76 protein-coding genes, 7 tRNA genes, 1 other RNA gene and 2 pseudogenes are annotated in these 87910 nt (G+C 35.7%); 54 read left to right on the forward strand and 32 right to left on the reverse strand.

Annotated elements, in window-relative coordinates; all coding sequences use genetic code 11:
- The first annotated feature begins 333 nt into the window (after positions 1-333).
- The 11 genes from FKM95_RS00005 to cgtA all read left to right on the forward strand — a co-directional run bounded on the left by FKM95_RS00005 (position 334) and on the right by cgtA (position 11771).
- Positions 334-2604 carry a preprotein translocase subunit SecA gene (locus FKM95_RS00005; protein ID WP_159128821.1) on the forward strand — a complete coding sequence of 757 codons (2271 nt, stop codon included), beginning with the start codon at positions 334-336 and terminating at the stop codon, positions 2602-2604.
- Positions 2605-2743: 139 nt separating this feature from the next.
- Positions 2744-3202, forward strand: a complete 459-nt coding sequence (gene rplU, locus FKM95_RS00010) for a 50S ribosomal protein L21 (protein WP_159128822.1) — start codon at positions 2744-2746, stop codon at positions 3200-3202.
- On the forward strand, positions 3139-3402 hold the full coding sequence (rpmA, locus tag FKM95_RS00015) for a 50S ribosomal protein L27 (protein WP_159128823.1): 264 nt from the start codon (positions 3139-3141) through the stop codon (positions 3400-3402). The genes rplU and rpmA overlap by 64 nt, the downstream gene beginning before the upstream one ends.
- Before the next feature lie 129 nt (positions 3403-3531).
- Positions 3532-4929, forward strand: a complete 1398-nt coding sequence (dnaB, locus tag FKM95_RS00020; RefSeq protein ID WP_159128824.1) for a replicative DNA helicase — start codon at positions 3532-3534, stop codon at positions 4927-4929.
- A gap of 80 nt (positions 4930-5009) precedes the next feature.
- Entirely contained in the window at positions 5010-5570 is a 561-nt protein-coding gene (locus tag FKM95_RS00025; protein WP_159128825.1) for a ribosome-recycling factor, read from the forward strand.
- A gap of 139 nt (positions 5571-5709) precedes the next feature.
- A complete protein-coding gene (locus tag FKM95_RS00030) occupies positions 5710-6678 on the forward strand; it encodes a transaldolase family protein (protein ID WP_159128826.1) in 969 nt (322 codons plus the stop codon).
- 831 nt (positions 6679-7509) lie between these two features.
- Entirely contained in the window at positions 7510-7908 is a 399-nt protein-coding gene (rpsI, locus tag FKM95_RS00035) for a 30S ribosomal protein S9 (RefSeq protein ID WP_159128827.1), read from the forward strand.
- Entirely contained in the window at positions 7908-8234 is a 327-nt protein-coding gene (gene erpA, locus FKM95_RS00040; RefSeq protein WP_159128828.1) for an iron-sulfur cluster insertion protein ErpA, read from the forward strand. Before rpsI ends, erpA begins: the two co-directional genes overlap by 1 nt.
- 133 nt (positions 8235-8367) lie before the next feature.
- The gene (ilvD, locus tag FKM95_RS00045; protein WP_159128829.1) at positions 8368-10035 is read left to right on the forward strand and encodes a dihydroxy-acid dehydratase; all 1668 of its coding nucleotides are present in this window, start codon (positions 8368-8370) and stop codon (positions 10033-10035) included.
- Positions 10036-10054: 19 nt separating this feature from the next.
- Positions 10055-10495 carry a ClpXP protease specificity-enhancing factor SspB gene (locus tag FKM95_RS00050; protein WP_159128830.1) on the forward strand — a complete coding sequence of 147 codons (441 nt, stop codon included), beginning with the start codon at positions 10055-10057 and terminating at the stop codon, positions 10493-10495.
- Positions 10496-10760: 265 nt separating this feature from the next.
- On the forward strand, positions 10761-11771 hold the full coding sequence (cgtA, locus tag FKM95_RS00055; protein WP_159128831.1) for an Obg family GTPase CgtA: 1011 nt from the start codon (positions 10761-10763) through the stop codon (positions 11769-11771).
- Between the two features lie 94 nt (positions 11772-11865).
- On the opposite strand, the gene ribH is transcribed toward cgtA, so the two are convergent.
- Positions 11866-12318 (reverse strand): 6,7-dimethyl-8-ribityllumazine synthase, encoded by a 453-nt coding sequence (gene ribH / locus FKM95_RS00060; RefSeq protein WP_159128832.1) that lies wholly within the window; start codon positions 12316-12318, stop codon positions 11866-11868.
- Between the two features lie 143 nt (positions 12319-12461).
- Between ribH and FKM95_RS00065 the strand changes: the two genes are divergently transcribed.
- A complete protein-coding gene (locus FKM95_RS00065) occupies positions 12462-12815 on the forward strand; it encodes an rRNA maturation RNAse YbeY (RefSeq protein WP_159128833.1) in 354 nt (117 codons plus the stop codon).
- Positions 12816-12832: 17 nt separating this feature from the next.
- Here the strand turns inward: FKM95_RS00065 and der are convergent, their stop codons facing one another.
- Both der and FKM95_RS00075 read right to left on the reverse strand, forming a co-directional pair.
- A complete protein-coding gene (gene der, locus FKM95_RS00070; RefSeq protein WP_159128834.1) occupies positions 12833-14146 on the reverse strand; it encodes a ribosome biogenesis GTPase Der in 1314 nt (437 codons plus the stop codon).
- Positions 14147-14322: 176 nt separating this feature from the next.
- Positions 14323-14487 carry a hypothetical protein gene (locus FKM95_RS00075; protein ID WP_159128807.1) on the reverse strand — a complete coding sequence of 55 codons (165 nt, stop codon included), beginning with the start codon at positions 14485-14487 and terminating at the stop codon, positions 14323-14325.
- A 74-nt stretch (positions 14488-14561) separates the two neighbouring features.
- Here FKM95_RS00075 and clpX point away from each other — a divergent pair, with 74 nt between their 5' ends.
- Together clpX and lon are read left to right on the forward strand one after the other, a co-directional pair.
- On the forward strand, positions 14562-15767 hold the full coding sequence (gene clpX, locus FKM95_RS00080) for an ATP-dependent Clp protease ATP-binding subunit ClpX (RefSeq protein WP_159128808.1): 1206 nt from the start codon (positions 14562-14564) through the stop codon (positions 15765-15767).
- A 69-nt stretch (positions 15768-15836) separates the two neighbouring features.
- Positions 15837-18227, forward strand: coding sequence for an endopeptidase La (gene lon, locus FKM95_RS00085; protein WP_226338813.1), 2391 nt, complete (start codon positions 15837-15839; stop codon positions 18225-18227).
- Here the strand turns inward: lon and rsmH are convergent, their stop codons facing one another.
- Entirely contained in the window at positions 18228-19106 is an 879-nt protein-coding gene (gene rsmH, locus FKM95_RS00090; protein ID WP_159128810.1) for a 16S rRNA (cytosine(1402)-N(4))-methyltransferase RsmH, read from the reverse strand. It lies immediately after the preceding gene.
- Positions 19107-19207: 101 nt separating this feature from the next.
- On the opposite strand from rsmH, the gene aceE reads away from it, so the two are divergent.
- The 3 genes from aceE to lpdA are packed head-to-tail and all read left to right on the forward strand — an operon-like array spanning position 19208 to position 24545.
- Complete coding sequence (aceE, locus tag FKM95_RS00095; RefSeq protein ID WP_226338814.1) at positions 19208-21904, forward strand: pyruvate dehydrogenase (acetyl-transferring), homodimeric type; 2697 nt, start codon at positions 19208-19210, stop codon at positions 21902-21904.
- A gap of 4 nt (positions 21905-21908) precedes the next feature.
- Positions 21909-23105: a 2-oxo acid dehydrogenase subunit E2 gene (locus tag FKM95_RS00100; protein ID WP_159128819.1), complete on the forward strand. Its 1197-nt coding sequence runs from the start codon at positions 21909-21911 to the stop codon at positions 23103-23105.
- Positions 23106-23126: 21 nt separating this feature from the next.
- Complete coding sequence (lpdA, locus tag FKM95_RS00105; protein ID WP_159128818.1) at positions 23127-24545, forward strand: dihydrolipoyl dehydrogenase; 1419 nt, start codon at positions 23127-23129, stop codon at positions 24543-24545.
- A 2-nt stretch (positions 24546-24547) separates the two neighbouring features.
- On the opposite strand, the gene infA is transcribed toward lpdA, so the two are convergent.
- Together infA and trxB are read right to left on the reverse strand one after the other, a co-directional pair.
- The gene (gene infA, locus FKM95_RS00110; RefSeq protein ID WP_159128817.1) at positions 24548-24757 is read right to left on the reverse strand and encodes a translation initiation factor IF-1; all 210 of its coding nucleotides are present in this window, start codon (positions 24755-24757) and stop codon (positions 24548-24550) included.
- Between the two features lie 27 nt (positions 24758-24784).
- Complete coding sequence (gene trxB / locus FKM95_RS00115) at positions 24785-25726, reverse strand: thioredoxin-disulfide reductase (protein ID WP_159128816.1); 942 nt, start codon at positions 25724-25726, stop codon at positions 24785-24787.
- A gap of 58 nt (positions 25727-25784) precedes the next feature.
- Between trxB and FKM95_RS00120 the strand changes: the two genes are divergently transcribed.
- Positions 25785-25858 (forward strand) — tRNA-Thr (locus FKM95_RS00120).
- A 10-nt stretch (positions 25859-25868) separates the two neighbouring features.
- Here FKM95_RS00120 and FKM95_RS00125 read toward each other — a convergent pair.
- Positions 25869-26315, reverse strand: a complete 447-nt coding sequence (locus FKM95_RS00125; RefSeq protein WP_159128815.1) for a type II 3-dehydroquinate dehydratase — start codon at positions 26313-26315, stop codon at positions 25869-25871.
- A gap of 496 nt (positions 26316-26811) precedes the next feature.
- On the opposite strand from FKM95_RS00125, the gene leuC reads away from it, so the two are divergent.
- The 5 genes from leuC (at position 26812) to dnaE (ending at position 34737) form a co-directional block, all read left to right on the forward strand.
- Positions 26812-28197, forward strand: coding sequence for a 3-isopropylmalate dehydratase large subunit (leuC, locus tag FKM95_RS00130; protein WP_159128777.1), 1386 nt, complete (start codon positions 26812-26814; stop codon positions 28195-28197).
- Positions 28198-28785: a 3-isopropylmalate dehydratase small subunit gene (gene leuD, locus FKM95_RS00135; RefSeq protein WP_159128776.1), complete on the forward strand. Its 588-nt coding sequence runs from the start codon at positions 28198-28200 to the stop codon at positions 28783-28785. It begins immediately after the preceding gene.
- Positions 28786-28857: 72 nt separating this feature from the next.
- A complete protein-coding gene (gene leuB / locus FKM95_RS00140) occupies positions 28858-29937 on the forward strand; it encodes a 3-isopropylmalate dehydrogenase (protein ID WP_226338815.1) in 1080 nt (359 codons plus the stop codon).
- 9 nt (positions 29938-29946) lie between these two features.
- Entirely contained in the window at positions 29947-31026 is a 1080-nt protein-coding gene (locus FKM95_RS00145; protein WP_159128775.1) for an aspartate-semialdehyde dehydrogenase, read from the forward strand.
- Positions 31027-31170: 144 nt separating this feature from the next.
- Positions 31171-34737, forward strand: a complete 3567-nt coding sequence (gene dnaE, locus FKM95_RS00150) for a DNA polymerase III subunit alpha (protein WP_159128774.1) — start codon at positions 31171-31173, stop codon at positions 34735-34737.
- Here the strand turns inward: dnaE and FKM95_RS00155 are convergent.
- Positions 34721-35071, reverse strand: coding sequence for an RsfS/YbeB/iojap family protein (locus tag FKM95_RS00155; protein WP_159128773.1), 351 nt, complete (start codon positions 35069-35071; stop codon positions 34721-34723). The genes dnaE and FKM95_RS00155 overlap by 17 nt on opposite strands.
- Before the next feature lie 302 nt (positions 35072-35373).
- Between FKM95_RS00155 and cysS the strand changes: the two genes are divergently transcribed.
- The 3 genes from cysS to smpB all read left to right on the forward strand — a co-directional run bounded on the left by cysS (position 35374) and on the right by smpB (position 37360).
- Entirely contained in the window at positions 35374-36783 is a 1410-nt protein-coding gene (gene cysS / locus FKM95_RS00160; protein WP_159128772.1) for a cysteine--tRNA ligase, read from the forward strand.
- Positions 36784-36808: 25 nt separating this feature from the next.
- A tRNA-Arg gene (locus FKM95_RS00165) sits at positions 36809-36882 on the forward strand.
- A gap of 37 nt (positions 36883-36919) precedes the next feature.
- The gene (gene smpB, locus FKM95_RS00170) at positions 36920-37360 is read left to right on the forward strand and encodes an SsrA-binding protein SmpB (RefSeq protein WP_159128771.1); all 441 of its coding nucleotides are present in this window, start codon (positions 36920-36922) and stop codon (positions 37358-37360) included.
- 67 nt (positions 37361-37427) lie between these two features.
- Here smpB and lepB read toward each other — a convergent pair whose 3' ends face one another.
- Positions 37428-37982, reverse strand: coding sequence for a signal peptidase I (gene lepB / locus FKM95_RS00175; protein ID WP_159128770.1), 555 nt, complete (start codon positions 37980-37982; stop codon positions 37428-37430).
- Between the two features lie 78 nt (positions 37983-38060).
- Complete coding sequence (gene leuS, locus FKM95_RS00180; RefSeq protein ID WP_159128769.1) at positions 38061-40571, reverse strand: leucine--tRNA ligase; 2511 nt, start codon at positions 40569-40571, stop codon at positions 38061-38063.
- 180 nt (positions 40572-40751) lie between these two features.
- On the opposite strand from leuS, the gene FKM95_RS00185 reads away from it, so the two are divergent.
- Together FKM95_RS00185 and FKM95_RS00190 are read left to right on the forward strand one after the other, a co-directional pair.
- Positions 40752-40834: transfer RNA gene (locus FKM95_RS00185), tRNA-Leu, on the forward strand.
- 28 nt (positions 40835-40862) lie between these two features.
- Positions 40863-40937 (forward strand) — tRNA-Met (locus FKM95_RS00190).
- Between the two features lie 287 nt (positions 40938-41224).
- Here FKM95_RS00190 and FKM95_RS00195 read toward each other — a convergent pair.
- Genes FKM95_RS00195 through carA form a run of 3 tightly spaced genes read right to left on the reverse strand, consistent with a single transcriptional unit; the run spans position 41225 to position 46137 of the window.
- On the reverse strand, positions 41225-41857 hold the full coding sequence (locus FKM95_RS00195) for an SAM-dependent methyltransferase (RefSeq protein WP_159128786.1): 633 nt from the start codon (positions 41855-41857) through the stop codon (positions 41225-41227).
- The gene (gene carB / locus FKM95_RS00200) at positions 41854-45027 is read right to left on the reverse strand and encodes a carbamoyl-phosphate synthase large subunit (RefSeq protein WP_159128785.1); all 3174 of its coding nucleotides are present in this window, start codon (positions 45025-45027) and stop codon (positions 41854-41856) included. Before carB ends, FKM95_RS00195 begins: the two co-directional genes overlap by 4 nt.
- 3 nt (positions 45028-45030) lie before the next feature.
- On the reverse strand, positions 45031-46137 hold the full coding sequence (gene carA / locus FKM95_RS00205) for a glutamine-hydrolyzing carbamoyl-phosphate synthase small subunit (protein WP_159128784.1): 1107 nt from the start codon (positions 46135-46137) through the stop codon (positions 45031-45033).
- A 65-nt stretch (positions 46138-46202) separates the two neighbouring features.
- Between carA and dnaQ the strand changes: the two are divergent.
- Positions 46203-46885: pseudogene (dnaQ, locus tag FKM95_RS00210) on the forward strand (DNA polymerase III subunit epsilon).
- 1422 nt (positions 46886-48307) lie between these two features.
- Here the strand turns inward: dnaQ and ssrA are convergent.
- Positions 48308-48601: a transfer-messenger RNA gene (gene ssrA / locus FKM95_RS00215) on the reverse strand.
- 143 nt (positions 48602-48744) lie between these two features.
- Between ssrA and FKM95_RS00220 the strand changes: the two genes are divergently transcribed.
- The 6 genes and pseudogenes from FKM95_RS00220 (at position 48745) to rplS (ending at position 54132) form a co-directional block, all read left to right on the forward strand.
- On the forward strand, positions 48745-49548 hold the full coding sequence (locus FKM95_RS00220) for a DUF2059 domain-containing protein (protein WP_159128835.1): 804 nt from the start codon (positions 48745-48747) through the stop codon (positions 49546-49548).
- A 3-nt stretch (positions 49549-49551) separates the two neighbouring features.
- On the forward strand, positions 49552-50592 hold the full coding sequence (locus FKM95_RS00225) for a chorismate mutase (protein ID WP_226338816.1): 1041 nt from the start codon (positions 49552-49554) through the stop codon (positions 50590-50592).
- Between the two features lie 5 nt (positions 50593-50597).
- A complete protein-coding gene (aroA, locus tag FKM95_RS00230; RefSeq protein ID WP_159128837.1) occupies positions 50598-51908 on the forward strand; it encodes a 3-phosphoshikimate 1-carboxyvinyltransferase in 1311 nt (436 codons plus the stop codon).
- Positions 51909-51972: 64 nt separating this feature from the next.
- Positions 51973-52998, forward strand: a pseudogene (locus FKM95_RS00235) (S1 RNA-binding domain-containing protein); the annotation flags it as partial.
- A gap of 545 nt (positions 52999-53543) precedes the next feature.
- On the forward strand, positions 53544-53789 hold the full coding sequence (rpsP, locus tag FKM95_RS00240; RefSeq protein ID WP_159128839.1) for a 30S ribosomal protein S16: 246 nt from the start codon (positions 53544-53546) through the stop codon (positions 53787-53789).
- A complete protein-coding gene (gene rplS, locus FKM95_RS00245) occupies positions 53779-54132 on the forward strand; it encodes a 50S ribosomal protein L19 (RefSeq protein ID WP_159128840.1) in 354 nt (117 codons plus the stop codon). The genes rpsP and rplS overlap by 11 nt, the downstream gene beginning before the upstream one ends.
- Positions 54133-54162: 30 nt before the next feature.
- Here the strand turns inward: rplS and FKM95_RS00250 are convergent, their stop codons facing one another.
- Both FKM95_RS00250 and FKM95_RS00255 read right to left on the reverse strand, forming a co-directional pair.
- Positions 54163-54996: a methylenetetrahydrofolate reductase gene (locus tag FKM95_RS00250; RefSeq protein WP_159128841.1), complete on the reverse strand. Its 834-nt coding sequence runs from the start codon at positions 54994-54996 to the stop codon at positions 54163-54165.
- Positions 54997-55080: 84 nt separating this feature from the next.
- A complete protein-coding gene (locus FKM95_RS00255; RefSeq protein WP_159128844.1) occupies positions 55081-55356 on the reverse strand; it encodes an oxidative damage protection protein in 276 nt (91 codons plus the stop codon).
- A 370-nt stretch (positions 55357-55726) separates the two neighbouring features.
- On the opposite strand from FKM95_RS00255, the gene aroC reads away from it, so the two are divergent.
- The 5 genes from aroC (at position 55727) to FKM95_RS00280 (ending at position 58477) form a co-directional block, all read left to right on the forward strand.
- Positions 55727-56830 (forward strand): chorismate synthase, encoded by a 1104-nt coding sequence (gene aroC / locus FKM95_RS00260; RefSeq protein ID WP_159128842.1) that lies wholly within the window; start codon positions 55727-55729, stop codon positions 56828-56830.
- Positions 56831-56943: 113 nt separating this feature from the next.
- The gene (gene infC, locus FKM95_RS00265; protein WP_226338818.1) at positions 56944-57468 is read left to right on the forward strand and encodes a translation initiation factor IF-3; all 525 of its coding nucleotides are present in this window, start codon (positions 56944-56946) and stop codon (positions 57466-57468) included.
- A complete protein-coding gene (gene rpmI / locus FKM95_RS00270; protein WP_159128843.1) occupies positions 57461-57661 on the forward strand; it encodes a 50S ribosomal protein L35 in 201 nt (66 codons plus the stop codon). The genes infC and rpmI overlap by 8 nt, the downstream gene beginning before the upstream one ends.
- An 11-nt stretch (positions 57662-57672) precedes the next feature.
- Positions 57673-58032: a 50S ribosomal protein L20 gene (rplT, locus tag FKM95_RS00275; protein ID WP_159128846.1), complete on the forward strand. Its 360-nt coding sequence runs from the start codon at positions 57673-57675 to the stop codon at positions 58030-58032.
- A gap of 28 nt (positions 58033-58060) precedes the next feature.
- Complete coding sequence (locus tag FKM95_RS00280) at positions 58061-58477, forward strand: SAM-dependent methyltransferase (protein WP_206167462.1); 417 nt, start codon at positions 58061-58063, stop codon at positions 58475-58477.
- A gap of 219 nt (positions 58478-58696) precedes the next feature.
- On the opposite strand, the gene FKM95_RS00285 is transcribed toward FKM95_RS00280, so the two are convergent.
- Positions 58697-58770, reverse strand: a tRNA-Trp gene (locus FKM95_RS00285).
- A gap of 2 nt (positions 58771-58772) precedes the next feature.
- Positions 58773-58846, reverse strand: a tRNA-Asp gene (locus FKM95_RS00290).
- 282 nt (positions 58847-59128) lie between these two features.
- Here FKM95_RS00290 and gltX point away from each other — a divergent pair.
- Positions 59129-60541, forward strand: coding sequence for a glutamate--tRNA ligase (gene gltX / locus FKM95_RS00295; RefSeq protein WP_206167463.1), 1413 nt, complete (start codon positions 59129-59131; stop codon positions 60539-60541).
- A gap of 353 nt (positions 60542-60894) precedes the next feature.
- Here gltX and ileS read toward each other — a convergent pair whose 3' ends face one another.
- On the reverse strand, positions 60895-63798 hold the full coding sequence (gene ileS / locus FKM95_RS00300; protein ID WP_159128881.1) for an isoleucine--tRNA ligase: 2904 nt from the start codon (positions 63796-63798) through the stop codon (positions 60895-60897).
- A 113-nt stretch (positions 63799-63911) separates the two neighbouring features.
- Here ileS and rpsT point away from each other — a divergent pair, with 113 nt between their 5' ends.
- Positions 63912-64175: a 30S ribosomal protein S20 gene (gene rpsT / locus FKM95_RS00305; RefSeq protein WP_159128880.1), complete on the forward strand. Its 264-nt coding sequence runs from the start codon at positions 63912-63914 to the stop codon at positions 64173-64175.
- A gap of 27 nt (positions 64176-64202) precedes the next feature.
- Positions 64203-65144 (forward strand): cysteine synthase A, encoded by a 942-nt coding sequence (cysK, locus tag FKM95_RS00310; RefSeq protein WP_159128882.1) that lies wholly within the window; start codon positions 64203-64205, stop codon positions 65142-65144.
- Here cysK and argF read toward each other — a convergent pair.
- Positions 65141-66145, reverse strand: coding sequence for an ornithine carbamoyltransferase (gene argF, locus FKM95_RS00315; protein WP_159128879.1), 1005 nt, complete (start codon positions 66143-66145; stop codon positions 65141-65143). The genes cysK and argF overlap by 4 nt on opposite strands.
- Positions 66146-66214: 69 nt before the next feature.
- On the opposite strand from argF, the gene FKM95_RS00320 reads away from it, so the two are divergent.
- From FKM95_RS00320 to FKM95_RS00350, 7 genes are all read left to right on the forward strand, one after another.
- The gene (locus FKM95_RS00320) at positions 66215-66937 is read left to right on the forward strand and encodes a YebC/PmpR family DNA-binding transcriptional regulator (RefSeq protein WP_159128878.1); all 723 of its coding nucleotides are present in this window, start codon (positions 66215-66217) and stop codon (positions 66935-66937) included.
- 47 nt (positions 66938-66984) lie between these two features.
- Positions 66985-67512, forward strand: coding sequence for a nucleotide exchange factor GrpE (gene grpE, locus FKM95_RS00325; RefSeq protein WP_159128877.1), 528 nt, complete (start codon positions 66985-66987; stop codon positions 67510-67512).
- Positions 67513-67568: 56 nt separating this feature from the next.
- A complete protein-coding gene (gene ligA, locus FKM95_RS00330; protein ID WP_206167482.1) occupies positions 67569-69299 on the forward strand; it encodes an NAD-dependent DNA ligase LigA in 1731 nt (576 codons plus the stop codon).
- Positions 69300-69332: 33 nt separating this feature from the next.
- A tRNA-Ser gene (locus FKM95_RS00335) sits at positions 69333-69415 on the forward strand.
- A 131-nt stretch (positions 69416-69546) separates the two neighbouring features.
- Complete coding sequence (locus FKM95_RS00340; protein WP_159128869.1) at positions 69547-70530, forward strand: RluA family pseudouridine synthase; 984 nt, start codon at positions 69547-69549, stop codon at positions 70528-70530.
- Positions 70531-70532: 2 nt separating this feature from the next.
- On the forward strand, positions 70533-70682 hold the full coding sequence (gene rpmF, locus FKM95_RS00345; RefSeq protein WP_159128870.1) for a 50S ribosomal protein L32: 150 nt from the start codon (positions 70533-70535) through the stop codon (positions 70680-70682).
- A 99-nt stretch (positions 70683-70781) separates the two neighbouring features.
- Positions 70782-71798: an aconitase family protein gene (locus FKM95_RS00350; RefSeq protein ID WP_159128871.1), complete on the forward strand. Its 1017-nt coding sequence runs from the start codon at positions 70782-70784 to the stop codon at positions 71796-71798.
- Here the strand turns inward: FKM95_RS00350 and FKM95_RS00355 are convergent.
- From FKM95_RS00355 to FKM95_RS00365, 3 genes are read right to left on the reverse strand one after another with little or no spacing between them, the layout of a single operon-like run.
- Positions 71787-72377: an anthranilate synthase component II gene (locus tag FKM95_RS00355; RefSeq protein WP_200829013.1), complete on the reverse strand. Its 591-nt coding sequence runs from the start codon at positions 72375-72377 to the stop codon at positions 71787-71789. The two genes, FKM95_RS00350 and FKM95_RS00355, sit on opposite strands and share 12 nt — an antisense overlap.
- Positions 72374-73846, reverse strand: a complete 1473-nt coding sequence (locus tag FKM95_RS00360) for an anthranilate synthase component I family protein (protein ID WP_159128872.1) — start codon at positions 73844-73846, stop codon at positions 72374-72376. The genes FKM95_RS00355 and FKM95_RS00360 overlap by 4 nt, the downstream gene beginning before the upstream one ends.
- Positions 73847-73857: 11 nt before the next feature.
- Positions 73858-74013 (reverse strand): hypothetical protein, encoded by a 156-nt coding sequence (locus FKM95_RS00365; protein ID WP_159128873.1) that lies wholly within the window; start codon positions 74011-74013, stop codon positions 73858-73860.
- Between the two features lie 127 nt (positions 74014-74140).
- On the opposite strand from FKM95_RS00365, the gene FKM95_RS00370 reads away from it, so the two are divergent.
- Positions 74141-75139 (forward strand): phosphotransferase, encoded by a 999-nt coding sequence (locus tag FKM95_RS00370; RefSeq protein ID WP_159128874.1) that lies wholly within the window; start codon positions 74141-74143, stop codon positions 75137-75139.
- Positions 75140-75389: 250 nt separating this feature from the next.
- On the opposite strand, the gene FKM95_RS00375 is transcribed toward FKM95_RS00370, so the two are convergent.
- The 9 genes from FKM95_RS00375 to FKM95_RS00415 form a co-directional block, all read right to left on the reverse strand.
- Positions 75390-76841, reverse strand: coding sequence for a PALP domain-containing protein (locus FKM95_RS00375; RefSeq protein ID WP_159128904.1), 1452 nt, complete (start codon positions 76839-76841; stop codon positions 75390-75392).
- A gap of 1 nt (position 76842) precedes the next feature.
- Complete coding sequence (locus tag FKM95_RS00380; RefSeq protein ID WP_159128905.1) at positions 76843-78063, reverse strand: homoserine dehydrogenase; 1221 nt, start codon at positions 78061-78063, stop codon at positions 76843-76845.
- Between the two features lie 186 nt (positions 78064-78249).
- Positions 78250-78663, reverse strand: coding sequence for a 50S ribosomal L9 C-terminal domain-containing protein (locus FKM95_RS00385; protein ID WP_159128912.1), 414 nt, complete (start codon positions 78661-78663; stop codon positions 78250-78252).
- Positions 78660-78947: a 30S ribosomal protein S18 gene (gene rpsR, locus FKM95_RS00390; protein WP_159128906.1), complete on the reverse strand. Its 288-nt coding sequence runs from the start codon at positions 78945-78947 to the stop codon at positions 78660-78662. The genes FKM95_RS00385 and rpsR overlap by 4 nt, the downstream gene beginning before the upstream one ends.
- Positions 78944-79297 (reverse strand): 30S ribosomal protein S6, encoded by a 354-nt coding sequence (rpsF, locus tag FKM95_RS00395; protein WP_226338817.1) that lies wholly within the window; start codon positions 79295-79297, stop codon positions 78944-78946. Before rpsF ends, rpsR begins: the two co-directional genes overlap by 4 nt.
- 209 nt (positions 79298-79506) lie before the next feature.
- Positions 79507-80580 carry a 2-oxo acid dehydrogenase subunit E2 gene (locus tag FKM95_RS00400; RefSeq protein ID WP_159128908.1) on the reverse strand — a complete coding sequence of 358 codons (1074 nt, stop codon included), beginning with the start codon at positions 80578-80580 and terminating at the stop codon, positions 79507-79509.
- Positions 80561-83122 (reverse strand): 2-oxoglutarate dehydrogenase E1 component, encoded by a 2562-nt coding sequence (locus FKM95_RS00405; protein ID WP_159128909.1) that lies wholly within the window; start codon positions 83120-83122, stop codon positions 80561-80563. Before FKM95_RS00405 ends, FKM95_RS00400 begins: the two co-directional genes overlap by 20 nt.
- Before the next feature lie 78 nt (positions 83123-83200).
- Complete coding sequence (locus tag FKM95_RS00410) at positions 83201-83530, reverse strand: hypothetical protein (protein WP_159128910.1); 330 nt, start codon at positions 83528-83530, stop codon at positions 83201-83203.
- 11 nt (positions 83531-83541) lie between these two features.
- Positions 83542-85059: a GTP-binding protein gene (locus FKM95_RS00415; protein WP_159128911.1), complete on the reverse strand. Its 1518-nt coding sequence runs from the start codon at positions 85057-85059 to the stop codon at positions 83542-83544.
- Positions 85060-85881: 822 nt separating this feature from the next.
- Here FKM95_RS00415 and FKM95_RS00420 point away from each other — a divergent pair.
- The 3 genes from FKM95_RS00420 to FKM95_RS00430 are packed head-to-tail and all read left to right on the forward strand — an operon-like array spanning position 85882 to position 87787.
- A complete protein-coding gene (locus FKM95_RS00420; RefSeq protein WP_159128901.1) occupies positions 85882-87057 on the forward strand; it encodes an aminotransferase class V-fold PLP-dependent enzyme in 1176 nt (391 codons plus the stop codon).
- 1 nt (position 87058) lies between these two features.
- On the forward strand, positions 87059-87457 hold the full coding sequence (locus FKM95_RS00425) for an iron-sulfur cluster assembly scaffold protein (RefSeq protein ID WP_159128902.1): 399 nt from the start codon (positions 87059-87061) through the stop codon (positions 87455-87457).
- Between the two features lie 6 nt (positions 87458-87463).
- Complete coding sequence (locus FKM95_RS00430) at positions 87464-87787, forward strand: HesB/IscA family protein (RefSeq protein WP_159128903.1); 324 nt, start codon at positions 87464-87466, stop codon at positions 87785-87787.
- Positions 87788-87910 lie beyond the last annotated feature (123 nt).

Below are 87910 nucleotides of genomic sequence, written 5' to 3' on the forward strand. Positions count from 1 at the left end.
CCTAGAAAAACCCCTCCCTCTCTATGCTCTATGCTCTATGGACTACCTCTATGGACTACCTCTATGGACTACCTCTATGGACTACCTCTATGGACTACCTACCCCTCTCCCTCAACCTGAAGACTCTCTCTCTCCCTCAACCTCATTCTCATTCTCATTCGCTTACCTCCCTGCCTCAAACCCCACAACCCTCCTCTCTAGCTTCTTCTCCTTCAAGACCTTCTAGCTTCTCCTTCTCCTTCAAGTTCTTAGCTTCTCCTTCTCCTATCTCCTTCTCTTTCTTCTAGCTCTATCTTCTACCACCCACACCTCTCTTGAATTCAGAAAACTATTATGTTAAAAGAATACATACAGCAAACAACGAGAATTCATGGCCTAGAACCCTACTTCAAATCCCTGAAAGATGTTACATTCAAACTCAAAACGAATGCACTTAGACTTTTCTTGAAAACAAACGTATCTTTTAACAAGCTTCTCCCATATGCTTTTGCTTCATTTAAGGAGGCTTGTTATAGACTAATAGGCCTCAGACTACATGATACTCAGTTGCTAGGAGGACTTGCTTTATGTAGTGGCAAGGCAGTGGAAATGAAGACGGGAGAAGGTAAAACATTGGCAATTGCGGCTGCCGCTTTTGCCTGCTCACTGTTCAACTCAGGAGTTCACATTGTAGTCCCTAGTGACCATCTTACAAAAAGGGACAGTGAGCTAACACAGGACGTATTTGAATTCTTAGGGACCTCAGTAGGTAAAGCTGTTACAGGCCTGGCTAACAACTCAAAAAGAACAGCATACAATTCAGATATAACTTACGTTTCTTTCAGTGAGCATATATTTGATTATCTTCAAGACCACCTGGCGTATAAGGGCCAAGAATATGTTCAAAGGAGAAAACAAAGCTGCTCGATAGTGATAGTTGATGAGGTTGATTCTATATTAATAGATGAAGCTGAGACACCTTTCATTGTCTCCACATCTAAAAATAACTCTACATACCTTCATGCTCAGATGAACAAAGCTATCAAGCTTTTTGTATATGAAACCAGAAAAGCATTCTCCCCCCGTTTCCTATACTACTCCAACCAACCTAAACAACTGCTTTTAACTGAACTAGGTTTTATTAAGACTGAAAACCTACTAATAAACGCTAACCTCATTAGAAACGGATATCAACTGTATACTCCCAAAAGCTACCATCTAATAAATATGATGTACGTGCTGCTAAAGGCTTACAAAACAGTTAGTAAAGATAGAGACTACATCATTCGCAACGGAGAAGTAATAATTATTGCTAAGCTAACCGGTAGACTCTTGCCTAACAAACGTTGGTCCAATGGAGTACATCTGGCTGTCGAAACAAAAGAAGCTCTCAAAACAAGGAAAGACAGCCAGGCTATAGACCAGCTAACACTCCAGAGTTATTTTAGTATGTACAGTAGTCTATCAGGAATAACAGGAACCGCAAACGAAACACAAGAACTCAAAAGCCTGTATAACCTGGAAACAGTCGTCATTCCAACAAACAAACCACAAGGCAGATATGATGAACCAGACAGAATATGTTTGACGGTTCGCGATAGAATTATAGGAGTTATCAGAGATATTCAGAGTTGTTATAAACGTGGACAGCCAGTATTAGTTGGAACACAATCGGTAGAACAATCTGAAGAGCTTTCTGTTATGTTAAACAACATTGGGTTTCCTCACGAACTATTGAATGCTAAAAGCCAGCTGTTAGAACCCATAGTTGTTGCAAACGCTGGAAAGCCAAATAAGATAACTATAACGTCCTGCATTGCAGGCAGGGGAACAAACATATTGTTAGGGGGTTTAGTATATTTTGACCACAACACCAAAGACCAAACCTACTTCAAGTCCAAAAGGTTAGGCGGTCTAAGAGTCATCGGCATTGGTAGACATAACCTAAGAAAAGCTGATGTACAGCTAATCGGTAGAGCTGGGAGACAAGGAGAGGCTGGCACTTCCTGCTTTTATGTGTCCTTAAAGGACAGGCATCTAAATAGATTATCCGTAGACCCCAGAATGCTTGCTCAAACCATTGAAAGCATCCAAAAAAGAACTCAGACTAAAAGCCTATACCAAAAAACACAACTAGCAAGCTTCAGCAACATCTTGGACTTCCAAAGATATACAATACATATGTTGAGAAGAAAGCTAACTTCTAAAACCCAATCAGAAGCCTTTGTACTCAAAGCCAAGAAGTGGCCAGGCAACTGTTATAGTTATTCTTGGTCTAAAAAGCTAAAAGTAACATTGAGCTTAAACCTTTTTAAGAGAGCTGGAGCTGCATATTCGAACTCTTGGTTTAGTCTCTTAGTTAACCTAAACCAATTGGCCTGTATTGAATTGACAGGGATACAAAAGAGAAAAGAGCTGGAGAAAAGCTTATTATTAGGTTCAATGGATTCAATATGGATGAATCACCTTAGGTTTTTAAACAGCTCTCACTGGAACCTAATCTTAAGTCTTCAACCTTTCAACAAGCCCCACATTCAATACATTCAGAACACTTTGAAGCTACTTAAACGGATGGTCGCTTATTTAGCTCTCGATGTTCTATGCCTGTCAGAAGTAGGAATCTAACCTAGAACAGACCTAGGAAAGGCTATTTCCCCCCCCCTCTGACAAACATATGTATACATAAACATAAACATAAACATAAACATAAGCCTACTGCTGCTCTATATTTCTGAATGCTAAACCTATACTAAAGCTAACCCATATGAACGAACAAGAAGAGCAACCAAAATGTATGGTATTTCAGATCGGGAATGAAGCCCATGTTCACAACTTAGGCTACGCTATAATAAAACTAAACGGCAAACAGTATAAGACACAGATAAACAAAAGAGTGATTGTAGATCGAATGGGTTTACCAGAAGGTAGGCTGTTTTATCTACATAATGTACTCCTTCATATACATTGTAACAAAACCAACATTGGACAACCTACTCTCGAAGGAACCCGAGTAACTGCAATGGTTTCAAGGCACTTCAAAACCAAAAAGATAGAAATCCTAAAGCACAAAAGAAGAAAGCATCACATGAAGAGCCAAGGATACAGAAGCCTACGTACTGAAATTATCGTAACAAACATTCAGACTACCCAGTTGCTAACATGGCCCAAAAGAAAGCAGGCGGTTCTACTAGGAACAATAGAGACTCGAGGTCCAAGAGGCTAGGTATCAAAGCTTACAGTGGGGTCTTAGTAATGCCAGGTTCCATTGTTGTACGTCAGAAAGGCACAAAGATCCATCCTGGTAAAAACGTAGGTACTGGAAAAGACCACACATTGTTCGCATTGACTAAAGGAGTAGTGAGGTATCACTGGAATGACTCTAGAAAGCTGGTAGAAGTTCGAATGGTGCTCCGTAATAACTAACAATACAGAGCCTTCCCCAAACAGCTGTTTAATAACAATACTCTTGGGTTTTCCAATAGCTAACACATATTATAGTTATTATATTATTTAGTTATAAACCCCCCCCCTTTTTTAACTATAACAAAAGCTATGAATATAATAAATAACCCAACCTCCCATATAAAAGCTAAGCTAGAAACTAACCATAATAGAAAAAGGAAGGCATTACCACATTCTTTAGAAGCAGAGCAAACAATATTAGGTTGTCTAATGGTAGATAATAATATATGGACTGAAATAGCAACTGTTATTTCGGAGCAAGACTTTATGGAAAGAAGCCATAGGATAATATATAATGAAATGAAACTGTTATTAGAAACCCATAAACCAATTGATCTTATTACACTTTCCGACTCATTAGAACAAAAAGATAAGTTAACTATGATTGGTGGTTCTTCTTATTTAGCTGATCTATATAAACCCATTGCAAATACTGCTAACATTTTAGAATATGCTGCTATTGTTAAAGATAGAGCAATAAAACGAGAACTAATCAAAACAGCTCAAGAGTTAATTAATAATAGCTATAGTCCGAAAGGTAAAAGTAGCTCTGAGTTATTGGCAATAGCTGAGTCAAAGATATTTCATATAGCTGAGCATAGAGTTAATGAAAGCAATGGCCCTAAACCTATTGATAATATCTTAGGGAAAACAGTTGCTAATATAGAAAAGGCATTTAAAAGTTCTAAGAAAGGTATTACTGGTCTTTCTAGTGGATATTATGAGTTAGATATAAAAACGTGTGGTTTACAAAAGTCTGACTTAATTATCATTGCGGCAAGACCTTCAATGGGTAAAACAACATTAGCTTTAAATATATGCGAAAATGCTGTTGTTAATGAAAATAAACCAGTGTTGATATTTAGTTTAGAAATGCCTAGTGACCAAATAATGATAAGAATATTAGCTTCTTTATCAAAGATCAATCAAACAAATATAAGGACTGGACAGCTGAATAGTAATGACTGGTCAAGGCTTTCTAATACTATGAATATGCTCTTAAAAAAGAAGAACCTATATATTGACGACTCTCCTGAACTAACGCATACAGACTTAAGAACAAGAGCTAAACGTATCTATCGAGAATATAACGGACTTAGTTTAATTATGGTAGACTATATGCAGCTAATGAAAGTACCGTCTTTATCAGAGAATAGAGCATTAGAAATAGCTGAAGTTTCACGTTCATTAAAAGCCTTAGCTAAGGAATTGCAAGTACCTATATTAGCGCTTTCGCAACTAAATAGAAACTTAGAACAGAGGGTTGATAAACGTCCAATAAACTCAGATCTACGAGAGTCGGGTTCGATTGAACAAGATGCTGACTTAATATTATTTATATATCGAGACGAAGTATATCGAGGTTGTGTTAACTCAGGAATGAATGGAATAGCAGAAGTTATTATTGGAAAGCAACGAAATGGCCCTACTGGAACTATTAAGTTAAGGTTTAATGGCCAGCTGTCGCGCTTTGATAGCTATAGTTAGATTAGTTCTTTCAGTACAATATTGTTTTAGGAATGTCTATAAACTATGCTTCCCCCCCCCCATATAGGAGCACATATAACTTGAATACAATAGATATATGTAAAGACTATGAACTTCAAGCAGGAAAATATATAGAAGCCTTTATAAGAAATATTAACAACTATAGAACAGGAAGAGCTTCTCCTGATTTACTTAATGGAATCAAAATAAAATATAATAATAAAATAGCTTCTATACGTCAACTAGCTTCTATTACTTTAGAGTCCACAAAGTCTGTGATTATCACTGCTTTTGATAATTCACTACTTCCAATAATAAATAAAAGTATTATCGCTGCTAACTTAGGGTTAAGCTCTTATTTAGAAACCAATTTAGTTCGTATCTTATTTCCAGACCTTTCTGAAACCTATAGAAATAAGTTAGTTAAGTTGGTTCAGAATGAAGCTGAAAAGGTAAGAGTTATTATTCGAAATACAAGACGTATGTTTAATAATAAACTAAAAGACTTATTTAAAAAGAAGTTGTTTAGTAAAGATAATATGGAAGCTCTTCAAATAAAAATACAATCTATTACTGATTGCTTTATAAAAAAGGTTAATAGCATAGCTATATGTAAAGAAGCAGAAGTTCTTAATCGTTAGCTTATATGTATTATTTTATATAGAACTTCGGGTTTCCATTCGGTTAGTGACTTCGAGAAGCATTAAGGATTCACCGTCATTTAAATTCGAAAGAGCAGTTAACAAAGAACTAAGAACTAAGAACTAAGGACTAAAAAGAATGAATATGACTGCTTTAGGTTTTTTGAAGAAATATACAACAGTTGCTTTGGACAGTGGAAACTATTTGGAAGTAGCAAAGCTCCAACCGAACGATGTTACTACAAACCCTTCGTTGATTCTAAAAGCAACAAAAGACAAAGAGTGTTTAGCGTTTATAGATGGGGTAATTTCATCATACAATTCTTACGCTACTTCTGAAATAATAAACCAGATCTTAGTACATCTTGGCAATGAAATCCTGAAGCATATTCCTGGTTCTGTTTCTATTGAGTTGAACGCTGACTATGCTTTTAATGTTGAAAAGTCTATGGAACAGTTAGCTGAGCTTTTAAAGTTGTGCAAAGCGTTTAATATACAGGACAGAGTTCTGATTAAGGTGCCTGCAACATGGGAAGGAATCCAAGTATTAAGATTAGCTAGGAAAAAGAACGTAAGATGCAATATGACGTTGGTATTCTCTTTAGTTCAAGCAGTTTTGTGTGGTGAATCCAAAGCCTATCTCATTTCTCCATTTGTAGGACGGGTATCTGATATGTACACAAGCTTAATCTCTAACTGCAAAAAACAGAATGAGTCTTTAGATGTTGGTGTTCAACTTCTTGAACAAGTGTATCAATATTTCAGACATAACAATTACAACACTAAAATAATGGCAGCAAGCTTTAGGAATATTGAACAAGCTCTATCCGTAGCAGGCTGTGACTATGTAACTTTAAGTCCTGATATCTTCTTGGAACTCAAGAATGAGCAGCGTTTACATCCAACAGCAGTTTTAAGAGTTAGCCATACTTCCAAATGGAAACAAACCATAGACCTGAAACCAATCTGGAGACAAGAGCTCTTTTATAGAACATTAAGACAAAATGGTAACGCATACAAAAACCTAATAAACGGGGTCTACACATTCAGGAAAGCTACTCAGGAGCTAACAAAATACATTGAAAAGCGAGTCTGTGGCGGATGTTAGGAGGAAAGGTATTTAGGTGGTTTCAATGATGTTGCTTCTGTCAGTAGGTGTTTAGGACTAACAAGCTGTTATTGTTTGGGTGACTTACAGCCTTTGTATAGAGTTATTGGAATGTATTATAGAGGGGGAAATAGCTGTTAGATATAGAGCTAGGAGGGTTTGTATTGTAGTGGTTAGGGCAGTGGATATTGCTTTGGGTTGTGTTGAAGGTATTTGGTGGTGCTATTGGGGGGGAAGGTAAAGGTAGGAAGGGGAAAGAAGGTAAAATGTATTGGATGTGTTGAGGGGGAAGCCTGGGGGGAAAAGGAAGAGTAGTAAAGAGGTAGAAAGGAAAGGAAAGGAAAGGAAGGACTTGTTATAGGTTTTGGGGGGAGGGAGAGAAGGGGAAGGTTTTGATTGAGGCTTCACCATTAATTCGTTTAGTTGAAGTTATGCTTATGGTTATGTTTATGGCTGTTGTCTTCACTATGAAATACCTGGTAGTTCTAGGTTCTAATGCGTGCAGCTATAGGCATGGACATACCACCTGTTGGGGAAAGAGCTTCCTATTATATCTCTCTTCTTCTATACCCATCTTCTATACCCATCTTCTTCTCCTACCATTCTCCTCTCTCATTCTCCTCTTCTCTCACACACTCCCAGTCTTTCACACACATTTATTTCCAACTCCCTCACACCCTCCTTCTCTTCCACCATCATCAACCTTCTTCTTCATCAACACAGAGACAAACCTAATATCTAATAGACCTCCACCCATATAACATATAGTACAGACAGAACTAGAAACCCTGTCTCAAAGACCACATCTTTCAACTGGAGAGGGAGAACTAAATGGGCATCTGTAGCTGGTTTTATGGAACAGGTCGAAGAAAAAGATCTACTGCTAGAGTTTTTATTAGAGAAAATATTAAGAATGAGATGCTGGTAAATGGAATACGTCTGAATGACTATTTTACAAGACATAAGCATATCGAAATGTTACGCCAAGTCATACAACAACTACCTACTAAACGCTCCTTTCTACTTAAAGCAACAGTTAAAGGTGGTGGTAAAAGTGGACAGGCTGACTCTATCAGACTTGGGTTATCCAGGGCTCTCGTTAGTTTTAGTCCAGCATTTAAACAAACACTTGCCAAACAAGGATATTTGACTAGAGATTCAAGAGAAGTAGAAAGGAAAAAGTGTGGTTTACATAAAGCTAGAAAACAAAAGCAATTCTCAAAGAGATAATGAAGTTGTTCTTCACAGATAACTCAACAAAGCATCTGCACCAAGTCATACAAGAGAAAAGCAACCCAAGCTTAAAGCTTAGAATATTTGTACTGGGTGGTGGTTGTGCAGGTCTTCAATATATGTTTGCACTTGTCGAGAAAGTATGTGCGGATGACTTAGCATTTGTAAAAAGATCAGTTAGCTTCATAGTAGACTGCATTAGCTTACAGTATCTTAACAATGCAACCATTGACTATAGAAGTAGTATAGATGGATCTTATTTCATGGTCTATACTCCTAGCTCCGTTACTACCTGTCATTGTGGAGCTTCTTTTGTAATGTAGAATAGCTCCCCCCCCAATAGAACCTGAAACCCAAAAGCTGAATAATATATAGAGACTGGCAGATTAGAACGACAGGTTATGATACAGCTTCAAGGTTAGCTACTAATATATGCAGTTGACGAATGGATCTAAAATGAAGTACAATTCCAAGAGTGTTACAAAAGGTTATGTTAGAACTGCAAACAGGTCTATGTTCTACGCATTAGGCTGTAAACTAAAGGACTTTAAGAAACCAATAGTTGGCATAGCTAACGGATATTCCACTATTACCCCTTGTAATGCTGGTTTACAAAGACTAACAACCACTGTAAGTAGCTTTCTTAACCGACATGGAACCATAGCTCAATCTTTTGGAGTCCCAACTGTTTCTGATGGTATTTCTATGGGGACTCCAGGAATGAAATATTCTTTAGTCTCTAGGGAAGTGATTGCAGATAGTATAGAAGTGTGTGCGCTAGGCCAAAGTATGGATGGACTTATTGTGGTAGGAGGCTGCGATAAGAATCTTCCAGGTGGTTTGATGGCACTAATAAGAATTAACGTTCCTAGCGTATATATATATGGGGGCACCATATTGCCAGGTTACTGGAAAGGAAAGGCTCTTACCATTGTTTCTTCGTTTGAAGCAGTAGGAAAGCTCAGTTCACAGGCTCTTACACATGAAGACTTTACAGAAATAGAGAAGCATTCGTGCCCTACCACCGGTTCTTGCGGTGGTATGTATACTGCGAACACTATGAGTGCTTCATTCGAGACGTTAGGCATTTCTCTGTTTTATTCATCAACGATGGCAAGTCCTAATACTGAAAAGCTCCGATCATCTCATTTGTCTGCGAAGTTTTTAATGAAGGCCTTAAGATTAGGAATTAAACCAAACAGTCTGATTACAAGGAAAGCAGTTGAAAATGCAATAGCTGTTGTAATGTATCTTGGTGGCTCCACAAATGCTATTCTACACTACCTTGCCATTGCAAACAGCGTTCGAATTAACTTAACGTTAGACGACATAGAAACAATAAGAAAGAGAATCCCAGTGACTTGCAACCTAAAACCTTCAGGAGTCCATGCAACAACTGACTTACACAATGTTGGAGGTGTTCCTCAGGTTTTAAAAAGACTATCAGTTCAAGGGCTGATTCACAAACAATGTGTCACCGTCACTGGTCGTTCTTTAGGAGAAGAGCTCAATAGGATTAAGTTTGCTACCCAAAGTAAATACAAAGTTATACTACCAATCAACAAGCCACTGCACCAACAAGGACACCTACTAGCTTTAAAAGGTAATCTTGCAGTGTTTGGAGCAGTTGCCAAAACATTAGGCATCAAACGGAGTGCTATTACTGGCAGAGCCAAAGTATTCAACGATGAAGAGAGTACAACCAATGCAATATTGGACGATAGAATTACAGCTGGCAACATTGTAATAATAAGATATCTTGGACCTAAAGGAGGACCTGGAATGCCTGAGATGCTCTCTCCCACTTCTGCTTTAGTTGGTAAAGGACTTGGAGATAAAGTATGTTTGATCACTGACGGTAGGTTTTCTGGTGGTTCTTGGGGTATAGTAGTAGGACATGTTGCTCCTGAAGCTTTTGTTGGTGGAGTTATTGCTTTGGTTAAGGACAACGACTTGATAACAGTTGACTTATCAGAAGCTCTTATACATTTGCATGTTAGTAACGCTGAGCTATTGAAGCGTCGAAAGCTATGGAGGCTACCAACATTTGAGAACAGAAGAGGTATCCTTAAAAGATACGCTGAAGTGGTTAACCAATCTAGTTTTGGTTCAGTTACAGTTTAAAACAAACACCTGAAAGCCAATGCATATTCCTAAGCTAATGTTCAGCAGGTTTAGTATTGAAGCTACAATCGTGTATTCAATATACCAATGGTGCATCAGTAATAGATATACACCCTGTATATTATTTAGACCTAGTGTTAGCAATAACTTACCAAACCGTCTATTAAAGCTGGAAGAGTTAATTATTAGTCTCAGTAGAAAAGCAGTTCAAAAGCTTACCATTACCAACGATGCGTTAGCTTTTAACACTAGCTTTTCAGGCTTAGTCCATAATGTTAAGGTTTGGTTTGTGCAGTTGATGGCGGTTTATGGTTTAGAAGTTGGTAATGGTGTTTCAATGTATAATTATCCACTTGCTAGGCTTGAAAGAACAACAATCAACAGGAACACAACCAAGACAAATGCCAACTTCAAAGTAACCATTTGTATTAACGAAAAGATCGAAAAGCAGGAGGTTTAGTAGTGGGTTGTAGTTCTTTATATTAGTGTTATTTTATATCGTTTGTAACCTGTTGTTTGGATGCCTGGTCTTTAGGAGAAGAGCCTGCAATATTCTTTTCCTCCCCCTGGATAAAAGCCATAGGAGCAATGACAGCTTATTTGGGGGTGGATCAGGTAGTAATCATCGCATTTTCTCGGTTGTAAAACTAAAAACTGCTGGAATTAGACTTAGGCTTTTGGTAGGAAATACCGTTTCATTACCCATAGTTAATATATAACACCTGATGAACATAAATACCAACTTTATAGATGAAGCTATTATTTCAATCAAAGCTGGAGCTGGAGGTAATGGAAGTGTAGCTTTTCGAAAAGAGAAAGCTATACATTATAAAATACCGGATGGAGGTGATGGAGGTGATGGAGGTGATGTTTGGTTATATTCTGAAAAAGCTATAAATACCTTATTATACTTTAAACTCAAAAGGATATATATCGCTGAAAGCGGGACTAATGGCAAAAGAAATAATTGTACTGGAAAAAAAGGAAAAGATATAGTAATAAAAACTCCAATAGGGACAAGAATTATTGATGTTAAAACTAACAAACTTATTATTGATATGTCTTTTGTTGGTCAAAAGGTCTTAGTAGCAAAAGGTGGTTTCCACGGTATAGGTAATTTAAAACTTAAAACAACTAATAAACTGCAAAAGAATAAAGGATTTCCGGGGGAGGCCTGTGATATTCTTATGGAATTGTTGTTAATCGCTGATGTAGGCATATTAGGTTTACCAAATGTTGGAAAGTCTACTTTTATTAATTCTGTTTCGAAAGCTAAATCAAAAATAGCTAATTATTCTTTTACCACATCTTTTCCAGTTTTAGGAGTTGTTCAACTATATAGTAATAACTTTATTATTGCTGATATTCCTGGTTTAATTGAAGACGTTTCTAATGGTATTGGTTTAGGTGTTAGGTTTTTAAAGCATTTAGAACGTTGTAAGTTATTATTACATTTTGTTGACTTAAAATATATGAATGAGGCGTTTTTATATAAAGCTATTAAAACTATCAATAATGAACTATATCAATATAATAACTTAACTTCAAAAAAGCTTTGTTGGTTAGTTTTTAATAAAATAGATAAGATAACTGATAAGTTCTATTTAATAAAGTTTGTTGATAGGTTTATAAGAAGAATAGAATGGAAAACTAAATACTATCTAACTTCAACTATAAACTATGTTGGCATTAAAAAACTATGTTACGATATCCTATATTACCTATCTAAGACATAGATTGGTTCTTATTAGCTGTCTTTTATATAGCTGCTAGTCCTTTAGAGAATGGGGGGAAAGGTTTCTATAGGTCTTACCTACTTATAGCTTATAGCTAAATACTATTCATAATATTAGCTAATTCTAATATAGTAACTATTGAGTCAGTTCCTTTATTTCCAGCTTTAGGTTCTGTCCGTTCAATAGCTTGTTCAATATTATCTGTTATTAGTATCCCTGAAGTTATTGTTAGCTTATTATTTATTGTTATATTGTTATAGTTTAAGTTGCAATTACTAACTACAATTTTAAAATGAAAGGTATCTCCTCGAATGACAGAACCTATTGGAATTATAATATTATACCTTTTATTATATAATAAGCTATTTACTATTATTGGCATCTCATTAGAACCAGAAACCCAAAGAATATCTATAGTATTTTCTATAGTTGCTATTAACTTAATGATATTCATTACGCTTTTTAATATGGCCTTGCTAATAAAGTAATTAAAACGAGCAATAATGACTACTGCTTTATAGGGGTAACTAGAATATATAGCTTTCATGTGGTTTTGTTAGCTGGGGGAAAGCTTAGGTTTAACATAATTAAAAACTATTATAGCATTACCACAGAGAATTCTTCCATAGTTCTTGTAGACCTTGGTACCACCTACTATACATTCAAGAACAGAATAACAGGAGGTTCCTTATGTATATACAGTATGGTTCTGAAGCTACCGTTGGTTTATTTGACATTCTGCCAACATTCAGCTTAACAAAAGAGACTCTTCAGTTAATCGCCCAACATACAATGGTCATTACCATAAGATATGTAGGAGCTAGAGAGATGAAGCGTTTTAACATAAAATATAGAAGCAACAGAAAACCTGGAAACATTCTAACCTTCTGCATCCTTGGTTTTAATTCTTCCAAATACTTGTACTGTGACTTAATATTACATCATAGGCTTATAATGAAGGAGAGTTTAAATTACAACAAGAACACACAGAGTTATTACATGGAGCTTTTTGCTAAAGGTATTCTAAACGTACAGAGTGTTTAGTATGTCTTTCAGGTTTGTTAGCGTACATTCCTTAAGTTGATGTGAATATGAAGCTCATTGAGATCTAGCTTTTCTTTTATGGTTTCTTTTATATGTCTCTTTGAGTCTTTGTTTAACTTATTAAGATTTGAACCATGTGCTACTAGAACCAAAGGACTACAGCCGCCTTGGTGTATATAGTTTAGTTTAACTTTGTCTTTTGCGGCTTTTGCGTTTATTGAAGAATTGTTTTCAATGGTTGGAACAACATCTTCAATCATTTTGTTTAGCTTTATAGTTGGTATCTTTGTGTTAGCATGATTGTTTAGCCTGTGTAGAGTTGCTAAAAGATTGTTTAGGCCAACCCGTTTAAGTGCTGAGAAAGCTAAAGCGCATACATGAAACTGTTCTTTAAACCTTTGTAGTTCAAGCAGTTTATTTTTAACGCTAACTTCTTTAACAGTGTCACATTTGTTAAAACCAACTGCTAGAGCTTTGTTGTTCCTGAGTGTAAAGTCAATAATTGTAAGGTCATGCTTTGCTATTCCGAACTGTGCATCAACCACCAATAATACGATATTGGATGTTAGAATTGTTTGTAGCGCTTTTAAGGTTACACATCTAGCAACAGAACTTTCAATATTCCCTTTTCTTCTCAAGCCTCCAGTGTCAATCATTGTGTATTGATGATCTTTGAACATAAGAGAAACTTCGATTGGATCCTTTGTGGTACCTGATACACTAGAAACTACCGAACGGTAATAACCTACTAAAGTATTTACTAACGTAGATTTACCAACATTTGGCTTTCCAACTATTGCTACTCTGGCGCTATTTCTGGTTCCTAGTTCTTTTTTTACATTCAATGTTTGGTTTAGATTCCTTAGGATGTAGTACATCATTCTTTTAATTCCAATATTATGAACAGATGACACGAAGAAAGAACTGTAGGTGATGTGGTTAAATTCCTTCTTCAATAAAATACAGTTGGGGTCTGACTTGTTTATTGCTACGTAAACGAGCTTGTCGAGTCTCGAAAGACAGCTTAAGAACTTAAGATCTCCTGTAGTTAGTCCTTCTCTAGCATCTAAAACAAGAATGACCGTACTGGAAAGGTTAACTGCTTTCTTAAGTTGGTCTGTAGGGTCACTGTAGACTTCCCAGCCGTTAGTATCCAGAACATAGTACAGTCCAAACCTTTTACGATGTAGAGCTCCAATACCATATTTACTATCAGCTGTAAGGCCTGGTAAATTGTATGCTATTGAACCATGATGGCATGTTATGCGGTTGAACAAGGTGGTTTTCCCAACATTTGGTCTTCCTAATATAGGAATAGGTGCGTATTTCATCCTATGTTTACCTTTTGGGACGTTGACAAAGCTATTATTGTTTCTTCTTTTTTATTAGCTTTCATATGATATATTGGCTGTTGGAGCTATGGCTCTTTGGGATGTAGTAGCTAAGAAGGAATGTAATGTACTTCCGAAGCATATCAGCAGCATCATCATATACTCTAAGTTCTGGTTTAGCTACATATTGATACTGATACTGATACTGGCACTGGCACTGGCACTGGCACTGGCACTGGCACTGGCACTGGCACTGGCACTGGCACTGGCACTGGCACTGGCATAGCATAGCACTGGCATATAACAGCTAAACCCCCGAAGTCTTGAAGAACAGCTAACACACGAAGCTATATATTGATTAAAGAAGTCTAAGAGAACGTTTCTAAACCTTTAAAACTCTAAACTAGGAATCTATATGAGCTATGTTAAAGTCTGTTCATTTTGTGGATGTACCGAAAGCAAGAGCTATAAGTTAGTTATTAGTCCGTTCGCTTCTATCTGTGAGGTATGTATTAAAATAAGTATGGAACTAATTCAGAGCTTAAGAAGAACTCAAAGTAAACCAGGACCTTCTGTATTACCTTGTGAGATGCATGTAGAGCTAGATAAATACGTTGTTGGTCAAAATGCTGTGAAGAAATCCATTACAGTTTCCATCTACAATCATTACAAAAGAATAGGAAAGAAAAGACCAGAAGAGTCGGAGTTATTCAAAAGTAATATATTATTGGTGGGCCATACTGGTTCAGGCAAAACACTGATAGCACAAACGATGGCTCAATTCCTAAACGTTCCATTTATTATTGTGGACGCTACCTCATTTACCGAGGCTGGATATGTTGGAGACGATGTAGAAAACATATTGCAAAAGCTCTTACAGGCTTGTAGCTATGATGTTGAGTTGGCACAGAAGGGTATAGTGTATATAGATGAAATAGACAAGCTTTCTCGTAAGTCAAATAACTCCGTGGTCGGCAGAGATATTTCAGGTGAAGGTGTACAGCAAGCTATGCTAAAACTATTAGAAGGAACTTCAGTATCTGTGCCATGTTACGGAACCAAAGGACAGCCAGACTCGGAGTTCATTTTGATGGATACTTCAAACATCCTGTTCATATGTGGAGGTTCGTTTGAGAGCCTGGAAAAGATAACAAGCCAAACCCACAAGAAATATACCATCGGTTTCCAGAAAGATTCAACTGAGCTAAAAGATATGACACATTGTTCAACCAAAAAGATATCAGCAAAGGACCTCATCAAGTTTGGAATGATTCCAGAGTTGGTTGGAAGGTTACCCATCATTGAAACTCTCCGATGCTTAAATGAAGCTGATCTAATGAGAATCCTAACAGAACCCAAAAAAGCATTAGTTAATCAGTTTAAGATGTTACTCGATAGTGAAGGAGTTCAGCTAATAGTGCACGACTCTGCATTAAGAGCAATAGTAAAACGAGCGATAGAATTAGGTACTGGAGCAAGAGGTTTACGTTCAATATTGGAAAGCCTTCTGGTAGATATAATGTATCAAGTGCCAATGTTACGAAGCGTGGAAAAAGTAATACTTGACGGAATGGTGGTTGATGGATCTAAAAAGCCAATAATGGTGTACGATAGTTTATAGCTAACATTAACTTACCATCTCTTAAAGGTTGGTGGCTTCCTGAAGGTAATTATGCAAGTTCATCATCTTATGACGAAAAGCTCTAAGCTACCCCTGTTATCCTTGAAAGATATTGTTATGTTTCCCGGAATGGCTCTTCCAATATTTGTAGACAGGAAGAGAACCATTAACACTGTGGAACTAACAAAAGCTAATGCCATAAGACTGATGATAGTTACACAAAAGAACTGCATTAGCAAACAGTGTGCAGCTGAACTCTACAATATAGGCTGTATAGGCGTAATTAGACAGCTTTTGAGACTACCTGATGGTACAATGAAAGTTATGGTTGAAGGTGTACAAAGGTCTGAAATAATATCAACAAGATCTAACAACTTCCAATGCTGCGAAGTAATACCTTTTGCATATGAATATCAAACCTCTAACCCAAGAACCATAGAAAGCTTGTTTAGGATGGTAGTCAATAGATTCGAATGTTACCTACATTTGAACAAAAGATATTCTGAAGAAGCTGAACTTACACTAAGAATGATTGGTGGCTTTGACCTAAAGGAAGTTAACAAGTTGTTTGATACTATTGCTATTAGCGTAGTCCCAGGTTTAAAACAGAAGCAAAGAATGTTAGAAGCACCCACCATTGAAGCAAGACTTGAAATCTTAGCAGAAAGGATAGAGTATGAGATGAGTTCTTTGTTATTAGAAGATAGACTGCAAGATAGAATTAAGCACCAAATGGAGAAGAGCCAAAAGGAATATTTCTTACATGAACAGCTCAAAGCAATACAAAAGGAGCTAGGTGAACCTGAAGAGCTTTCTGACATTGATAGAGTTGTTGGTTGTATTGAGGCTTCAAAAATGCCTGAGGATGTGAAAGCTAAAGCCAAAAGAGAATTGAGAAAGCTAAGAACAATGGCTCCTTCATCTGCGGATTCTAACGTAATACGAAGCTATATTGAAGTCCTCATTTCCTTGCCTTGGAAAAGGAAAAGCGTAGCTCAAATAGATATCAATAAAGCTGAAGACCTTCTGAATGCTAACCACTATGGTTTAAGCGAAGTAAAAAGCAGAGTAATAGAACATTTAGTTATTAGTAAACGAGCTGGTAAAGCGAGAACACCTATCCTCTGTTTTGTTGGACCACCAGGTGTTGGAAAAACTTCACTTGGAAGATCTATTGCAAAAGCTATTGGCAGAAGGTTTGTTAGAGCTTCTTTAGGTGGAGTTCATGATGAAGCAGAAATCAGAGGACATCGACGAACGTATGTAGGCTCAATGCCAGGTAAAATACTTCAAAGCTTAATAAAAGTAAAAGTATGCAACCCGCTTTTTTTGCTGGATGAAGTTGATAAGGTTGGTTCAGACTTAAGAGGTGACCCTGCATCAGCATTACTAGAAGTTTTAGATCCTGAACAAAACTCTTTTTTTTGTGATCACTATATTGAAGTTGAGTTTGATCTTTCGGACGTTATGTTTATCGCAACTGCAAATTCCCTTAACATTCCAAAACCTCTAGTTGATAGAATGGAAGTAATAAAGATTCCTGGTTACACTGAAGATGAGAAAGCAAACATTGCACATGCCTACCTGATTAAAAAACATCTGATAAATAGTGGTTTGAAAGAAGGGGAGGTTTGTTTCTCCAAGAATGCAATTAACGAAATGATTAGATATTATACTCGAGAACCTGGCGTACGCTCATTAGAAAAAGAAATAGCTAAGATCTGTAGAAAAATAGCTAGGAAAGCTTTAAACTTGAAGGAGTCAACGCACCATGTAATTAGCTCAAATAACTTAAAGCATTATCTTGGTAACCCAAAATATAGCATCACCAACTCCTTAAAACAGGGTAGGATCGGACAGGTAGCGGGGTTGGCTTGGTCTGAATCAGGTGGAGACTTGTTGTTCATTGAAGCTCTGATATTGAGTGGCAAAGGTAGGATCTTGCGAACTGGCTCGTTAGGCAAGGTGATGAAGGAATCTATAGAAGCTGCTCGTTCAATAACTCGTTCTAGGGTATGTGTTGTTAATCTTTGCGCTCCAATTAGTGAAAGTGACATTCATATCCATGCACCTGAAAACGCTGTTCCAAAAGATGGTCCTTCAGCTGGTGTTGCTGTTGTGGTTTCTATATTCTCGGTGTTGACAGATAGCATTGTGCGTTCTGAAGTTGCAGTTACTGGAGAAGTTACCCTAAATGGAGAAGTTTTACCAATAGGAGGTCTGACTGAAAAGCTTTATGCTGCTCAAAGAGGAAATGCGAGAACTGTATTGATTCCAGAAGATAACCTAAAAGAATTAGAAAGCATGCCCAATCGTTCCAAGCTTACAATAAACGTAGTCCCTATTAAATGGATAGATCAAGCCTTAATCATTATGCTAAAGACTCCTCAGAAGCTGTTAAAGTCATTCGGTGTGCCTACAGTTACCCCAAGTTCTTATGCACACCAAACAGAATACTAACTATACCTTTTCTGCAAACCTTAAGATTGCACTTCGTGAGCTAGGGTTATATTTAGCTTCTTGTTTTGATGGTTTTATTTTACTAAAGCTTTTTAGGATGTTTTTATGACTATTGTTAGATATAAAGGCTTTTACTAACTTATCTTCTATAGAATTAAAACTTAATACAACTAGCCTCCCATGTTTAGATAAAGCAGCTAAGGAGATATTTAATATAGAGCTAAGTTCTTCTAGTTCATTATTTATAAATATCCTAAAAGCTTGGAAAGTGCATGTAGCAGGATGGGTTTTCTTTTTAGACCATCCTTTAGCTTTTGTTATAACTTTAGATAGTTCTTTCGTTCTTGTAATTCTATTCTTTTCTATATAAGCTAAAATGTCCTTAGCTATAGATATAGAAAGCTTTTCATCACCAAAGCTTTTTAATATGTTATTAACTTCATATTCTTTAGCTGAAGCTAGCCAATCAAATAACGGCTTTCCTCTAGTATTATCCATACGCATATCTAACGGACCATCTTTATAGAATGAGAAGCCTCTTTCTGATTTAGTTAGTTGATGAAAAGAAATACCTAAGTCTAAAATAATACCATCAACCTTACCTATTAAGTTAAATACTAAAAGATATTTATCTATATTAGAGAAAGAGCTATGGATATAATAAAACCTATAGTCATTTATAGTCTTAGAATATGCATATGTATCTGGGTCACAGTCAAAGGACAGCAGTTTACCATTATTAGATAGTTTAGATAATATAAGCTTTGAATGACCACCCATTCCAAAAGTACAATCTAAATAAGTTCCATTAGCTTTTATGTTTAGGTTCTTTATAGTTTCATGTAATAAAACAGGTGAATGTTGATAATAGCAGTTCATAGGTTTATGGGAGAGTGTGTGTGTGAGAGAAAGAATAGCTGAGGGTTGGGTTTAACAATATAATATCCTTAGTGCAGTTTAGTTAATAGTTATTATATTATATGCTAAATAAACCTAAAGCTAATATGTCCTTAAACCATAGCTATATAGCCTCAAAAGATACAGATCCAATAGAAACAAAAGGTTGGTTACTTTCTATATGTTCAGTAATAAAGACAAAAGGCTTATTGCGTTCTAAATACCTAGCCGCTAAAGTACATAATAAGCTACTAAAAACAAAAAGAAACCTATTCAGAAGAACCCAACTTCTATACATAAATACTGTTCCTTCTATAACTGAACCAACATACCCTGGTAACCTAAAACTAGAATTCTATGTATGCTCTTTTATTAGATGGAATGCAATAATAATAATATTAAGGGCTTCAAGAAAGAATACAGAACTAGGCGGCCACATCTCCTCTTTTCAGTCTTTAGCTTTAATATATGAAGTATGCTTTAACCACTTTTTTCAATCAGATAATAACTATAAACCCAAAGACTTAATATACTTTCAAGGCCATAGTTCTCCTGGCATATACGCAAGAACATATATAGAAGAAAGACTAACTGAACCCCAATTAAATAGCTTTCGTCAAGAAGTAAAAAGAAAAGGTATTTCATCATATCCACATCCAAAACTAATGCCTAGCTTTTGGCAGTTCCCTACTGTTTCTATGGGTCTTACTTCAGTTAATGCTATATATCAAGCTAGATTCCTAAAATACTTAGAAAATAGAGATCTTAAAGATACTAAAGCTATAAAGGTATATGCTTTTTTAGGGGATGGAGAACTGGATGAACCAGAATCTAAAGGAGCAATTTCGATAGCTTCTCGAGAAAAACTAAATAACCTTATATTCATAATTAACTGTAATCTTCAAAGGCTAGATGGACCGGTATTAGGAAATAATAAGATTATCTTTGAATTAGAAAACCTATTTAATGGTTCTAGTTGGAAAGTCATAAAAGCTATTTGGGGTTCTAAATGGGACCGGCTTTTATTAAAAGACACTAGTAATAAACTAATAAAGCTATTAACTGAAACTATAGACGGTGACTATCAAACCTTAAAAACAAAGACTGGGTTTTATATTAGGAAGTATCTTTTTGGTAAATATAATGAAACAAAAAACCTAGTAAAAAGTTTAAGTGATAATGAACTATGGGATCTAAATAATGGCGGTCATGATCCTAAAAAGATATACGCAGCTTTCAAAAAAGCAGTTGCTGTTAGTAATAAACCAGTGGTTATCTTATTTCATACAATAAAAGGCTATGGAATGGGAACCTTAGCTGAAAGTAAAAACATAGCACATCAAGTAAAAGCTATGTCTAAAAAAGACTTAACATATTTTATAAACAGGTTCTACTTAACTAATATAATAAAAGATAGTTATATAGGCTTCTTACCATACTTAAGGTTTTATAGGCATTCAAAAGAATATCTGTATATTCATAAGAGACGTCAGCTATTACATGGTTATATACCGAAAAGACTAAAAAGGTTTACAGAAAAGATAAACCTTTTCATATTCGATATATCAAAAGCTATAATAAAACCCATAAGAACTTCTATAACTTTAGGACTTATAAAGCTACTAAATAAGTTAGTTGATCTAAGCTATATTAAAGCTAGGTTAGTTATTATTATAGCTGATGAAGCTAGGACTTTTGGTATAGAAAGCTTATTTAAAAAGATAGGCATATATAATATAGATGGACAAAAATACATTCCACAAGACTATTTGTCTCTTTTTTGCTATCGTGAATATAAAAAGGGACAGGTATTACAAGAAGGCATTAACGAATTAGGTGCTTCTAGTTCATGGTTATCCGCTTCAACAGCATACAGTAACAATAACTTAGCTATGGTTCCTTTTTATATTTATTATTCAATGTTTGGGTTTCAAAGAGTTGGGGACTTACTATGGGCAGCAGGCGATCAACAAGCAAGAGGCTTTTTAATAGGAGGTGTGGCTGGAAAAACATCGCTTAGTGGTGAAGGGCTCCAGCATGCAGACGGGCATAGCCATATCCAGTCATTAACAATACCAAACTGCATTTCGTATGACCCAACCTACGTCTATGAAATACTAGCTATCATACATAATGGAATATATCGTTTATATGGAGAAAAGCAAGATAATGCATATCTTTATATTACTATCTATAATGAAACCTATTCTATGTTTAATATAAAGAAAGGCATAAAAGCTGGAATATGTAAAGGAATATATAAGCTAGGTTCTACTATGGGAATCAGAGGTAGGGCTCAACTATTGGGTTCAGGTTCTATTCTGTGTAATGTGTATAACGCTGCTAAGGTTCTCTCAAAAGAATATGATATTAGTTCGGATATCTACAGCGTAACTTCTTTTACTGAATTAGCAAGGGATGGCCAAGACTGTGAACGTTGGAATATGCTACATCCTAAAGAAAAACCAACTATTCCATATGTTTCTAGCTTACTTAATAAATACCCGTCTGTAGCTGCAACAGATTATATGAGGATGTATGCAGAGCAAATAAGAAGATATATCCCTAGTAAACAATATTATGTTTTAGGTACAGATGGGTTTGGTCTTTCTGATAACCGCAGTTGCTTACGTAGTTACTTCGAAAATGACACTAAATATATAGTTATTGCTGTATTGTATGTATTAACAAAATGTAATGCTATTTCTAATAACTTAATAATTGATGCTATTCTAAACCTTAATATTAATTGTAATAAACTTAATCCACGTATTTTATAATATAATGACTATTAAAATCAATGTACCGGATATTGGGAATAAAGAAATGGAAGTTATTGAAGTTCTTATTAAGGAAGGAGATATTATAAAACATAAACAACCATTATTAATAGCCGAAGGAGATAAAACATCTATTGAAGTTCCTTCCCCTACTAATGGAACCGTAGAGGCCATAAAAGTAACTATTGGTGATAAGATAAAAACCGGTTCTTTAATAATGACTCTTAAAGAAATAAACCCATTAAGTTCCCCAAAAAGAACCAACTCAAATAACTCAAAAGTAACAACAGATAATAGCTATACAGGTTCTGAGTTATTGAATACATATTCAACACCAAAACTAAAGCGCTTAGCAAATAAGTTCGATATTAAGTTAGCTTCTATTAAGGGGTCAGGAAATAAAGGACGTGTATTAGAATCTGATATACAATGCTATATTAAATCTAAACTAAAACAAGCTAACGAAACCCTAACTAACAAACTAAGTTCTAATATGTTTGGTAATATAAAAGAAATAACTATAAAAAGAACCCAAAAGCTATTAGGAAAAGCTCTCCATAAAAGCTGGTTAACTATTCCACACGTTACACAGTTTGATGAAGCTGATGTAACAGATCTAGAAAGGTTCCGTATTAAGCAAAATATAAAGCTCAATAATAAGACCATAAAACATAAAGTTACTTTGTTATCTTTTCTAATTAAGGTTGTTTCTAAGGTTCTAAAAGAAATGCCATTATTTAATAGTTCTATAGCTGAAGATAATGATAAGATAATATATAAAGAATATGTTAATATAGGAATAGCTGTTAATACAGGTAAAGAATTATTAGTGCCAGTTATCCGAAATGTTGATAAGAAAGATATAATAGAGTTATCATATGACTTACTAGAAGTTTCTAATAAGGCTAAGCTAGGAAAGCTCAGGAATGAGGACTTTCAAGGGGGAAGCTTTACTATTTCTAACTTAGGAAACATAGGCGGTAGTTATTTTACTCCTATAGTTAACTATCCAGAAGTAGCAATTCTTGGTGTATCTAAGACCTATATAAAACCAATATGGAACGGTAATAAGTTTATAGCTAGGCTAATAATACCAATATCTTTATCTTATGACCATAGAATAATTAATGGTGCTGAAGGTGCTAGTTTTATAAGAATGCTTAATTATATAATATCAGATATTCGTTATTTACTAGCTTAAACTACAATAACTAATAAAATAATGAACTTTAAGTTTAAAACAAATGTTATAGTTATTGGTTCAGGCCCTGGGGGTTATTCAGCTGCTTTTAGGTGTGCTGACTTAAATCTAAATACCATCTTAATAGAACAATATAATAATATTGGAGGCGTATGTTTGAATGTTGGATGCGTTCCATCTAAAACCTTATTACATTTAGTAAAAGTTATTAGCGAAATAAAAGCTATAAAAAGATATGGTTTATTATACAACAATGAAGAAATAAATATCAATAAGATACGAAGCTGGAAAAACAATATTATTATCAAAGTTAACAGCTCTTTATATAAGCTAGCTAAAGTCCGTAATGTCAAAGTTATTAACGGATATAGCTTTTTTATTAACAGAAATACTATCCAAATTAATAACAATAAAAGCATAACAGCAGTTAACTTTGAATCCATAATTATAGCAACTGGTTCAAAACCTATATTGTTACCAATTATTAAACCAATAGTCTATAAAAACATATGGACTTCATCTGATGCTTTAAAACTAAAGCTAATACCAAAAACATCTTTAGCTATAGGAGGCGGAGTTATAAACTTAGAGCTAGCAACAATATATAGCTATTTAGGTTCAGTAGTAAATATCATAGAAGCCTTTAACCAATTATTACCAGAAGTTGATAAAGATATAGTTAATGTCTTTATTCAAGAAACCAAACCAAAAGCTAATATTATATTAAATACAAAAGTAATATCAATAAAAAGCAGAAGAAATAAAGTATATACAAAGCTATATAATAAAGAACTCTATACTGTCCTAAAAAGCTATGATATAATAGTGATTGCAATTGGACGTCTACCAAATATCAGTTTACTTAGTTTAGAAAAGACTAATGTTAAAACTATCAAAGGCTATATATGCGTCAATAAACAAATGCGTACTAACATATCGAATATTTATGCTATAGGTGATGTCATAGGAAAGCCTATGTTAGCTCATAAAGCGGCTAATGAATCACATATTGTTGCTGAAGTTATAGCTGGGAAAAGCTACTATTTTGAACCAAAAGCTATTCCAATTATTATATACACTCAACCTGAAATAGCATTAGTAGGATATACAGAACGAAAAGCTATAGAAGATAATATAAACTATGAAGCTTCTATATTTCCATGGTTAGCTTCTAGTAAAGCAATAATATCCAATTCTAAATATGGAATAACAAAATTAATCTTTGATATAAAAACAAATAAGATAATAGGTGGTCTAATAATTGGTTCAGATGCTGGAGAGTTAATAGGAGAACTAACTTTAGCAATAGAAATGAGTTGTGATGCTGAAGATATAACATTAAGTATTCATGCCCATCCTACATTATATGAATCGATAAATATAGCATCTCAAATATATACAGGCACTGTAACAGACTTATTAAACTTCAAAGCTAAATAACATTAACGAATACGAAATAGAAACCTACCTCTATTTAAAACATAAGGAGTGACTTCAACAATTACTTTATCTCCTGTTAAAAAACGTATATAGGGTTTACGTAAACTATGAACCATAACAACATGACCATTTACTAACTCTACAAGAAAGCTAGCATTAGGTAATATTTCTAGGATAGTACCTTGTAGCTCAATAGTTATAGCTTTTATCATTAACTAATCCTTTTAGTTGGGGGGGTTTTAACCACATATGCTATTAAAAAAAGCTTTAGTATCTAAAGCAGCCATACACCCACTTCCAGCTGAAGTTATTGCTTGTCGATAGTAACTATCAACAGCATCTCCTGCCGCATATACACCAGGAATAGAAGTAGCTGTTGAACTATTAAACCCAGTTCTTGTTTTAATATAGCCTTTATTTAATAATAGCTGTTCCTTAAAAACACTAGTATTAGGAACATTGCCTATTGCGATGAAAAGACCATCAACAGATATCTTTTTAATATTATTATTGATAATGCTTTTTAGTTTTATGTTAGTAACATATGTTTTATTACCTAATATTTCTTCAACGATATGATTCAAATGTAAAACAATAGCTTTATTTAAAACCTTAAACATTAGCTTTTTTATTGTTATAGCTTCCGCTTTAAAATAGTTACGACGATGGATTAGGTGTGTTTTATTGGCTATATCTGATAAAAATAGAACTTCTTCTAAGGCGGAGTTTCCCCCACCTATTACCCCTACGTTTTTGTTATGGTAAAAATATCCATCACAAATAGCGCAGGTTGAAACTCCTTTTCCTTTATAAAACCCTTCTGATTCTAATCCTAAATATTTAGGTGAAGAGCCAGTAGCGATGATTAATGAATCACAATAGTATTTTTCATTACCTAATAAATAGAAAGGCTTTTCAAGTAAGTTAGTCTTGATAATACTATCAAATATAAGCTTTACTTTAAGTTTAACTACGTGAGAATACATACGTTCCATTAAAAGCTGGCCAGTTAAACCTTCAGCTTCTCCAGGCCAGTTTTCAATATTATTTGTATTAATTAACTGACCACCTATCGAATTTCCAGTTATTAGTATTGGTTTTATATTAGATCTAGCTGCGTATATTGCAGCTGTATATCCGGCAGGACCTGTTCCTAATATAATTAGCTTATAGTAGTTCATATGCTTTTGTAGTAGATATTTATTAAAAGAACTAAGTTAAAGAATAATAACATAGGTAGCCGATATAGCTTAGTAGGTTAGAGCAACGCTTTCGTAATGCGAAGATCATAGGTTCAACTCCTATTATCGGCATAGATTCTAACTATATTATGAAAGATCTATATATTGTTTTTATAACCAAATAATAAGCTTTAAAACCAAACCCAACTAGAACGTCTGTAGCAATATCAGAGAAATAGGATCTGTGTCGAAAGGCTTCTCTAGCAGCTATATTAGATATATGAAGTTCAATAAAAGACATATTTACTGCTAATAAAGAGTCTCTAATAGCTATGCTGGTATGTGTGTGGCCTGCAGGGTTAATAACCATATAATCAATATATCTATAGGTTTGATGCACATAGTCAGTTAACAGATATTCTGAGTTAGTTTGAAAGTATTCTATTTCTATACCAGCTGGTAAGTATAGTTCAGTAATATCTGCTATAATAGACGATATAGTTATATAGCCATATTTATCAGTCTCTCGAATACCTAACATATTAAGATTTACGCCATTAAGGAATAAGATACGGGTAGTCTTTATCATGGTAGAGGCCTTTAGCAGAAGCTGTTAGAAGATGTAGAAGCTGTTATAGGATTAGAAACTATAGAAGCTATATAGAACCTAGCTAATAGACGTATATGCAAGGGAGAAGAACCGTAAATACAGTTAAGTTAGTAGTTGGTTCTTGGTTCTGCTAATACTTTAGTATATGGTTTAGGTTAGACATAAGCTTTCCCCCCAGTTAAGACCAACACATCATAACACAGATTCAAAGAGCTATCCTCTCCTTCCCCCATATATACCTACCGCATCTGTCTCATACTCTGGTTTTAATCCTTCAACAGCTTATTGATTAACCGGACAACCAGTAGGTCTTTCCCCCTTTCTAGTTCATATTATTAACACTTCCTCCTTCTCCTTAAACACTAACTAACCCCCTCCCCCCCCCTTCCTTCCTTTCCTTTAGTCTCAACCACCCTCCTGAGAAGACCTAAACACTCCCCACCCTACCTCCACAATACCTACCATCTAACCCTAAATGACCTCAGCAACCTTGTACGATAAGCTTTGGAATACGCATGTCATTAAAATACAGAACAGCGGTGTGTCCTTGTTATATGTAGATATTCACTTTATTCACGAAGTAACATCTCCACAGGCATTTGAAGCTGTTAACCAATATGTCCATAGCCCTAAAACCACTCTAGCCATTCCAGACCACAATATTACAACCAATCCAGAAAGAAACAAAAACACTAACTTCGGTTCTCAAATAGAGCTACTAAGAACAAACTGTAAGAACCATAGCATAAGCTTTCTATCAGGCCATGATGAAAAACAAGGCATAGTCCATGTTGCAGGACCAGAATTAGGAATAACAACTCCAGGCTCAAGTATTGTATGTGGAGATTCTCATACTTCAACACACGGCTCTTTTGCTTCTCTGGCGCAAGGCATAGGTACTTCTGAAGTTGGAAATACCTTGACGTCACAAACGCTTCTTCAAAGGAAGAACCGATCTATGGAAGTTAGCATAGCAGGTAAACTGCAAGCTGGATGTGCAGCTAAAGATGTAGCATTAGCTTTAACTAAAACAATAGGAGTTTCTGGAGGTTCAAGTTATTCTATAGAGTTCAAAGGAGACACATCCCAAAGGACGGCAGTAAATTGTCGTTCAACATTGTGTAATATGTCCATAGAAGCTGGTGCAAAGGTTAGTTTGTTATCAGTTGACAACATGCTTCTTAATTATCTAAACAACCGAACGCTATACGTTCATACTTTAAGTTCTAACCCCTGGAAGAACCTAAGAACAGACCTTAGTACAGTGTTTAATAAATGCATCTCAATTAACGTAAACTCAATAGCTCCTCAAGTAACTTGGGGAACATCTCCTGAAATGGTTTCTTCAGTCGAAGATAGAGTTCCAGACCCTGCATATGAATCCAATCCTGACAAAAGAAAAACTATGGAAACTGCCCTTAGCTACATGCTTTTAGAACCAGGTAGGCCTATTAACACAATAAACCTAGACTACGTTTTCATTGGTTCCTGTACTAATAGTCGAATAGAAGATTTAAGAAGCGCAGCAAGTATTGTTAGAAAGCTGAACAAAACCGTTGATAAAAGAATTAGGAAAGCAATTGTTGTTCCAGGTTCTGGCTCTGTAAAAAAACAAGCAGTAGCAGAGGGTCTTGATAAGATATTCAAGAACGCTGGGTTCGAATGGCGTAATCCTGGCTGTTCTATGTGTATCGCAATGAATTCAGACAGGCTATTCCCAGAGGAAAGATGTGCTTCTACTTCTAACAGAAACTTTGAAGGAAGACAGGGGAAGCTTAGCAGAACACACTTAGTCAATCCAATGATGGCGGCATTGGCAGCTATTAGTGGTAAGTTCCAAGATACTAGAAGAGTGGTTTAAATGGAGAAAGTGATAATACACAGAGGGGTTATTATCAGTATCGAAAAAGATAACATAAACACTGACATCATTCTTCCAAAGCAGTTCTTAAAAGTAACGTCCAAATGCAAACTCGGATGCTATCTATTCAGCGAATGGAGATGCCCTTCAAACCAATCCAATAGTGAGCCCTTTCCATTAATGCTAAGGACAAGCAACAAAGTCTCTGTCCTGCTAGTTAGGAAAAACTTTGGCTGTGGTAGTTCAAGAGAGCATGCGCCTTGGTCTATTAAGCAATATGGTTTAAACATTCTCATTGGGATTAGCTTTGCTGACATATTCTACGTTAATGCTATTAAGAATGGGATATTACCTCTAACTCTAAAAGAAACCGATGTAGCATATATAGCTCAGCTCTTAGCAAATGCTCCTAGGTTTCAGATTACGGTGAACTTAATGGACAGAAAGATAACCTCGAACTCATATAAAGCCTGGCCGTTTTGTGTTCCTTCCTTTTATCGCTTAGCATTATTGAGAGGCTTGTCAGAAACTGAATTAATCCTTAAACACATCAAGGATATCATAAGCTTTGATAGAAGCAATGAGTGAACCCGAACTTCTTAATTATGGTTATATATTATTATTATTATAACGAAAGCATATGAGCCGTATATATGAATATTGCTGTTCTACCCAGGTGATGGAATAGGTCCTGAAGTTATTAAGGAATCAATCAAGGTACTGAACGCACTGAGCATACACCAAATAACCATTAAGGAATCTCTTATTGGCAGAACAGCTTTTGAAGCCACTGGTAGTTTTTTGCCTGAATCAACAATAAGTCTGGTTAAGACAAGCGATGCAGTTTTGCTTGGTGCAGTAGGAGCTAACAGGACTTCTGACATTACATACTACCCTGGTCCTGAAACAGCACTTTTAAAACTAAGAAAGTTAATGAGATCCTCCATAAACCTCAGACCAATCAAGCACTACGATTCCATTAACACCAACGGCTCTAATGTCTCTAATGTCTCTAATGTGCAGGGCACTGACATATTGATTCTGAGAGAGCTAACCAGTGGAGTTTACTTTGGTAAGCCAAAAAACGTAAGAAAGCTATACACTCAGAACAATGCAGTATCGCTAGAAGGTTTTGATACAATGAAGTATTCTGATTCAGAAGTTAGAAGTATAGCGCACGTTGCTTTTAAAACCGCTAGGTCTCGTAAAAAGAAAGTACTATCAGTGGACAAAGCAAATGTACTCGAAGCTTCCAAAGTATGGAGGAACATGGTTTTAGAAGTATCCAAGTGTTATAATGATGTTAGACTATGGAACAATTACGTTGATAGTGCAGTAATAGAAATATTATCGAACCCAAAAGAATTCGATGTAGTTCTTTCTGGTAATCTTTTTGGAGACATTCTTTCTGACCAACTTTCAATAGTCTCTGGTTCTTTAGGAATGCTGCCTTCTGCATCCTTGGGTTTTAATGGGAAAGGCATGTATGAACCAGTTCATGGATCAGCTCCAAACTTAACACACAGGAACTTGGCTAACCCAATAGCTGCTATTCTTTCGTTATCGATGCTGTTAAGATATTCGTTCCATCTAAACAAACAGTCAACTATGATTGATAATGCAGTAGATAACATTCTAAGAAAGAACTATAAAACAGCAGATATCTCCAACGGTAAAAGATATGTTAGTACGTCTGAAATGGGAGAGCTGATCGCTTCATTAATTAGAACTGCTTTTTAATATCTAAGAATGCCAGGAAGAACCTGTATTGGAATTGTAGGTTGGAGAGGCTTGGTAGGTTCGGTATTTATCAAACAGCTTGCTGCTAACATTAACAACGAAAACACTAAGTTCATATTTCTTAGTAGCTCATACAAAAGGTTGATTAAGATCTTAAAAGGAAGCTACTACGTAAAGAAAGCTAACGACGTTAAAGCTCTATTAAAATGCAAAATTATTGTTACAATGCAAGGCAGTGGCTACACTGATATCACACTTGCTAAGCTAAGAAACCTGAATTGGGTTGGCTATTGGATTGACGCAGCGTCTTCTCTTAGAAGGTTGCTTAATGTGTGTGTAGTGTTGGACCCCGTAAACTCTAGTAACATCAAAAGATCCATAGAAGCCAGCAAAAAGAGTTTCGTTGGTGGAAACTGCACCGTTAGTTTAATGCTAATGGCGTTACATAGTTTAATCAGGAGAAGCAAGATGAAATGGATGTTCGTTACAACTTTTCAATCTGTTTCAGGTGCTGGCGCCAACTACGTTAAGAGCTTGCTGTTACAGATGGCAGTATTGAGTAGAGTTAGGTTTAGGAATGTGATAAGCTCAAGTATTCAGTTTAGAATAAGCGACCCAAACGCAAGTGAAACTGTTGCTGGTTCAATTGTGTCTTGGATAGATGAAGAAACGAATAAGTTAGGAACGTCAAAGGAAGAGCAAAAGGGTCTTATTGAAGCTAACAGGATATTAGACTTACCAATGAAGATTCACGTTGGTGGAGTGTGTGTAAGAGTTGGAGTGTTAAGATGCCATTCACAAAGCTTTCTAATTAAGGTTGAAAGAAAAATGTGTTTTGGCTGTGTTGCTGATATAATTCAATCGACCAGCAGATGGGTTAAGTTATTGCCAAATAGAAAACCATACTCAAGGTTACTATTAACTCCTGAAGTTATCTCTGGGTCTTTGGTGATTGCTATTGGTAGGCTAAAGAAAATGGCATTCAATAGTGGACTCCTATCAATGTTTACAGTAGGTGATCAGCTGTTATGGGGGGCTACAGAACCTATAAAGCGAACACTTAAACTCTTTTGTCCAACCACGAACTAATCATATGTTGGACCTCGTTCTTTCAGTCTACAATGCAGATGGGTGTGGTGGGTTCTGTTAGAAGTCTCAGTAGGTAAAGTAATTGACTGAGGAACCTATCCACCTGAGGTTATCGTACATCTTCTTAACAAGAGCATAACTATTATGTATAGAAACGCACAAAGGTATGTACATTTAAGGATGCATTCAGAGTTCTCAATATTAGATGGCACTATCAGGCTAAATGAAGCGTTAGAATGCGCAAAGGCAAACAGACAAGGGGCTTTAGCTTTAACTGATCTCAATAATATGTTTGGAGCAATAAAGTTTTATAAGCTATCAAGAATTCAAGGCATTAAACCAATAGTCGGATGTAACCTATCAATTAAACATGGTAGTTCTGAAAGTAGGAACAAAAGCAATATCATTTTGCTAGCCACTAACGTACAAGGGTATCGTAATCTTTGTAAAATAGTTACTATGGCTTGGACAAATCATAATATCAACAGCTATTCAGTTCTCGATGCATATAACATAACTCAAAGATCTTCCAGTTCAATAGCTATAGAAAGAGAATACCTGAAAGGAGAGCTAACAAGAGGTCTCATAGTTTTATCAGGAGCAACACAAGGAAACATAGGACAGGCCATAATGGACGGAGAAATGCATGCTGCGAGAAACCTGTTGAATGAATGGTTAGAAGACTTCTCTGGTAGTTTTTATGTTGAGATTCAACGTAGCGGCCAACAAAGCGAGGAGCGTTATATAGATGGTGCAATAGAAATAGCTGTGAATTCTAGAACACCAATCGTAGCAACACATCCAATTCAGTTTCTCAAATCAACAGACTTTCAAATGCATGAAGTCAGGGCTTGTATTTCTGAGAATAAGACTCTTTTTAATAAACAAAGAGCCAAGAAATACACATATGAACAGTATTTCAAATCCAAAAGAGAGATGTGCAGCCTATTTAAAGATATCCCTTCAGCTTTAGAAAACACTGTACTTATAGCTAAAAGATGTAACTTAACCCTGAGGTTAGGAGATATTAAGCTTCCTACTTTCCCAAAGCCTAAGGGTATTTCAATTAAAAAGCTTTTCGTAGTTTCAGTAGTTAATGGTTTAAAAAACAAGATCCAAAAGAAACGAATAAGAATTAAAAGTGCTTCTTTCGTTCAATACTTTAACAGAATAGTATTTGAGTTCGAAGTAATACTTAGAATGGATTTCTTAGGCTATTTCCTGATAGTTTCAGACTTTGTATGTTGGGCTAAGAGAAATGGAGTTCCAGTGGGTCCAGGTAGAGGGTCTGGTTCAGGTTCTCTAATAGCATTCATTTTAAATATTACCGATGTTAACCCAATTCAGTACGGACTGCTGTTCGAAAGGTTCTTAAACCCAGGTCGTATAGCAATGCCAGATCTCGATATAGACTTCTGTCAAGTGGGTAGGGACAGGGTCATAAACTATGTAATGGGTCTGTATGGAAGTAACCTGGTATCACAGATCACAACGTTCGGAACATTTGCGGCAAGAGCTGCAATTCGAGACATAGGAAGAACATTAGGTTTACAGCATGTCATAACAGACAACATTGCAAAACTCATTCCCCAAACTACTGAACAGCAACAAAAGCTTAACTACAACACACTAAAGCTTGAAACCATCGTATTGAATCCTGAAAAGCCCGAAGAATATACACGGCCTATGGTAGGTAGTAGCGTTAGACGCTTGATTAATTTAGCAGTTAGGATGGATGGCTTAGCTAGAAACGTGGCAGTTCATGCCGGAGGAGTGTTAATATCACCAGTAAAGATTTCGATGTTCTGTCCTTTGTATTCACAAGAGGGCGAAGCCAATATATTAGTAAGCCAATTCGATAAAGATGATGCAGAGTCAGTGGGGTTAGTAAAGTTCGACTTTCTTGGACTTACAACTTTAACTGTTCTCAATAACACAGCAAGACATATTAAAGCTCTCCATAAGCTGAAGGCTTGGACATTGGAGGGCATATGTATGGAAGATATGGATTCATTTAAGCTCTTGCAAAAGTCAGATACCATAGCCATATTCCAATTTGAAAGCTCAGGAATGAAAAGGATTCTAAGAACAGCTAAACCAGATTGCTTTGAGGATATTATAGCTCTAATAGCTTTGTTCAGGCCAGGCCCTATGCATTTAATGTTCAGTTACTGCAAAAGAAAACATGGGTTGGAAAGCTCACAATACATAAACAACCGTCTGGAACCTATATTAAAAGAAACATATGGAATAATAATATATCAGGAACAGGTCATGCAAATCGCTAGAGTTATCGGTAGATACTCACTTGCAAAAGCTGATTTACTCAGAAGAGCAATAAGTAAAAAGCAAACACTCGCAATGGAACACCACAGGCTGATCTTTCAAAAAGGTGCCAGGTGCATTGGATTAACCAACGATGAATCTAAAGCAATATTCGAACTAATGGAGAAGTTTGCTTGCTACGGTTTTAACAAGTCTCACGCAACAGCTTACGCTATATTAGTCTTTCAGTCAGTCTGGTTAAAAGCTCACTATCCAGCTGAGTTTCTAGCTTCAAACTTAAGCTTATCAATGCACGAAGTTAACAGGACTATCAAATTGTATAAAGACTCTTCAAATAGAAACATAGAACTCCTGAAACCAGATGTTAACAAGTCTTTTTATCAGTTTAGGCCAGTTGAGCTTGAATCCATAAAGACTATGTTCAAACCAAGCTCTAAACCTAAATATAAACCTAAAGCTATATTGTACGGACTGGGTGCGGTCAAAGACGCCGGTAAATACGCTGTTCAAGAGATCATAAAGATTAGAGAAACCAAGGCTTTTTCAGGCTTACTTGACTTCTGTTTTAGAACTAACCGAAGAAACATAAGCAAGAAAACCATTGAGTCTTTAATAAGATCTGGCGCCTTCGATAGTTCTTGTTGTTCAATAAGAAGATGTGTTTTAATAAGAATGTTATCAGCGATTATAAGGTATTCAGAAAGAATAAAGACATCCGTAGATATCAGCGACTTAAACCCAAACAGCGATTCCTTTGAGATTAACCTAAACAGAGCAATGAGAAAGATAAGTCCAATTTGGAGTGAAAGAAGACTATTATATGAAGAAAAGAAAGCATTAGGTTTTTATCAGTCTGGACATCCATTTAAGGTATTTAAAAGTGAAATTAGAAGACTTGTTCCAAATAGCATAAGATTCTATAGAACTAGCTCTATAGGAAACCAAGCCCTCTTATGTGGCGTAGTTACCAGCTATTTCCATAAGCTAATTAACAACAAAATCGTAGCTGTTATTCTTTTAGAAGACGACGAAGACCAATGTAGCATTTATCTCAACAGCTCAACATTACCGTCCGATGTTAAACTAGACAAACTTATAATAGCAACTGGACTCATTCTCGCTCCAAAAGACTACGATAGATTAACCATAACAGCTGACAGAACATATAGTTTAACGTCCGAATGTATTAAACAATGTAGGCTTGTAACTCTTGTTTGTAACTTCGAATCAAACATCACAAAAGCTTCTAGCTTCTTTAAAAAACCCACAAACAACTCAGACAAACCTATATACGTACAGATAAACCACAAGTCTAAGTCTTTTGTAATCTTAGACCATAAGTTAGCGATACCAAACGAAGCTACATTAAAAGAACTTAGGAAAGCTCTTGATAATGGAAACCTAAAAGTCAAATATATCTACTAAAAGCCTGAGTCTTTAAATTCAATTCGCTGTTGAATAAAGAGTCCAAAGAATAAAAGCTCCTTACATCAACCTTCATAATATGAACTATAAAAGAACTACAATTTACTACATGCCACTGCTTACTACTTTGTGTTACGAATGCTGAAGAACCATACAAACCTTTGAATAACCCATGTATTTCCTTAGCAACGCCTCTAATGTGAACACTCGATGTACCTTCAGTCACTATGGTATAAACATGATTCAACTTAAAGTCCGAGTATATTTTGGTGTTTACAGTTTTTAGTTTGTATGTTGTGTATACGATTTTTAATATAAGCTCTACATCACACATTCTCACCTCAGGTTCTGTATTCTAAACCCAATACAAACAGTCTACATCGCTAGTTGTTTATTGTTTTGACTTAGCTTAAAACAGATATAGAGAAACAGGTTTAGTAAGTAATCATAACAGCAATCACATAACGCTCGTTTAATAATATAAAGACAGCTGGTTCTCAACAAGATATATAGATAATATTAGTTATTTAGTTGGTAGTTTGGTTCTGTGGAACAGCTATATAGTTGTATAAGAAGTTATGGAGGTTAACTTATGGCTATTGGTTTATGATATGATGATGTTGCTGCTGAAATGCTATGCTGTTCATATATAACACATTAACTAATTCTAAAGAGCTTTTTAGAACTACTAAACCTAACTTAGTAAATATATATATATGCGGAGTTACAACATATGATCTATGTCATTTAGGGCATGGACGTACGTTTGTAGCTTTTGATATTATTATTAGATATTTACGTCTTTGTGGTTATAAGGTTAATTATATTCGGAATATTACTGATATTGATGATAAAGTTATATCTAAAGCATTTAAAACTGGAGTACAAAGTAAGAACTTAAGTAAAAGTATGATAACGGAAATGTATAAGGACTTTAAGATAGTTAATGCTTTGCAACCTAACCATGAGCCTTGTGCTACTAAAACCATAAAACATATCATTGACTATGCTTTTATGTTAATTAAAAAGAAATATGCTTATCTCAATACCAATGGAGAAGTGATATATTCAGTTAAAACTACTAACAGCTACGGTTTATTATCTCGACAGCCAATTAAATATCTTAATGTAAATAAGCTTAAAAACCTTAATAATAAGCGCAGCTATAATGACTTTGTTTTGTGGAAAAAGCCTAAACCTGGAGAACCAAGTTGGGTTTCACCTTGGGGTTTTGGACGGCCTGGTTGGCATATAGAATGTTCAGCTATTAGTCATAAATATTTAGGAGCTAACATTGAAATCCATGGTGGAGGTTTAGACTTAGTTTTTCCCCACCATGAGAATGAACTAGCCCAAGCTACTAGCGCTTTTGATGGTTCTTGTGTTAGAATATGGATGCATACTGGCATATTAGTATTAAATAATGAAAAGATGTCGAAAGCATTAAATAACTCAATTAAGCTTCGAGAAGTCCTTAAATACTATGATGTCGAAACTCTAAGGGTTTTATACCTAGCTAGCCATTATAGAAACCCATTAGATTTTAGTATTAAAAAGATAAAAGAATCATTTATTTCTCTAAAGCGTTTATATACTGCACTTAGAGGTACTAACTTTAGAATAAAAGCAGAACTTAAAGAACTTAAAGAAGATATGCTTTCTAGGTTTTTTAATGCTATGAATGATGACTTTAATACTCCAAAAGCTTTTTCAATATTATATTCTATTGCTAAAAGGATAAACTATTTTAAACATAGGAACTTAATATTAGCGAATAAACTAGCAGCTAAATTACGGGGTTTAGGTAATATCTTAGGTTTATTAAGCTCCGAGTCTATTGAGCATGTCTTTGAGGAACATGTTCAAGAAAAGATATTAAATAAAGCAAAGGTTAAGATAATTGAAATAGAAAAACTAATTAAGAAACGTAAGCTAGCTAGATGTAATAAACAATGGCTTTTGGCGGATAATATAAGAAATAAGCTATATGATAGAAACATAGCTCTTGAAGATGAAAAAGAAAAAACAATATGGAGGTTTAAATAGGTTAGCTTAATAAAAGCCAATAAGTGCGCCCTTAGTTCAGTTGGACAGAACAACGGCCTTCTAAGCCGTAGATCACTGGTTCGAGCCCAGTAGGGCGTGCTTTCTTATATTAAACCATATAACCACTAAACACCTTATGTATATAACCACTATAATAAATAATAATAAGATACCCTTTCAATATTATGTTGAGAAAAGACTTGAAGCCGGTATTTCATTACAAGGGTGGGAAGTTAAGGCTCTTAGGTTTAAAAAGATAAGCATTAACAATAGCTATGTTTATATCAAGGAAAGTGAAGCATACATATTTGGTGCTAGCTTTCAGCCTTTATATTTTATATCATGTTCAGGCATAAACTATGAACCATTAAGAAACCGTAAGCTGCTTTTAAATAAAAAAGAGATTGTTCTTTTATATGGCTCAGTATATAAACATAAGGGTTATTCTATAGTAGTTGAATCTTTATATTGGAAAGGCTCTTGGTGTAAAGCTAGTATAGTTTTAGTTAAAGGTAAAAAAGACTACGATAAAAGAAATGATTTAAAAAAGAATAGCTGTTTGTCTAATGCATACTAACCTTTTCATATTCAGTTATTGGGAGGAATCTGAAGAGACATGTGTTATATAGAATTGTCCGCCTATATTAAAAGAAGTCCTCCCATATAGCTATAGCTTTTCCTATAAGTAACTTCCCTGGAAAAGCACCCCAAAAACGACTATCATAGCTTCTAATTAAATAATCACCTATTACAAAATAGTTAAGACTTGGTAAACACCAAACGTATATATTATTACATATGTCTTTTTTAATATGAATGTTTAATCTATTATGAATGCTTAAACTACTATAGATATAACTCTTTTGGTCTTTAAGCTTTTGTATATAACTATTTATTATTCCTTTATAGTTTATGAATATCTTTTTAATATGCTTATTATATATTACTTTATCACCAGGTAACCCTAATATCCTTTTGATATAGCTAGAAGCTTTAAAAGGATATTTTACTACAACTATAGTTCCTCGCTTCTTAATAAAACCATAAGAAAGCTTTTTAACTACAGCTAAACCTCCAGAGAATAATGTTGGAACCATTGACTTTGAGTTAATACAGCATAGTTCAAATATAAATGCATTTACTGAATATAATAATATAATAACTATCATAGACCTTATTATGTTAAGCTTATTATTCATATACTTCCTCTTAGATACAACCCCAAATAGAATATGATTATCTGTTTAGTTAGGTTTAACAGCTCTTTGTCTTAACAGCTATTTTAAAGCTAATATGTTTATTATCTTATTAGGAATATATATTATTTTATATGCTTTTTTAGTTTTAAAATACCTTAATGCCTTTTCATATAGGTATAGTTTATCTTTTATTAGAGCTTCTCCTATATTCATAGGAACCTCAATAGAACCTCTTACTTTATTATTTATTTGTACTATTATTGATAAGCATATAGGCTCTATGGTTGTTTTGTTTAGATTAAACCAATATAGCTCTTCTATAGCTTTTCTGTTGTTTAGCTCCTTCCATAATATGGAACAAATATGAGGAACAAAAGGACTAATTACTTTTATAGTTAGGTTTAACAGCTCTTTGGATAAAGAATAATCCAACTCTTTTATTTTAGGCATTTTAACTAACTTACTAACTATTTTCATAATAGAGGCTATCGAAGTATTAAATGAATGACGCTCTTTTATATCTTTAACTATATTAATAATAGACTTATTAACCTCCTTGTATAATAACAACTGTTCTTTGTTTAGAGAATTAACATCAAAAGGCAAAACATATCTTAGTTCTACATGCTCATATACAATCTTCCATACTTTATTTAAAAACCGATATGAACCTTCTATTCCTGACTGCTTCCAAATAATATCTATGTTAGCAGGAGCAGCAAACATAATAAATAATCGTAAAGCATCAGCGCCATATATTTCTAATACTTTTCCTGGACATGTACCATTATTTTTAGACTTTGACATCTTATGAATACCTGCATGTTTGACCTCATTACCATCTAAATCAAAAAGCTTAGTTAGCTTGTCTTTATTATTATATCTAGTAACTACGTTTAGTGGAGAAACCCATTTAATGCTTTTATCAACATAGTAAAAAGCTTCCGCTAAAACCATCCCTTGACAAAAGAGTTTTCTTACTGGCTCTTTATAGCTAAACCCAACTAACCCAGCATCTCTTAATAGTTTATAATAAAGCCTAAAATATAATAAATGCATAATTGCATGCTCTATTCCACCTATATATTGATCAACAGGTAACCAATAGTTTGTTGCTTTTATATCTATCATGCTTTTTCTAAAGTCTGGGCAAACATAACGAATGTAATACCACGAAGACTCTAAAAAGGTATCAAAGGTATCAGGTTCACGATAAACATCTTTTCCTTTATATATTACTTTATACCATTTTACATTCTTTTTTATATTAGTTACTAACATATAGCTATTTACTAATAGGCTTTCATCCAATAATATAGGTAATTCTTTAGCTGCTACAGGAACTACCTTTTTAGGTTTTAATAGCATTGGCATAGGAACTCCCCAAATACGCTGTCTAGAAATACACCAGTCTTTTAAGCTATAGTTTATCTTTTGGTTACATTTATTAGTTTTAATTAACTTATTCATTATAGCTTCAGGCTTTTGAGGGTTACCATATGTTGATTTGTTTTCAATACATATTTCAGTTGGCAGTCTATGGTTTATAGCAAAGCTAAAATCTTCTATATATATAGAAGGAATACCTATACTAATACCTGTTCCATAGTCTTTTATTATATGCTTAACTACCCAAACTGATAGCTTTATATTTGTTAATGGGTTTATAGCATAAAGATCTGTATTTAGTTCTTCTTGATAACTATGGGGTTCCCCTAGCTTAGTTTTTAAACAGCCTGTAATAAACCCTTTTACCTCTTTTACGTTCTTTTTAAGAGCTAATAAAGATAAGCAATGGTAAACTGATATATATATATATGTAGCTTTTAACAAGAGTTCTGGGTTTATAGCATATATATTTAAACTATTATCTTTAGCTTCTATATTAAATACTATACCTATGCCTTTAGATTTACCTATCCAGCTTCTTTGCATATCTTTTATGTTTATTGGCCAATAGGTTAAATAGGCTAGTTCTTTTAATAGGTCATCTGCATATGAAGTTATTTTAATAAACCATTGCGAAAGCCTTTTAAAAGCTATAGAGTTATTACACCTCCAACAGCAACCATTAACAGCCTGTTCATTTGCTAATACAGTTTTATCAGTAGGACACCAATTAACAACTGTTTTGCTTTTATATGCTAACTCCTTATTATATAGAAATACATATAGCCATTGCTCCCATATATAAAACTCTGGTTTGCATGTGATAAGTTCTCGAGACCAGTCAAAGCTAAAACCCATAGGCTTTAGCTGCTTTCTCATATACTTTATATTATTATATGTCCATTCAGAAGGGATACTTTTATTATTAACTGCCGCACTTTCCGCAGGTAAACCAAAAGCGTCCCATCCAATCGGATTCAAAACAGATATTCCTTGCATACGTTGGTATCTAGCTATAGTGTCTCCTATTGTATAGTTTCGTATATGACCCATATGAAGCTTACCAGAAGGATAAGGCAACATAGATAAACAATAATGCTTTTCTTTTTCAATAGACTCAGTAGCTTTGAATATCTGGCTTTTCCCCCAATATTCTTGAACATTAGCTTCTATTTCTTTATGGTAATATAGGACATCCATAGCTTATTAACGTTTGTTTAGGGTTTTATGCATCTAGGCTAAACCACGAAGCTACTATTGAAACAACCAATGGTTTATGTTGTAGCTAAAGGACTAGCTGTATAGGTTTATAGATACATTCTTTATTGTACTAAGGAACTGTTGTTAGAGACTCTAGAGGGAGAAGTACTTCTAGCATATACCGAGGTGGCGGAATAGGTAGTCGCGTTACTTTGAGGTGGTAATGCTTTATAAGCATACGGGTTCAAGCCCCGTCCTCGGTATTATATAATAAACATAATACACATCTAAAGCGGAGTGGAGCAGTTTTGGTAGCTCATCGGGCTCATAACCCGAAGGTCGTTGGTTCAACTCCAACCTCCGCAACTACAGCTAACTTCCCTTCCTAGCTAGGAGCTCTTGGTTTATTAGGAGAAGGTAGGAGAGGAGAGAGTTAACAGCTATAGCTATTAAAGAGCTTCTCTCTCCCCTCTCTTATATATACTTCTACTTCTAACTAACCTTCTCCTCTTCTCTCCTTTCCCTTTCCTTATTCTTATCCACCTTTCTCCTCTCCTTTCTCCCCCCAGGCTTCCCCCTCAACACATCCAAACATTCCTCTCCTTTCATACCGCTAACTATAGTTCCAATAGCTACAGCAGCTATAATAGATTCTAGCTACTACAAACCACAAACATCTCTGATGAACCAACCCTTGACGTCTCGGATCTTTCAAATATTAAGAACTTAAAATAGTACTTAAACAACTCACTAATAGCTTCTCGATATTGAGGAAAGAACCTATACAGTAGCTTCCCTTTCTTACTCAGAAACCTAGAAGTAAAAGCTAATAAACTCTCAAGCCCTGCTTTGTCAACACATCTAGCTCTTGGAACACTAGCACTAGAACAAACGTCTGCAAGAATAAGATTGAACTTAGAGGACTTAATGGTTAACCCCATCCCCATTTCAACCTCAAGTCTGGTTTGGAAGTTGCAGTCTGTGTAGTCTCCGTTAATAAAATATACACCGCTTATGCTTTCCATTTGTAGCTTATCAATAGCAACAACCTTGTACGTTCCACTGCTAGTCCTTTTTTTAACCTCCAATACATACTGACTCCAACCTCCAGGTGAAGCACCTAAGTCTAATATTGTGGTACTTTTCTCAATAAGCCTATATTTGTCATTTATATTCTTCAGAGCAACCACAGAGTTTGTTCTATAGTCTTGAGTTCTTGTTTTTCTAATAGATAATTCCTTAGTGTAACGCTTGAACCAGCTGTACGTCTTGAAGTCCTTGCTCATATACTAATTCCTGCTACTGTTTGAAGTTTACAAGTCCTTAATCTATTAACAGACAAACAACCTTCCACAAATGCTAGCCCACCTCTAATAGTAGAATAATAAGGAACTCCTGTTGTTTTAGCAATGAGCCTGAGAGAAGCGTTACGTTTGGATGTTGAAATAACCACTGTTACTCCTTCTTCTATAGACTCGGATTCTTTTATATTTAAACCTTTGCTCCTAATAGCTTTTGATGTATGCTTTGTTCCGAATAGCTTAAAACCTAAGTTCGAAAGTAGCCGTGCGATCTGAGATATACGCAGCTTTTCTTTGTTGTCCGTGTTGAATAAAACTCCTTTAGATTCTGATATATCAAACCCACATGAAGCTTGAGACTTAAGCCAGGCTTCCCCAAATGTTCTTCCTACTCCCATCACTTCTCCGGTTGATCTCATTTCTGGACCTAACATTGGATCAATATGAGGGAACTTGGCGAACGGAAGCACAGATTCTTTAATGGTGCATCTGGTTGTTTTAACGATAATATTAGTTTCGAAACCTAAGGTTCCTTTAACCATTACTCTTGTAGCAAGGTTCACTAGAGGTAACCCAATAGATTTAGAAACGTATGGTATTGTTCTGGCAGCTCTAGGATTAACCTCAAGAACAAATATCCTTTCATCATTGGTTCCTAAACTCTGTATTGCAAACTGGATATTCATCAGACCAACTATTTTGAACACTTTTGCTAGCTTCTGTGTCTGTTCTTTAAGATTCATAATGGTGTTTGGACTAATTGAACGTGGAGGCAAGGAATTAGCTGAGTCTCCAGAATGTACACCTGCCTGTTCAACATGCTCCATAATGCCAGGTATAATAATATTAACACCATCGCATACACAGTCAATGTCACACTCTACAGCTTCAGTTAGAAACCGTTCTATAAGAACCTTTGGAAACTCTAAGCTGTTAGCATGATTAACACACCAACGTAAATCGGCTTCATCATGCAATATCTTCATGTTACTACCACCTAGAACATACGAAGGTCTTACTATCACAGGATACCCAAGCTCTCTAACTTTTGCTATGGACTCTTCCTTTGAGTTAGCTATAAAACTCTTCGGTTGTTTGAGTGATGTTCTGCTGATTGCTATCTTGAATTGTTCTCTGTTTTCTGTTAGCTCTATAGCTTTCGCTGAAGAACCTAAAAGTCTTATGGATCTTTTGTTTAAGGACTTTGCAATTCTTAAAGGTGTTTGACCTCCGAACTGGATTATGACTAGACAGGGCTTTTCTTTAATAGAAACTTCTTCTACGTCTTCAATAGTTAACGGTTCAAAATAAAGCTTGTTTGGAATATCATAGTCAGTTGAAACAGTCTCAGGGTTGCAGTTAATCATTATAGACTCAAAACCTCGGTTCTTTAGTGCGATAACAGAATGAACGCAACAATAATCAAACTCTAAACCCTGACCGATTCTATTTGGACCACTTCCTATTACTGCCACCTTATTATTAACTCCTGGGTTTGACTCACAGACTCCTTCATATGTTGAATACAGATAAGCTGTTTTAACTGGAAACTCAGCAGCGCAAGTGTCAATGCGTTTATAAGAGGGGAACACATTTAAGGCTCTTCTCATATAGACTACGATATCTTCACTAACATTCCAAAGCTTAGAAACCAAATGGTCAGAAAGACCAAGCTGTTTAATTGTTCGCCATTCTCTCCTAGAAACAGAATTACATCTTTGACCCAGCAGTCTTACTTCAACGGTTGAGAAGTGCTTAAAGTAAAACAGGAACCATTTGTCAATACAGGTTCTTTCATATATTAGGTTAATTCCTAAACCAACTCTAAAAGCTTTCATAATGTATAATAGCCTTTTTGGACCAGGAAATGAAAGGAAGGTTAGTATTTTCTCAATGTTCACTTGTAGTTCCAACACATGGACATCATAATCTAAACTTCTTAATGACTTCTGGAAAGACTCTGGAAAGCTTCGACCAATTGCCATTACTTCTCCGACTGACTGCATTTGGGTATTGAGAACTGGCTCTACCCCTGGAAACTTTTCAAACGTAAACCTTGGTAACTTAGTAACTATATAGTCCACTGTTGGTTCGAAAGCCGCTGGAATACAACCGCTGGTGGATCTGTTCTTAAGTTCTTCTAAAGAATAACCTACCGCCAGTTTGGTAGATATCCTTGCAATCGGAAACCCAGTTGCTTTTGAGGCCAACGCTGAAGACCTTGAGACTCTTGGGTTCATTTCTACCACTACCATCCGCTCACTTTGGGGACAAAGCGCAAACTGCACGTTACAACTTCCAGACTGGATTCCTGCTTGGTTTACTATTGCAAATGCTGCCTTCCTCATCGATTGATATTCCTTATCTGTGAGAGTCTGAGCGGGTGCCACTGTCATTGAATCTCCAGTATGTATTCCCATAGGATCAATATTTTCAATAGTACACACCACCATACAGTTATTATTATAGTCCTTCACTATTTCCAGCTCATATTCTTTCCAACCAAGAAGCGACTCTTCTATTAATACTTCACTAACAGGAGACATCCTAAACCCAGCTTTGCATATGGCTACAAACTCTCTTTTGTCATATGCAACACCACCTCCAGCTCCCCCTAAAGTAAACGATGGTCTAACAATGATTGGATGTGTCTTGCTAGTTTTACTTTCGATATCAGCTCTTACCCTAAGTGCTTCGTCCACAGTATGAGCTAGTCCTGATAACGCAGAGTTGAGTCCTAAGCTTTTAACAAGATTCTTAAACAGCTGTCTATTCTCTGTACGTTCGATGGAGTCAGGAGTTACCCCGATACACTCTATGTCCAAGTCTTTAAGAACAGAAGTATTGTTAAGCTCTCGTAAACAATTTAAAGCTGTTTGTCCTCCCATTGTTGCCAAGATTGCGTCTGGCTTTTCTTTACGTAGTATCTCAGCTATCGTTTTAACATTCATTGGTTCTATGTAGGTAGAGTGTGCTAGGTTGGGATCTGTCATTATTGTCGCAGGGTTGCTATTTATCAGTGAGACTCTTAAACCTTCTTCGAACAATGCTTGGCATGCTTGGGTTCCTGAATAATCAAACTCACACGCTTGTCCTATAGTAATCGGACCTGCACCTAGCACAACAATACTATTGATATCTGTTCTCTTAGGCATCTATTATTCCACACTGTTGACTACGGTTATGAAGGCATCAAACAGATATTCTATATCTTTGGGACCTGCACATGCTTCTGGATGTCCTTGAAAGCTTAACGTTAAATACGTATAGGTCTCCAACCCTTGGACTGATTCATCGAATAAAGATATATGTGATATCCTGAAAGCATCGTTTAGAGAGGCTGGTTCAATGGTAAAGCTATGGTTCTGAGCTGTGGTTACTACAGCCCCGCTGTTTAGATCTTTAACCGGATGGTTGGTGCCATGATGTCCAAACCTCAAGCGTTTAGTTTTTGCACCCAAGGAAAGAGAAGTAACTTGGTGCCCGAAACAGATACCTAACATAGGAATCCTAGAATGTATTAGCTTTTTAACGTTTGAGATTATATCTGGGTTTATGCTAGGACTACCAGGTCCATTAGATAAAACTATTCCATCCACAGCTAGGTTCAAAATGTCCTTACAGTTGACGTAAGCAGATACAACATAAACTATACAGCTTCTATCCATAAGACATCGCAAAATGCTGAACTTTAACCCGAAGTTTAAAACTATGACTTTATGTTTATGTTCTAAGCAGTTTCTTTTGGAATGCCAAACAACAGAATTACCATTGAATGTTTCTTTCGCTAAGTCTCTCGTAGATATGTCTATTGAAACTCTAGCAACATCAACAGCTATCTGATTAGCGTTCCTACTGGTTATAGCGCATCCTTTGATAACACCTCGAGTTCTTAAGAGTTGAGTTAACAACCTTGTGTTGACTCCAGACAAAGCTACCATTCCTGTTTTCCTAAGCTTTTTGTATAAGGAGCTCATTATTCTGACACCAGATTGAAAAGCAGAAAACGAACGTACAATGATTCCTGAAGCGTAAGCTCTTTGAGACTCAACATCAGTATTATTTATACCTGAGTTTCCAATGTGCGGGAAGGTGAATACAATTAGTTGTCCAAGGTAACTTGGATCGGTAATAATTTCTTGGTAGCCAGTTATAGAAGTATTAAATATTAGTTCACCAGTGATGATGCCTTTTGCTCCAACTGATCTACCTTGCAATACTGCACCATCCTCTAATCCCAAGACTGCATCCAATACGAACCTCATTTAGTTATAGGGTTTCTGTTAATAAAAAGATAAAAGATAATAAACCATCCATACTGGAGGCAACTATGATTTCAAAAGTTAGGTATGTTATATTAGATTCTGAGACTACAGGTTTAAATGTGCTGTCCGATAGAATTGTAGAGTTAGGATGCGTAGAGGTAATGGAAGGTTCAGTCACTGGAAACTATTTTCATAGTTACATTAACCCAGGCTATTCAAATACTCCTGAAGCTTTTAAAATACACGGCTTGAAAGATTCCTTTCTTAGAAAACAACCTAGGTTTAAGGAGGTAGCTGATAGGTTTTTGCTTTTATATACGGAGCAGTAATAGTAGCCCACAATGCTTCATTCGATGTTAACTTCATAGACAAAGAGTTAGTCAGTATAGGCTATCTGCCAACTGCTCGGTTCATCTTAGGAATAATAGATACTCTCACAATAGCTAAGATATTATTACCTAATAAGCGTAGTTCTTTAGACTATTTGTGTGATAGGTTCAAGATTCCAAGAGCCAAAAGAATAAAGCATGGAGCTCTGATAGATGCAAAGCTTTTAGCAGATGTCTTTATAGCATTGAATAAACTCAAAGCAGCAACAGCAGGGTTTAGAGATGGGAGTGTTCCTGTTGATCGTACGTCTCTTTGTAAATGTTTAGCTCTTATAGAGGTTAGTAACAGTGAACTGCAGTTACATCAGAACATCCTTAACGAAATAAATAGACTTACGGTTGGTTGTTGCATTTGGTAGTTGGAACCAAAAGCATATAGCTAACCAATAGCTGAAGGCATCTAAAAGGATTAGGTTTAGGTTAGGTAGGTTCTCGAGAGGATGGTGTGTTGTTTGTGTGTGTGGTTGGGAAGATAAAGGTAGGAAGGGATGAGAGGAGGAAGAGTGTGTGTGAAGAAGAAGGTTGAAGAAGAAGGTTGAAGAAGAAAGGAGAAAGGGGGGAGATCTGTGAAAGGAAGGTAGGAAGGGGAAGGAGTTGCTTTCTAAACTCTTTTGGGAGATGGTTGGGGGGAAAGTCTGGGGGGAAGGGGGGTTAGTGGAAGTATTTCTTTAGTGGTGGTTTAGGTATTGGTAGTTCAGGTGAATACTTTCATTGGGGTTGGAGTTGGAGTTGGAGTTGGAGTTGAGTTGAGTTGGGTTGGAAGAGATCCCCTTTTTCTATGCTAGAACAGGCTGACAGTAGGAAAGAACATCTCAGCCTGACAAGACTACTGTGCACCCGATGGAGAAGCTTGGGGTGGAAGGCAGTCGAAGAAGCTACTGTACTCTCTCTCACACACACACACACACACATATATAAAACCCCACACATATATAAAACCCCTCTCTCCTACCCCTCCTCCTACCTCCTCCTTCTCTTCCCTTCCCTTTCCCTATACCCTTTCCCTATACCCTTTCCCTATACCCTTTCCCTTTCACTATTACTATTACTATTACTATTACTATTACTATCACCATCACACATTTCCCCCCACATCCTCCCCACACACACACCTCTCTATATACACCTACATCTACACTACAATACACCTACACTACACCTACAATACACCTACACTACATCTACATCTACTTCTACTTCTACTTCTACTTCTACTTCTATACCTCTACTTCTCCTCTCTAACCCCCATGAAACCCCACACAACCCACACACCCCCTTTTCCCTTCCTATTCTTATTCCCCTCCCCCCTTTTCCCTTCTCAATACCCTTCCTATACCACCTTACCTTACCTTATTCCTATCCTTTTCCCTTCTCAATACCTTTCCTAATACCACCCCTCCCCTTTCCTAATACCACCCCTCCTACCTTCCTCTCTATGGACAAACCATATAAACTACCAACACATAATTCCTTGTAGTCCAGATGGAGAAGCTGGTTTCCTCGGGGTTTCCCAAAGCTCAGCTTTCAGTATTTTAAACATATCGATTCAAATCCGACTCTGGATAACAAAACAAAAAGGAACATAGCTTATCTCCAACTGGAGGCTTGAACTATGATAAAGATAAACAAGTTCATTGTAGTTCTGTTGGTAATTCTCTGTGGACATCTGTTTGGTAAAGCATCTAGCAACACCAGCTAACATTGGCTTTTAGTATAGCCTCCCTGCCTCAACACATCCTCCCCCCCCCACTAGCTTACCTTAACTCTGTTGAGACAGACTGATGTGGAGATGGTGGGAATCGAACCCACGTCCAAAAGTAAAGCTCGGTTAGTTCTACATGCTTAATCTTACACTAGCTTTTCCAATACACTACGCATATATTAAAGAAGAAACTTTAGAGTCTGATTCTTTGTTCTAATGTGTAACAACTGTCATTAGATGTTAACTTAAACCTCTTCTTGTTTGCATTTGCGTGTTTCTTCTTTTTCTTAAGGAACACTTTGATCCCCCGAAGTTGGAACCATACGCATGCACTAACCTTTCTTTAGCTTTTGTCGAAGCCTTTGACATCCCCCAGACTTACCTTACTACAGCAACTCAACTTCTATTAACTTCTTAACTCTATAGGATTAGTACATATGAAACCTAAAATGAACCAGCTTTTCCAACAACAGCAACAACCGTTAACCCAATGGATCAAACAACCACAACAGATATATGAACAACAAAATACTAATATGGATAAGTAACCTAAGCTGTAAGGTGTTGTTACTTGTTACTTCAATAGCAGTTTTAGTGTTCCAGGCTTTTACATTGGATTCTTCAGAAGCATGCACTATCGACAACGAGAGGTTTGATATGGTTCAATATAACTACGAATACTCCAAAGCTTTTCCAACCACAACCACAAGCAATACAGAAGCTAGGACCAACCAATTAACAACCGTTGCTCCAAAAGAACATAGTAATGAGAATGATTGGATAAACTCTGTTGTAGACTCAGTCATCGGACCCAGTGAAACAGATCAGCTAATATCCACTGACAAACGTGCTGCTATCCGAGAGCTGTTGGATAACTTGGACTTACCGAAAGCTATATATTCAATAATGCACAACATCATTACCCAAATCAAACAGCTAATCCCAATAGTTGAGTCTGACTTCTTATCTGAAAAGCAAGTAAGCTTCACTCAAAGGGACAGACTCATGCAAACACTGCAAAAGTATTGTGAGAAAGATATATGTAACAAATCAATAGAATCCTTAAAGACTCCAGACTTCTGGAACAATGCAGTTAGTGCACAAAGTTCTGCCTTCTCCAAATATTACACCATTGAAGAAATAAAAGACCTGACCACATTTTACAAAAGCAGCGTAGGTAGAAAATACCTAGCCGTACAGCCTCAAGTTGGTCATGATATAATGGAAGAGCTGCTGAGAAAATATGCTTCGGAAGTATTAAGGAATGTTCGAACCGAAGTTGAAAAAGAAGTGAGGAACTTATTAAACACCATCGAATAAAGAATGCAAGCCTGCAACACCAACATTCACTTACGTTACCTTCGCTATCGCATAGACCTGGTGGACAAAATACTAGTTAAACTATTGGAAGCTCGCATTAAGGTAGCTTCAAAAGTTGGTAGAATTAAAATAACATTGAGCTCTCCGATAACAAACTCTTCTCGGGAAAGGCAAGTAATAAGTAATCTGATTAACAGTTGTAAGTCAGCCAATATATTGAAGGTTAAAGATCTTAGAGATACATGGAAAAGAATTATCAGCATAAGCAAAAGAAACGAAGGACACTCTGTTACTTCTTTTTACGGTTCACCAGGAAGTCACACACACACTGTAATAGCTAAGTGTTTCGATAAACCAACGGTGAGCTTTCCATTCTCCTTGATAGCTGAGACACCGTTTATTATATATAGTAGCCTGAACACCAGTTTGCCTTTCAGAAACAACTGTAGTGGCTTGCTGCATACAGCTCTATCCACGATGAACAACCATAACATACATTTCCAGAACTACATAAGTCATCGTATATACCAACATTTAGTGTTAAGTCCTTCCAATAAGTATATGCTGGCTGTTACTCAAGTCCATGCATACAATCAATCAAAGCAATGGAACGGTAGAAATAAGCATACTATGTATACAATAATGAGTACTTCAAAGGCTGCAAAAGTAAGCTGTATATGTAAAAGTATGTTGTCCATTTCTGGTAGAAGCATTTCCTCTAAGTATAGTATTGAAAGCTTAGAACCAGTTCAAGATCGCTGGAATAACAGAACGTCTTTTCTGGAACTACAACATAAAGCTATACGCATGTATAAAAGCAAGAAAGTACGCTACATCCTTTTAACACATAGCAATAAAAACTGTAGGGATCTGCTGTTACTTCTGTTAGCTGTAATAAAACAAAATGTTGAGCTGTTGGACTGTGGTGTAATCATATACAAAAGGCTGTTACTTTTATTATGTAAACGAAATGATAATCTGTCTTCCAAACCTTTAAGAATGATATCTATTAGTAAGAAGGTAGGCTTTTACACCAACAGTTAATATATTTGAAATCTATACTAACAAAACCTTCAAGTAGAATTTATGGTGCAACAAGACAAGCTCCTGGTTCCAAAAGTGTATCTAATAGAATACTGCTCCTATCTTCTTTAACACCCACAAAAACCCAACTCAAGAACCTTCTAAAGTCTGAAGATACCAACGTAATGATAAATGCTATAAATATATTTGGAGCAAGAGTTCAGCGTAGACAGCCAGAATGGTCTATCCATAAGCTAACACTACTATCAAGTAAGCATAGTGAGATATTTCTAGGTAACTCAGGAACGTCAGCAAGATGTCTAAGTGCTATTCTTTCTGGTTACCAAGGCAATTACTTTCTATACGGGTTGCAAAGAATGCATGAAAGACCGTTTCAAGATATGCTGTTAAGTTTAAGAACTATAGGTTCCAACATTAAGCACTTGTTCAGGCCTTCCTGTTTACCGTTGTTTATTCGACCTTTAGCAACGGTGAAAGATTCTATCAGAGTGTTGCTTGATGGAAGTACATCGAGTCAATATATAACAGCTCTCTTAATGACTCTGTCCATGTACAAAAGTAAGCTCGGCAAAAGAGTTACCTTGTTAATACATAGCATAGTTACTTCTAAACCGTACGTAAATATGACGCTGCTTTTATTGGAAAGTCTTGGTATGATAGTTCATAGATATGGGTGGAAGTCTTTCTCAACATGCATTATAACTAAACGATACAAAGGTCCTTCATTCTGTATAGAAATGGATTTATCATCAGCTTCATACTACCTCATTTTGGGATTGGTAAACCGAAGTAACCTGAAGCTTCTTAGTATTTGTCTCTATAATATTCAAGGTGACATCTTCTTAGTGTGTATCTTAAAAAGGATGGGATGCAGCTTTCTGGTGACAAGAACTGACGTCAGTATTTTTAAACAAGCAAGAAAGTTACTTCCATTGAGTATAGCCTGTCATTCAATACCTGACGTTTCAATGGTTCTTCTTATCGTAACGTTAATAACTACCTGTAGTGTTAAACTAAGCGGTATAAGAAGCTGGAGGTTTAAGGAAACTGATAGAATGTTGGCAATGTCTATGGAGTTAAGAAAGCTTGGAGTAGTAGTTGAATGTGGAATTGATTTCATCTCTGCGTATTCCTCACCCACCAATCAATTAAACAAAGAAAGCACCATCAACGTGAAAACATATGGAGATCATCGTATAGCAATGTGTTTCGCTGTTATCAGTTCGCAAGGAGTTAACGTTAGAATAATGAATCATCAATGCATAAACAAAACCTTCCCTAGCTACTTTTACGTATACAATAGCTTAGCTGGTTAAGGCCAAAGCTAGGTTGCATTAAAGCATTATGGTTTTAGACAACCAATAAAACACCCCCCACACTATGAATGAGCTACTAAACTTGCTTCAAGAATATTACAAGTACTATGATGTCAGTTCCGGGTCTATTATATCTGCGACAGTCATAGCCATCAATAACAGGTTTGTAGCTGTTAGAGCTGGTCTTAAATCTGACACATGCATTCCAATTGAAGAGTTCCTTAACTATGCCAACGAATTAGAGGTTAAAGTTGGCGCTCTTGTTCCAGTATATTTTGAAGATCTTGAATCAGATGACGGTAACATTTCACTATCTAGAATCAAGGCAAAGAAGCTAACTTCCTGGGTAGCATTAGAAAAGTCCTTAAACCATAAAGAATATGTTGTTGGAAATATTGTTAACAGAGTGAAAGGAGGAATGACTGTGGTAGTTAATGGTTTGGCTGCCTTTCTACCTGGTTCTCTAATTGATTTAAAACCAGTGAAGGATGCTGAGAAGTATGAAGGCAAGAGGTTTAAGTTTCACGTTATCAAATTAGATAAGAAGCGAAACAACATTGTTCTGTCTAGAAGATCTGTTCTGGAATCTTACCAACTTGAAAAACGTAAGAAGCTGTTTTCCTCATTGAAAGAAGACGTGGTGGTGAGAGGTACCGTTAAAAATATTACAGACTACGGAGCTTTCATAGACTTAGGAGGTTTAGATGGCTTGTTGCATATAACTGATATCTCTTGGCGACGTATCAAGCATCCTAGTAACGTCCTGTCCTTAGGAGATTTTGTTACTGTAAAAGTGCTTAAGTTCGATAGAATCAAAAAGCGTGTTTCTCTTGGCTTAAAACAATTACATAGCGATCCTTGGGATGGTGTTATAGAACGTTATCCACCAGGCCATAAGGTAAGAGGAAAAATTACAAACATTGCGGATTACGGAGCGTTTGTAGAGATAGAACCCGGTATTGAAGGTTTAGTTCATATCTCTGAAATGAATTGGAAGAATAAAAATATCTTACCAAACAAACTACTAAAGATAGGTCAATCTGTTAACGTTTCAATCATAGACATCTCCAAAACCAGACGGCGCATCAGCTTAGGAATGAAACAATGCATATATAACCCGTGGTTAGTATTCTCAAAGCTTTTCAGAAAGAACGACAGGCTAGGTATCATTATTAGGTCCTTCGTGGATCTTGGAATATATGTAGGCTTACCAATGTCAGTTAGTGGCCTGATCTATTTACCCAGGTTCGTAAGAAAGAAGCTTTCTAACTATTTTAGCAATGGCGACGTATTAGAAGCCACTGTTGTAAACATCGATAATAACTACAGTAAGGTCTCATTAATCTCAAGTAACATATTCAATGACAGGTTCTTTAGATATATCGAATGTAAAGCTGGCTATGTATTCAAGAATGAAAACTTAGATAGGTCAATGCCTGGAAATATGCAGCAATTCAAAAGACCAGAACATATAAAGCAGAAAGTATTTTCAACATTAAACATAAACAGGTCGTTACATTCTGTATGCATGATTTCCACTAACAAACCACAACTTAAAAAAGCTCTTGCTACTGTTTTGTTACGAATTCTACATACTAAGTCCCAAAAACAGAAACATAATTAAAGGAGAACTACATGTTAACTATTCGTTTTACCAGGAGAGGCGCAAGGAACAGACCGTTTTACAATATCGTAGTTGCAGACTCTAGAAGCAAGCGAGATGGGAGGTTTATTGAAAAGATAGGCTTTTATGATCCTCTAAACAAAGATATTATTATGGTTGCTAATGAAAGGTTTGACTTCTGGATCTCTAATGGCGCTTTAGCTTCATGTGCAGTTTTGAAAGTAATTAAAAAGCTGAGAGTTAAGCATGGGGTTTAGCCGGTACACAATAGAGGAAGTGGAAAGAGAAATATCTCCTACTTCCAACTGGAATAACTTTAAGTTTAGTGTTGGAGATTTCATCATAATAGAAACGCTTAACCAAACAGACAAAAAGAAAAACCAGACCTTTGAGGGTATAGTTATTGCAAAAAGAAACCGTAGTTTCAACTCTTCATTCATCGTGCGAAAAGCTTCTTCTGGGTTTGGAATAGAGCGCACATTCCAGCTACATTCGCCTCTAATATCAAAAGTCACAGTAAAGAAACTCGGTAATGCTAAGCGTTCGAAGCTATATTACTTACGTTCGAAAGTTGGTAAATCAATGAAGTTTAAGAAGTAATTCTTCTTTAAGAGTAACCCAAGAATGTTATCAGGTTTGGATACATCCTAGGTGTTTACATATTGCTTTCACGATTGAGCATTCGTTTAAAGTGTATATATGAAGATCTGATACCCCAAGACTTATTAAGCTCTCACATAGCTTTAGGATAACTTCAACTCCAAACTCAAGAACTGAACAGTTTCTGTCCTTCAGTGCTTTTAACCTTTTGATTATCCAATATGGAATATCTGCACCACATAGCTCCGAAAAGTATAACAGCTTTTCATAACTAATAATTGGCATTATGCCTGGGGTGATCGGGGTTTTAACGCCTAACTTATAAACATCCTCCAACAGCTTGTAATATGAGTCTACGTTATAGAAATATTGGGTAATTGCTGAATCTGCGCCAGACTCAACCTTTCTTACAAAGCTTTTAATATCTTTTAGAATAGACGGGTTGCCAGGGTGTCCCTCTGGATAAGCGGCTACGTCAATATAGAAGAACTCTCCATACTCGCAACGAATCAGCCTAACTAAATCGCTAGCATCTGTTGAGAACGAGTCTTCTTTCAAACCTGGGGTATCACCCTTTAAAACTATAATATGTCTAATACCAACTTCTTTGTAAAAGCTTAGCTCTTTCAAAAGCTCTTGTTTTGGAGAAGAGCAAAGCATATGCGGGACAACCGAATTAAAGAACCGCCTCATACTTACTATCAGATCCAATTGGTTTCTTTTAAAGCTGCTACGACTATAGGTTATTGAGACAAACTTTGGTAAAACACAAGCCAACTCCCTCTGTACTTGCAACAGCTTTAAGAAGCCATAGTACGTTTTCGGAGGTGAGAACTCAAAAGAAATGTTAGGTAAGTTCTTCATTAACTTCTAACAAAAGCATATAGCACCTGTCTGGGTTTGAACCATCGATGAACTACAGGTGTTCAATACAAGGAAACATCAGGTCTAAGAAACTGTTTTTCTACTGCATGCTCCTAAGTATACAGGGTTTTTAAAAAGGTAAACATTCAGCTGTTCATAGAGAAACCATCTAACTTTTGGGTTTGATAGATTCAGTCTATATTCGTTAATGAGTGTTGTTTGTTTTCTTAGCCAGTCGTTCCAAGCTTTCTTAGACACATTCTTATATATTTTAACCCCAAGCTTATTAGAAAAAGGAGGAATATCAAACCCATCCAACACAGCACCAACTTTAACACAAAATACTCTACGCTTATACAGTTAGTATATATTTGTTAGTTCTTTGTAGTTGAATACGGCTGCTAGGAAAGGTTCCATTGAGTTTCCGTTGAGACGGACGGTGTGTATAACATTCTATATATCCATATATCATTCCATATATATCCATATAACATCATTCATCTTCCCTTCCATCATACCACCATACTTATACTTCCATACAACCACACCCATACTTCAACAGCCTCTGTGTCTATGGTTAGTTTAAACACACTATTCACTATTGAAGCAGCTCCTTTCTTAGAATCAGAATAGTCAAGCATTTGGGGGTTTCTATAGTGGTTTGTGGTTCATTTGCATTTTAACTGAAATGTAGTTCATAGTGGTCCTTATATATATACACATAGAGACTATGAATAACTCATTTGGCAAGCTGGTTTCCATTTCCATATTTGGAGAGTCTCATGGTTGCATTGTAGGCTGTTTAGTTGATGGCTGTCCTTCTAGTTTGCCTTTATACAATAATGAGGTACAACAAGAATTGGAACGTAGGAAACCAGGCAAGTCAGCGTACGTTTCACAAAGATCGGAAAAAGACCTTGTTAAGATTCTATCAGGAGTTTTTAACAACAAAACAACTGGCAGTCCTATAACATTGGTAATCGAAAACACTGACTGCAGGAGCAATGATTACTTCAACCTTAAAGAAACATTCAGACCAGGCCACGCGGACTATACATATGCACAGAAATATAGAAATAGAGACTATAGAGGCGGTGGAAGAGCGTCGGCTAGAGTAACAGCTGCTGTTGTTGCAGGCGGTGCTGTTTCTAAGAAGTGGCTAAGGCTTAAACATGGTTCTCAGGTTAAAGGATATCTCAGTGAGTTGAAGGAAATAAAAATACCTTTTATCCATTGGACATACGTTAATAACAACTGCTTTTTTAGTCCTAACATTAGCATCATAAATACCTTGACCAAACAACTGCGTCTTCTGATCAAAGCTGGTAACTCTGTAGGCTCCCGTCTAGCTTTAATAATGACCAAGATACCAATTGGAATAGGGGAGCCGCTTTTTAATAAGTTAGATGCTAGCATAGCATGTGGTTTAATGAGTCTTAATGCCGTTAAGGACGTAGAAATAGGTTCAGGTTACCTGAGTTCATCAAAAACTGGTTTAGATCTAAACGACGCTTTAACTCCAGATGGTTTTTTAAGTAATCATTCAGGCGGCATATTAGGAGGAATTTCAACAGGAAGTGATGTAATAGTTTTCATAGCTATAAAACCAACGTCTAGCATTTCCTTGTTCAAACGATCTGTAAGTGACAGCAATAGGCCAACATATGTAAGAACTAAAGGAAGGCATGATCCATGTATTGGAATAAGAGCAGTTCCAGTCGCAGAGGCAATTGTGTCCGTAATTATCATGGACTTTATACTACAAACCCATTTTAGTGAAGATTACCAAAATAGCAACTGTCACCTTGTGCATCCAAAGGCCTATTTGTACTAACTCTCACAACTCATATCAAAGAATGTTAAGGTCACTCTAACTAACTTTTAAATAGAGGGGGCAGCATAAACATAACCATAAACATAACCATAAGCATAACTTCAACTAAACGAATTAATGGTGAAGCCTCAAACCCCAAAGTAAGAATAATTGGACTAAACAAAGAACTATTAGGAACTATGAATTTAGAAGAAGCCTTAAGCATATCCAAAAGCTTAAAAACAGATCTTATTGAGACATCACCTAACAGCTTTCCTCCAGCTTGCTGCCTAATGGATCACGGTAAGTTCAAATATAGATCTTCAAAGAAAAAACAAAAAGATAAGGCTAAGCAAAAGACCATGCAAACAAAAGAAGTTAAACTTACTCCTAATATTGGCAAGAAGGACTACAGAATTAAAATGCGTCAGTTAGTCAGTTTCTTAGAGAAAGGAAACAAAGTTAAGGTCATTGTTAAATTCAAAGGACGAGAGATATGCTTTAAAAACATGGGCTTTGAGATTCTCAAAGAAGTCCAAACCGATCTTTCAGGCCTCTGTACAGTTGAACACTCTAAAAGAAAGGAAGACAAATGCATATCAATGTTCCTAACAACATTAAAACAAAGAAAGCCTAAACAACAAAAGTGGAATGCATAAAACGAAACCCAAACCCAACAGAAGCGCAGCCAAACGCTTCAAGTGTAATAAAACCGGATGTATAAAGAAACGTAAGGCTTTTAGAAACCATTTGTTAACCAAGAAGCGATCTAAGAACAAAAGGAGATTACACCAGGGCTCCTATGTTCATATATCAGACTCCGAAAGGATTAGACGCATGTTGTGGCAATAATGGAGGCTACTTTGACCAGAGTAAAAAGAGGGGTAACTTCCCGTAGTAGACACAAGAGACTTGTTAGGTTAGCTAAAGGATTTAGGAGTAGGAGAAAGAATGTATATCGAGTTGCTAAACAGGCAGTAATGAAGTCTCAGCAATATTCATACATTGATCGCAAAAAGAGGAAAAGAAGCTTTAGGTCTTTGTGGATTATGCATATCAATATAGCAAGCCGTAAATATGGTATAAACTACAGTACGCTAATGAAGCAACTAAGACTCAACGGAATTGAAGTTAACAGAAAACATCTTTCAGGTCTTATCGAATACGACAGTAGCATATTTAAAGGGATAGTTGGAAGCGTTTTTAACTCAGTTAGGCTTTAGAATCCTTTTAAGCGAGAGCTAGTAGTATTTGTATTATATATATTGCTTAGCATTCCAAATAATACCTGGTATAACAACAGCAATAGGTTCTACCATAGGAATACCATTAACTCATAGAAACTACTCTAATAATATAGCTTTTACAACAGGGTCTATATCCTATAAAAACAAACCTAACTGGAATCTAGAACTAAATAAAAAGCAAACAATAATAATGTATATGTATGCAAGTAATATAACTAAGCTAAAAGAAAAGCTATTAAAAAGTAGCTTCTCAAATAAAACTCCAATAGCAATAATTACATCAAGCACTAATAAAAACCAAAAGATAATAATAAGCAACATAAAAAGCATAGAAAGCTTATCAAATAATAATACAACACCCTCTATATTGATAATAGGAAATATAATAAAGCTATATAGAGATATTACTACATTCAATTAATAAGAGCATAAGTCCCTTCTAAACCTATAACAATCCCCCCCCCCTTCTCTAACAGCTAACACCTAAAAAGGAAAAGAGCTAGAATGTCTTTATGGGACGGCCGCTTCAAAGAAAAGCTAAACATAATGTTTGAATACTTTAACAACTCCTTAAAAACCGATTATAGGTTCATAACGAAATATAGCTAACCATAAGTCTATTGCATTATAATTAGGAAAGCAGGGATAGAGAGTCTCGAACTCCCAACAGCTGGTTTTGGAGACCAGTACTCTGCCAAGTTGAGTTATATCCCTTGCGGTGCGGGCGAGTTTCGAACTCGCCACCTTCGGCGTGACAAACCGATATTCTAACCAACTGAACTACCGCACCTATAGACTTAAGCAGTTTCTTACTCTAGTCAAAGGACTAGTTTATAAACCGAATTAAGCAGAATCTATTATGTGGTTCTAACTGGTATTATATTGTTGTTAAGAAGAATGCTTTTTCTAGAAGGCTGGTTGGATTCTAGAATGGTTAGCAGGACAAGCTATTACCAGTTCTAGGAAAGGCTACTCCTCCTACCAACCACCCACATATACAATACTACCCCCACATAGCTAAACCTCTTGTAGTTCCTTAAAGAAAAACTAATCTAATAAACCCATAATGCCTATGAAAATAATAACTCGCTTTGCCCCAAGTCCTACTGGATATGTTCACATTGGGGGAATAAGAACTGCCTTATATTCCTGGCTATATACTCGTAGTAAAAAAGGAAAGCTTATTTTAAGAATAGAAGATACTGACTCTTCACGTTCAAATTCCAAATACATTGACTCAATAGCTGCTGTAATGAAATGGTTAAGTTTAGATTGGGATGAAGGTCCATACATACAAACAAAAAGACTAAACAGATATAATGAATATGTCTCTAAATTGATAAATGCTAACTTAGCTTACAAATGCTACTGTACAAAAGAAAGACTAGAAAGTCTACGTAAGTCTCAATTAGCTCAAGGAATAAAACCAAAATATGATGGCCATTGTCGTAATAAATATGTATACTATAATGACTCAAAAGAATATGTTATAAGGTTTAAAAACCCAATAAATGGAACTACCTCTTTTTATGATAATATACGCGGTTCTATTTCTTTTAGAAACGAAGAGTTAGATGATCTTATAATAAAACGAACTAATGGCCTACCTACATATAACCTATGCGTGGTAGTAGATGACTTAGACATGGAGATAACACACATAGTTAGAGGAGAAGAACATATTAACAATACGCCCCGTCAAATAAACATACTAAAAGCCCTTAACTCACCGATTCCAATATATACGCATGTGCCAATAATATTAGGTAATTCTGGGAAAAAGCTATCTAAAAGGGAACAAGCTACAAACGTATTAGAATACAAACATAATGGGTTTTTACCAGAAGCAATAATAAATTATATTGTTAAGCTAGGATGGACATACGGCAATAAAGAACTAATTAACATTAACGAACTAAAAGCTATATTCAATACTAAGTCCATTAGAAAGTCTGCAAGTAAGTTTGACTATGAAAAGCTACTATGGGTAAATCAACAATATATTAAAAACACTTCAGATAAGTATATTATCGAATATCTATATGTAAGCTTGAACAAAAGCAAATACAAACCTAATATTAAATATGGTTCTATACTAAAAAGCCTAATAAGACTATATAAAACTAGATGTAATACATTAAACCTAATAACAGAAAGCTTCTACCAATTCTATATAGATTCTAGTAGTTCTAATGAAACCTATATAAACTATATAGAAGCTGCTTCTGTTTTAGATATCGTAGAAGCCATATATAAAGAAATATCAATAACAAAAAGCTGGTCCATAAATATGATAACTGAAATAATACAAAAGATATCAATAAGCCTAAATATAGCTGTCTGTAATATAGCTATGCTATTAAGAATAGGCTTATTAGGAAAAGCTGTATCACCAGGAATAACTCAAGTCATAAACATATTTAATAAAGAGTCTCTACTAAAACGTATAAAAAAGGTAATTACAATGCTTAAATATAACTATTGAAACAGTTGTTAGCTATTAACTTCTTTCAGACATAATAGGGGTTTCAACTAGAACTATAACATAATTACATACTATAACAAAATAGATTAGAAACAGCTAGTCAAAAGCAGGTAACAGATAAACCCCAAACGCCAATACATATGAAAGTGTTAATATACATATGCTTCTCTCTTCTCTATTCTCTATTCTCTATTCTCTATTCTCTTTAGCAGATGTCAAACCAGTAACAATGTTAAATAGAGCTCGAGCTCCTACTACATGGTACCCCAATAGAATCCTAGAAAGGTTTCGCTGGAGACGCTAGCCTATCAAGAGAGACCATTTATTCCCCTCCCCCCACAATATATTAACTACTAAATAAGCATACGCACTTCTCCAGTACCAATAATATTAGAGACACACCTATCACATATCTTAGAACCTGTAGTATAATGCCAACACCTAGAACATCTTATTCCACTAGCTTTCTTAATAGAGACTTTTAAATACTCAAAAAGGTTACTTTGTATTGCTGTTACGTCAGCTTCATTATAACTTAATATTTCTACTTCAGAAACCAACATCAAAAAAGATAACTCATTTCCTAACTTCAGTAACTTGAAAGCTAACCCATCGTCTACATACAGAACCCCACATACTTCTAAAGAACTACCAATAAACCCCCGTAATCGCTCTAACTCAATAGCTTTGTTAACTTCACTTCGAACTTGCATCATCATATACCAATAAGCCTTATCCATATTTAAGCTAGCAAAAGATAAGGAGTTGTACCACTCTTCAGCATACACATATTTAGCTCTTTCCCCAGACAAATAACCCCATATCTCATTAGCAGTAAAAGAAACTATAGGAGAAACCCAAAGAACCATTGCTTCTAAAATATGATATAAAGTGGACTGACAGCTTCTTTGTGCAATACTTTTAACATTCGATGTGTAATTACGATCTTTAACAACATCTAAATAAAAAGATCCTAACTCTACTGAACAAAACTGCATAATTCGTTTAATAACAATATGAAACTGATATCTATTAAAAGCATCTATAATATCTTTTTGAAGAACATATGAACAGCTTATTATCCATTTATCCAAAGCTAACATACTTTTAAAAGAGATACTATTGTGGTTTGGATGAAACCCATTTAGATTAGCTAATAAAAACCTAATAGTATTTCGAATACGTCGATAGATATCAGAAGAGCGTTTAATAGTTTCTTCAGAAAACTGAATCTCTTTAGTAAAATCATTTAAAGCTACCCAAATACGAAATACATCAGCTCCATAGGTTTCAATTAGATTCAATGGGTTAATAACATTTCCAATAGACTTAGACATTTTAAACCCATCAACATCTACAACAAAACCATGCGTTAATATTTCTCGATATGGTAATTCTTCATTTATTATATTAGATAATATTAAAAGAGCCATAAACCAACCTCGATATTGATCAGAACCCTCTAAACATAAGTCAGGCTTTTTAATATCAAACTTGATACTTAACATTCCAAGCATATAAAAGTAAGCAGTTCCAGATTCAAACCATACGTCTAATATAGAACTGCATTTGCTATATTGTTTTATAGTTGGAAGTGGAAGTATGTTATTTCCTAAAAGCCTATCAAGATTATACCAAGCTTCAATACCATATAGATCAACTAAGTTAGCTGCTTTTTCTAATAGTTCAGAAGTACGAGGATGAACCTCATTTGTTTTAATATGCGTATATAAAGAGATAGGAACTCCCCAAATACGCTGTCTAGAAATACACCAATCTGGTCGGTTTATTATCATAGCTTCCATTCGTTCTTGACCCCATTTAGGAAACCAAATAATGTTTTTAATACTATGCATATTTCTTTTTACTAAGTTAATACTATTTGTCTTAATAAACCATTGAGGGGTAGTTCGATATATCACAGCCTTTTTATGACGCCAACAATAAGGATAATCATGTGTTATAGTTTCTAAATATAATAAGGAATTACTATATACTAATAAAGCAATTATATTATTATTAGCATTAGGTTTAGAACTAGGCTTAGACTTAGCATTAGGTTTAGCTTCACATATAGATAAACCATGTAATATATAGCAGCTATCTATTAAGCAATTATCTATTAAATAACTGCCTTGCTCACTAATTAGGTTTAGAATATTAAACCTATATCTTTTTCCTATATAATAGTCTTCTAAACCATGAGCAGACGCGATATGAACTAAACCTGTGCCAACAGTAGTTGTTACGTGTTCACTAAGAACAACTGGAACATAAAAGCTTTTGATTGGATGATAAGTTCTTATAGATTCTAAATGCTTACCTTTTACATTACTTATTAATTCCCAACTAACTATGTTCATCTTTTTCATGATACTAATTACTAAACAAGAAGCTAGTATATAATATCTATTTTCAGCTTTGATTAACTGATAGTCAATATTAGGACTAACAGCAATTGCTTGATTAGCTGGTATGCTCCAAATAGTGGTTGTCCAAACTATTAACGAAATAGACACATGGTTATGTTTAGAGTATTTAGAGTTAGGTTTTTGTTTAGGCTTATATAAACCAAATATAGAACCTATCTTTTTTGTATCTATAACCCTAAATAAAAAATAAACAGAAATATCTAAATGACTACAATATTCTATTTCAGCCTCTGCTAAGGATGACTGACAGCTAAAGCACCAATAAACTGGTTTATTATCTCTATACATATATTCTTTATTAGCTATTTTACTTAGAGTGCGAATAGCATTAGATTTTACAGCATTATTCATAGTTAAATACGGGCTTTCCCAGTCACAGATAATACCTAAACGTATAAAGGATTCTTTTTGAATAAACACTTGTTTTGATGCGTACTTTATACAATAAACATAAAAGCTGATAGTATTATAGTTTATGTTTAGCTTATATAATATGTTTTCAAGTTTTAATTCTATAGGTAAACCATGACAGTCCCACCCTGGTATAAATATGCAGTTATACCCCATTAACTCTTTTGATTTAATAATAAAGTCTTTCAAGGTTTTATTAACAGCGTGTCCAATATGTATTTGGCCATTTGCGTAAGGGGGTCCATCATGTATATAATAAACCTTTTTATGTCTTTTAGAATAACGAATAGCTTTATATATATTATCATTATACCAACGGCTAATCATTTTAGGTTCAACATCAACTAAACAAGCCCGCATCGGAAACCTAGTAGTTGGTAAGTTTAAGTTAAGAGTATTTATATAGTTGTTCATAATACTTACAAACATAATAATATATGGTTTTATTAAATAACAAATAACATAACAAGCACCCCCTATTGCAGTTTCTAAGAACTATAACATAAACTAACCCAAAAAGGAGCTCTATGTTGGTAACTACTAAAACAACAAATAAAAGAATAACTAAAACAAAAAGACAACACTTAAATAATATCCGTAGAAAAGCTACACTGCGTATTTTAATAAAAAAGATTAAAGCTGCTGTTCTAATAGGAAATATAAAAGAAGCACAAGATACTTATGTTGTAACCCAGTCTATTATTGATAGACAAACCAATAAAGGCTTAGTTCATAAAAATAAAGCTGCTCGATGCAAAACAAGGTTAACTAAAAAGATTAACTTAATATAACCTATGTTAACGCAGTCTATAAAAGAAATGTATAGCATATACAAAAGCAGTTCAAAAACAATAGGAAATACTCCTATAATATATCTAAATAATATAGGGGATAAAACCATATTAGCTAAAATAGAATCAAAAAACCCTAGCTTCAGTATAAAGTGCCGAATTGGAATGAATATGCTTTTAGAACTAAAACAAAATAATATTCTTAAAAGCCCTATCAAAATAATGGAACCAACTAGCGGTAATACTGGAATTGCTTTAGCCTATATAGCTGCTGTATACAACTATGACTTAGTTCTAATAATGCCTGAAACAATGAGCATAGAGAGACAAAAGCTATTAAAGTCATTAGGTGTTAAATTAATATTAACAGCTGGCATAAAAGGAATGAAAGGCACTATAAATAAAACTAAAAAGCTTATTAAAAAACACCCAAAAAGATATTTGATATTAGATCAGTTTAATAATCCAGCTAACTTTAAAACACATGAAACAACAACAGGCTTTGAAATATGGAAAAGCACTAAGGGAAAAATAGATATCATTATTTCTGGAGTAGGAACTGGAGGCACAATAACCGGAATAAGTCGCTATTTTAAAAAGCTAAAAGGAAAGGCTATTTCTATTGTAGCTGTAGAACCATTAGAATCTCCAATAATAAGTCAAACAATAACATATAAACAAGTTAAACCTAACCAACACGAAATACAAGGAATAGGTGCTGGGTTTTATCCAAATAATCTAGACATCCATTATATAAATAAAGTAATTAAAGTATCAGGTAAACAAGCTATATTTAACACCCGTTTATTAATTAGTAAAGAAGGAATAATCTCTGGTATTTCATCAGGGGCTGTAACAGCAGCCGCAATAATAATACATGATAAACAAACCATAAAAAGAAAAGCTATTATTATATTACCATCTTCTGGAGAAAGATATATGAGTACAAAGCTTTTTAATAACTACTAATATAAAACAATAGAAACTAATAAAGACTTAATAGTATACAATCTATTTTCAGCCTGTCCAAATACTAAGCTATAAAAAGAATAAAATGCTTCATTAGTTACCTCCATTCCATATATAAAGCTATATGTATTTTGGATATGTTTGCCTATAATAGTTTTATTATCATGAAAAGCAGGTAAGCAATGTAAGAACTTAACGTTAATGTTTTTAGTCCTTAATAAAAGCAATATATTAACTTGATAGTTACGTATATAAAATACTCTTCTTTTCCATAACCTTTTACTTTCACCCATAGAAACCCAAACATCAGTATATATGAAGTTAATGCTATTAATTCCTACTCTAGAATCTTCTGTAAGTAAAACATTACCTCCAGCTTTTTGGGAAAGTAACTGGCACTTGCATATAAAAGACTTCAGGGGCCAAATAGTTCTCAAAGATAATAAATATATAGTTAACCCAGTTAATAATGAAGCTTCTAATAAAGAGCTACATATATTATTACGAACATCACCTACATATACGAGTCTAACTTTACTATAGATATAATAGTTATAATATTCTTTTATAGTTAATAAGTCTGCTAATAATTGTGTTGGGTGAAAGCTATCAGTTAACCCATTTAAAACAGGAACTATAGAATGCTTAGCTAATACTTTAATAGCTTTATGTTTATGACCTCGATATTCAATAGCATCATATATACGACTAAGAAAACAAGCAGAGTCTTTTATCGATTCTTTATGTCCTATTTGATTTCCAAAAGGACCTAAATAAGTAATATTAGCACCATAATCAAAAGAAGCTACTTCAAAAGAACATCGAGTACGAGTAGAATCTTTTTCAAATATTAAAACAACCTTTTTATCATAGAGATGCTTTTCTCTTTTTACTATGGTTTTATCTTTTTTAAAATAACAAGATAACCTTAATAAATAAGTTAACTCTAAAAAAGATAAGTCACTTAGCTTTAATAAACAGCTATCTTTTAAACTAAACATGGTTTCCCCCCCCTCCCCCAAAAAGAATAGTTTATTTAGCAGCTAATATATATGTTGGAATAATGGTTTATGGCAGGTCATAGCAAATGGTCTAACACCAAACATCGAAAAGCTATAAAAGATATCAAAAAAGGAAAAAGGTTTACAAAGTTAATAAAAGAGCTTGCTAATGAAGTTTCTAATGGTTCTAATGGAATTTCCATAAACAATAATCAAAGAATAAAAACAATAGTAAACAAAGCAGTATCAAATAATATACCAAAAAAAACAATAGCTAAAACTATAATACGTAATACTAATATCTATAATGAAAAGCTACTAAAGAACCTAAAAGCCTCAGTCTATGAAAACTATGGTCCAGGAAAAGTTGTAATAATAATATGCTCTTACAATAATAATGAAAAAGCTACTAAAGAACCTAAACCATATAATAAAAGCTATGCTGAAAACTATGCAGGAGATCTTTTAGCTACTACCTATAATTATCTGTATAAAGGAATAATAGCATTACCCTTAAAACCTATTCATGAAGTAATACCCATAGCAATAGAATCTAAAGCTGAAGATATTATAATATATAAAACCCATATAGGATTCTATACTAACTTAAAGCTATTTAATAAAACAAAAGAATATATAAAAGCTAAAAAGATTAGCATATTAGAATCAAATATAATAATAACACCCTTAGCTAACATAAGAATAAATAAAGAAGATAAGTCCAAGTTGGTATTTCTTATTAAGAACATTATAAAAGCCCAATATAGAGTAATTCATAATGCTAAGTTCTAGCTAAGCTGTCCATATCCATAAACCTAACCTAAAAGGAGATAACCTAAATGAATGCTAAAGACCTTAAAGAGGAAGTATCTAAAGCTAAACCAACAACTAATGAAGAAGAAAAGATAAGGAAGTTAGAAGAGGAGCTAAACAACATAAAAGCCCAAGAAAAAGATAATATGCTGCGTATAAAAGCGGAGTTGGAAAATGTTAGAAAGCGTACTAAAAAAGATATTGAAAAAGCACATAAGCTTGCTCTAGAAGCCTTTACTGCTGACTTACTACCAGCTCTTGATAACTTAGAACGAGCCCTAGCTACTATAGATAGGTCTAATCAAGAGCTAAAAGCAACTATGGAAGGCATAGAGTTAACATTAAAAGCATTATTAGATATCACTCAAAGGTTTGGTATAAATGTAATTGATGAAGCAAATGTAGCTTTTAATCCAAATATACATCAAGCAATGTGTGTATTAGATTCAGCTGAAAGCATGTCTAATAAGGTTATTACAGTACTTCAAAAAGGGTATACTCTAAACGGAAAGCTAATACGTCCGGCAATGGTAACTGTATCTAAAGGAAAATAGATGTCTGGTTCTTCTGCTATATTAATCTCTATTAACTACCCAACTGGAAACCCCAAATGTATAAACTGAAAAGCCAGATTCGAAGACTATATGAACAGCTAAACCATTGGGACTTTCTTTATTATATAAAAAGAACCCCAGAAGTTTCAGATAATGAGTATGACTGTGCTAGGTCTGAGTTAATATATCTTGAAAAGAGTTACCCAGGCCTTTGTATTAAATCTAGAAGTGACCTATTTAAAAAGAAGAAACATATATTACCTATGCTTTCATTAAGAAGTTCTTATAATAAAGAAGATATCTTATTATTTGATAAACGAATTCGAAATAAGCTTAAAGTTAAAGCTGATGTTGTATATTATTGTGAACTTAAACTTGATGGAATAGCTGTTAGCTTATTATATAAAAAAGGTTGCTTAGTTAGAGGCTTAACTCGAGGTGATGGAATATATGGTGAGGATGTCACTTCTAATGCTCTTGTAATAGATTCTATCCCTAAACGACTAATAAATGATGGGTCTCTGCCTTATGTATTAGAATTACGTGGGGAGTTAGTTATGGCTAACTATGGGTTTAACTTATTAAATAAATTCTCTAATTATAAATGCAGATATTATTCCACTCCACGAAATGCAGCTTCTGGTTCTTTACGTCAGTTAGACCCAAAAGTCACAGCTAAACGGCCTTTAGCTTTTTATTGTTATGAAGGTCATTCTATATTACCAGGAAATAGTTCTTTATCTATTAGCCATAATGATAACTTAAATAATATAAGAAGTTGGGGAGTTCCAATATGTGAAGTTAAACGGGTTTGTGTAGGTATTAAAGAAGTTCTTAGGTTTTATGAAGAAGTAAAACAGATAAGGTTTATGTTAGGTTTTTCTATTGATGGTGTAGCTGTTAAAGTAGATTCTATAGCTCTTCAGAAGAAGCTTGGGTTTTCTACTAAAGCTCCTAAATGGTCTATAGTATATAAGTTCTCATCTGAAGAGAAAATGACTAAGCTGAATAAGGTTGAGTTTAGGGTTGGCAGGACTGGAATATTAACTCCGATAGCTAACTTTAGACCTGTTTCTATTTCTGGTGTTACTATTAGAAACGCTAGCTTACATAATATTAACTTCATTAACCGACTAGGTATTATGGCTAATGATACAATCATAGTTCGCCGTTCTGGAAATATTATTCCACAAGTTGTTAGCTGTATTCCTAAATATCGTTCATCTAATGCTAAACTGCTTGTCTTTCCTTTATATTGTCCTTCTTGTCATGCTTTTTTGAATAAGGTCTTAAATAAAGATAAGCTATATTTATACTGCCCTTCTGGTTTATCTTGTCCTAGTCAACTAAAAGCATCACTAAAACACTTTGTATCAAAATATGCAATGAATATTATTGGTTTAGGTGATAATATAATTAGTAAGTTAGTTGACTATGGTTTAGCTTTAAGTTGTTATGGTTTATATTATCTAAAAGAAAAGGACTTTATGAAAGCAAGTCTTATCGGGTTAAAGCAATCACAAAAGTTAGTATTACGAATAAGCAAATCAAAAAGGGTTCCTTTTTCTCGGTTTATTTACTCTCTTGGAATCTTAAAGGTAGGCAGGTTAACAGCTTTAACTATTTCCTCAGTATATAAGTCCTTGAATAGTCTTTTATTAGCTGATATTGTTTCTTTAGCTAGTATACCAAGTGTTAGTAAAAAGGCAGCAAGTAACATATGCGCATATATAAGAAACCATAATAATATAATAAGAGACTTAGTTAACTTATTAGATATCTTTTAGTTGGGGGGGGGAGGGGAGGAGCTGTTAGTTTAAGATGAGGTGTCCGAGTGGTTTAAGGAGTATGTTTGGAAGACATATATACGTATGTATCGAGGGTTCGAATCCCTCTCTCATCGGATGCATCCGTAGCTCAGTTGGTTAGGTAGGATTGGTAGCTTCATCTTTCACTAATCATGAACATCTATATTGGGGGGGAACTACGCATTAACCGCTATGTATTCGTATGGGCTTCTCAGGTTTATAATAAATGAGCTATAAGATCCCCTTAAACAAAACATTCCATCTGCCACATGCACATCCACACGGCATAGCAACAATAATGAACCACAACCTCAAGCTTCTTTTAGTTAAAGAAGTCCAGGAAAACCAAAGGATAGAAAGCTTTCTATCTTCAACACTAGGCGTCAGAACTGCTAGAAGTTGGACGCATAAGAACCTGAGAACAGGTAGAGTAGGAATTAACAATAACAAAGTTAAAGTAGGCCATCGTATCAAAGCTGGAGACTGCATAGCTATTCAACAACCTAACTTAAACCTAAATAATACCTTAACAAACGAAACGCACCAACTGTGTATTATATTTGAGGACGAGTTCATAATAGCTGTTGAAAAAGATAACAATATTCCAGTGCATAAAGGAAAAACCTGCGCAGTCGTTAGTTTAATAGATTCGATACAGAAGAACAATAACAACAGTTCCATAAAGCTAGCACATAGAATAGATCAACGTACGTCAGGCACAGTGATATTAGCAAAAACTAAACCAGCGTTGCTTAGCCTTCAAAGGCAGTTCGTAAAAAGCCAGGTGTTCAAGAAATACTATGCTAGTGTTGCAGGTTCCTGGTCTGATAAATGGACACAGATACAAGATATTAGAGCGCCCTTAACAAAAGAGCTAGACTCGTATACCAAGAAGGTTTTAGTCCATCGTTCAGGTTTTCCAGCGCATTCAATAATTCAATGCCTGAAAGTATGGAGAAGATACGCTTTACTTATCGTAAACCTAGAAACAGGACGTACTCATCAAATTAGAATTCATTGTAGTCATTTGGGGTTTCCAGTTCTTGGAGATATTCGGTATGGTCGCCAACCTTTCTCAAGAACCAGGCTAATGTTACATTCCACTGTTCTTTCGTTTAAACACCCAATATTAGGTTCAAGACTAAAGCTTCTTTCACCACCTCCTTTAAATTACACATTGTTTTTAAGAACCCTAAACCTAAGGAATTAGCTATGGCCGTACAAAAGAAAAAGAAGTCTCCATCTAAAAGAAATATGAAACGGCTTCAAAAGAAATGTAAACACCCCACAGTTTCTACTGCCAATAACTCCAAGACTCACTTACGTCACTACAGCTCCTCAGGTCTCTACAGATACAAATAGCACTAGCATAAACTACTCCTAAAGCTGTGCATTTAACAAAAAGCGAACCGAGGTCATCCAACCTTTTCTCATCTTTTAACCTTAACATAGAGCATAGAGATGTACAACGGATTCCTTAAAAGTACTACCATCATTATAGAACATAATCATTCAACGTTCTGCTTTCCTTCAATGTACAAGCTTGGTAAAACATACGGAACTCTCATTAACTTCCTACCTTCCTTTCTACAAGTGTCTTTAGTTTCAATACTAACCCTAAGCATTGGAAAAAGCCTCAACAACAAACACATCAGCCACTTAATACGATGGTTTCCTCTTTCTAGGAAATATACAAAGATCCCATTCGTTCACTCTAAAGTAACTATTCAAGATCTGTCTGGAGTTCCGTTATCTGCTTTCATTACTAATGCTACAACAAAAGTAAAACAACTAAATGAAGTTAACATTCTTAGTAGGTCACATTCCTTATACTCAAGCTCTAATCCTAAAACTAACCATAAGTCTGTATCTATTCTATCTTGGAATATTAGACCCGAACATACAACAAAACACTCACGCAACAAAAAGCTTAATAACATACAGCTACTCTGTTCAGATTCAGAAATCGGTTCTAACGGATGTTCTACCAATAACAATGGCATAGGCTTCAGTAGTTGGAGAACAAACAGCTTAGGTTCAGAAGCTAGTATGTTCATGTTAGAACAACCAACCAACCAACTAACCAACTCCAACCCTCACTTCACAGGCTACGTCGGAATGGAATTAGTTGGTAAAACCCAAAGTAACAGCTCATCAGTAGAACTAGCGTTAACAATTGCTGAGTCTTTAAGGAAAGCTAATCCATCTGGAAACATAGTAGAGCTCATTGGTAAAGAATCACATTGGTTAACACTCCAAGATAGGTTTATTGCCTCAGGATTAGTGTTGGAATATGGGACTTTATTTGGGGTTTTTGCCTTCAACAACAAAGCGTTTAACTACATACTGAACGCTGGTAAAGATAAAGATGAACCACTAGCACTAGCAAAGATTCTAAAAGCTCAGAGGTTATTTGGAGTTCCTGAAAGAAATGGCATACTATGTAGCAACCCTTTAACCGTAAATCTAAGCTGGTAAGAGCTTTTGATGTACACCAAAGACAAAGCTTCTCACCAACTGTTCTCCATGTTGCGAATATATGGATTCTGGGTGAAACTGCATGCCTTCTATTGGTAGCACTTTGTGTTTTATTCCCATTATTTCTCCAGTTGGGGTCCATGCTGTAATAACTAAGGAGTCAGGTACAGAGCTTTTATCTATAACAAGTGAGTGATATCTAATAGCGTAGAAACCCTGGGTCACATTACTAAATATTCCTTTATTGCTGTGGTATATTTTACTAAGCTTCCCGTGCATTATGTTCTTGGATTTTAATACTACGCTACCAAAAGAAACTCCTATTAGCTGATGTCCTAAACAGATTCCCAAAAGTGGAATAACAGTATGTAACTGATTGAAAAGCTTCTTAACTGTTCTGAGATTTGATGGAGAACCTGGGCCTGGAGAAAAGCAAACGACAGTAGGATTCATTGCTAATAAGTCTCTGAAAGAAACCTCATTATTCCTAACCACACTGACAGCTTCTCCTATTCTTCTGAAACAGGAAACCAAATTGAATGTAAATGAGTCTTGGTTATCTATCACTACTATCGTCATATATGGATAGTGCTTCCCCCTGCTATTTTATTAATACAGCTTAGAATAGCAACCACTTTGTTTTCAGTTTCCTTAACTTCACCCACTGGCTTTGAATGAAATACTATTCCAGCCGCAGATTGTAGATAGGTTCGCTGTTTGTGGATAAGGCTTGTTCTTATGGTTATAGCAGTTTCGATGTCATTGGTTGAAATGTATCCGATTGTCCCTCCATAAAAGCTTCGCTTCATTGGTTCGAGCTTATCAATTATATCCATAGCTTTTAGTTTTGGGGTTCCTGTGACAGTACCAGCAGGAAAAGCAATCTTTAGTATATCCATGGTTGAGTTACGGTTTATCTTGCTTTTAACGGTGCTAACGATATGTTGAACGTGCGAGTATTTCTCAATGCTCATTAGATTAAAACAATATACGGAGTCATAAGTAGAAGCTATGCCTAATTCGTTCCTTGCTAAATCAACCAGCATTACATGCTCAGCTATTTCTTTTAGATCACTTCTTAGCATAGCTTCAAACCTTAAGTCTTCGTTAACAGTCCTTCCTCTAGGTCGGGTTCCGGCTATAGGTTTGATAATTGTAAGGTAACCTTGTCTTTGAGTTGTTTGTTTAATCTGTATTTCAGGGGAGATACCTAGTACATCGAAGAAGCCATATCTTAACAAGAACATATACGGCGAAGGGTTAATTGCCTTCAAGCTCTTGAAGAACTGTAAGACATCAAACCTGGCTTGTTTAACAAACCTTCTGCTAACTTGTACTTGCATTAGTTTACCTTTATGTATGTATGTAACAGCCTTTGTTACTAAACCTAAATACTTCGTACGTACAAGGGTAGTGAAACCTTTCTTGGCTATACGCTTAAGAAATATTAGAGTTCTTGATGGTGTTACATATATTATTTTAACGACACACCTCAGCTTCCTAAGGTTTAAAAAGTACTGACTAGAAAATAGACCACAGTTGCTTTTCAGTTGTATTGATGTTTGATAAGTTAATACAAGAGCTTTTGTTAAATACATCATTACATCAGGCACACCGATTGAATCTTTTTTATTAAATAGGTCTGTACGCTTCCTAAAATATCTAAACAGGTCGTATCCAAAGTAACCAAAGCATCCAAAGTCAGATACAAAATGGCCGTGTTTAGTACTTTTGATATTGGTGTTAATAAGGTTGTTTTTCAGAAATGCATGAGGTTCTCCAAAAGACTTTCTAACGAGCTTATTAAGGAAATAAAGACTGTTTGTGGTTTCACGGTGTTCAATTGTTACCCTGTTGAAAACTCCAATGAATGAACGGGCGTGTTTAACTTCAAATATATAGCTATTGGCATCACTAAAAGAAATGCTGGTTCTACAATAGGTTTTTAGTAAACTCATGCTATATCCTGTTACAATTCCTAACATCGGGATGCAATAATGACCCGCTGTTACAGCCTTTTCTCTATCTACTACGAAATAGTTCAACATTTGTTAAGATATTAGGTTAACATACTTCCTATCTGTAGCATAGCTAATAAAACTCCGTCTTTTATTGGTTGTTCTTCTATAGGTATTCTCAGTCTAAGCAAGCCAGTAGTAAAAGCCAGTAGTAAAAGCCAGTAGTAAAAGCCAGTAGTAAAAGCCAGTAGTAACATACTCTCCTATTCTTTAACACTATGGTTGTCTACATATTAACAACAATAACCCCGGAAAGGGAGGTTGGTGCAATGATAAATACCTGGGAAAACCCTAAGGAAAGCTTCAAGGTTTGTTAATGCCTATATGACAGTCTTTACTAGAGTGCCAAATGCTGTATTAACAGGCTGGTCTAATAAATATATGCTGGGTGCATTGGAGAAGCTAACAGAAACTAAACTCGGAACTGAGAACAGCAACTTCTTTTTAACAACCGTACTGCGGAACCTAATTGTTACAATCTTTGAGAATGTGGAGAACCATGAACTACCTTTTTACTTGTGCTTTATGTATTTCTTGTCAGTTAACGGTGTCCCCGCTCCCATATTGAATAGCAATGTAGAAGAAATACCAGTTGTTCAGTGGAATGGTAAGCCAGTAGCAATAACTTTAAAGCTCATTGGAATTACTCAAGAAGAACCGGGGAACCCACATATGCTAGAAACAGGAAGAGCATTAGCAACTTTGCACCACATTAGTAAAAAGCATACATTCTTCAATGCTCGAGCTTACAGTATTAGCTGGGTTAAAGATAAGATCTCCAGTTATGCATGCATTGTTCCCTTTGGTAAAAGATATGTGTTTGAGTATAGGGCTTCAATGCAGTTGTTTTACTTCTTAGCGGTTGGCTATAAAAGGTTGGATGATGGAGCTTGTCATGGAGATCTATTTAAAGATAATGTGACCTTTGAACAGCTGTTTCATATGCATAGTCAGAGGCTAAGCGGATGTTTTGATTTCTATTTCTCAGGACAAGAAAAGCTGTTGGTTGATGTAGCCATAGCTTTAAACACTTGGTGTACATGTAGTAATGGAATTCTAAATGTGTACGATACTGTAAAGTTAATGCACTCATACCAAGTTATTAAACCTCTGAAGCTCAGAGAAAAAAAGAAGCTGTTGGTTACGTTAGAAGTGATGGCCTTTAGGTTTTGGCTTTCAAGGGTTGGAGGCTTCTATAGGAAAAAGATAACAGATGCAATGAACCCATACGATCCTGACTGCTTTAGGTTTAGGTTTAGGTTAACAGCTAGAGAATTGTATTTGAAGTGTTATGGGAGTGTTTACCAAGATGGTTCATCATAGTATTGATGGCTTTTAGTGCTTTTAGTGCTTTTAGTGCTTTTAGTGCTTTTAGGTCTTTGGAGGGGGAATAGAAGTAGCTAATGGGTTCTACTCCAACTTCAACTGCTTTTCCTTAGCCTATAGAGACATAATAGACTATAGATACAATTCCAATATAGAATGCCTTTTCAAACTACAATGAACTGCTGTTAGTGCTAAAACCTGTCTGTATACGAGAGGGGAGAGAGAAGCTCTTTAATAGCTATAGCTGTTAACTCTCTCCTCTCCTACCTTCTCCTAATAAACCAACCTTTAGAACCATAACTTGTTTAACGTGTGCAACACAAGGAAACATGAACCTCAACCTTCGAACACGCCTTTGTGTTAAGAAACTGTATCGACTACCAATCATAGTTCGAAGTGAGTCTTTTAGCTTTAAAGCCTGGGCTGTCTCCAGAATAACCTTAACTTCCCTTATGGACTTGCTATGCTTTAACAGCAGGACAGTCTTTGCGCCATTGGCAGAATGGGTATCAAGCAGTAGTCCGCATCTTTTGAATAGATATTGAACTATCATTTGCCGTTCTGAACCAAACGTACTTTCAGCTGAAATGCCTAACCTCTTTATGGATCTGTAGCTAATGTACCTAAGTAACCTTACTAACCCAAAGTGATGTAATTGTTGAAATACTTTGAACACTATGTTTGAATTCCTATTTAAAACCTCTAAGAGTAAGCGTTCAAGGTTTGAAGCTTTTGATATGTCCATGCTTGGAGTGTTAGTAGCTAGCAGGCTGCTAGCATTTCTTACTTGGTAAGAACCAGCTTTGAAAAACTCTTCCAGTACGTTATTCTCGTTTGTCGCAATAATGATTCTTCTTATTGGTAAACCCATAGTTCTTGAAATGAAACCTGCAAAAGCATTTCCAAAGTTTCCAGATGGAATAAGATATGTTGTGTACTCTTTTGGAGCAATGGTTACTCGATAGTAAGAAATGAAATAATACGCAGTTTGGAAAAGCAAGCGAGCCCAATTTATAGAGTTGGCTGTTCCGTTGTTACTTCGCTCCCTACATAACAAGCGTTTAACAATATCCTGACAGCAATCAAACTTACCGTTGATGCATATGTTAAATGCTTTCTTCGATAGGTGGCTGTACATCTGTTCTGCTTGATATTCGGAAATGCCTTTAAGTGGTGAGAAAACGAAAAGCCTTGAACGCTTGCAAAACTGAAAAGCTGTGCACGCCGAACTACCAGTGTCTCCAGAGGTGGCGCTAATAATGTTAACGTTGCTGTTACTACTGCCAACCATAAACTCAAAGAACGCACACAATAACTGCATGGCAATATCTTTGAATGAGAGAGAAGAACCATTAGATAACCGAAGTATGTATATTGGAACGTTAGAGATTGGTGCAACCCCGACTGGACAAGAAGCTGAATGTCTGTTGTAGTAGCTTAAGGGAAACCTTTCGTTGTATACGGTCCTTACTAGCTTTCTTATAACTGAATACGGTACGTCACTGATGAACCATCTAAATATTCTAAAAGCCAACTCTTGGTATGTAAAGAACCTCCATAGACGCTCTTCAATATGCAAGCTTGAGTAAGAGGTTGGCACATATAAACCACCATCGCTAGCCAATCCCTTTAACAATACATTTAAGAAAGAACGTAACCTTTCTTCTTTGTTGGAACCTCTCGTCGAATGATATAGCATTCTATAATAGTGTTCTATAGTTTGTGATGTAACCTCTGAAAGAGACAACAGTACGTTTGAAGTTTCTTTCGAAAACGTTTTTCAAGACCATAATAACTTCTAAACGTTTATACACTCCAAAAGCACTAAAAGATATTAAGTTAAGCTTTCTCTTTAAAAGAATGTTCAGAGTTTCTTTGCATTCTTGGAATGATGTATTTAAAGTACGAACATAGAAACCGTTTCTTGAAGTTGAAATGGATCTGTATGGGAGAGTTAAGATTCTTGTTGGATAAGAGGAATTCCCGTTCCCATAGCGAATAGATTCAACGTCTGAAATGATAGCTGAAGCTGTTGGCTTTGTGCCAGCTCCTTTACCAAATAACCACAACTTACCAACACAGTCTCCAGCCACAAGTATAACATTAGTTGTGTCCTCAGAGATCCAGAAAGGCCAGCTAAGTGAAACAAAGCCTGGGAATGTGGCACACAGAGCCTTCTTTATGGTTAAAACAACAGACATCAGTTTAAAGTTTAAGCCTAGTCTTTTACCATATGCAATATCCTGAAGGTTTACGTTTCTTATGCCTTCAGTATATATGTAACGAATAGTTACGGTTGTTCTTAAAGAAATGTAATATAGAATTCCTGTTTTCTGTGTCGAGTCTATCCCATCAATATCGCATACATTGTCTGACTCAGCATAGCCTCTTTGAGATGCATCCAATAAAGCTCTTTTTAAAGAAACACCCAACCTATGCATTTGCGCTAAAGTCCAGTTGGAAGTGCCATTCAAAACACCTGCCACATAGCTAATCATGTTTCCAACAAGCCCTTTCTCAAGAACACTTAGGATTGGAATGCCTCCTGCCACTGATGCTTCAAGCAATATGTTATTGTAGGTGTGTCTTAGTTCAAAGTTGTAACAGGCAATTAACGTTTTATTGGCTGTTACTAAAAACCTTTTTTTGTTTAAAGAATTGAACAATATATATCGAGCAACACATGAACCTCCAACAGCTTCAACCAGTACATACATTCGGGGTTCATTTAGTGGAATCTTTTGCGTTGAGTTAACATTGATCTTTGTAGCTTTAGTTATTCTTCTGGTTAATATAACGGCTATTCTAAGATCTAAACCTAACCTGTTTCTGATTATGACACTATTCTTGTACATAGTTGACATAACTCCCCTCCCAACCGTTCCTAGTCCAAACAAGCATATGCAAGAAACCTTAGTCATGTTCCTCAATGTCTAACTAGACGAATGTGCGGTTGTTATTGAATCTGTGGTTAAATAATGAATTCAATAGTGATCTCAGCCACAGCTAAACTATTGGGGTTTGTTCGAGATAACCCGTTCTACTTCTTTTGTCTTCTATACATTCCATATTATCCCGGCTTTTGTGGATTCTCTTCTAACTGGTTGCTATGGTTGTCTAAGAATCTTGATGCATACATTGACTGCAACGTGGTTAGTTATTGTTATTTTAACGAAGTGTTCACCTAGTCTCCTAAATACGGTAGGCATGTAGAGTTGATCTCTCCAAACGTAAACATTAAACTTCCTTAATAGAAAAAGAACGTCAGTTTCTTTAACGGACTCAAACAGTTCACCATTATCTTTAGCTGTTCTCATATAAAGTAAGTAAGATGGAAATCTGTAGGGTTGGTCAATAAGAAACATGTGGTCGATATCTTTATTCGGACTTATTACTTGTATATTGAAAGGTGTTGTATATTTGTGAGGTAACAGAAGGTTTCTAGCATAACCGTTTTTAACGTACACAACGGCTCCTATGACTCCAAGATTTCTTAGGTTTTCTAGTAGGATTACTTTCATTGGTTTCTATTCGGTTCTTTGTTTATTAAATGCAAGCTGGTGTAGGGAAGTAATGAAAGAAACCTTGCTCGTTTGATTGCAGTACTTAACTGCCTTTGGAACCGAGTCTCAGTACCTGTTAGTCTTGAAGGAGTGATTTTACCGAAGCTAGTGACGAAAGCTCTTAGAGTTTTAATGTCTTTGTAGTCTATATGTTTGAATTTGGAACAGGTGAAGTAGCAAGCTTTCTTCTTTAATGTTACCCCGTTCTTAACATTGGTTGTGGGTTTAGGTTGCTTTTTCATTCTTTTTGCTCTTGTGAAAGGTTATCGTTTTCTATGGACTTTATAAACGCTGACTTGCAGGTTGGTTTGTATTTACGCTTCACAATAAGATACCTTAATAACATACGACAATGTTTGAGTTTAGTGGTTAGCTTAGCTAAAGAATCACAAGAGCATTCGATGTTCATACAGTAAAAATAAGCTGTGGAGTTGTTTTTAATGGCATAAGAAAGGTTTTGTTTGCCCCAACATTCATACCGATGCACCAAACCACCTACAGAAAGAACAGTTCCACTCAACTCTCTGAAAAAAGAAACCGACTCCTTATTGTTTACTGCGTCCATTAGATATACTATTTCGTAATGACTCACTTTGATATACGCTCTTCCAGTTGTTAATTGAGGTTTAGATATTGATGGGGGGCTTTTTAAGGGGAACCTACTATAGCATAACCGAACGTTCTGCTTTTAGCTTTGAATCATTTTGGTTTATAACAGCTTTAATTGGTTCCCCTCCCATACAAACCCAACGATGTTCCTAGCTAATATTCTTTACCAACTATTCCTAACTGAGTTCTTCATTAGAAACCCAACGTTAGCTTTATAGGATCTTCTAAAGATTCTTTAACTGTTCTTAAGAAAGAAACAGCATCTTTGCCATCTATCAATCTGTGGTCGTAGGATAATGCTAAATATATCATAGGTTTAACTTCTACTTTATCGAACAAAACAATGGGACGCTGCTCAATTGAATGAATTCCTAATATTGAAGATTGAGGTGGGTTTATTACTGGTGTTGATAACAAAGATCCAAATATGCCTCCGTTAGAAACTGTGAACGTGCCTCCACTTAGCTCTTCAATAGTAATCCTGTTGTGCATTGCTTTTGTCATAAAGTTAGAGATATTCTTTTCAATTGTATGTATGCTCATTCTTTCAGCGTTTCTTAGAGTTGGAACAATTAACCCAAGTGGGGAATTTATAGCTATACCGATATCTTGAAACTCATGATACACTATAGAATCGTCTTTGACTGAAGCATTCAGGATAGGATATTTCTTCAGTGCAATTGAGGAAGCTTTTACGAAAAAGCTGGTTAAACCTAACTTAACGCCATGCTTTTTGGTAAACTCAACCTTGTACTTTTCTCGAAGCTTAATGACTGAACTCATATTTACTTCATTGAAAGTGGTAAGAGTTACACTTGCTTTTTGAGCTCGAAGTAACCGTTGGATTAAGCTCTTTCGTAATACAGACAAAGCTACGTATCTTTCTATTCTGTGGTTTCTTGTCTGATTGCAAAAGGAAGTATGAGTTGCTTTTGTATTTAAGCTAAGGTTGTTTGTATTTCTCAGTCTTTCGGTAGTTCGCATATAGGTGTCAGAAGAGGTTGGTTTAGCAGAAAAGCTTTTAGTTTCTATTACTGCCAGAGTTTGACCACTGTGCACTACTTCTTTTTCAGGAACCTTAATTATCTTAATCAGTCCATTAACTTCAGAAGGAACATCTAAAACAACTTTGTCTGTCTCCAACTCAAGCAGGCTATCTCCCTTCTTAACATATTGTCCTTCATGCTTTCTCCATTTTAGAACAACAGCTTCTGATACAGACTCTGCAAACTGTGGAGCTTTAACTTCAATCTCGGTAGTATCCATATTTATCCCTCTTTAACCGAATGTTGAAAGCATTGCTAGTAACGAAGTGACTTTGAAACCTGAACTCAACATCAAATCCTAATGCGGTTGAAGCAGAGCTTTGAACACCACAATAAACAACTCTATTCTTAACCACGTAGCGAATATATGGTTCAATGAAATACCATATTCCCTGATTCTTAGGTTCATCTTGTACACTCAAAACCTCACAGATTGATATGTATTGTTTTGGTATACAATGCTTAGGAAATGGATACAGCTGCTCCAGCCTGATAATAGAGATCCTGTTAATACTAAACCTGTGTTGATAGGCTGCTAGTTGGAAATAGATCTTCCCTGAACATAACAGCAGTCTCCTTAAGTGTTCATACCTTACATTGTACTTCTCCTCCACAATAGTCTTCCTAAACCTATTAGCTGTGAAGTCAGAGATGGTAGACCAAGAAGCCTTAAGTCTAAGTAAGGACTTAGGGGTTAATATTGTTAATGGTCTTTTAACTTTCCTTGACGTCTGTTCAAGAATGACATGAAATAGCTGCGCAGAAGTGGTAGGATGTACAACCGTAATATTATTGCTTGAGCATAGTTGCAAAAGCCTCTCAAGTCTTGCAGATGAGTGCTCTGAACCCTGACCTTCCTGACCATGCGGAAGATATAACACTATGTTTGAACTCTGACCCCACTTAGAACCACCAGAAGCAATAAACTGATCAAGCAGGACCTGCGCACAGTTGATAAAATCTCCGAACTGCGCTTCCCAGATCACCATCGCATAAGACTTAACCAATGAATAACCGTACTCAAAACCTAGAACTGAGCCTTCGGACAGTGGAGTATTTATAATATGTATTCTACCTTGAAGTGACGATATGTTTTGTAAAGGAGTATAAGCTGGAATACCTTGAAAACTCTGATTATAAACTACTGCATTTCTGTGCATAAAGGTTCCTCTTGAAACATCTTGGCCTGATAACCTTATTGGAATTCCTTTGTTTAAGACTAAAGCATAAGCTAAATGTTCACTGGAATTCCAGTCTAGAGAAGCGCTTGTTTCTATTACCAGGTGTCTGTTTAAGAAGCTACGTTTTAAGAGTGGATGGAGACTAAACAATTGAGGAAGCCTAACTAACTTACCTAGCAACCATTTAAGTTCTTCTGTTAAAGCTATACAATTGCTGTTAACTCTGATGCTTTTGAAGATATGTATTTTTCTTATGCGTGGTTGCACTGGCTTTTGGGTTTCTAAAGAGACTAGGTAATGCTTTCTTACTTTTAAAAAGGTTTCGGTTGTGGCTGGTTCCTCGTTTGATATGAACTGTAGGTAAGTCAGGTTGATGGGCTTGTGTGCTTTTATAGAACTGTACATAAGAGGTTGTGTTATTTCTGGAGTGTCTTGTTCATTGTGACCCAACCTCCTAAATGCAATGATATCTAAGACTACGCTTTTTAGAAACTTCATTCTAAACATTAGCGCAAGCTTTGAAATAAGAACCACAGAGTCTGGGTTGTTTCCATTCACATGAAATACCGGCGCTCCTATTGTTTTGAGATGTTCGGTGCAAAAGGTAGTAGAACGAGTTTCTTTAGGTTGAGCCGTAAATCCTATTTGATTGTTAATGACTATATGAATTGACCCATATGTTCTGTATTGTTTAATGCCTGAAAAGTTTATAGCTTCGGACACAACTCCTTGTCCTGTTATTGCCGCATCTCCATGTATCTGAATTGGAAGGACATATTCATTCTTTTTCTTAGGTGTGTTTATAGTATTTAGTTTAGCTTTTGAGATGCCTTCAACTATTGGGTTAACTGATTCTAGGTGTGAAGGGTTATAGACCATTGTTAGCTTTAAACTATTCTTATGGACCATACGGGACACACAGCCAAAGTGATATTTAACATCAAAGCTTTGAATATAGTCTTCTTTGTGTTGAAGCGAATGTACAAAGAATCTGTTTGTTGCTTCGTGATATAGGTTAATTAATATGTTAAGTCTTCCCCGATGTGCCATACCAACTACGATATCTGTAATCTTCGACTTGGACGCAAGGCTTATTAGGGAGCTTAATAGGACAACAACAACCTCGGAGCCTTCAATAGAAAACCTCTTCTGACCTACATACGTCTTAGCAAGGAGATTCTCCAGTTCATATGCTTTCGTTAGAATAAATAAGATACTTTTCTTTACGTCTAGGTTCAAGCTTAATCTATTCAGTACGGGTCTTTCTAAAGTGCGGTGTATCCACAAGCGTTTAATGCTATTTATATGAGAAACTTCAGGATATATTCCATGGCAATAAGAGCTTCTCAGAAAACCTAAAGCTAACACATTTGGAAACAAGTCTTTGCTGTTTAATGGTTCTAAGTTCCTAAGTGTGTTATTGAAGCCTCTGTACAGCTCTATTGTTCTGTTAGCGTTATACATTTTGGAAACGTCTGAGAAATAGATATTCCAACAGCCAGAGAGCGAATGTGGGTTATTAGTATATTTACGATACAGTAACTCAATGTATTTTATATTTTCAATGGAAGAGTCGGTCATTAAGTTAAGCTGGGTTTATTAGATGCGTATGGTTGAAACGTGAACTTGCGATACAAGCTCGCATAGGCTTATGAGTCTTTAATGGGGGGGGGGAGTTGTTTTAACAAGCTCTTCGGTTGGTATAAAAGTGAGCTTTGGGGTATCTTTTAGGTTTACTCTTGCATACAGTGTTCTACATATTGTTTTGGAATAAAGAGCTAGTATTCTTGCTACGTTGCTTTTATTACCAAATAAACTAGAGAAGCTAACAATAAGTCTTTTACGGTCTTTGGATAAGATTATTCTCTGTGCAGTTATAATATTGTCCCTTAATTCTTCGGTGTGTGTTAGGATATTTAATAACTCGTACTTTAGCCTGCTAATGCTTCTTTTGTAAGAGTGAGCCCTCTTTTTATGTTCAAATGTCATCAGAAACTAAGCTAAAAGAAAACCTCAAGCATGTCACCAACATATAGTTCTTGTAGGGTTTTTAGCACTACCAAAACTCCGCACTCAGAACCCCTCTTAACTTCTTCTACTGGAGTTTTAAAAAGTTTTAAAGTACGAACCTCGCATATTCCAACTTCCTTACCGTTTCTTGAAACTATGGTGCTTTTCGATCTTTTCAAAACACCAGCTTCTACTATGCAACCTAAAATTGCTTCGTTGCCTGAAACATTAAAGACTCGCTTAACTGTTGCTTTTGCTTGTGGTTTGTCCCTGCTTTCAGGCTTTGATTGAAAACCAACAGACCGTAAGTCTTCTGCTAGCTCATACACAGTTCGAAAGCTTTTAATAATAACTTTGCGTTCTTTGGATAGCTTTAGGATTCTGGAATTAGGTTTTATTCCTAATGTGATGATAACTGCTCCAGATATGGCAGCCATCCCTATGTCACTTTCGTACACTAAACCTACGCTTTTGTGGATCACTTTTGCTGGTATGTTGTTTGGTATGTTGTTAATGGTATTAACAGCAGCTTCAATCATTCCATAAGTCCTTGACTTAACGATGTAGCGAAAGCTGTTATTGTCAGTGGTTCTTAACATATCGAACATGGTTTTTATGTTAACACACTCAGGCTCTTCAGGTTTATTATTCAATATGCATTTGCGCTGTGTTGCAAGGTCTTTGGCAGCTTGTTCTGTTGGCACTACTATGAACTTAGCACCTGGTTTAGACGGAGTAGGTAAGCCGTAAATGTTAGCCGGTGTAGCTAGTGACACTCTTTCTATACGTTTGTTATGTTCATCGTATGCTAGTCTAACTCTACCGTAGTCACTGTTAAGTAAAACTATGTCTCCGAGGTTAAGAGAACCAGCCTGAACTAATATAGTTGTGCATATGCCCATAGTTGGAGTTACTACTGAATTAATAACTGTTCCTCTTGCTGGTATATTAACTAGTGTCTTTAGCTTATGTGAAAGCTTTGTTCTTTTGGCTTCTACATGGATTGAAGTCATCAGGTTTGGCACACCTATTCCCTTCTTGGCTGATAAATACACCAACTTCGAGCCATCAGCGTTTAGTTTAGACTTGCTGTCAAGGCTTGAGAATATGTTTTTAACATTGGGTCTTTTGTCTATCTTATTAATTCCTAATACAACTGGTTTTCCAATAGCTTTAACGTTGGTTAATATCTTTTTGCATTCTTCAGTAACACCATCATCTATCGCAATTAGAATAACTACAATATCTGCTAGTTTTACCCCATAGTTTCTAGTCAGTTCAAATGTTACGTGGCCTGGAGTATCAACAAATATTAGTTTTCCAATTGGAGGTGTGATGGAGCTGTATGCGAAGATATCTTGTGTTATTCCTCCAGCTTCGTAGTTAGAAGAATCAGCATTCCTTATACGTTCTATAAGTGTAGTCTTTCCATGATCTACGTGACCTACAATAGCAACAACCAAGGCTCTTTTACCTATTCTGTTTATGCTTTCGTTTATGTTCTCCATTAGCTTGAGTAGGTTTCTTAAAATGACAGGTGTTAAGAACTATATTAGTAAATGCTCAGCTTCTTAAGAGACAATATGCAAGCTGTTTGAGGGTTCTGCCAAGATGTGGAGAGGGTGTGTGTGAAGAGGAGGAGGAGCTGGAAGGTAAAGCTAGGAAGGGGTTTGAGAGGAGGAAGAGTGTTTAGGTTTGTCTCTGTGTTGATGAAGAAGAAGGTTGATGATGGTGGAAGAGAAGGAGGGTGTGAGGGAGTTGGAAATAAATGTGTGTGAAAGACTGGGAGTGTGTGAGAGAAGAGGAGAATGAGAGAGGAGAATGGTAGGAGAAGAAGATGGGTATAGAAGATGGGTATAGAAGAAGAGAGATATAATAGGAAGCTCTTTCCCCAACAGGTGGTATGTCCATGCCTATAGCTGCACGCATTAGAACCTAGAACTACCAGGTATTTCATAGTGAAGACAACAGCCATAAACATAACCATAAGCATAACTTCAACTAAACGAATTAATGGTGAAGCCTCAATCAAAACCTTCCCCTTCTCTCCCTCCCCCCAAAACCTATAACAAGTCCTTCCTTTCCTTTCCTTTCCTTTCTACCTCTTTACTACTCTTCCTTTTCCCCCCAGGCTTCCCCCTCAACACATCCAATACATTTTACCTTCTTTCCCCTTCCTACCTTTACCTTCCCCCCCAATAGCACCACCAAATACCTTCAACACAACCCTGCGTTAAAAGTATAAACTAATATCAATAACCCTCAGCTTTTCCCACAAAGCCAACCAATGTACAACCTCTTAGTTCGTTAACTCAGCTGGTAGACCCACTATGAAACCAACCTTTAAGCTTAGACTACCGGTGTATCTGGATTATAACTCTACTACGCCAGCTGATTCTAGAGTGGTGGACAAAATGCTACCATTCCTCAGACACAAGTTTGGCAACCCAGCCTCACGTTCACATATCTTAGGCTGGGAGGCTGAAGCTGCTGTAGAAAAAGCTAGAGAGTTCGTTGCTAGTTTAATCAAAGCTTCCAGTAAAGAAATTGTATGGACCTCAGGTGCAACTGAATCTAATAACTTAGCAATTAAAACCATCGCTCTTTCAAACCTTAACAAAGGAAGACATGTTATTACTCTAAAAACTGAACACAAAGCCGTCCTTGACACCTGTAGATACTTGGAATCAAAAGGCTTCATTGTTTCCTATTTAGCAGTTAACAACAATGGTTTGTTAGACCTAAACCTACTGAACAAATGCATACAGCCTGATACCATCCTTGTAGTCATAATGTATGTTAACCATGAAATAGGGGTAATTCAGAATATAGAAAGCATAAGTAGCTTATGTTCAAGCTATGGAATTCCGCTTCATGTTGATGCAGCGCAAGCAGTTGGTAAAGTATCAATAAATACCTCCAAGACTCAGATCAACACCATGTCTTTAACATCTCACAAAGCCTATGGACCCAAAGGAGTAGGGGCTTTGTATGTTAACAAGGCTAATGTATTTAAGATTGAACCTCAGATGCATGGTGGTGGTCAAGAGAAAGGCGTACGTTCTGGAACTCTTCCAACACATCAAATAGTAGGAATGGGTGAAGCGTATCGGTTGATATACAACGAAGGCTTATCAGAGTTTAAGACCACAAAGCAGCTAAATGTTCATTTGGTTAAGGAATTAGTATCTATTGTTCAAGTAAACGTTAACGGAAGTTTAACATCTCGAATTCCACACAATATCAACATTAACATAAAGTATGTAGAAGGAGAAGCATTGATGATGTCGATGAAGAATGTTTGTGTTTCTTCAGGCTCTGCATGTACTTCTTCAGCTTTACAACCCTCATACATATTGCAAGCGATAGGCTGTATTCAAAACGTCCACAACTCTATTAGGTTCTCTCTAGGACGTTTCACTTTAGCTTCTGAGGTTGAATATGTGTCACAGGCTGTTATAGAAAAGATTAAAAGATTAAGACAGCTTTCACCACTTTGGAGTTAAAATGCTGTATAGTAAAAAGGTTTTACGTTATTATCACAGCAACAAAAATGTAGGCTCTTTCCCAGAAGGTGAAAACAACATTGGCACTGGGGTGGTTGGTTCGCCTTCATGTGGAGATGTTTTGAAGTTACAGCTAAAGATTGAGAATGGAGTTATTGTTGGTGCAAAATATAAAACTTACGGCTGTGGTTCAGCTATTGCTTCAAGTGCCTTGGTCGCTGAGTTAGTACAAGGAAAAACCCTAGAGCAAGCAATGGCCATCAAGAATATAGAGATAATTAATGAATTGGGTCTACCCCCAATTAAAACACATTGTTCGGTTTTGGCAGAGAATGCAATTAAGACAGCCATTACAAACTTCTATACAACAAACCCTAAAGATAAACCTAAAGCTAATTAAGAAATAATGTCACTACATTTTACAATGGAAGTAAGCCAATATGTTCGTTGTTTTATTAAGCCCTGGCAATACATAAGGATTAGGGTTTTTAAAGCTGGTTGTAATGGATTGTCTTATGAATTCAAAGCTGAGTCCAGAACCAGAAGGGAAGACCTAGTATTTTGTATAGATGGTGTTAGGATTCTGTTAAACCAAGACAGCCTCCCATGTTTCAAAGCTCTTAAGGTAACTGTTAGAAACGTTAGTCTTGGAATACGGATAGTGTTTGTGAATCCAAAAGCTACTTCAATATGTGGTTGTGGTAAGTCTTTAAGTATTAGTAGAAGCTAGCTGTTAAAGGTTAGTTGAGTAGTTTATTAGGGTTTTATTATTATTATTTGGATGATATGTGTGTATACGAGAGGGGAGAGAGAAGCTCTTTAATAGCTATAGCTGTTAACTCTCTCCTCTCCT

Origin of the sequence: Candidatus Tremblayella phenacoccinincola (assembly GCF_009805595.3) — a bacterium.
GTDB classification, from domain to species: Bacteria; Pseudomonadota; Gammaproteobacteria; order Burkholderiales; family Burkholderiaceae; genus Tremblaya; species Tremblaya phenacola_D.

What these genes read in the sequence shown, in the direction of transcription:
- FKM95_RS00375 (WP_159128904.1), bottom strand. Translation starts at nt 76,841, where the DNA reads ATGCTATATCATTCGACGAGAGGTTCCAACAAAGAAGAAAGGTTACGT.
- FKM95_RS00365 (WP_159128873.1), bottom strand. Translation starts at nt 74,013, where the DNA reads ATGTTACTACTGGCTTTTACTACTGGCTTTTACTACTGGCTTTTACTA.
- carB (WP_159128785.1), bottom strand. Translation starts at nt 45,027, where the DNA reads ATGCCTAAGAGAACAGATATCAATAGTATTGTTGTGCTAGGTGCAGGT.
- dnaB (WP_159128824.1), top strand. Translation starts at nt 3,532, where the DNA reads ATGAATATAATAAATAACCCAACCTCCCATATAAAAGCTAAGCTAGAA.
- leuD (WP_159128776.1), top strand. Translation starts at nt 28,198, where the DNA reads ATGGAGAAAGTGATAATACACAGAGGGGTTATTATCAGTATCGAAAAA.
- FKM95_RS00050 (WP_159128830.1), top strand. Translation starts at nt 10,055, where the DNA reads ATGCATATTCCTAAGCTAATGTTCAGCAGGTTTAGTATTGAAGCTACA.
- aceE (WP_226338814.1), top strand. Translation starts at nt 19,208, where the DNA reads ATGCTAAATAAACCTAAAGCTAATATGTCCTTAAACCATAGCTATATA.
- FKM95_RS00195 (WP_159128786.1), bottom strand. Translation starts at nt 41,857, where the DNA reads ATGAGCAAGGACTTCAAGACGTACAGCTGGTTCAAGCGTTACACTAAG.
- ribH (WP_159128832.1), bottom strand. Translation starts at nt 12,318, where the DNA reads ATGAAAGCTATATATTCTAGTTACCCCTATAAAGCAGTAGTCATTATT.
- grpE (WP_159128877.1), top strand. Translation starts at nt 66,985, where the DNA reads ATGAATGCTAAAGACCTTAAAGAGGAAGTATCTAAAGCTAAACCAACA.
- FKM95_RS00005 (WP_159128821.1), top strand. Translation starts at nt 334, where the DNA reads ATGTTAAAAGAATACATACAGCAAACAACGAGAATTCATGGCCTAGAA.
- FKM95_RS00405 (WP_159128909.1), bottom strand. Translation starts at nt 83,122, where the DNA reads ATGACCGACTCTTCCATTGAAAATATAAAATACATTGAGTTACTGTAT.
- FKM95_RS00425 (WP_159128902.1), top strand. Translation starts at nt 87,059, where the DNA reads ATGCTGTATAGTAAAAAGGTTTTACGTTATTATCACAGCAACAAAAAT.
- leuC (WP_159128777.1), top strand. Translation starts at nt 26,812, where the DNA reads ATGACCTCAGCAACCTTGTACGATAAGCTTTGGAATACGCATGTCATT.
- FKM95_RS00030 (WP_159128826.1), top strand. Translation starts at nt 5,710, where the DNA reads ATGAATATGACTGCTTTAGGTTTTTTGAAGAAATATACAACAGTTGCT.
- dnaE (WP_159128774.1), top strand. Translation starts at nt 31,171, where the DNA reads ATGTATAGAAACGCACAAAGGTATGTACATTTAAGGATGCATTCAGAG.
- cysS (WP_159128772.1), top strand. Translation starts at nt 35,374, where the DNA reads ATGCTGTTCATATATAACACATTAACTAATTCTAAAGAGCTTTTTAGA.
- rpmA (WP_159128823.1), top strand. Translation starts at nt 3,139, where the DNA reads ATGGCCCAAAAGAAAGCAGGCGGTTCTACTAGGAACAATAGAGACTCG.
- argF (WP_159128879.1), bottom strand. Translation starts at nt 66,145, where the DNA reads ATGTTTAGTTTAAAAGATAGCTGTTTATTAAAGCTAAGTGACTTATCT.
- aroC (WP_159128842.1), top strand. Translation starts at nt 55,727, where the DNA reads ATGAATAACTCATTTGGCAAGCTGGTTTCCATTTCCATATTTGGAGAG.
- FKM95_RS00250 (WP_159128841.1), bottom strand. Translation starts at nt 54,996, where the DNA reads ATGAAGAACTTACCTAACATTTCTTTTGAGTTCTCACCTCCGAAAACG.
- FKM95_RS00340 (WP_159128869.1), top strand. Translation starts at nt 69,547, where the DNA reads ATGAGCTATAAGATCCCCTTAAACAAAACATTCCATCTGCCACATGCA.
- FKM95_RS00415 (WP_159128911.1), bottom strand. Translation starts at nt 85,059, where the DNA reads ATGGAGAACATAAACGAAAGCATAAACAGAATAGGTAAAAGAGCCTTG.
- FKM95_RS00125 (WP_159128815.1), bottom strand. Translation starts at nt 26,315, where the DNA reads ATGATAAAGACTACCCGTATCTTATTCCTTAATGGCGTAAATCTTAAT.
- ilvD (WP_159128829.1), top strand. Translation starts at nt 8,368, where the DNA reads ATGAAGTACAATTCCAAGAGTGTTACAAAAGGTTATGTTAGAACTGCA.
- FKM95_RS00145 (WP_159128775.1), top strand. Translation starts at nt 29,947, where the DNA reads ATGCCAGGAAGAACCTGTATTGGAATTGTAGGTTGGAGAGGCTTGGTA.
- rpsP (WP_159128839.1), top strand. Translation starts at nt 53,544, where the DNA reads ATGTTAACTATTCGTTTTACCAGGAGAGGCGCAAGGAACAGACCGTTT.
- FKM95_RS00420 (WP_159128901.1), top strand. Translation starts at nt 85,882, where the DNA reads ATGAAACCAACCTTTAAGCTTAGACTACCGGTGTATCTGGATTATAAC.
- FKM95_RS00385 (WP_159128912.1), bottom strand. Translation starts at nt 78,663, where the DNA reads ATGAAAGTAATCCTACTAGAAAACCTAAGAAATCTTGGAGTCATAGGA.
- leuS (WP_159128769.1), bottom strand. Translation starts at nt 40,571, where the DNA reads ATGGATGTCCTATATTACCATAAAGAAATAGAAGCTAATGTTCAAGAA.
- rpsR (WP_159128906.1), bottom strand. Translation starts at nt 78,947, where the DNA reads ATGAAAAAGCAACCTAAACCCACAACCAATGTTAAGAACGGGGTAACA.
- FKM95_RS00065 (WP_159128833.1), top strand. Translation starts at nt 12,462, where the DNA reads ATGTATATACAGTATGGTTCTGAAGCTACCGTTGGTTTATTTGACATT.
- ileS (WP_159128881.1), bottom strand. Translation starts at nt 63,798, where the DNA reads ATGAACAACTATATAAATACTCTTAACTTAAACTTACCAACTACTAGG.
- FKM95_RS00155 (WP_159128773.1), bottom strand. Translation starts at nt 35,071, where the DNA reads ATGTGTGATGTAGAGCTTATATTAAAAATCGTATACACAACATACAAA.
- rpmF (WP_159128870.1), top strand. Translation starts at nt 70,533, where the DNA reads ATGGCCGTACAAAAGAAAAAGAAGTCTCCATCTAAAAGAAATATGAAA.
- ligA (WP_206167482.1), top strand. Translation starts at nt 67,569, where the DNA reads ATGTATAAACTGAAAAGCCAGATTCGAAGACTATATGAACAGCTAAAC.
- lon (WP_226338813.1), top strand. Translation starts at nt 15,837, where the DNA reads ATGACGAAAAGCTCTAAGCTACCCCTGTTATCCTTGAAAGATATTGTT.
- lpdA (WP_159128818.1), top strand. Translation starts at nt 23,127, where the DNA reads ATGAACTTTAAGTTTAAAACAAATGTTATAGTTATTGGTTCAGGCCCT.
- rpsI (WP_159128827.1), top strand. Translation starts at nt 7,510, where the DNA reads ATGGGCATCTGTAGCTGGTTTTATGGAACAGGTCGAAGAAAAAGATCT.
- FKM95_RS00100 (WP_159128819.1), top strand. Translation starts at nt 21,909, where the DNA reads ATGACTATTAAAATCAATGTACCGGATATTGGGAATAAAGAAATGGAA.
- smpB (WP_159128771.1), top strand. Translation starts at nt 36,920, where the DNA reads ATGTATATAACCACTATAATAAATAATAATAAGATACCCTTTCAATAT.
- infA (WP_159128817.1), bottom strand. Translation starts at nt 24,757, where the DNA reads ATGATAAAAGCTATAACTATTGAGCTACAAGGTACTATCCTAGAAATA.
- der (WP_159128834.1), bottom strand. Translation starts at nt 14,146, where the DNA reads ATGAAATACGCACCTATTCCTATATTAGGAAGACCAAATGTTGGGAAA.
- cgtA (WP_159128831.1), top strand. Translation starts at nt 10,761, where the DNA reads ATGAACATAAATACCAACTTTATAGATGAAGCTATTATTTCAATCAAA.
- rsmH (WP_159128810.1), bottom strand. Translation starts at nt 19,106, where the DNA reads ATGAACTGCTATTATCAACATTCACCTGTTTTATTACATGAAACTATA.
- FKM95_RS00320 (WP_159128878.1), top strand. Translation starts at nt 66,215, where the DNA reads ATGGCAGGTCATAGCAAATGGTCTAACACCAAACATCGAAAAGCTATA.
- erpA (WP_159128828.1), top strand. Translation starts at nt 7,908, where the DNA reads ATGAAGTTGTTCTTCACAGATAACTCAACAAAGCATCTGCACCAAGTC.
- rpmI (WP_159128843.1), top strand. Translation starts at nt 57,461, where the DNA reads ATGCATAAAACGAAACCCAAACCCAACAGAAGCGCAGCCAAACGCTTC.
- FKM95_RS00220 (WP_159128835.1), top strand. Translation starts at nt 48,745, where the DNA reads ATGAACAACAAAATACTAATATGGATAAGTAACCTAAGCTGTAAGGTG.
- rplU (WP_159128822.1), top strand. Translation starts at nt 2,744, where the DNA reads ATGAACGAACAAGAAGAGCAACCAAAATGTATGGTATTTCAGATCGGG.
- FKM95_RS00360 (WP_159128872.1), bottom strand. Translation starts at nt 73,846, where the DNA reads ATGTTGAACTATTTCGTAGTAGATAGAGAAAAGGCTGTAACAGCGGGT.
- FKM95_RS00225 (WP_226338816.1), top strand. Translation starts at nt 49,552, where the DNA reads ATGCAAGCCTGCAACACCAACATTCACTTACGTTACCTTCGCTATCGC.
- FKM95_RS00400 (WP_159128908.1), bottom strand. Translation starts at nt 80,580, where the DNA reads ATGGATACTACCGAGATTGAAGTTAAAGCTCCACAGTTTGCAGAGTCT.
- rplS (WP_159128840.1), top strand. Translation starts at nt 53,779, where the DNA reads ATGGGGTTTAGCCGGTACACAATAGAGGAAGTGGAAAGAGAAATATCT.
- cysK (WP_159128882.1), top strand. Translation starts at nt 64,203, where the DNA reads ATGTATAGCATATACAAAAGCAGTTCAAAAACAATAGGAAATACTCCT.
- FKM95_RS00370 (WP_159128874.1), top strand. Translation starts at nt 74,141, where the DNA reads ATGACAGTCTTTACTAGAGTGCCAAATGCTGTATTAACAGGCTGGTCT.
- trxB (WP_159128816.1), bottom strand. Translation starts at nt 25,726, where the DNA reads ATGAACTACTATAAGCTAATTATATTAGGAACAGGTCCTGCCGGATAT.
- clpX (WP_159128808.1), top strand. Translation starts at nt 14,562, where the DNA reads ATGAGCTATGTTAAAGTCTGTTCATTTTGTGGATGTACCGAAAGCAAG.
- FKM95_RS00410 (WP_159128910.1), bottom strand. Translation starts at nt 83,530, where the DNA reads ATGACATTTGAACATAAAAAGAGGGCTCACTCTTACAAAAGAAGCATT.
- FKM95_RS00350 (WP_159128871.1), top strand. Translation starts at nt 70,782, where the DNA reads ATGTACAACGGATTCCTTAAAAGTACTACCATCATTATAGAACATAAT.
- carA (WP_159128784.1), bottom strand. Translation starts at nt 46,137, where the DNA reads ATGAGGTTCGTATTGGATGCAGTCTTGGGATTAGAGGATGGTGCAGTA.
- FKM95_RS00380 (WP_159128905.1), bottom strand. Translation starts at nt 78,063, where the DNA reads ATGACTAAGGTTTCTTGCATATGCTTGTTTGGACTAGGAACGGTTGGG.
- gltX (WP_206167463.1), top strand. Translation starts at nt 59,129, where the DNA reads ATGAAAATAATAACTCGCTTTGCCCCAAGTCCTACTGGATATGTTCAC.
- FKM95_RS00355 (WP_200829013.1), bottom strand. Translation starts at nt 72,377, where the DNA reads ATGACGATAGTAGTGATAGATAACCAAGACTCATTTACATTCAATTTG.
- FKM95_RS00430 (WP_159128903.1), top strand. Translation starts at nt 87,464, where the DNA reads ATGTCACTACATTTTACAATGGAAGTAAGCCAATATGTTCGTTGTTTT.
- rpsT (WP_159128880.1), top strand. Translation starts at nt 63,912, where the DNA reads ATGTTGGTAACTACTAAAACAACAAATAAAAGAATAACTAAAACAAAA.
- lepB (WP_159128770.1), bottom strand. Translation starts at nt 37,982, where the DNA reads ATGAATAATAAGCTTAACATAATAAGGTCTATGATAGTTATTATATTA.